General features: G+C 69.7%; 100 protein-coding genes and 3 pseudogenes (1 of these 103 cut by a window edge). 46 read left to right on the top strand and 57 right to left on the bottom strand.

From position 1 onward, the window contains the following. On the top strand, positions 1–379 hold the 3' portion of the coding sequence (locus AC1DWC_RS00515) for a helix-turn-helix domain-containing protein (RefSeq protein WP_477905191.1). 182 nt of this gene lie to the left of the window's left edge; the window shows 379 of its 561 coding nt (coding positions 183–561); the start codon falls outside the window, past its left edge; it ends in the stop codon at positions 377–379. A gap of 12 nt (positions 380–391) precedes the next feature. On the opposite strand, the gene AC1DWC_RS00510 is transcribed toward AC1DWC_RS00515, so the two are convergent. Further along, positions 392–937 carry a winged helix-turn-helix transcriptional regulator gene (locus AC1DWC_RS00510; protein ID WP_477905189.1) on the bottom strand — a complete coding sequence of 182 codons (546 nt, stop codon included), beginning with the start codon at positions 935–937 and terminating at the stop codon, positions 392–394. A gap of 57 nt (positions 938–994) precedes the next feature. Here AC1DWC_RS00510 and AC1DWC_RS00505 point away from each other — a divergent pair, with 57 nt between their 5' ends. Genes AC1DWC_RS00505 through AC1DWC_RS00495 form a run of 3 tightly spaced genes read left to right on the top strand, consistent with a single transcriptional unit; the run spans position 995 to position 3,603 of the window. Continuing rightward, positions 995–2,416: an MFS transporter gene (locus AC1DWC_RS00505; RefSeq protein ID WP_477905187.1), complete on the top strand. Its 1,422-nt coding sequence runs from the start codon at positions 995–997 to the stop codon at positions 2,414–2,416. After that, a complete protein-coding gene (locus AC1DWC_RS00500; RefSeq protein WP_477905184.1) occupies positions 2,413–3,153 on the top strand; it encodes an acyl-CoA thioesterase in 741 nt (246 codons plus the stop codon). The genes AC1DWC_RS00505 and AC1DWC_RS00500 overlap by 4 nt, the downstream gene beginning before the upstream one ends. Before the next feature lie 27 nt (positions 3,154–3,180). Then, positions 3,181–3,603, top strand: a complete 423-nt coding sequence (locus AC1DWC_RS00495) for a DnaJ family domain-containing protein (protein ID WP_477905182.1) — start codon at positions 3,181–3,183, stop codon at positions 3,601–3,603. A 63-nt stretch (positions 3,604–3,666) separates the two neighbouring features. Here the strand turns inward: AC1DWC_RS00495 and AC1DWC_RS00490 are convergent, their stop codons facing one another. From AC1DWC_RS00490 to AC1DWC_RS00480, 3 genes and pseudogenes are all read right to left on the bottom strand, one after another. Then, the gene (locus AC1DWC_RS00490; RefSeq protein ID WP_477905181.1) at positions 3,667–4,548 is read right to left on the bottom strand and encodes an LLM class F420-dependent oxidoreductase; all 882 of its coding nucleotides are present in this window, start codon (positions 4,546–4,548) and stop codon (positions 3,667–3,669) included. 20 nt (positions 4,549–4,568) lie between these two features. Further along, positions 4,569–6,263 carry a steroid-22-oyl-CoA synthetase gene (casI, locus tag AC1DWC_RS00485; protein ID WP_477905179.1) on the bottom strand — a complete coding sequence of 565 codons (1,695 nt, stop codon included), beginning with the start codon at positions 6,261–6,263 and terminating at the stop codon, positions 4,569–4,571. Positions 6,264–6,310: 47 nt separating this feature from the next. After that, a pseudogene (locus AC1DWC_RS00480) lies at positions 6,311–6,538 on the bottom strand (NADH:flavin oxidoreductase); the annotation flags it as partial. Positions 6,539–6,691: 153 nt separating this feature from the next. Here AC1DWC_RS00480 and casG point away from each other — a divergent pair. The 4 genes from casG to AC1DWC_RS00460 are packed head-to-tail and all read left to right on the top strand — an operon-like array spanning position 6,692 to position 10,396. Then, the gene (casG, locus tag AC1DWC_RS00475) at positions 6,692–8,353 is read left to right on the top strand and encodes a steroid-24-oyl-CoA synthetase (RefSeq protein WP_477905177.1); all 1,662 of its coding nucleotides are present in this window, start codon (positions 6,692–6,694) and stop codon (positions 8,351–8,353) included. A gap of 8 nt (positions 8,354–8,361) precedes the next feature. Further along, positions 8,362–8,856: a nuclear transport factor 2 family protein gene (locus AC1DWC_RS00470; RefSeq protein WP_477905175.1), complete on the top strand. Its 495-nt coding sequence runs from the start codon at positions 8,362–8,364 to the stop codon at positions 8,854–8,856. Positions 8,857–8,866: 10 nt separating this feature from the next. Continuing rightward, entirely contained in the window at positions 8,867–9,766 is a 900-nt protein-coding gene (locus AC1DWC_RS00465) for a TIGR03619 family F420-dependent LLM class oxidoreductase (RefSeq protein ID WP_477905173.1), read from the top strand. A 27-nt stretch (positions 9,767–9,793) separates the two neighbouring features. Then, positions 9,794–10,396 (top strand): nuclear transport factor 2 family protein, encoded by a 603-nt coding sequence (locus AC1DWC_RS00460; RefSeq protein WP_477905170.1) that lies wholly within the window; start codon positions 9,794–9,796, stop codon positions 10,394–10,396. Between the two features lie 58 nt (positions 10,397–10,454). On the opposite strand, the gene AC1DWC_RS00455 is transcribed toward AC1DWC_RS00460, so the two are convergent. Then, positions 10,455–10,892: a hypothetical protein gene (locus AC1DWC_RS00455; protein ID WP_477905168.1), complete on the bottom strand. Its 438-nt coding sequence runs from the start codon at positions 10,890–10,892 to the stop codon at positions 10,455–10,457. A 485-nt stretch (positions 10,893–11,377) separates the two neighbouring features. Here AC1DWC_RS00455 and AC1DWC_RS00450 point away from each other — a divergent pair, with 485 nt between their 5' ends. Next, complete coding sequence (locus tag AC1DWC_RS00450; RefSeq protein ID WP_477905166.1) at positions 11,378–14,206, top strand: FAD-binding and (Fe-S)-binding domain-containing protein; 2,829 nt, start codon at positions 11,378–11,380, stop codon at positions 14,204–14,206. A gap of 113 nt (positions 14,207–14,319) precedes the next feature. Beyond that, positions 14,320–14,697, top strand: a complete 378-nt coding sequence (locus AC1DWC_RS00445; protein ID WP_477905164.1) for an SHOCT domain-containing protein — start codon at positions 14,320–14,322, stop codon at positions 14,695–14,697. 176 nt (positions 14,698–14,873) lie between these two features. Here AC1DWC_RS00445 and AC1DWC_RS00440 read toward each other — a convergent pair whose 3' ends face one another. The 8 genes from AC1DWC_RS00440 to AC1DWC_RS00405 form a co-directional block, all read right to left on the bottom strand. Next, positions 14,874–15,275, bottom strand: a complete 402-nt coding sequence (locus AC1DWC_RS00440; RefSeq protein WP_477905162.1) for a DUF1801 domain-containing protein — start codon at positions 15,273–15,275, stop codon at positions 14,874–14,876. Positions 15,276–15,379: 104 nt separating this feature from the next. Then, positions 15,380–16,168, bottom strand: coding sequence for an SDR family NAD(P)-dependent oxidoreductase (locus tag AC1DWC_RS00435; RefSeq protein WP_477905160.1), 789 nt, complete (start codon positions 16,166–16,168; stop codon positions 15,380–15,382). Between the two features lie 107 nt (positions 16,169–16,275). Continuing rightward, positions 16,276–16,926: a PaaI family thioesterase gene (locus AC1DWC_RS00430; RefSeq protein ID WP_477905158.1), complete on the bottom strand. Its 651-nt coding sequence runs from the start codon at positions 16,924–16,926 to the stop codon at positions 16,276–16,278. Next, entirely contained in the window at positions 16,923–17,795 is an 873-nt protein-coding gene (locus AC1DWC_RS00425; protein WP_477905156.1) for a MaoC/PaaZ C-terminal domain-containing protein, read from the bottom strand. Before AC1DWC_RS00425 ends, AC1DWC_RS00430 begins: the two co-directional genes overlap by 4 nt. Positions 17,796–17,797: 2 nt before the next feature. Then, positions 17,798–19,012 carry a lipid-transfer protein gene (locus tag AC1DWC_RS00420; protein ID WP_477905154.1) on the bottom strand — a complete coding sequence of 405 codons (1,215 nt, stop codon included), beginning with the start codon at positions 19,010–19,012 and terminating at the stop codon, positions 17,798–17,800. A gap of 20 nt (positions 19,013–19,032) precedes the next feature. Next, on the bottom strand, positions 19,033–21,258 hold the full coding sequence (locus tag AC1DWC_RS00415; RefSeq protein WP_477905152.1) for an acyl-CoA dehydrogenase: 2,226 nt from the start codon (positions 21,256–21,258) through the stop codon (positions 19,033–19,035). An 81-nt stretch (positions 21,259–21,339) separates the two neighbouring features. Further along, the gene (locus AC1DWC_RS00410) at positions 21,340–22,503 is read right to left on the bottom strand and encodes a steroid 3-ketoacyl-CoA thiolase (RefSeq protein ID WP_477905149.1); all 1,164 of its coding nucleotides are present in this window, start codon (positions 22,501–22,503) and stop codon (positions 21,340–21,342) included. Between the two features lie 216 nt (positions 22,504–22,719). Beyond that, positions 22,720–23,343: a TetR/AcrR family transcriptional regulator gene (locus AC1DWC_RS00405; protein WP_072843542.1), complete on the bottom strand. Its 624-nt coding sequence runs from the start codon at positions 23,341–23,343 to the stop codon at positions 22,720–22,722. 182 nt (positions 23,344–23,525) lie between these two features. Between AC1DWC_RS00405 and AC1DWC_RS00400 the strand changes: the two genes are divergently transcribed. Next, positions 23,526–25,058, top strand: coding sequence for an FAD-dependent oxidoreductase (locus tag AC1DWC_RS00400; RefSeq protein WP_477905147.1), 1,533 nt, complete (start codon positions 23,526–23,528; stop codon positions 25,056–25,058). A gap of 68 nt (positions 25,059–25,126) precedes the next feature. Here AC1DWC_RS00400 and AC1DWC_RS00395 read toward each other — a convergent pair whose 3' ends face one another. From AC1DWC_RS00395 to AC1DWC_RS00370, 6 genes are all read right to left on the bottom strand, one after another. Beyond that, positions 25,127–25,768: a CoA transferase subunit B gene (locus AC1DWC_RS00395; RefSeq protein WP_477905145.1), complete on the bottom strand. Its 642-nt coding sequence runs from the start codon at positions 25,766–25,768 to the stop codon at positions 25,127–25,129. Next, positions 25,765–26,511 carry a CoA transferase subunit A gene (locus tag AC1DWC_RS00390; protein ID WP_477905143.1) on the bottom strand — a complete coding sequence of 249 codons (747 nt, stop codon included), beginning with the start codon at positions 26,509–26,511 and terminating at the stop codon, positions 25,765–25,767. The genes AC1DWC_RS00395 and AC1DWC_RS00390 overlap by 4 nt, the downstream gene beginning before the upstream one ends. After that, complete coding sequence (gene fahA / locus AC1DWC_RS00385) at positions 26,508–27,695, bottom strand: fumarylacetoacetase (RefSeq protein ID WP_477905141.1); 1,188 nt, start codon at positions 27,693–27,695, stop codon at positions 26,508–26,510. Before fahA ends, AC1DWC_RS00390 begins: the two co-directional genes overlap by 4 nt. Beyond that, positions 27,692–28,570, bottom strand: a complete 879-nt coding sequence (locus tag AC1DWC_RS00380) for a hypothetical protein (protein WP_477905139.1) — start codon at positions 28,568–28,570, stop codon at positions 27,692–27,694. The genes fahA and AC1DWC_RS00380 overlap by 4 nt, the downstream gene beginning before the upstream one ends. Beyond that, positions 28,567–29,766 (bottom strand): homogentisate 1,2-dioxygenase, encoded by a 1,200-nt coding sequence (locus AC1DWC_RS00375; RefSeq protein ID WP_477905137.1) that lies wholly within the window; start codon positions 29,764–29,766, stop codon positions 28,567–28,569. Before AC1DWC_RS00375 ends, AC1DWC_RS00380 begins: the two co-directional genes overlap by 4 nt. A gap of 224 nt (positions 29,767–29,990) precedes the next feature. Next, positions 29,991–30,563, bottom strand: coding sequence for a MarR family winged helix-turn-helix transcriptional regulator (locus AC1DWC_RS00370; RefSeq protein ID WP_477905135.1), 573 nt, complete (start codon positions 30,561–30,563; stop codon positions 29,991–29,993). 297 nt (positions 30,564–30,860) lie between these two features. Between AC1DWC_RS00370 and AC1DWC_RS00365 the strand changes: the two genes are divergently transcribed. From AC1DWC_RS00365 to AC1DWC_RS00350, 4 genes are all read left to right on the top strand, one after another. After that, positions 30,861–31,544, top strand: a complete 684-nt coding sequence (locus AC1DWC_RS00365) for an IclR family transcriptional regulator (protein WP_477905133.1) — start codon at positions 30,861–30,863, stop codon at positions 31,542–31,544. 246 nt (positions 31,545–31,790) lie between these two features. Beyond that, positions 31,791–34,097 (top strand): cytochrome P450, encoded by a 2,307-nt coding sequence (locus tag AC1DWC_RS00360; RefSeq protein WP_477905131.1) that lies wholly within the window; start codon positions 31,791–31,793, stop codon positions 34,095–34,097. A gap of 39 nt (positions 34,098–34,136) precedes the next feature. Next, complete coding sequence (locus AC1DWC_RS00355) at positions 34,137–35,486, top strand: MFS transporter (RefSeq protein ID WP_477905129.1); 1,350 nt, start codon at positions 34,137–34,139, stop codon at positions 35,484–35,486. Positions 35,487–35,614: 128 nt separating this feature from the next. Next, positions 35,615–36,373 (top strand): alpha/beta fold hydrolase, encoded by a 759-nt coding sequence (locus AC1DWC_RS00350; protein WP_477905127.1) that lies wholly within the window; start codon positions 35,615–35,617, stop codon positions 36,371–36,373. Between the two features lie 18 nt (positions 36,374–36,391). On the opposite strand, the gene AC1DWC_RS00345 is transcribed toward AC1DWC_RS00350, so the two are convergent. The 4 genes from AC1DWC_RS00345 to AC1DWC_RS00330 form a co-directional block, all read right to left on the bottom strand. Then, a complete protein-coding gene (locus AC1DWC_RS00345; RefSeq protein WP_477905125.1) occupies positions 36,392–37,615 on the bottom strand; it encodes an MFS transporter in 1,224 nt (407 codons plus the stop codon). Further along, entirely contained in the window at positions 37,608–39,524 is a 1,917-nt protein-coding gene (locus AC1DWC_RS00340; RefSeq protein WP_477905123.1) for an FAD-dependent monooxygenase, read from the bottom strand. Before AC1DWC_RS00340 ends, AC1DWC_RS00345 begins: the two co-directional genes overlap by 8 nt. Before the next feature lie 2 nt (positions 39,525–39,526). Continuing rightward, entirely contained in the window at positions 39,527–40,852 is a 1,326-nt protein-coding gene (locus tag AC1DWC_RS00335) for an MFS transporter (protein WP_477905121.1), read from the bottom strand. Between the two features lie 126 nt (positions 40,853–40,978). Continuing rightward, positions 40,979–41,914 (bottom strand): LysR substrate-binding domain-containing protein, encoded by a 936-nt coding sequence (locus AC1DWC_RS00330; RefSeq protein WP_477905119.1) that lies wholly within the window; start codon positions 41,912–41,914, stop codon positions 40,979–40,981. 132 nt (positions 41,915–42,046) lie between these two features. Between AC1DWC_RS00330 and AC1DWC_RS00325 the strand changes: the two genes are divergently transcribed. Then, positions 42,047–44,002, top strand: a complete 1,956-nt coding sequence (locus AC1DWC_RS00325; RefSeq protein WP_477905117.1) for an acyl-CoA dehydrogenase family protein — start codon at positions 42,047–42,049, stop codon at positions 44,000–44,002. A gap of 44 nt (positions 44,003–44,046) precedes the next feature. On the opposite strand, the gene hsaA is transcribed toward AC1DWC_RS00325, so the two are convergent. Beyond that, positions 44,047–45,213, bottom strand: a complete 1,167-nt coding sequence (gene hsaA, locus AC1DWC_RS00320; RefSeq protein WP_477905115.1) for a 3-hydroxy-9,10-secoandrosta-1,3,5(10)-triene-9,17-dione monooxygenase oxygenase subunit — start codon at positions 45,211–45,213, stop codon at positions 44,047–44,049. Between the two features lie 176 nt (positions 45,214–45,389). Here hsaA and AC1DWC_RS00315 point away from each other — a divergent pair, with 176 nt between their 5' ends. From AC1DWC_RS00315 to AC1DWC_RS00305, 3 genes are read left to right on the top strand one after another with little or no spacing between them, the layout of a single operon-like run. Continuing rightward, entirely contained in the window at positions 45,390–46,550 is a 1,161-nt protein-coding gene (locus tag AC1DWC_RS00315; RefSeq protein WP_477905113.1) for a 3-ketosteroid-9-alpha-monooxygenase, oxygenase component, read from the top strand. A gap of 16 nt (positions 46,551–46,566) precedes the next feature. Further along, positions 46,567–46,794: a hypothetical protein gene (locus tag AC1DWC_RS00310; RefSeq protein WP_477905111.1), complete on the top strand. Its 228-nt coding sequence runs from the start codon at positions 46,567–46,569 to the stop codon at positions 46,792–46,794. A gap of 14 nt (positions 46,795–46,808) precedes the next feature. Further along, positions 46,809–47,600, top strand: coding sequence for an SDR family NAD(P)-dependent oxidoreductase (locus AC1DWC_RS00305; protein ID WP_072843493.1), 792 nt, complete (start codon positions 46,809–46,811; stop codon positions 47,598–47,600). An 86-nt stretch (positions 47,601–47,686) separates the two neighbouring features. Here the strand turns inward: AC1DWC_RS00305 and AC1DWC_RS00300 are convergent, their stop codons facing one another. Further along, positions 47,687–48,055 carry a VOC family protein gene (locus AC1DWC_RS00300; protein ID WP_072843494.1) on the bottom strand — a complete coding sequence of 123 codons (369 nt, stop codon included), beginning with the start codon at positions 48,053–48,055 and terminating at the stop codon, positions 47,687–47,689. Positions 48,056–48,229: 174 nt separating this feature from the next. Here AC1DWC_RS00300 and AC1DWC_RS00295 point away from each other — a divergent pair, with 174 nt between their 5' ends. Further along, a complete protein-coding gene (locus tag AC1DWC_RS00295) occupies positions 48,230–49,378 on the top strand; it encodes an alpha/beta hydrolase (protein WP_477905108.1) in 1,149 nt (382 codons plus the stop codon). 59 nt (positions 49,379–49,437) lie between these two features. Here AC1DWC_RS00295 and AC1DWC_RS00290 read toward each other — a convergent pair whose 3' ends face one another. From AC1DWC_RS00290 to AC1DWC_RS00260, 7 genes are all read right to left on the bottom strand, one after another. After that, on the bottom strand, positions 49,438–50,169 hold the full coding sequence (locus tag AC1DWC_RS00290) for a flavodoxin family protein (RefSeq protein WP_477905106.1): 732 nt from the start codon (positions 50,167–50,169) through the stop codon (positions 49,438–49,440). 68 nt (positions 50,170–50,237) lie between these two features. Further along, a complete protein-coding gene (locus AC1DWC_RS00285; protein ID WP_477905104.1) occupies positions 50,238–50,855 on the bottom strand; it encodes an RBBP9/YdeN family alpha/beta hydrolase in 618 nt (205 codons plus the stop codon). A gap of 20 nt (positions 50,856–50,875) precedes the next feature. Further along, positions 50,876–52,189, bottom strand: coding sequence for an MFS transporter (locus tag AC1DWC_RS00280; RefSeq protein WP_477905416.1), 1,314 nt, complete (start codon positions 52,187–52,189; stop codon positions 50,876–50,878). A gap of 449 nt (positions 52,190–52,638) precedes the next feature. Then, a complete protein-coding gene (locus tag AC1DWC_RS00275) occupies positions 52,639–53,553 on the bottom strand; it encodes a VOC family protein (protein ID WP_477905102.1) in 915 nt (304 codons plus the stop codon). Positions 53,554–53,587: 34 nt separating this feature from the next. Further along, entirely contained in the window at positions 53,588–54,766 is a 1,179-nt protein-coding gene (locus AC1DWC_RS00270; protein WP_477905100.1) for an acyl-CoA dehydrogenase family protein, read from the bottom strand. Positions 54,767–54,831: 65 nt separating this feature from the next. Next, positions 54,832–56,529: an FAD-binding protein gene (locus AC1DWC_RS00265; protein ID WP_477905098.1), complete on the bottom strand. Its 1,698-nt coding sequence runs from the start codon at positions 56,527–56,529 to the stop codon at positions 54,832–54,834. Further along, positions 56,526–57,404, bottom strand: coding sequence for an alpha/beta fold hydrolase (locus tag AC1DWC_RS00260; protein ID WP_477837722.1), 879 nt, complete (start codon positions 57,402–57,404; stop codon positions 56,526–56,528). The genes AC1DWC_RS00265 and AC1DWC_RS00260 overlap by 4 nt, the downstream gene beginning before the upstream one ends. A 157-nt stretch (positions 57,405–57,561) precedes the next feature. On the opposite strand from AC1DWC_RS00260, the gene AC1DWC_RS00255 reads away from it, so the two are divergent. After that, positions 57,562–58,074, top strand: coding sequence for a flavin reductase family protein (locus AC1DWC_RS00255; RefSeq protein ID WP_477905096.1), 513 nt, complete (start codon positions 57,562–57,564; stop codon positions 58,072–58,074). Positions 58,075–58,134: 60 nt separating this feature from the next. On the opposite strand, the gene AC1DWC_RS00250 is transcribed toward AC1DWC_RS00255, so the two are convergent. Next, positions 58,135–59,019 carry an IclR family transcriptional regulator gene (locus tag AC1DWC_RS00250; RefSeq protein WP_477905094.1) on the bottom strand — a complete coding sequence of 295 codons (885 nt, stop codon included), beginning with the start codon at positions 59,017–59,019 and terminating at the stop codon, positions 58,135–58,137. 229 nt (positions 59,020–59,248) lie between these two features. On the opposite strand from AC1DWC_RS00250, the gene AC1DWC_RS00245 reads away from it, so the two are divergent. Beyond that, a complete protein-coding gene (locus tag AC1DWC_RS00245; protein ID WP_477905092.1) occupies positions 59,249–60,118 on the top strand; it encodes an LLM class F420-dependent oxidoreductase in 870 nt (289 codons plus the stop codon). Positions 60,119–60,149: 31 nt separating this feature from the next. Next, positions 60,150–60,635: pseudogene (locus AC1DWC_RS00240) on the top strand (nuclear transport factor 2 family protein); the annotation flags it as partial. Between the two features lie 54 nt (positions 60,636–60,689). Here the strand turns inward: AC1DWC_RS00240 and AC1DWC_RS00235 are convergent. Together AC1DWC_RS00235 and AC1DWC_RS00230 are read right to left on the bottom strand one after the other, a co-directional pair. Next, positions 60,690–62,324, bottom strand: coding sequence for an acyl-CoA synthetase (locus tag AC1DWC_RS00235; RefSeq protein ID WP_477905090.1), 1,635 nt, complete (start codon positions 62,322–62,324; stop codon positions 60,690–60,692). A 209-nt stretch (positions 62,325–62,533) separates the two neighbouring features. Continuing rightward, on the bottom strand, positions 62,534–64,027 hold the full coding sequence (locus tag AC1DWC_RS00230) for an MFS transporter (RefSeq protein ID WP_477905088.1): 1,494 nt from the start codon (positions 64,025–64,027) through the stop codon (positions 62,534–62,536). A 305-nt stretch (positions 64,028–64,332) separates the two neighbouring features. On the opposite strand from AC1DWC_RS00230, the gene AC1DWC_RS00225 reads away from it, so the two are divergent. Together AC1DWC_RS00225 and AC1DWC_RS00220 are read left to right on the top strand one after the other, a co-directional pair. Beyond that, positions 64,333–65,256, top strand: a complete 924-nt coding sequence (locus AC1DWC_RS00225) for a 3-oxoacyl-ACP reductase (RefSeq protein ID WP_477905086.1) — start codon at positions 64,333–64,335, stop codon at positions 65,254–65,256. A 31-nt stretch (positions 65,257–65,287) separates the two neighbouring features. After that, positions 65,288–66,031: an SDR family NAD(P)-dependent oxidoreductase gene (locus AC1DWC_RS00220; RefSeq protein ID WP_477905084.1), complete on the top strand. Its 744-nt coding sequence runs from the start codon at positions 65,288–65,290 to the stop codon at positions 66,029–66,031. Positions 66,032–66,102: 71 nt separating this feature from the next. On the opposite strand, the gene AC1DWC_RS00215 is transcribed toward AC1DWC_RS00220, so the two are convergent. After that, positions 66,103–67,290 (bottom strand): alpha/beta hydrolase family protein, encoded by a 1,188-nt coding sequence (locus AC1DWC_RS00215; protein ID WP_477905083.1) that lies wholly within the window; start codon positions 67,288–67,290, stop codon positions 66,103–66,105. A gap of 68 nt (positions 67,291–67,358) precedes the next feature. Here AC1DWC_RS00215 and AC1DWC_RS00210 point away from each other — a divergent pair, with 68 nt between their 5' ends. Beyond that, positions 67,359–67,988 carry a TetR family transcriptional regulator gene (locus tag AC1DWC_RS00210; protein ID WP_477905081.1) on the top strand — a complete coding sequence of 210 codons (630 nt, stop codon included), beginning with the start codon at positions 67,359–67,361 and terminating at the stop codon, positions 67,986–67,988. A gap of 40 nt (positions 67,989–68,028) precedes the next feature. Here AC1DWC_RS00210 and AC1DWC_RS00205 read toward each other — a convergent pair whose 3' ends face one another. From AC1DWC_RS00205 to AC1DWC_RS00190, 4 genes are read right to left on the bottom strand one after another with little or no spacing between them, the layout of a single operon-like run. Further along, positions 68,029–68,955, bottom strand: coding sequence for a DNA-3-methyladenine glycosylase family protein (locus AC1DWC_RS00205; protein WP_477905079.1), 927 nt, complete (start codon positions 68,953–68,955; stop codon positions 68,029–68,031). A 60-nt stretch (positions 68,956–69,015) separates the two neighbouring features. Beyond that, on the bottom strand, positions 69,016–69,792 hold the full coding sequence (locus AC1DWC_RS00200; RefSeq protein ID WP_477905077.1) for an SDR family NAD(P)-dependent oxidoreductase: 777 nt from the start codon (positions 69,790–69,792) through the stop codon (positions 69,016–69,018). After that, positions 69,785–70,831, bottom strand: coding sequence for an alcohol dehydrogenase catalytic domain-containing protein (locus AC1DWC_RS00195; protein ID WP_477905075.1), 1,047 nt, complete (start codon positions 70,829–70,831; stop codon positions 69,785–69,787). The genes AC1DWC_RS00200 and AC1DWC_RS00195 overlap by 8 nt, the downstream gene beginning before the upstream one ends. Next, the gene (locus AC1DWC_RS00190; protein ID WP_477905073.1) at positions 70,828–71,994 is read right to left on the bottom strand and encodes an LLM class flavin-dependent oxidoreductase; all 1,167 of its coding nucleotides are present in this window, start codon (positions 71,992–71,994) and stop codon (positions 70,828–70,830) included. The genes AC1DWC_RS00195 and AC1DWC_RS00190 overlap by 4 nt, the downstream gene beginning before the upstream one ends. A 126-nt stretch (positions 71,995–72,120) precedes the next feature. Between AC1DWC_RS00190 and AC1DWC_RS00185 the strand changes: the two genes are divergently transcribed. Then, positions 72,121–72,915: a helix-turn-helix transcriptional regulator gene (locus tag AC1DWC_RS00185; protein WP_477905071.1), complete on the top strand. Its 795-nt coding sequence runs from the start codon at positions 72,121–72,123 to the stop codon at positions 72,913–72,915. Here AC1DWC_RS00185 and AC1DWC_RS00180 read toward each other — a convergent pair. Then, positions 72,894–73,409: an Lrp/AsnC family transcriptional regulator gene (locus AC1DWC_RS00180; RefSeq protein ID WP_477905414.1), complete on the bottom strand. Its 516-nt coding sequence runs from the start codon at positions 73,407–73,409 to the stop codon at positions 72,894–72,896. The genes AC1DWC_RS00185 and AC1DWC_RS00180 overlap by 22 nt on opposite strands. 164 nt (positions 73,410–73,573) lie before the next feature. On the opposite strand from AC1DWC_RS00180, the gene AC1DWC_RS00175 reads away from it, so the two are divergent. Together AC1DWC_RS00175 and AC1DWC_RS00170 are read left to right on the top strand one after the other, a co-directional pair. After that, positions 73,574–77,035: an indolepyruvate ferredoxin oxidoreductase family protein gene (locus AC1DWC_RS00175; RefSeq protein ID WP_477905069.1), complete on the top strand. Its 3,462-nt coding sequence runs from the start codon at positions 73,574–73,576 to the stop codon at positions 77,033–77,035. Between the two features lie 328 nt (positions 77,036–77,363). Then, positions 77,364–78,260: an amidohydrolase family protein gene (locus AC1DWC_RS00170; protein WP_477905066.1), complete on the top strand. Its 897-nt coding sequence runs from the start codon at positions 77,364–77,366 to the stop codon at positions 78,258–78,260. Positions 78,261–78,271: 11 nt separating this feature from the next. Here AC1DWC_RS00170 and AC1DWC_RS00165 read toward each other — a convergent pair whose 3' ends face one another. The 3 genes from AC1DWC_RS00165 to AC1DWC_RS00155 all read right to left on the bottom strand — a co-directional run bounded on the left by AC1DWC_RS00165 (position 78,272) and on the right by AC1DWC_RS00155 (position 81,393). After that, positions 78,272–79,816 (bottom strand): AMP-binding protein, encoded by a 1,545-nt coding sequence (locus AC1DWC_RS00165; protein WP_477905065.1) that lies wholly within the window; start codon positions 79,814–79,816, stop codon positions 78,272–78,274. Positions 79,817–79,901: 85 nt separating this feature from the next. Then, positions 79,902–80,534 carry a ribonuclease H family protein gene (locus AC1DWC_RS00160; protein WP_477905062.1) on the bottom strand — a complete coding sequence of 211 codons (633 nt, stop codon included), beginning with the start codon at positions 80,532–80,534 and terminating at the stop codon, positions 79,902–79,904. A 58-nt stretch (positions 80,535–80,592) separates the two neighbouring features. Then, positions 80,593–81,393 (bottom strand): crotonase/enoyl-CoA hydratase family protein, encoded by an 801-nt coding sequence (locus tag AC1DWC_RS00155; protein ID WP_477905059.1) that lies wholly within the window; start codon positions 81,391–81,393, stop codon positions 80,593–80,595. 244 nt (positions 81,394–81,637) lie between these two features. On the opposite strand from AC1DWC_RS00155, the gene AC1DWC_RS00150 reads away from it, so the two are divergent. Then, positions 81,638–83,200, top strand: coding sequence for an NAD(P)-binding domain-containing protein (locus AC1DWC_RS00150; RefSeq protein ID WP_477905057.1), 1,563 nt, complete (start codon positions 81,638–81,640; stop codon positions 83,198–83,200). Between the two features lie 13 nt (positions 83,201–83,213). Here the strand turns inward: AC1DWC_RS00150 and ald are convergent, their stop codons facing one another. After that, positions 83,214–84,317, bottom strand: a complete 1,104-nt coding sequence (gene ald, locus AC1DWC_RS00145) for an alanine dehydrogenase (protein ID WP_477905054.1) — start codon at positions 84,315–84,317, stop codon at positions 83,214–83,216. Positions 84,318–84,441: 124 nt separating this feature from the next. Here ald and AC1DWC_RS00140 point away from each other — a divergent pair, with 124 nt between their 5' ends. Then, entirely contained in the window at positions 84,442–84,957 is a 516-nt protein-coding gene (locus AC1DWC_RS00140; RefSeq protein ID WP_477905052.1) for an Lrp/AsnC family transcriptional regulator, read from the top strand. A gap of 31 nt (positions 84,958–84,988) precedes the next feature. On the opposite strand, the gene AC1DWC_RS00135 is transcribed toward AC1DWC_RS00140, so the two are convergent. Continuing rightward, positions 84,989–86,761, bottom strand: a complete 1,773-nt coding sequence (locus AC1DWC_RS00135; protein WP_477905050.1) for a cholesterol oxidase substrate-binding domain-containing protein — start codon at positions 86,759–86,761, stop codon at positions 84,989–84,991. Between the two features lie 208 nt (positions 86,762–86,969). Here AC1DWC_RS00135 and AC1DWC_RS00130 point away from each other — a divergent pair, with 208 nt between their 5' ends. The 3 genes from AC1DWC_RS00130 (at position 86,970) to AC1DWC_RS00120 (ending at position 91,068) form a co-directional block, all read left to right on the top strand. After that, on the top strand, positions 86,970–89,207 hold the full coding sequence (locus tag AC1DWC_RS00130) for an MMPL family transporter (protein ID WP_477905049.1): 2,238 nt from the start codon (positions 86,970–86,972) through the stop codon (positions 89,205–89,207). 96 nt (positions 89,208–89,303) lie between these two features. Then, positions 89,304–89,960, top strand: coding sequence for a YdcF family protein (locus AC1DWC_RS00125; protein ID WP_477905047.1), 657 nt, complete (start codon positions 89,304–89,306; stop codon positions 89,958–89,960). Between the two features lie 100 nt (positions 89,961–90,060). Then, a complete protein-coding gene (locus AC1DWC_RS00120; RefSeq protein WP_477905045.1) occupies positions 90,061–91,068 on the top strand; it encodes an NAD(P)H-dependent glycerol-3-phosphate dehydrogenase in 1,008 nt (335 codons plus the stop codon). 37 nt (positions 91,069–91,105) lie between these two features. On the opposite strand, the gene AC1DWC_RS00115 is transcribed toward AC1DWC_RS00120, so the two are convergent. Next, positions 91,106–92,017: a LysR family transcriptional regulator gene (locus AC1DWC_RS00115; protein WP_072846775.1), complete on the bottom strand. Its 912-nt coding sequence runs from the start codon at positions 92,015–92,017 to the stop codon at positions 91,106–91,108. 101 nt (positions 92,018–92,118) lie between these two features. Between AC1DWC_RS00115 and AC1DWC_RS00110 the strand changes: the two are divergent. Continuing rightward, a pseudogene (locus AC1DWC_RS00110) lies at positions 92,119–93,102 on the top strand (YeiH family protein); the annotation flags it as partial. A 460-nt stretch (positions 93,103–93,562) separates the two neighbouring features. Here AC1DWC_RS00110 and AC1DWC_RS00105 read toward each other — a convergent pair. Beyond that, a complete protein-coding gene (locus tag AC1DWC_RS00105) occupies positions 93,563–94,273 on the bottom strand; it encodes a hypothetical protein (RefSeq protein ID WP_477905043.1) in 711 nt (236 codons plus the stop codon). Positions 94,274–94,345: 72 nt separating this feature from the next. Next, positions 94,346–95,116, bottom strand: coding sequence for a hypothetical protein (locus AC1DWC_RS00100; RefSeq protein ID WP_477905041.1), 771 nt, complete (start codon positions 95,114–95,116; stop codon positions 94,346–94,348). Positions 95,117–95,453: 337 nt separating this feature from the next. Here AC1DWC_RS00100 and AC1DWC_RS00095 point away from each other — a divergent pair, with 337 nt between their 5' ends. Next, positions 95,454–95,954, top strand: a complete 501-nt coding sequence (locus AC1DWC_RS00095) for an alpha-isopropylmalate synthase regulatory domain-containing protein (protein WP_477905039.1) — start codon at positions 95,454–95,456, stop codon at positions 95,952–95,954. A gap of 12 nt (positions 95,955–95,966) precedes the next feature. Here AC1DWC_RS00095 and AC1DWC_RS00090 read toward each other — a convergent pair whose 3' ends face one another. Together AC1DWC_RS00090 and AC1DWC_RS00085 are read right to left on the bottom strand one after the other, a co-directional pair. Then, on the bottom strand, positions 95,967–96,446 hold the full coding sequence (locus AC1DWC_RS00090; protein ID WP_477905037.1) for a hypothetical protein: 480 nt from the start codon (positions 96,444–96,446) through the stop codon (positions 95,967–95,969). Between the two features lie 45 nt (positions 96,447–96,491). Next, the gene (locus AC1DWC_RS00085; RefSeq protein WP_477905034.1) at positions 96,492–97,970 is read right to left on the bottom strand and encodes a DUF4185 domain-containing protein; all 1,479 of its coding nucleotides are present in this window, start codon (positions 97,968–97,970) and stop codon (positions 96,492–96,494) included. Positions 97,971–98,159: 189 nt separating this feature from the next. Here AC1DWC_RS00085 and AC1DWC_RS00080 point away from each other — a divergent pair, with 189 nt between their 5' ends. Then, a complete protein-coding gene (locus AC1DWC_RS00080) occupies positions 98,160–99,494 on the top strand; it encodes an ABC1 kinase family protein (protein ID WP_477905412.1) in 1,335 nt (444 codons plus the stop codon). Positions 99,495–99,525: 31 nt separating this feature from the next. Beyond that, positions 99,526–100,257: a rhomboid-like protein gene (locus AC1DWC_RS00075; RefSeq protein WP_477905032.1), complete on the top strand. Its 732-nt coding sequence runs from the start codon at positions 99,526–99,528 to the stop codon at positions 100,255–100,257. Positions 100,258–100,344: 87 nt separating this feature from the next. On the opposite strand, the gene AC1DWC_RS00070 is transcribed toward AC1DWC_RS00075, so the two are convergent. Continuing rightward, positions 100,345–100,899, bottom strand: a complete 555-nt coding sequence (locus AC1DWC_RS00070; RefSeq protein ID WP_477905031.1) for a TetR/AcrR family transcriptional regulator — start codon at positions 100,897–100,899, stop codon at positions 100,345–100,347. Between the two features lie 95 nt (positions 100,900–100,994). Here AC1DWC_RS00070 and AC1DWC_RS00065 point away from each other — a divergent pair, with 95 nt between their 5' ends. Then, positions 100,995–101,864 carry an alpha/beta fold hydrolase gene (locus tag AC1DWC_RS00065; protein WP_477905029.1) on the top strand — a complete coding sequence of 290 codons (870 nt, stop codon included), beginning with the start codon at positions 100,995–100,997 and terminating at the stop codon, positions 101,862–101,864. 28 nt (positions 101,865–101,892) lie between these two features. Continuing rightward, complete coding sequence (locus AC1DWC_RS00060; RefSeq protein ID WP_477905027.1) at positions 101,893–102,390, top strand: HPP family protein; 498 nt, start codon at positions 101,893–101,895, stop codon at positions 102,388–102,390. Between the two features lie 67 nt (positions 102,391–102,457). On the opposite strand, the gene AC1DWC_RS00055 is transcribed toward AC1DWC_RS00060, so the two are convergent. Continuing rightward, positions 102,458–104,680: a thiamine pyrophosphate-dependent enzyme gene (locus AC1DWC_RS00055; RefSeq protein WP_477905025.1), complete on the bottom strand. Its 2,223-nt coding sequence runs from the start codon at positions 104,678–104,680 to the stop codon at positions 102,458–102,460. Between the two features lie 117 nt (positions 104,681–104,797). After that, positions 104,798–105,199 (bottom strand): VOC family protein, encoded by a 402-nt coding sequence (locus tag AC1DWC_RS00050; RefSeq protein WP_477905023.1) that lies wholly within the window; start codon positions 105,197–105,199, stop codon positions 104,798–104,800. Positions 105,200–105,429: 230 nt separating this feature from the next. Between AC1DWC_RS00050 and AC1DWC_RS00045 the strand changes: the two genes are divergently transcribed. Then, on the top strand, positions 105,430–106,191 hold the full coding sequence (locus AC1DWC_RS00045) for an SDR family NAD(P)-dependent oxidoreductase (RefSeq protein WP_477905410.1): 762 nt from the start codon (positions 105,430–105,432) through the stop codon (positions 106,189–106,191). Positions 106,192–106,207: 16 nt separating this feature from the next. On the opposite strand, the gene AC1DWC_RS00040 is transcribed toward AC1DWC_RS00045, so the two are convergent. Then, positions 106,208–106,696 carry a heme-binding beta-barrel domain-containing protein gene (locus tag AC1DWC_RS00040; protein WP_477905021.1) on the bottom strand — a complete coding sequence of 163 codons (489 nt, stop codon included), beginning with the start codon at positions 106,694–106,696 and terminating at the stop codon, positions 106,208–106,210. 144 nt (positions 106,697–106,840) lie between these two features. On the opposite strand from AC1DWC_RS00040, the gene AC1DWC_RS00035 reads away from it, so the two are divergent. After that, positions 106,841–108,352 (top strand): acetyl-CoA hydrolase/transferase family protein, encoded by a 1,512-nt coding sequence (locus AC1DWC_RS00035; protein WP_477905019.1) that lies wholly within the window; start codon positions 106,841–106,843, stop codon positions 108,350–108,352. Positions 108,353–108,357: 5 nt separating this feature from the next. On the opposite strand, the gene AC1DWC_RS00030 is transcribed toward AC1DWC_RS00035, so the two are convergent. Next, positions 108,358–109,533, bottom strand: a complete 1,176-nt coding sequence (locus AC1DWC_RS00030) for a winged helix DNA-binding domain-containing protein (RefSeq protein ID WP_477905017.1) — start codon at positions 109,531–109,533, stop codon at positions 108,358–108,360. A gap of 166 nt (positions 109,534–109,699) precedes the next feature. On the opposite strand from AC1DWC_RS00030, the gene AC1DWC_RS00025 reads away from it, so the two are divergent. The 3 genes from AC1DWC_RS00025 to AC1DWC_RS00015 all read left to right on the top strand — a co-directional run bounded on the left by AC1DWC_RS00025 (position 109,700) and on the right by AC1DWC_RS00015 (position 110,736). Beyond that, a complete protein-coding gene (locus tag AC1DWC_RS00025) occupies positions 109,700–109,861 on the top strand; it encodes a hypothetical protein (RefSeq protein ID WP_477905015.1) in 162 nt (53 codons plus the stop codon). 26 nt (positions 109,862–109,887) lie between these two features. Further along, positions 109,888–110,517, top strand: a complete 630-nt coding sequence (locus tag AC1DWC_RS00020) for a TetR/AcrR family transcriptional regulator (RefSeq protein ID WP_477905013.1) — start codon at positions 109,888–109,890, stop codon at positions 110,515–110,517. 90 nt (positions 110,518–110,607) lie between these two features. Beyond that, the gene (locus AC1DWC_RS00015; protein WP_477905011.1) at positions 110,608–110,736 is read left to right on the top strand and encodes a hypothetical protein; all 129 of its coding nucleotides are present in this window, start codon (positions 110,608–110,610) and stop codon (positions 110,734–110,736) included. 92 nt (positions 110,737–110,828) lie between these two features. On the opposite strand, the gene AC1DWC_RS00010 is transcribed toward AC1DWC_RS00015, so the two are convergent. Continuing rightward, positions 110,829–111,515, bottom strand: a complete 687-nt coding sequence (locus AC1DWC_RS00010; protein WP_477905009.1) for a GNAT family N-acetyltransferase — start codon at positions 111,513–111,515, stop codon at positions 110,829–110,831. A 99-nt stretch (positions 111,516–111,614) separates the two neighbouring features. Here AC1DWC_RS00010 and AC1DWC_RS00005 point away from each other — a divergent pair, with 99 nt between their 5' ends. Continuing rightward, positions 111,615–113,042 (top strand): HNH endonuclease signature motif containing protein, encoded by a 1,428-nt coding sequence (locus tag AC1DWC_RS00005; RefSeq protein WP_477905008.1) that lies wholly within the window; start codon positions 111,615–111,617, stop codon positions 113,040–113,042. Positions 113,043–113,098 lie beyond the last annotated feature (56 nt).

Here is a 113,098-nt window from a genome sequence, read left to right as displayed (position 1 = left end):
GGCACTCGACATCCAGTTCTCCCGGCTCATCGACCCGCCGCGGCCGCGCGTCCAGGTGATCCGGGCCGACGAGGGTCCGTCGGTGCACTCCGAACGGTCCGACTATCAGGCCACCCTGGTGGCCTCGTGCCCGCCGAACGCGCGCCGCGACATCTACCGCCTCACGATCGAGCCAGGTCCGGCGCGCGAGTCCGATCCGCACCCGCCCGGGGTCGTCGAGCACGTCGTGCTCAGCGCCGGCCGCGCGCTGGTCGGCCTCGCCGGCGAACCGGTGGAACTCGGGCCGGGCGACTACATCTCGTACCCGGGCGATGTCGCTCACGTCTTCCAGGCGCTCGAGCCGGGCACCCGCGCGGTGCTCGTCTCCGAACACTCCTGACGGGCCCGTCAGCTACGCCCCTACTCCGGACCCGCCGCCGGCCCGGTGCGCGTCCATCGCCCGCGCGACCTGCCCCTCGGTGACGTTCGGGGCGACCCGCAGCTCAGACAGCGGAACCTCGCGGCCGGACTCGCTGCGCACCTGCACCCGAACCTGCTCGCCGGTGGTGTCGTCGAGCAGCCCCAGCGGGCCGCCGCGCCCGCCCTGCAGGTACTTGTCGCCCCACTGCATCAGCGCCAGGACGGCGGGCAGCAGGTCCCGCCCCTTCTCAGTCAGCACGTACTCGTAGCGCGTCCGCTGCCCCGGCTCCTTGTACGGCCTGCGCTCGAACAGGCCCTCCGCCGTCAGCTCCCGCAGCCGGGACGCCGCCACCGCCTCGGTGATCCCGACGCGGCGCGCGAAGTCGTCGAATCTAGTTGTCCCGTAGTAGGCCTCGCGCAGGATCAGTATCGCCGAACGGGTGCCGACGACCGCCATCGCCCGGCCGATCGAGCAGTACGAACCGGCCTGCCAAGCCCCTCGATCCGCGAGAAATCCGTCCAACCGTGCCGCGTCCATGCGATCCAGCGTACCCCTGGCTTGCCAAAGGCATAGTCAGTGTCTACCTTGCTGACTATGGCAATCAATAGTCAGGTCGGGGTGCGGACCCCCACACCTCCTCGGATCGGTCCCCTGCTAGCAGTCCTGTCGGGAGCGGCCTTCGTCGCCAGCCTCGACCTGTTCGTCGTGAACGTCGCGTTCGACGACATCGCCGAGAGCTACCCCGGACACTCACTCGGCCAACTGAGTTGGGTTCTCAACGGCTACACGATCGTGTTCGCCGCGCTGCTCGTCCCGATGGGGCGGTGGGCCGACCGGGTGGGCCGGCGACGCGGCTTCCTCCTCGGTCTCGCGCTGTTCACCGCCGCCAGCGCGGCCTGCGCGCTGAGCCCGACGCTCTGGCTTCTCGTCGTCGCCCGACTGCTCCAGGCGGTGGGTGCCGCGGCCCTGACGCCGTCGAGTCTGGGCCTGCTGGTCAGCACGGTTCCCGAGGCGAAACGCGCAGGTGCGGTTCGGATCTGGGCGGCATCCGGCGCCGCGGCGGCAGCCCTCGGTCCGGTGGTCGGCGGGCTCCTGGTCGAGGCGTCGTGGCGCTGGGTGTTCCTGATCAACGTCCCGATCGGCATCGCCTTCCTGGTGGCCGCGACCCGGGTCGTGCCGGCCACCCACCCGGACCCCGACGACCGCCCGCTCGACCTGTTCGGCGCGGCCCTGCTGACCGGCGGCATCGGCGCGCTGTCCCTCGGCCTGGTCCAGGGTCCCGACTGGGGGTGGACCGATCCGCGAATCCTCGGCGCCTTCGTGGGCTCCCTCGTGGCGGTCGCGGGGTTCTGGCTGCGCAACACCCGGCGCCCGGCGCCGCTGATCGAGCCGGCACTGCTCCGGGTACGCACCTTCGCGTGGTCGAACGCGACCGCGCTGGCCTTCAGTGCCGCCTTCGCGGCCGGACTGCTGGCGAACATCCTGTGGCTGCAACAGGTCTGGGACTACTCGGCCCTGCGTACCGGGCTGGCCATCGCGCCCGGCCCCCTGCTCGTCCCGGTGTTCGCGGTGGTGGGCCAGCGGCTCTCGAAGCGGTACGCACCCGGCACCATCGCCGCCGCCGGGTGCGCGCTGTGGGCCGCGGGCACCGCGCTGATCCTCGTCTCCGTCGGCCCCGACCCGAGCTACGCGACGCAGATCCTGCCGGGCTGGCTGATCGCCGGAGTTGGTGTGGGACTTGCCCTGCCGACCATCCTGTCCGCGGCCACCGCGACCCTGCCGCCGGACCGCGCCGCCACCGGAAGCGCCGTCGTGAACATGAGCAGGCAGATCGGCTCGGTTCTCGGGGTGAGCCTGCTCGTCGCCGTCCTCACCGTCGATCCTGCCGCGGGGTACGACGCCACCCACGGCGCGTTCCGGACGGCGTGGTGGCTGATCGTCGCGGTGGCCGTCGTCGCGGCGCTCGCCTCGGCCGGCATGAACTCCCCCACCCACGATCCGGAGGCAAGGCGATGACGTCGACCACCGCACCCACGTACAGCGTCGAGTTCGATTCCAGCTGGCGCAGTTTCGACGGCATCCACGGCGGGCTCGTCGTCGCGACGATGCTCCGGGCGGCCGCCGAGGCCACGGGGGCCGTGCCGGCCGCGGTCAGTGCGCATTTCACCCGGCCCGTCCCGCCCGGCCCGGCGGAACTGACGACCGGTCGCGAGCACGGCGGGCGCACCGTTAGCTCGCTGGTCTCCCTGTCCGACGCGGCGCTCGCGCTGGTGCGGCTGACCCGGGACCCGGGCGCGGTGACGCTGCCCGCCACGGTGGTCGAGCCGAGCCCCACCGCCCCCGAGGCCACCGAGCGCCTGCGGATCCCGGTCGACTTCGTCCCGTTCTCCCAGCATCTCGACATCCGGCCGATCAACGACGCGCGGCCGTTCGCCGGCGGCGACATCCCCGAGTTCGACGTCTGGATCCGCCTCGATCCATCGATCGGGTTCACCGGGGCCGAGCTCGCCGTGGTGCTGCTCGACGCCCTTCCGCCCGCGCTCTACGCCACCCGCACCACGCCGGTCCCCATCCCCACCGCCGAGTTCAGCGCGCACTTCGTGCCGACCGTCCGCTCCGGTTCGCCGTGGCACCGGCTCCGGCACCGCACCGTGTGGGCGACCGACACGCTGTGTGTCGACGAGACCGAGCTGTTCACCGACGACGGCCGGCTCGCCGCCCAGGCCCGGCAGCTGCGCCGGATACTCGGGTGACCTGCCGCGGAGGCGGACAATGGGGCCATGACCGAACGGAAGCCCCCGGACGTCCCCTTCGAGTCGTGGGTGGAGCGGCAGATCCGTGTCGCGCAGGAACGCGGCGAGTTCGACAACCTGCCGGGCGCCGGACAGCCGATCCCCCACCTCGGTGACGACGACGAACTGTGGTGGGTGAAGAACAAGCTGAAGCGCGAGGGTCTGTCGACGGAGGCGTTGCTGCCGCCGTCACTTCAGCTACGACGCGAGGCCGCGCGGCTGCCCGACACGGTCGCGGACCTGCCGACGGAGTCGGCGGTGCGCGAGGTGGTTGCCGACCTCAACCGCCGCATCGCCGCCCACCTGCTCGCGCCGAGCGGGCCCCTGGTGCCGGTCCACACCGTCGACGCCGACGAGGCGGTCGCGGCCTGGCGCGCGAGCCGGGGCGGCGGCGGTTCCCGGGACAAGTGACGGGGCAGGCGGTTTCGGCAGGATGAACCCCGCTTTCCGGGGCTGATCCCGCCGAAACGCGGGTCAGGACAGGCCGAGCCGGGCCGAGCACTCCGCCATCTCGTCGAGGACCGCCTCGAAGGTCGTCGCGCGGCGCGAGGCAGACAGCAGGATCCGGTCCGAGCCGAGCGAGTTCGCCCACTCGATCTTCGACTCGTCCATCCTCGGCAGCACGTGGCCGAGTACGAGCGCCACCTCGGCCGGGTCGCGGCCGGCGTCCGACGCGGCGGAACGCATCAACGCGACCGCCGCGTCCAGGTCGTCCCCGCCGAGCCCGAGCGGCTGGAAACCGTTGCCGAGGCGTCCCGCCCGACGCGCCGCCGCCTTGCTGTGCCCGCCGATGTAGAGCGGCACCCCGGACTCACGCACCGGCTTCGGGTACGAGTACGCCCGCGCGAACCGGTAGTACTCGCCGTCGAAGTCGACGCCGTCCGCCCCTCCGGACCACAGCGCCCGCATCACCGCGACCGCCTCGTCGGCCATCTTGCCGCGGCGCTCGAAGTCGCCGCCGCAGGCCTCGACCTCCTCGCGCATCCACCCCATGCCGAGGCAGATCCGCAGCCGGCCGCCGGAGAGCCGGTCCAGCGTCGCCAGCCGCTTGGCCAGCACCACCGGGTTGTGGTTCGGCAGCACCAGGACCCCGGTCGCGAGCCCCAGCGTGCTGGTCGCGCCCGCCACGAAGGACAGCAGCTCCAGCGGGTCCGGCAGCGGGCAGTCGTCGGGCAGGTGCGACTTGCCCGACGGCGAGTACGGGTACTCGCTGCCCGTGTCGCCGATGACCACGGCGTGCTCGACCGCGGAGATCTCGTCGAAGCCCAGTGACTCTGCCGCGCGGGCGAATTCGAGCATCCGTTCCGGGTCCCCGGCCACACCCAACTCCACCGGAACCACTACGCCGAGCTTCAACGGGACATCCTCTCGTCGGGCTAAAGGAAGCGCTGGCGGCCGAAGCTGACGAACTCGGCCTCCAGTGCGGTCTTGTCATCCTCGGTCATCGCCCGGTACTCGACGCCGCCGCGTCCCTCCCAGCGGTACACCGGTTCCCCGCTGCGCCACTTCTCGGCCTGCAACTCGCGCTTGAGCACCTTGTTCGAGCCGGTCACCGGCAGGTTTGTCGACACCCGCAGGAACCGCGGCGTCGCCTTGCTGCCCAGGTCCGCCTGCCCGTCCAGGTAGGACGCGAACTCGGCCGCGTCGAACTTCTCCAGGTCCGCCACCTCGATCGCGGCCATCACCTGGTCGCCGGAGCGCGGGTCCGGAATCGCGTACACGCCGGTCGCGATGACCGCCGGATGCCGGCGCAGCACCCGCTCGATCATCAACGCGGAGGTGTTCTCGCCGTCGACGCGGATCCAGTCGCCCTTGCGGCCGGCGAAGTACAGGAAGCCCGCCTCGTCGACGTAGCCGAGATCGCCGGTCCAGTACCAGCCGTGCCTGATCCGCTCGGCGTCCGCGACGTCGTTCTTGTAGTAGCCCTCGAACGCGCGGGCGCCCTCCTTGTTGATCATCTCGCCGATCGCCGCGTCCGGGTTCAGCACCCGGCCGTGCTCGTCGAGGATCGCGCGGGCGCACTCCTCCCGGGTCTCCGGATTCACCACCGCGATGCCCTCGTGCGCGGGCCGGCCGAGCGCGCCCTCCGGGGCCGCCGGGTCGAGCTTGACGGACCCGGCACCCTCGCTCGAGCCGTAGCCCTCGAACAGTTCGGCGCCGAAGCGGCGGACGAACTCGACCTTGTCCTCGGGCGAGGCCTCGGTGCCGAACGCCCGGACCAGGGTGTTGTCGATGTCGCTCGGCGTCTCCGGCGTCGCCATCAGGTAGCCGAGCGCCTTGCCGACGTAGGTGAAGAAGGTGGCGCCGTAGAACTTGACGTCCGGCAGGAACCCGGAGGCCGAGAACTTCCGGGTCAGGCACACGGTGGCGCCGTTCGCCAGCGCCGGCGCCCACAGCGCCATCAGCGCGTTGCCGTGGAAGAGCGGCATGCAGCAGTAGTCCACGTCCTCCCGGACGTGCCCGTACTTGACGGAGTTCGAGTAGGCGAGCCGGGCCAGCCGGCCCTGGCTGCACTTGACGCCCTTCGACATGCCGGTGGTGCCGGAGGTGAACAGCAGCAACATCAGCGAGGACTCGTCGACGTCCGGCTCGATCACCGGCCGGTCCACCGTGTGCGCGGCCAGCCGGTAGGAGTACGCCGGGTCGTCGACCAGCAGGAACCGGTCCGGCTCCAGCCCGAGGTCCAGCTCACGCAGCTTCGCCATGCCGGCCGCGTCGGTGACGATCAGCTGGCAGTCGACGTACCGGATCTCGGCCTCGAGTTCGGTCGCGCCGCGGGTCGGGTTGATGCCGACGATCGTGGCGCCGGACAGTGCCGCGCCGCCGAGCCAGAACAGGAAGTCCGGCACGTTCTCGAGCAGGACACCGATGTGGAAGGGTCCCTCGCGGCGCAGCGACTTGGCCAGGGCGCCGCGGGCGGCCGACTCGCGGACCACCTCGTCCCAGGTCCAGTCCTGCTCACGGGTGCGCACGCCCAGGCGCTGGTCGCCTAGGCGGTCCAGCAGCATTTCGGCGATGGTGGCGCGTTCCAACTTGACTCCTGTACTGGTGACCTCGGTTGCGCCCGTCATCACGCGGGCACCGGGTGGTTGGCGGGCTTCGGGTTGAGTTCGCAGTGGGTGCCACCGTAGATGGCGCACGTGCACCTGTCCTGCGTCGTCATGCCGACTCGGCCCGCCGCGGACCTACGATGGAAATCGATGAGCTCGTCGGTCATCAACCCCTTCGGGGTCAGGCCCGCGAACGTCGCGGCCTCGACGGCGCGGTTGCGCAGGGTCAGCGGACCCGACGTCGCGGGGGCCAACGGGTCCGGCGCCTTGAGCCTGGGCGGGTCGAGATCGGTCATGACAACTCCTCGTACTGCAATTTGTCCCGACGCTATCGACGCCGTGCGCGGGCGAGCGGGCCGAGTCCCGGTCAGTGGAAAAGCCTTCCGCACGGGTGGGTACCCGTGACATGTTCTGTGCAGTTCGCGCGCTCGAGAAAGGCACTTCCACCTATGACCACTGCCGCTGACCAGCAGGCCTTCGTGGCCTCCGTCATGACCCGACTGACCGGACCGGACGCCCCGTTCGAGCTCGTCGAGGAAGACGTGCTCGGCGCCCGGATGCCCGTCATGCGTCACCGCGGCCGGGCGGTCCACGAGCTGCTCAGCGCCTCCGCGGCGTACGGCGACCGCGACTACCTGGTCACCGCGGACCGCCGGATGTCCTTCGCCGAGCACGCCGACGCGGTCGCCGCGTTCGCCGCGGCGCTGCGCGAGGACTACGGCGTCGGCGCCGGTGACCGGGTCGCGATCCTCGCCGCCAACACCATCGAGTGGGTCGTCGCGTTCTGGGCCACCCAGGCGCTCGGCGCCGTCACGGTCGGGCTCAACGCCTGGTGGGTGCCGCGCGAGATCGAGTACGGCCTCCAGCTCAGCACCCCGAACGTGGTCGTCGCCGACGCCAAGCGTGCCGCCCTGCTGGCCGAGGCGAACACCGACGTCCCGGTTGTCACCATGGAAGAGGACATGCCGCGGCTGATCGCGTCCCGCGAGGGCAGCGAGCTGACGGTCACCGAGGTCGACGAGGACGACCCGTCGGTCATCCTGTTCACCAGCGGAACCAGCGGAAAGCCCAAGGGCGCCTTGCACTCCCAGCGCAACCTGCTGGCGGTGTCCGACTACCACCGTTACAGCGACGCACTCGCACTCGCCTTCGCCGGCCGGGACTACGACCCGGCCGTGCCGAGCGATCTGCGCTACCTGCTGACCTCCCCCCTCTTCCACATCGCCAGCCTCCACAACATCGTGGTGCCGCGGCTGGCGACGGGCAGCGCAGTGGTGCTCTACCAGGGCGCCTTCGACGTGGACCGGGTCCTCGGCCTCGTCGAGCGGGAGCGGGTCACCAACTGGGGCGCGGTGCCGACGATGGCGTCGCGGCTGATCGAGCACGGCAATGTCCGCAAGTACGACACGTCGTCGCTGACCGCGTTCTCCCTGGCCTCGGCCCCGTCCTCGGTGGCGTTCAAGGAGCGACTGCGCGAGGAGGTGCCGTTCGCGCACGACGCCCTGGTCGACAGCTACGGCCTGACCGAGTGCGGCACCGCCATCGCCGTCGCCCTCCCGGCCGACATCGACTCGTTCCCGGGCACCCTCGGCCGGCCCGTCTTCGGTGTCGCGCTGGAGATCCGGGACCCGCTGGGAGAGAAGGTCGCCGACGGCGTCGAGGGCGAGGTGTGCGTGCGGAGCCCGTACGTCATGCTCGGTTACTGGCAGAACCCGGAGGCGACGGCCTCGTCCATCGACAAGGGCCGCTGGCTGCACACCGGCGACTTCGGCAAGGTGGTGAACGGCCGGCTGAGCCTCACCGGACGGCGCTCCGACCTGATCCTGCGCGGCGGCGAGAACATCTACCCCACCGAGATCGAGCAGTGCCTCGACGAGCATCCCGACGTGGTCGAGTGCGCGGTTGTCGGCGAGGCGCACCCCGACCTCGGCCAGGAGGTCGCCGCGATCGTGGTGGTCGCCAACGGCGGCACCGTGAACGAGGACGAGCTGCGGCAGTTCGCGGCCGAGCGGCTGTCCTACTTCAAGGTGCCCTCCCGATGGCGCCTGACCACCGAGCCGTTGCCGCGCAACGCGACCGGCAAGATGGCCCGCGGCAAGATCGCGCTGTAGCGGCCACGGTGGACATCCGGCACACGATCGAGCGGCTGGCCGCGACCGAGGCGATCCGCGACCTGATCTTCCAGTACTCGCACCTGGTCGACCGCGGCGCGCTGGCCGAGGTGTCGGAGCTGTTCGCCGACGCCGTCTACGGCCAGTGCGACGGCGCGGGCGGCCCGGTCGGCACACCCATCGACCGGGACGCCCGCGCCGTGCGCGCGGCCAACGAGGCGTTCATCAAGATGCACGGCGACCCGGCCTCGCCGCGCACCAAGCACGTCACCACCAACGTGCGGATCACCGTGGCGGACAACAACACCGAGGCCTCCTCGCTGGCCTATGTCACGGTGCTGCAGGCGGCCGGGAACCTCTCGCTGCAGCCGATCCTCACCGGCCGCTACTTCGACAGGTTCGCGCTCGTCGACGGGCGGTGGCGATTCACCCAGCGGCTGTGCTGCATCGATCACACCGGTGACCTCACCGAGCACGCCAGACGACCGCTGCACCGGGACTGAGGGACCGGGCATGCAGGTAGGGCTCAACGTCCTGGAGGCCGAGAAAATCTTCGGCGGCTCGATCCGGCCGGTGATCGAGCTGGCCGCGCTGGCCGACCGTACCGGAGTCGACCTGATCTCCACCGGGGATCATCTCGGCTTCAACGCGACTGCGCACGCCGAACGCGTTTCCGCACACGGCTTTCCGTTCGCCCTCGACCAGCCCTGGTACGAGCCGGTCTCACTGCTCTCGGCCGTCGCCGCCGTCACCGAGCGCGCCCGGCTGGGGGTTTCCGTACTGATCGCCACGGTGCGACCTCCGGCGCTGCTGGCCAAGCAGCTCGCCACCCTGGACGCGCTGTCCGGCGGCCGGGTGTCGATCGGCCTGGGCGTCGGCTGGCAGGAGGCGGAGTACAACGCCGTGGGCATGCCCTTCGACGCGCGCTTCGGCCGGATGGAGGACACTGTGCGCGCCTGCCGCGAACTGTGGACAAGTGCACCCGCCACCTTCACCGGTCGCGAGTTCGCGTTCGAGGACTTCCACTCGCTGCCGTTCCCGGTCCAGGAACGGGTGCTGTTCGGGTTCGGCCCCAGCAAGCGGAACTTCGACCGGATCGCCCGGGTGGCCGACGGGTGGACCGTCAACCCCACCGACATGGCCTCGTTCCCGCAGGACGTTGCGCTGCTGCGCGAGTGCTTCGCCGAGCACGGACGCGACCCACTCTCGCCGCGGATCCAGGTCTCGGTGACCCCCGAACGCACGGTGGGCGGAGAGGTGGACCTGGACGCGACCGGAGAGAAGGCACTGCGCTGGCATGACGCCGGCGCCACCGTGGTCGTGTTCCGGCCCGCGGCGTTCCAGACCGCGGCAGAGGATCTTCCCGAACTCCTCGACTGGATGGTAGGCCTGAAGTCGCGGGCGTCCGCGTAGGCGTCGGCGGAACGAGAGGCAGAATCCATGACCCTGGCAGACAACGGTTTCGACGCGCGAGCGCTTGGCGAGCTGCTGGACAAGCAGGCCATCTACGAGGTGGTGATGCGGTACTGCCGCGGCATCGACCGCCTCGACTACGACCTGGTGCGCGGCGCGTACCACCCGGACGGCATCGACCACCACACCGGATTCGACGGCAGTGTCGAGGAGTTCATCGAGTGGGTGCACCCCAAGCTGTCCGTCATCGGTGGCACCATGCACCACATCGGCAACCACCTGGTGGAACTCCACGGCAACTGGGCGATCAGCGAGTCCTACTCCACCGCAACGCATTGGGGCGGCCCCGAGGGTGTCGGCATGGTCAACTTCACCAGTGGTTGCCGCTACGTGGACCTGATGGAACGCCGCGACGGCCGGTGGGCCATCGCCGAGCGCTGGGCAGTTCGCGAGTGGACCCGCTCCGATGCCGGTCGGCTCACCCAACCAGAGAGCGCCGGCCCCCGAGGGCGACGGGACGGCACCGATCCGCTCGACTCGCTGCGCGCCCGCGAGGCAGGTAGGACCGGCGCCGTCCCGCGGCAAACCCGTCAGTGTCGGCAGTCAGGGTCGACGGGCGTTGGTGAATGACCCACCTGTCGTGTCGACCTCGCCAAGCACCCACGGCGACTGCTGCATGTCCCGGCCGTCAGCTGCCGAGTGACTGCCCGACGCTGCCGTTACCGAAATCCAACGTCACGCTGCCGAAGCTGACAACTCCGGTCCGGCCCTCGTCCAGCGTCACCGACTGCCCGCCGACGGGGGTGAATGTCGTCGCTCCGCCGTCGTCGAGGCAGACGGCCCTGACCGTGTACTTCCCGTTCGGCAACTTCTCCGAGACGTAGGCCCCCTGACCTCCGGTCAGATACGCCACGTTGCCTGCGACCTGGTTGCCCCTGGCATCCACCACCTCGGCCCAGCAGCCGACCAGCGTCGGCGAGCCGACCCCGGTGAACGCGACGGTGATCGCGTTGTCGTGGGTCGTCACGGCGGCGGTACCCGTGACGGTGGCGGAGCCGAGGGCAGGGTTCACGACCAATGCGAGCGCGGCGAAGCCGCCAACGGCACCCAGGCGGGCAACGTTCATACGGGAGGTTCTCACAGCATGTCCATTTCTCGAGGATTGTCCGATTCGAGCCGACTGTCGGGCTCTTCAGTCGTGCACGTACGCACAGACCGCAGACATCATGCATCGTTCACGTCGCTCAAACCGGGCTTCTCGAAATCCTGCCGCCACCGCCCGCGACGCCACCGTCGCCGCGGACCTAGGAGGTCACCGCCTGTTCTGGATCAACTTCTCGGACAACAGCACCGAGGCAGGCTGTGCGATCCGCACGACGGTAGCGCTCCAAGGGGCGATCAGCTCAGGCGATGTGAAGGTAGCCAAACCGGACCTGACGATGTTCATCTAATCATTTTGTCTAACACTACAAGTCGATACACGTCAATCATCCGCGTGGCCCATGTCCGGTTTGCCTGCGCCATGGCGGCGCCCGCCGTCGGCACCCTCGTGCCTCAGGCCGTCCTCCCACCGACGCCCTCGGGCCGCGCTATGGCCGTAGTATCGGCACTGTGTCGCACTCCGGCGGTACCCCCGAACTGACCTCGGCGGTGGCAACTCTGCGCACGCGCATCGCGGGCGAGGTGGACGACGCCACCCGGCGCCGCGCGGAGTACTCCTCCGACGCCTCGAACTACCGGGTGGTCCCGGCCGCGGTGGTGTTCCCGCGCTCCGCGGAGGACGTCGCCGCCACCCTCGACCTCGGCCACGAGCACGGCCTCCCGATCACCGCGCGAGGAGCGGGAACCTCGGTGGCGGGCAACGCCATCGGCCCCGGACTGTTGCTCGACTTCAGCCGCCACCTGGGCCGTATCCTCGAACTCGACCCCGGATCCCGGACCGCGGTGGTTCAGCCCGGCGTGGTGCTCGGCGCACTGCAGCGGGCGGCCGCGCCGCACCGACTCCGGTTCGGTCCTGACCCGTCCACCCAGGACCGGTGCACCCTCGGCGGCATGATCGGCAACAACGCCTGCGGGCCCCGCGCGGTGGCGTGGGGTCGCACCTCCGACAACGTACGCAGCCTGCGGATCCTGGACGGCACCGGCAAGCCGCGCACCCTGGGCGACGACCTGGGCGCCGTGCCCGGGCTGGACAGGCTGGTCACCGCCAACCTGGCCGTGCTCCGGACCGAACTGGGCCGCTTCGACCGGCAGGTCTCCGGCTTCTCGCTCGAACACCTGCTGCCCGAACGCGGCCACCGACTGGCCCGGGCGTTCGTCGGCACCGAGGGCACCTGCGGGCTGATCCTCGACGCCACCGTGGACCTGGTCCCGGTACCGGCCGCGACGGCGCTGGCCGTCCTCGGCTACCCCGACATGCCCTCCGCCGCGGACGACGTGCCCGCCCTGCTCACCGCGCGGCCCCTGGCCGTCGAGGGCGTCGACGCCCGCCTGGTCGACGTGGTGCGCCGGCACCACGGCACCGTGCCCGACCTGCCGCGCGGCGCCGGCTGGCTGTTCGTCGAGATGGCCGGCGACACGGCCGCGGAGGCCCTGGACCGGGCGGCCGCCGTCTGCCGGGCGTCCGGCGCGGTGGACACCCGGGTGCTGGCGACGGGCGCGGAGTCGGCGGCACTGTGGCGGATCCGAGCGGACGGCGTCGGGCTGTCCGGACGCACCCGGGACGGGCACCCCGCGTGGCCCGGCTGGGAGGATGCCGCTGTCCCGCAGGACCGGCTCGGCCGTTACCTGCGCGAGTTCGAGGACCTGACCCGCGAGCACGGCGTGGACGGGTTGCTGTACGGCCACTTCGGCGACGGCTGCGTGCACGTACGGCTGGACCTGCCCATCGCGGACGCGCCGGCACGGTTTCGTGCTTTCCTCGTGGACGCCGCCACTCTCGTTGCATCGCACGGCGGTTCGATGTCCGGCGAGCACGGCGACGGCCGCGCACGCTCGGAACTGCTGCCGTTGATGTACTCCCCCGCCGCGTTGTCGGCGTTCGCCGGGTTCAAGGACCTGTTCGACCCCGAGGGCCTGCTCAACCCCGGCGTGGTGGTCCGACCCGACGCCGTGGATGCGCACCTGCGTCTGGCCGGCGTGCGGAGCGTGCCGACGGCCGGCGGCCTCGCCCTCCACGAGGACGGCGGCGACCTGACGACGGCCGTGCACCGTTGCGTGGGCATCGGGAAGTGCCGCGCCGACAACTCCGCCGCGGGCGGGTTCATGTGCCCGTCGTTCCTGGCCACCCGGGACGAGAAGGACAGCACCCGCGGCCGGGCCCGGGTGCTGCAGGAGGTGCTCAACGGGACCCTGGTGACCACCGGGTTCGACGCCCCGGAACTCGCGGAATCTCTGGACCTGTGCCTGTCCTGCAAGGCCTGCGCCTCGGACTGCCCCGCCGGGGTGGACATGGCGGCCTACAAGTCGGAGTCGCTGTACCGAAAGTACAAGGGCCACAGACGCCCAGCCGCGCACTACACCCTGGGCCGCCTCCCGCTGTGGACCCGCCTCGGCGCCCGGGTGCCCGCACTCGCCAACACGGCCACGGGATTCGCGCCGGTGCGCCGAGTCGCTCTCCGGTTGGCCGGCATCGACCCGCGCCGCGACGTTCCGGCGTTGGCGCCGCTGTCATTCCGGAAGTGGTGGGGGCGCAGGGGCGATTCGTCGGGCCGCGGCACGGAGGTGCTGCTGTGGATCGACACCTTCACCGACGCCTTCTCGCCGGCCGTCGCGAGGGCAGCGGTCACCCTGCTCGAGGATGCCGGGTACCGGGTGCTGGTCACCGAGCGTGCGGCATGCTGTGGGCTCACCTGGATCAGTACCGGCCAGTTGGACGGGGCGAGAAGACAACTCGCCGCCACCCTCGACCAGCTGCAGCCACACCTGCAGGCCGGTCGTCCGATCGTGGGGCTCGAGCCGTCGTGCACCGCGGTGCTGCGTTCCGACCTACCCGAACTGCTGCCCGACGACCCGCGCTCACGCCTGGTCGCCGCATCGACGCACACCCTGGCCGAGTTCCTCACCGCCACAGTCGGACCCGATGGCGATCCGTGGTCGCCGCCGCGACTGGACGGGGTGCGCGTAGTGGTGCAACCGCACTGTCACCAACACGCGGTGATGGGTTTCGAGGAGGACCGGCGACTGCTGGAACGGTCCGGTGCGAGCATCACCGAACTGGCCGGATGCTGTGGCCTGGCTGGGAACTTCGGCATGGAACGTGGGCACTACGACGTCTCGGTCGCGGTCGCGGAGAATGCTCTGCTCCCGGCGCTGCGCGAGTCGGGTCCCGACGTGGTGTTGCTGGCGGACGGATTCTCGTGTCGAACCCAGGCAGACCAGCTGGCGGGCCGCCCCGGCGTCCACCTCGCGGAGCTGCTGGCGAACAGGCGCAACGGCTGATCTCACCCCTGCAGGACGGCTGAGGTGGGCGCCCGCCGAAGAGTCTGCTACGAATTAGCTGCGATCACCGTCCCGAATCCGGGACACGCACCTGAAGGGGGAATTTCACTGTGATGGATTCGATCTGGGATCTGCTCTGGTACACGCTCTTGGTTTTCGCGTTTGTCGCTTACCTGCTGGTCCTGTTCCAGGTCCTCACCGATCTGTTCCGCGATCGAAAGATGTCGGGAGTTGCCCGCGTCCTGTGGATCATCTTCCTGATCCTCCTGCCGTACCTGACTGCCTTCGTCTACCTGCTCACCCGCGGCAGGGGCATCGCGGAGCGGAACCGCGAGGCAAACGTCGAGGCCAAGCAGGCCGCCGACAGCTACATCCGCGAGGTCGCCGGCCAGTCCGGGGCCGCCCAGATCGCCGAGGCAAAGACACTGCTCGACGCGGGCACCATCACGCAGGCCGAGTTCGAGCAGCTCAAGGCCAAGGCCCTGGTCTGACGCTCGGCTGCGGCTGCTCGTCACCCGTCCGATGTCGGTGGGCGCCATGTCACCTGCGCCCACCGACCGGCCGAAACGGCGCTCCCATCGGAGACCGCCACATCAGCGGCACTGGCGTCAGGTCACGAGCGAGTACCTGTCCGACGCCCAGTGACCGCCGAATGGCGCGAATCGCGTCACTTCCCGCGGCGCGTGCCTGCCGACGACGCGTTCAGTGCCACGGCGGCATGCACGAGTGCCTTCAATGCCTCTTCGTCGACAACATCGCCCTCATGGAAGTCGATGGCACGCCTGGTGTTGCCTTCGAGGCTGGAATTGAAGAGGGAGGCCGGGTCGGCCAACGACGCGCCCTTGGCAAAGGTCACCTTCACCGCGCTCTTGTACGTCTCACCGGTGCAGATCATGCCGGCGTGCGACCACACCGGGACCCCTCGCCACTTCCACTCCTCGACCACGTCGGGGTCGGCCTGGTGGATGAGACGCCGGATCCGGTCGAGTGTCTCGCCCCGCCAGTCGCCCAGCTCCTGGATTCTCGCGTCGATCAGCTGAGAGGGAGTACCTCCGCCTTCTCCGTCCACCGAGCAGCTCCTCACCGGTCGTCCTCGTCACGATTGTCGTACGTCGATTCGAGTATCCGCGCCGACCGCCGTGACCGCAGCGCGAATCGGGTCGGGATGACGGTTCAGTCCACCTGCGGCGCCCACTGCACACCGTTGATGTGTCCGCCGCCGTCGACGAACATCGTGTTCCCGGTGACGTACCGCGACTCGTCACTCGCCAGGAACGCCACCACCGGACCGATGTCGTCGAGCGGGTCGCCGATGCGTCCCATCGGGTTGGCCGAGGCCATCGACGCGGCCATCTGAGGATTGGCGTCGGCCACCCGCTGGTAGGCCGCACTCTGCGCGCCGGGGCAGATCACGTTGCAGCACACCTGCTTCGGCGCCCACTCCCGGGCAGCTGTGCGGGTGAGGGTGCGCAGAGCCTCCTTGGCCGCGTTGTAGGACACGGAGTACATGTGCGCATTGACGCCGTTGAGACTGCACATGTTGACCACCCGCCCGGTGCCGTGCTTCGCGAGTTCCGGAAATGCACGCTGCATCGACCAGAACGCGGCCATCACGGCCATGTCGAAACCGGCGCGCATACTCTCGGCGTCGGTCCTCTCCAGGCGGTCGTACCCGAGTGTGCGCCAAGCGTTGTTGACCAGGATGTCGAGCCGGCCGAACTCCTCGACCGCCGCGTCGACCATGGAGTGCACCTGGTCCTGCTCCGTGACGTCGGTGCTCACGAACCTGGCCCGCACGCCCCACTCGTCGCGCAGCCACTTCGCGGTTTCGGCGCCCGCACGGTCGTCGATCTCCGCGACCAGCACATCCGCACCCTCGCGGGCCAGCGCGCCCGCGACGCCGCGGCCGATGCCCATGCCCGCGCCGGTGACGACGGCGACCCGTCCGGCCAACTTGCCCATGCTCATTCTCCTCTGCGACAGAACCTTCGGCTTGCTCCGGTCGACCGAATGTCGCATTCGTTCATCTGAACTGAACGAATGCGACACTCGGTCGGGCACGGTGAGGGTCAGCGGGGGCGCGGCACCGCCGCGTCGATGAACAGACCCTCGACCGAGACGCACACTTCGCCGGCCTCCGTCCTGATGTCGCCGACGGTGTGGATCTTGCGACCCTCCACCGACACCTGCTTGCCGGTGACCGTCAGCGGCTCGAACAGCGGGGTCGGGCGGTGGTACCGCACGTTCAGCTGCGCGGTCATGCCCGCCTTGCCGCCCCACGCGTTCGCGACGCCGAGCACGTGGTCGAGGATCAGCGCCGAGACGCCGCCGTGCACGCACCCGGGAGGTCCCTGGTACGGCAGGGTCAGCGTGACGACGCCCTGCACCGAACCGTCATCGAGTCCCGCCAGCACCAGCGGCGGCGCGATCGCGTTCTCCGGTCCGGTCACCGGGTCGTGACGCGTGACGCCCTCGCCACCCCACATGTCGATGAGCCGTTCGGCCACCTCGGGAGCGTGCTCCTCGAGATGGTCGGCGATGCTGTTGAGCTCCTCCGCGACCCGGTCCAGGTTGGCATTGCCCCGGTCGGTGCGCAGCATCGCGTCGATCACGCGGCGGGCCGCGGCGGTCGCCCGGTCCACCGGCGCGTCCTGCGGCGCCGACGTCAGCACCGTCCCGTGTGCGTGGGTCTGGGCGGTGGGGTGCTCTCCGACGTTCAAGACCGAACCTCCATGGTTGCGTGGGTCAGCACGGTCGAGCCGTCCCGTTCCGGACAGGTCGCGAGCAGGGTCAGGCTGTCCCCCTCCCGCCAGACAGAGGTCTCGATCGTCTCGCCCGGGTACACCGACCCCGCGAAGCGCACCGACAGGCTGCGCACCCGCGACGGGTCGCCGTCGAGCAGCCCGTCCACGACCGCCTTGCAGACGATGCCGAACGACGCGAGCCCGTGCAGGATCGGCTGCTCGAAGCCGGCCATCTTCGCGAACGCGGGGTCCGCGTGCAGCGGGTTCATGTCGCCGCTGAGCCGGTACACCAGCGCCTGCTGCGGGCTGGTCGCCGACACCAGCACCGCGTCGGGCGCACGCTCGGGTACGGCCGCGGAGGCCTCGGGTCCGGCGTCGCCGCCGAAACCGCCCTCGCCGCGGGCCCAGATCTGCATCTCGGTGGTCCACAACGGGTTTCCGTCGAGGTCGGCGGCGGCCTGTTCGAGCACGATCATCGCGGCCTTGCCCTTGTCCCACACGTTCGCCACCCGGGACGAGACCCGGGCCGCGCCGTTCGCGGGGATCGGGGCGTGCACGGTCAGCGACTGCCCGGCGTGCAGGATCTTGCGCAGGTCGATGTCGATGCCCGGCATGTTCATCCCGGCAGGCTTCAGGTTGCCGGCCGAGACGCCCTGGCCGGCGACCATCGCGAACGTCGGCAGCACCCGCAGGCCCTTCTCGTAGACCCAGCCGAGCTCGGCCGGATCCAGCGAGTTCACACCGGCACCCAGGCCCAGGTGGTAGAGCAACACGTCGCGCTCGGTCCAGTTGGCCTCGCGGACAGTGGGTTCGGCGGCCAGTGCGGCCGCCACATCGATCGGCATGCTTACTGAGACTCCTTCGAGATGGTGCCGGCCCGGTACAGCGTGACCACGCACGCGCCACCGAGGCCGAGGTTGTGTTGCAGACCCACGCGGGCGCCGTCGACCTGGCGGGCGTCGGCCTGGCCGCGCAGCTGCCAGGTCAGCTCGGCACACTGCGCCAGGCCGGTGGCGCCGAGCGGATGCCCCTTCGAGATCAGCCCGCCGGACGGGTTGACGACCCACTGGCCGCCGTACGTGGTGGCGCCGGACTCGACGAGCTTGCCGCCCTCGCCCGCGCCGCACAGGCCGAGGCCCTCGTACGTGATGATTTCGTTGATCGCAAAGCAGTCGTGCAGTTCGATGACGTCGACGTCCTCGATGGTGAGGCCGGACTCGGCGAACACCTGCTCGGCCGCGGCCCGCGTCATCGGGGCCCCGACCACGTCGATCATCGACCGCTCCGCGAACGCCTCCGCGGTGTCGGTGGTGAGCGCCTGGGCGACGATCTCGATCGCCTGGTCCTCGAGGCCGTGCTCGCGCACGAAACGTTCGCTGACCACGATCGCGGCGCCCGCGCCGTCCGAGGTGGGCGAGCACTGCGAGCGGGTGAGCGGGGCGTGGATCATCTTGTCGTCCAACACCTGCGCCAGCGTGTACTCGTCACGGAACTGCGCATACGGGTTGTTCACCGAGTGCTTGTGGTTCTTCACCGCGACGGACGCGATCTGCTCGACGGTGGTGCCGTAGCGCTCCATGTGCTCGAGCGCCGCGTTGCCGAACAGCTGCGCCGTCATCGGGCCGCGACCCCACTCGTGCTTGGCGGTCATGACCTCGAGGTGGTCGTCGAGCGTGGAGACCTTGGGCACCTCACCGGTTCCGGTGAGAGCCGTCTTGGTCATCTGCTCGAAGCCCACCGCGAGCGCGACGTCGACGATGCCGCCCTGCACCCACTCGCGGGCCATCATCAGCGCCGACGAGCCGGTGGCGCAGTTGTTGTTGACGTTGACGATCGGGATGCCGGTCAGGCCCGTCTCGTACAGCGCGCGCTGGCCGGCGGCCGACGGCTGGAAGACGTAGCCGACCGCGGCGCGCTGCACCTGGTCGTACGAGACGCCGGCGTCGGCGAGCGCGGCACCCACGGCCTCGGACACCATGTCCGGGTACTGCCAGTCACGAGACTCGATCTTCTCGAACTTGGTCATGCCGACGCCGACGACGAAGGTTCGGTTGGCCCGCATTTGATCCGACACAGTAGAACTCACTTTCCGGGCTCGGGGTCACGCGGGAGCCCGAGGATCCGCTCGCCGATGATGTTCAGCTGAACATTGGTGGTACCACCTGCGATGGACATGCACTGGGAATTGAGGAACATCTGGGTCGCCGACATCCGGTGCTGGTCGCCGAGCAGCGAGGACGGCCCCGCCCACTCCATCGCGACGTCCCACACCTGCTGCAGGTGCTCGACGCCGATCAGCTTGGCCACCGAGGACTCCGCGCCCGGCTGGGCGCCGGTGAGCGAACGCAGGGTGGTGCGCAGGCCCAGCAGCCCGCCGGACTGCGCGTCGCACAGCACCTTTCCGAGGACGGTGAGCTGCTCGTCGTCGATGCCGCCGGGCAGCGTGTCTACGAGGTCGAGCAGCGCCTCACCGCCGGAGCCGAGGGACGAGTCGTTCGAGAGCGAGACCCGCTCGTTGGCCAGGGTGGTGCGGGCCAGCTTCCAGCCGTCGCCCGGCCCGCCGACCAGCAACTCGTCCGGGACGAAGACGTCGTCGAAGAACACCTCGTTGAACAGCGCCTCGCCGGTGATCTCGCGCAGCGGCCGGATGTCGAGGCCCTCGGTGTTCCGCATGTCGATCAGGAAGTACGACAGGCCCTTGTGCTTGGGCACGTCGGCGTCGGTGCGCGCGAGGCAGATGCCCCAGTGCGCGTCGCGGGCCATCGACGTCCAGACCTTCTGGCCCTGCAGCTTCCAGCCGCCGTCGACCTTGGTGGCCTTGGTGGACAGGCCGGCCAGGTCGGAGCCGGCGCCGGGCTCGGAGAACAGCTGGCACCAGACGATGTCGCCGCGCAGCGACGGCGGCACGAAGCGCGCCAACTGCTCGGCGTTGCCGTGCGCGATCAGGGTCGGGACGACCCAGTTGCCGATGATCATGTCGTGCGGTTCGAGCTCCGCCGCGCGCAGTTCCTCGGCGAGCACCAGCTGGCTGACCGCGTCGGCGCCCTTGCCCCAGGGCGCCGCGAAGTGCGGTGCGGTGTAGCCCTTCTCGGCCAGGTACGCGGTGCGCTCGGTACCGGAGAGCTCGACCGCGGCGGCCAGCTCGGCGCGCACGTCGGTGCGCACCTGCTCGGCCTCCGGCGGTAGTTCGACGCTGAGCACCCGACGGGTCCCGTCGACGGTCAGCTGGGCGACGCGGCGACGCCAGCTCGCGGTGGAGCCGAGCAGGATGCGCAGCGACTGGGCGCGGCGCAGGTACAGGTGCGCGTCGTGCTCCCAGGTGTAGCCGATGCCGCCGAGCACCTGGATGCAGTCCCGGGTGACCGAGAAGCCGGCCTCGACCGCGGTGGCGCCGGCCACGGCCGCCGCGAGGGAGGCCTCGTCCGCGGTGACACTGCCCGAGGCTCCGCCCGAGGTGGCAGCACCGTCGCCGGGGGTCATCGCCCGCGCCGCGTCCCACGCGCAGACCCGGGCCTGCTCGGCCAGGGTGAGCATCCGCGCGACCTTGTGCTTGACGCCCTGGAACTGCCCGATCGGCCGCCCGAACTGCTGACGCACCTTCGCGTACTCCGCGGCGGTGGTGACCGCCCAGTCCGCGAGGCCGGACGCCTCGGCGGCGAACAGCGTCGCGGCCAGGTCCAGCACCCGCTGCGGCTCCACCGCGAGCAGTTCGTCGGCAGCGAGCTCGAGGCCGTCGACGGTGAACTCCGAGTTGCGACGGACCACGTCGTAGCTGGGCAGGTCGGCGAGCTCGACCCGGTCCCGGCGCAGCAGCACCCAGGCGGTGGCGTCGCCGTCACGGGCCGCCACGAGCAGGAGGTCGCCGACGTGGCCGCCGAGCACCTGGCTGGAGGTGCCGGTCAGCCGGACACTGCCGCCGTCGCGAACCAGGCGCAGCGTCCCCGGCTGCAGCGCGACCGCGCCCAGCGTGGAGCCGTCCGCCAGGCCGGCGAGCTCGCCGGTGCGGCCGGCGTCGGCGAGCACCGCGCAGACCAGCACGGTGGGCAGGAACGGGCCGGGGACCATCGAGCGTCCGAGTTCCTCGACGACCACGGCGAGCTCGACCAGCCCGTAGCCGGCGCCGCCGACCTCCTCCGGCAGGTGCAGCCCGAGCAGCCCCTGCTCCGCGAGCGCCGCCCAGTACCCGGGACGCTCCTCGCGCTTGGCCTCGACGGCGTCCCGGACGACGGCGGGCGTGGCGTGGCGCGCGGCCCAGCCCCGCACCGAGTCGCGGAGGTCGCGGTCTTCGTCGCTCAGTCCAATGGTCATCGACAGTCCTCAAAAAGTAGAAGAAATTCTATAGATCTCGGCGAGCATGGCCCACCCCAAGGGGCCGGCCGGACTCTCCGGTCAGATGCGTTCGATGACGGTGGCGGTCGACAGGGCGCCGCCGGCACACATCGTGATCAGCGCGGTGGAGGTGTCCGACCGCTCGAGCTCGTGCAGCGCGGAGGTGATCAGCCGGGCGCCGGTGGAGCCGACGGGGTGGCCGAGCGCGATGGCGCCGCCGTTGACGTTGACCTTGCTCATGTCGGCCTCGAGCACCTGGGCCCAGGACAGCACGACCGCCGCGAAGGCCTCGTTGATCTCGACGCGGTCGATGTCGCCGAGGGTCATGCCGGCCTTGGCCAGCACGTGCCGGGTGGCGTCGATCGGGCCGTCGAGGTGGTAGTACGGGTCGGATCCGACCATGCCCGAGCTGACGATCCGGGCGCGGGGACGCAGGCCCAGCTCCGCGGCCTTCTCCTCGCTCATCAGCAGCACCGCCGCCGCGCCGTCGCTGATCTGCGAGGAGTTGCCCGCGGTGTGGACGCCGCCCTCGACGACCGGCTTGAGCGCGGACAGGGCCTCGGCGGTGGTCTCGCGCAGGCCGCCGTCGCGGGTGACGGTGACGATCTCGCCGGACGGGGTGCCCTCCTTGTCGACGACGGGCGCCTGCACCGGCACGATCTCGCGGTCGAAGCGCCCCTCGGCCCAGGCCTGGGCGGCCCGCCGCTGGGACTCGAGCCCGAGTGCGTCGACGTCGCCACGCTTGATGCCGCGGTTGATCGCGATCCGCTCGACGGACGTGAACTGGTCACCCAGGTCGATGTTCCAGTCGGCCGGGTAGGGCAGGCCGGTGCCCGGCGCCAGCGCCTGCCCGAGGAACACGCGGCTCATCGACTCCACGCCGCAGCCGATGCCGGCGTCGATCTGGCCCGAGGCGATGAGGCCGGCGACCAGGTGCACGGCCTGCTGCGAGGAGCCGCACGCGCAGTCGATCGTGGTCGCTGCGGTGGTGTACGGCAGTCCCGCGTGCAGCCAGGCGTTTCGCGCGACGTTGTTGGACTGCTCGCCGACCTGGGTGACGGCGCCGCCGATGATCTGGCCGATCTGCTCCGGGGCCACCCCGGCGCGCTCGAGGACGCCGCGCTGGGCGGCACCGAGCAGTTCGGTGGGGTGCAGGCCGGCCAGGGCGCCGCGGCGACGGCCGATCGGCGTCCGGGCGSCCTCGACGATGACGACATTGCTCATGACAGTTCCCCTTGCTCAGATGCCGACGCACGGCGCCGGGACCGGGGCTCGACCGCGGCGCAGTTCGAGCTCATTTTTGAAATGTATTCTATTTACCATTCGGTGGCAATGGCTGGTCCGCACGCCCGTCGCGGCGAAGCCTCGAGTACCCCGGACACGACGCGACCCCGGTGCCGCGMGCGGCGACCGGGGTCGTGGACGGGAAAGTGCGGGTGGTCAGCCGCGCCCGGGCGAGCTGGACAGGTCCACCAGCAGCAGGTCGCAGGCCGTGCGCAGGTCCGACTCGGTGTCCGGGATCGACGCCCGACCGTTCAGCCCCGACTGGATCAGGCCGAACCACAGGGCGACCATCAACCGGATGACGGTGGTGTCCCGGACGGTCGGCTCCACGATCCCCGCAGACCGGAGCAGCATCGCCTCGAAGTGCCGGTCGATCTTGGCTACGTCCGGAATGGTCGCCGCGTTCGAGCTCGCCGTCGACTGGATCATCGCGGTCGCCAGCTTGGGACGGCGCATCAGCGCACGGTTCGCCCGCAGCAGCAGGTCGTACACCCCGTCGGCCGGCGACGCGAAGGTCCGCGGTCGCCGCGCGAAGCCGTCTGCCATCTGGTCGATCTGGTCCACCATCACCGCGACGAACAGGTGCGTCTTCGACGGGAAGTACCGGTAGAGGGTGCCGATCGCGACCCCCGCCAGCTTCGCCACCTCGTGCATCTGGACCCGCTCGAGGTCCTTCTCCGCTGCAAGCTGCGCGGCCGCGTCCAGGATCCGGCCGTGCCGGGCCACCTGTTCCACCGAACTCGGTTCGGCCGCGTCCCGCGCTTCCGAAAGCCTCGGCATGATCCCCACCTTCTGTTCACACTTCACATACGCCGGTCAATCCTTACATCTGTAGAGCATGCACGACCCCGGGTTCCGCTCAGTGGGAATACGGGTCCCGCCGGGCACCCTCCTGCGATTGCCTTTTGCTGGTGAGTCGACACTGCCCAGTGCGTCGACCGGCACGATGGAGGGAAAATCCAATGCAGGCTTGGACCGACGAGTTCGACGTGGTGGTGGTGGGGTCCGGCGGCGGCGCCCTGACCGGTGCATACGCAGCGGCGTCACAGGGGCTGCGCACCGTGGTGCTGGAGAAGACCGACCTGTACGGCGGCACCTCCTCGTACTCCGGCGCCTCCATCTGGCTGCCGGGCACTCAGGTCCAGGAGCGCGCGTCCCTGCCCGACTCCACCGAGAACGCCCGCACCTACCTCCGTTCCCTGCTCGGCGACGCCGAGGCGGCGCGGCAGGACGCCTACGTCGACACCGCCCCCGCCGTCGTCGCGCTGCTCGAGCAGGACCCGAACATCGAGTTCGAGTTCCGGGCCTTTCCCGACTACTACAAGGCCGACGGCCGGATGGACACCGGCCGCTCGATCAACCCGCTCGACCTCGACCCGGCCACCATCGGCGACCTCGCCGACCAGGTGCGTCCCGAGCTGGACCAGGACCGCACCGGGCAGGGCCACGCACCCGGCCCGATGATCGGTGGACGGGCCCTGATCGGACGCCTGCTCGCCGCCGTGGTGGGCACCGGGAACGCCGTGCTGCGCACCGGTGTCCGGGTCACCGGCCTCGTCGTCGAGGACGGTCGCGTGGTCGGCGTCGAGGCGGAGAGCAACGGCGAGAAGCTGCGCATCGGCGGCAGCCACGGCGTGCTGATGGCCGCCGGCGGCATCGAGGGCAACGCCGAGGTGCGCGAGCAGTCCGGCACCCCCGGCAAGGCGGCCTGGAGCATGGGTCCGTTCGGCGCCAACACCGGCGAGGCGATCGCGGCCGGCGTCGCGGCCGGCGGCGCCACCGCGCTGCTGGACCAGGCCTGGTTCTGCCCCGGCGTCGAGCAGCCGGACGGCTCGGCCGCGTTCCTGGTCGGCATCCGCGGCGGCATCGTGGTCGACGCGACCGGCGAGCGCTACCTGAACGAGTCGCTGCCCTACGACCAGTTCGGCCGGGCCATGCACGCACGCAACACCACCGGCGATGCCGTCCCGTCGTGGATGATCTTCGACTCGCGCGAGGGTGGCGGGCTTCCCGGCATCAGCATCCCGAACACCGCGCCCGCGACGCACCTCGAGGCCGGCACCTGGGTGCAGGCGGACACCCTCGAGGAACTCGCCGCCAAGACGGGGCTGCCCGCGGACGCGCTGCGCGCCAGCGTCGAGCAGTTCAACGGCTTCGCCAAGACCGGCGTCGACGAGCAGTTCCACCGCGGCGAGGACCCCTACGACGCGTTCTTCTGCCCGCCCAACGGCGGCCCGAATGCGGCCCTGACGGCGATCGAGAACGGCCCGTTCTACGCGGCGCGGATCGTGCTCAGCGACCTCGGCACCAAGGGTGGCCTGGTCACCGACGTCGACGCCCGGGTGCTGCGCGCCGACGGCACCGTCGTCGAGGGCCTCTACGCGGCCGGCAACACCAGCGCCTCGCTCAGCGGCGCCTTCTACCCCGGCCCCGGCGTCCCGCTGGGCACCGCGATGGTGTTCTCCTACCGCGCGGCGCAGCACATGGCACGCTGACCACCTGAGCGGAACACGACGACGGCCCCGCCCGACCGAGAGGTCGGACGGGGCCGTGGCCGTCCGGTTCAGACTGTCCGTTCGACGACCAACTCGGCGCCGGTCGATTCCTGCACCTGCTCGACCGTCACGCCGGGCGCGAGCTCACGCAGCACCAGTTTCTCGCCCTCGACGTCGATCACGGCCAGATTCGTGATGATCCGCTGCACCACGCCCTTGCCGGTCAACGGCAACGTGCACTCGTCCACGATCTTGGCGCCGCCGTCCCGGTCGGTGTGTTCCATGACCACGATGACCCTCCGGGCACCGTGCACCAGGTCCATCGCGCCGCCCATGCCCTTGACCATCTTGCCCGGCACCATCCAGTTGGCGAGGTCGCCGTTCCGCGAGACCTGCATGCCCCCGAGAACCGCGGTGTCGATGTGCCCACCGCGAATCATCCCGAACGACAACGCCGAATCGAAGAACGCCGCACCGGGATTCACCGTGACGGTCTCCTTGCCCGCGTTGATCAGGTCCGGGTCGACCTTGTCCTCCGCCGGGTACGGACCGGTGCCGAGGATCCCGTTCTCCGAGTGCAGAACCACCTTCACACCGTCGGGGAGGTAGTTGGGGACCAGGGTCGGCAGCCCGATCCCCAGGTTCACGTACTCGCCGTCGATCATCTCGGCCGCGGCGCGCGCGGCCATCTGCTCCCGTGACCAGCTCATGCCGACACCGTCCGCTTCTCGATTCGCTTGTCCTGCAGACCCGTCTGCACCACGCGCTGGACGAACACACCCGGCAGGTGCACCTGCGCGGGATCGAGTTCACCCGGCTCGACCAGCCTCTCGACCTGGGCGATGGTGACCCGGCCGGCCATCGCGGCCAGCGGGTTGAAGTTCATCGCGGTCTTGTTGAACACCAGATTGCCCTCGGTGTCGCCGATCTCGGCGTGCACCAGCGCGTAGTCCGCGACGATCGACTCCTCGAGCACGAAGGTCTTGCCGCCGAACTCCCGCGTCTCCTTCGCCGGCGACGCGATCGCGACCGAACCGTCGGCGTGGTAACGCCACGGCAGCCCGCCCTCGGACACCGGGGTGCCGACGCCGGCCGGGGTGAAGAACGCGGGGATCCCCGCGCCGCCGGCCCGCAGCCGCTCGGCGAGCGTGCCCTGCGGCGTCAACTCCACCTCCAGCTCACCGGAGAGGTACTGACGGGCGAACTCCTTGTTCTCGCCGACGTACGACGCCGTCACCCGGCGGATCTGACGCGCGGACAAGAGAATTCCCAGACCGAAGTCGTCGACGCCACAGTTGTTGGAGAACACCTCGAGCCCGGACACACCACGCTCGGCGAGCCCGTCGATCAGCGCGTTCGGGATTCCGCACAGGCCGAACCCGCCGACGGCCAGCGAGGCACCGTCCTGAACGTCCGCGACGGCCTCGGCCGCGCTCGCGTAGACCTTGCTCATCGGGCACCGTCCGTCACGGCCGGGAGGATTCGGGCTCGGACCTCGCCGAAACCGATGCGGGAGCCGTCGGCGCCGGGGGCGGTCGCGGAGATCGAGACCTCGTCCCCGTCCTCGAGGAAGGTGCGCTGCTCGTCACCGACGGCGACGGGTTCGGCCCCGCCCCAGGTCAGTTCGATGAACGCGCCTCGCTGATCCTTCTCCGGACCCGAGATGGTGCCGGACCCGAACAGGTCGCCCGTGCTGGCGGCGGCACCGTTAACGGTGGTGTGCGCCAGCATCTGCGCGGGCGACCAGTACATCTGGGCGTAGGGCGGACGGGACACGACGTCGCCGTTCCACTCGACCTCGAGATCGATGTCCAGGCCCCACTTCTCATCGCCCTGCAGGTACGGCAGCGGCGTCGGATCCTGGACCGGGGTGTCGACGCGGGCGGCCTCGAGCGCCAGCAGCGGAACGACCCACGGGGAGATGGACGTCGCGAAGCTCTTGCCCAGGTTCGGGCCCAGCGGGACGTACTCCCACACCTGGATGTCGCGGGCCGTCCAGTCGTTGAGGATCACGGCGCCGAAGCAGTGCTCGGCGAACTGGTCCGGGGTGATCGAGGAACCCAGCGGCGAACCCACACCGACGATGAAGCCCATCTCGGCCTCGATGTCGAGGCGGATCGACGGACCGAACGACGGCGCGGCATCGGCGGGAGCCTTGCGCTGACCGCACGGCCGCACGATGTCGGTGCCGGAGACGATGACGGTGCTGGAGCGGCCGTGGTAGCCGACCGGCAGGTGCTTCCAGTTCGGCATCAGTGCAGCCGAATCCGGGCGGAACAGCTTGCCGAGATTGGTCGCGTGGTTCTCCGACGCGTAGAAGTCGACGTAGTCGGCGACCGCGATCGGCAGGTGCATCGTGACGTCGCCGATCCCGAAGACCGCATCGTCGGCGATCTCGCCGGCCACCAGTTCGGTGATCTGCGCGCGGACCGCGACCCAGCGCTCGCGGCCCTGGGCCATGAAGGCGTTGAGGGTCGGCTGCGCGAACACGTCGTCGCCGAGGGCCCTCGCGAGGTCGACGACGCTGTCGCCCACCCGGACACCCACCCGTGGGCCGGAATCCGCCGTCGAGAACACGCCGTACGGCAGGTTTGCGACGCCGAAGAGCGATTCGTCGGAGATCGAGATGACTGTCATGCGATGGATCCTTCGTCGAGGGTCGTGGAAACAGTGGCGGGCACCAGCCCGAGGTCGACCAGTTCGGTCAGCGGGTCGCCGATGCTGCAGGTGCCGATTGACAGGAAGCACGCGCGCAGCGTGTCCACCGCCTCGGCGGGCAGGGCCGCCAGTTCGGCGGCCAGGCGGGCCCCGTCCCTGTCGGCGAGCGTCGCGGCGATCTCCTCGACACCCACCCCGACGGCGGCCCGATGGGTGGCCAGCATGACGTTGAGGAAACCGTGCTGCTCGAATCCCGTGTCCGGGTCCGTGTTCCGGACCGCGTGGTGCAGTCCGGCGGTCGCCTTGAACCGCACGCCCGATCCGGCGACGGCCGAGATGGCGGCGGCCAGTTCAGCCTCGTCCGGGTAGGCGGCGGAGACGACGCCGCCGGTGCGGAACTTCGCCGCGTACGGCGTGCCGACCAGGCCGGCAAGAATTTCGGCCCGACGGTCGTCCCGCGGCACCTCGACAAAGAGGTCCACACCCGTTGCTGCCGTGGCGATCTCGTCGAGCGCAGCGAACAGGTCCGCCGTGGCCTGCCCCTCCGGCACGGCGATCTCCATGGCGACCAGCGTCGCGCCGTCGATGGCGCGCAGCTTCTCGAGCGCCGCCGGAACGGCGTCGGTGCCGCCGGGCACGGTCAGGCTCAGCTCGAGCTCGCCGGCCTGCGACGCGACGATCGCGGGCAGCTCATCCAGCCGCGGCGCCGGAAACACGAACGGCCCCACCAACGCAGCGTGGTCACTGCACAGGTGGGCGAGGTGCGCGGGCACCGCGGCGTCCATCGGCGCATTCCCGGGGGGAAACAGCGCCGCGTCGTCACACAGGCCCTTCAGCAGAGGAGAAATGGTCACTTGCCGGGCCCCCGTCCTGACCAGGACCACGCGTAGGCGTCGTCCTCGCAGGCCAGCGCGCCCTCCCCCAGTTCGAGCGGACGGAAGGTGTCGACCATGACCGCAAGCTCGTCGAAGAACTCGACGCCGATGCTGCGCTCGTACGCGCCCGGCTGCGGGCCGTGCGCGTGACCGCCCGGGTGGATCGAGATCGAGCCCTGGCCGATGCCCGAGCCCTTGCGGGCCTCGTAGTCGCCGCCGACGTAGAACATGATCTCGTCGGAGTCCACGTTGGAGTGGTAGTACGGCACCGGGATCGACAGCGGGTGGTAGTCGACCTTGCGCGGCACGAAGTTGCAGATGACGAAGTTGTCGCCCTCGAACGCCTGATGCGCCGGCGGCGGCTGGTGCACGCGACCGGTGATGGGCTCGTAGTCGGAGATGTTGAACGTGTACGGGTACAGGCAGCCGTCCCAGCCGACGACGTCGAACGGGTGCGTCGGGTAGACCATCCGGGTGCCGACGATGCCCCGGGAGGTGCGGTGCTTGACCAGGACCTCCACGTCGCTGCCCTCGGCCAGCAGGGGCGCCGCGGGGCCGTGCAGGTCACGCTCGCAGAACGGCGCGTTCTCGAGCAGCTGACCGAACCGGGAGAGGTACCGCTTGGGCGGCACGATGTGGCTGTTCGCCTCGATGGCGTAGGCACGCAGGGCCTTCTCGCCCTTGGGGATCCACCGGTGGGTGGTGGCCCGCGGGATCAGGACGTAGTCACCCTCGCGGGCCTCGAGCACGCCGAAGACGGTCTCGACGGTCGCCTCACCGGATTCGACGTAGACCATCTCGTCGCCGATCGAGTTGCGGTAGAGCGGCGACTCCTTCGCCGCGACCACGTACGACAGGCGCACGTCCGCGTTGCCGAGGATCAGCCGGCGACCGGTCACGACATCGGTCTCGGCCCAGGTCTCCTCGGGGAAGAGGTCGTGGAGCTTGAGGTGACGCGGCTTGAGCGGGTGGTTCGGGGTGGTGCTCTGGTCCCGCAGTTCCCACACCGTCGCGTCGACGATGGCCGACGGAATCTCGCGGTGGTAAAGCAGCGAGGAGTCCGAGGAGAAGCCCTCCTCCCCCATCAGCTCCTCGAAGTAGAGGGCTCCTGCGTCGTCCCGGTGCTGGGTGTGACGCTTCGGCGGAACATTGCCGAGCTGCCGATAGAACGCCATGGCCGGCCTCCTGTGTCGTCGTTCCCCGGTCGAACCGAGGTGGGTGGTCGTCACGTCGGCGGAGCCGCGACGCGAGCGGTGCCCGCCGGTCTCAGGGCGAGCGACGCTCGCAGATTCCCACCGAAGTTAGTAAACAGATTAACTAATTCGCCGGCATGGGCGCAACCATCGGACCGATCCAGTTTTCGGAAGACGACCGGACGCGGGCGCCGGGCCGGGAAGCGTCAGTTCCGTCCGCGGACGTCGAACTGGCTGCGGTTGGTGATCAACTTGTCCAGCAGCATCACGAGAATGTGCTGCTCAGCCTCGGTGAGCACGCTCGCCCACGCGTACTCGCGCTCGTTGTGCTCCCGGTAGGTCTCGGCCATCTCGCGCCGGCCCTTGTCGGTGAGGGACAGCTGCACCGATCGACCGTCCCGCTCGTCCGGCGCCCGGTCCAGCAGACCGCTCGCGACCAGCGACTTCGTCAGGTTCGAGACGGCAGCGCGACTCATCCCAGTGAGGCCGGCCGCGGTCTTGGACTCGATCGGACCCGCCAGCCAGGTCACGAACAACAGCCGGAACGCGGACCATGACAACCCCCTGGGCCGGTGCACCGAGGACTCCAGGTCGTAGGTGACCACGTTCGCGGCGCGATTGAGGGTGAGCAGGACCTGCGTCGCAAGCTGGTGACTGGACCCGTACTCGGTGCTCAGCCGCTGGTTGGCGAGGTCAATGAACGACCAGAAGTCGAGCGGGCCGGGCGCGGCCTCGGCCGGCTCCCGGGCCTCCGTCGCGCCGTCCTGGTCCCTCGTCATACTTCGCCCCTGGTCATCCGTCCACACTCTCGCGGCCACCCTATCGCGGCACGCCCCCCGGCCCGCACGGCTCGTGCGGCGTCCGGGAGGTCGTCCCGTCGCACAAATTTAGTATATCTCTGAACTAGTTTCGCCCGGGTGGCGCCGGCGTCCGCGAGTCACCTACCGGCCCGGCCCTGCGCGCGGCACAGACTGTGCCGCAAGGGGTTATTCACCCGGGCTACTGTCTGCACACAGGACTTGCCCTCGAATTCCGTCTCGACAACGAGCGCGGACGAAACCCCCGACAGGATGAACATGAGCACCCTGCAGACCCTCGATCGTGGGCTGCGCGCGCTCGACATCGTCGCCCAGGCGCCCGCCGGAATCTCGGTCGCGGACCTGGCGAAGGAGCTCGACGTGCATCGGGCGATCTGCTATCGGATCGTCGCCACCCTGGAGGCGCATGCACTCGTCACCCGCGCCGAAGACGGCCGCATTCGGCTCGGGGTGGGTGCCGCGGTGCTCGCCTCCCGCTTCGAGCCGCACTTCGCCCGCGACGCCGCACCGCTGCTCCGCGCACTCGCGAACGAGACGCGGGCGACCGCCTTCGTCTCCGTCGCAGAAGCCGCGGACTGCGTGGTCATCATGGTCGCCGAACCCGAGGGCACCCTGCTGAAGGTCGGCTACCGCGTCGGCAGCCGGCATCCCCTCGACCAGGGCGCCGCGGGAATCGCGATCCTTGCGATGCGGCCCGAACAGCCCCGCGACTCGGACGCCGTGCGGCAGGCCCGTGCCGACGGCTTCAGCCTCACCCGCGGCCAGATCGAACACGGCGCGGTGGGTATCGCGGCCGGAATCGCGCTGCCCGCCGACCTCGCCGCCACCGCGGGGTTCGAACGCAGCGTGGGCGTCGTCGCGATCGACGGCCTCGACACCGACCAGGCCGCCGCGGCCGTGCAGCGGACCGCGCGGCGACTCGCGGTACTGGTGGCCGTCTGATCCCGACCGCCTGAACCGACACGACCGCAGGCCGGCGCCCCACTGGGGACGTCGGCCTTCTTCGTCTTCCGCGCACGCCCTCGCCCTGCACACAGGGAGTCGCGGACCAGCCCGTTCAGGCCGCTGAGCGGGGCCGCCTTGACCCCGAATGTGACCGCGCTTACTCTGTGCGAAGTTCGCTCACCGATACACGATGTGCGCTATTAGTAACTTCGCAGTACAAGACAGTTCGGAGAAGTCAAAATCATGAGCGTGTGCCCGATCGACCACACCGCCCTGCAGAACATGGGGTGCCCGGTTTCCGCGAATGCCGCCGCCTTCGACCCGTTCGAGGGCCCGTACCAGGTGGACCCCGCCGCGTCGCTGCGCTGGTCGCGCGACGAGGAGCCGGTGTTCTTCAGCCCCGAAACCGGCTACTGGGTGGTCACCCGGTACGAGGACGTCAAGGCCGTGTTCCGCGACAACATCCTGTTCTCGCCGTCGATCGCGCTCGAGAAGATCACCCCGGTCTCCGCCGAGGCGACGGCGACGCTCGCGAAGTACGACTACGCGATGTCACGCACCCTCGTGAACGAGGACGAGCCCGCGCACATGCCGCGCCGGCGGGTGCTGATGGACCCGTTCACGCCCACGGAACTCGTCCACCACGAGCCGATGGTGCGACGCCTCACCCGCGAGTACGTGGACCGCTTCGTCGAGACCGGCCGCGCCGACCTGGTCGACGAGATGCTCTGGGAGGTCCCCCTCACCGTCGCCCTGCACTTCCTCGGGGTGCCCGAGGAGGACATGGACGAGCTGCGCAAGTACTCGATCGCGCACACCGTCAACACATGGGGCCGGCCCGCACCCGAGGAGCAGGTCGCGGTCGCCGAGGCGGTCGGCAAGTTTTGGCAGTACGCCGGCCAGGTGCTCGAGAAGATGCGCAAGGACCCGTCTGTCCACGGCTGGATGCCGTTCGGCATCCGTATGCAGCAGGAGCAGCCGGACGTCGTCACCGACTCCTACCTGCACTCGATGATGATGGCGGGAATCGTTGCGGCACATGAGACCACGGCGAATGCGTCGGCCAACGCCTTCCGCCTGCTGCTCGAGAACCGCGGCGTGTGGGAGGAGATCTGCGCCGATCCGAGCCTGATCCCCAACGCCGTCGAGGAGTGCCTGCGCCATTCTGGTTCGGTCGCGGCGTGGCGCCGTCTGGTCACCGCCGACACCACGATCGGCGGGATCGGCATCCCCGAGGGCTCGAAGCTGCTGATCGTCACGTCGTCCGCGAACCACGACGAACGGCACTTCGACAACGGCGACGACTTCGACATCCGCCGCGAGAACTCCAGCGACCACCTCACTTTCGGTTACGGAAGCCACCAGTGCCTGGGTAAGAACCTTGCCCGCATGGAGATGCAGATCTTCCTCGAGGAGTTCACCAAGCGTCTGCCGCACATGGAGATCGTGCCGAACCAGGAGTTCACCTACCTGCCCAACACCTCGTTCCGTGGACCGGACCACGTTCTGGTGCAATGGGATCCGGCGAAGAACCCGGAGCGCACCGATCCGTCGATCCTCGACAACCGCCAGCCGGTCAAGATCGGCGAACCGTCCAAGAACAACCTCTCCCGGACCGTCACCGTCGACGCGATCACCCCGGCCGCCGACGGCGTCGTGCGCGTGACCCTGTCGGATCCGTCGGGCAAGGCGCTGCCGAAGTGGACCCCTGGTTCGCACATCGACGTCGACCTCGGCGACCTGTCCCGGCAGTACTCGCTGTGCGGCGACCCGAACGACCTGTCCACGTACGAGATCGCGGTCCTCGAGGAGCCCGAGAGCCGCGGCGGTTCGCGCTACGTGCACCGCACCCTCGAGGCCGGCCACACCCTGAGGATGCGCGGTCCGCGCAACCACTTCAAGCTCGATCCCGACGCCGAGCGTTACCTGTTCATCGCCGGCGGCATCGGCGTCACACCGATCACCGCGATGGCCGACCACGCGAAGGCCGCCGGTCGGGACTACGAGATCCATTACTGCGGACGCGATGTCGCGACGATGGCACTGCTCGACCGGCTGACCGCCGACCACGGCGACCGTCTCACCGTGCACGCGAGCGCCTCCGGCAACCGCCTCGACATCCCGGCCCTGCTCGCGACGCCGGTGGACGGCACCCAGATCTACTCGTGCGGGCCCGAACGCCTGCTGTCCGCCCTCGAGGAGGCCTGCGCGCACTGGCCCGAGGACTCGCTGCATGTCGAGCACTTCACCTCAAATCTCGCGACCCTGGACCCGGCCAACGAGCACTCCTTCGAGGTGGAGCTCCGCGACTCGGGCCTGACCATCCAGGTCGCTGCCGACCAGACGGTGCTCGACGCCCTGCGGGCGTCGAACATCGACATCCAGAGCGACTGCGAGGAGGGACTGTGCGGATCGTGCGAAGCCCCCGTCCTCGACGGCGAGGTGGATCACCGCGACATGGTGCTCACCAAAACCGAACGGGCTCAGAACAAGTCGATGATGACCTGCTGCTCCCGCGCGTGTGGCACAAAGGTCACCCTCGCGCTCTGACCCACCTCCCCTCCTCTTCAGCACCCGAAAGGATCCGTCATGGGATCACCGACCGTCATCGAGCCCGCTGTGCCCCCGGGCTCGCCTGTGAGTGACCAGCCGTCCAAGTCCAGCTTCAAGCGCGTCCTCACCGGCAGCATGGCCGGCGCCGTGCTCGAGTGGTATGACTTCGCCATCTACGGCATTCTCGCCGCGACAGTCCTCGGCCCGCTGTTCTTCCCCGGCGAGGACGGCATCACGAAGCTGCTGCTGGCGCTGGCCACCCAGGGCCTGGGCTTCGTCGCACGCCCGCTGGGCGGCGTCGTCTTCGGCCATCTCGGCGACAAGTACGGCCGCAAGCCGATGCTCGTCACGACGTTCATCTTGCTGGGCACCGCGACCGCCGCCATCGGCCTGCTGCCGACCTACGACCAGATCGGCATCTGGGCCACGGTCCTTCTCGTCGTGCTGCGCATGATCCAGGGCTTCGCGCTCGGCGGCGAGTTCGGTGCCGCGGTGCTGCTGGTCAGCGAGTACGGCGAACCGAAGAGGCGCGGCTTCTGGGCGTCGTGGCCGCAGGCCGGCGCGCCGATGGGCACGGTCCTCGCGACCGTCGTCGTCTCGGTCCTCGCGTTCTTCCTCGCCGACGACGCGTTCGACCAGTGGGGCTGGCGCGTCGCCTTCCTGTTCGCGATCCCGCTGCTGATCGTCGGCTTCTGGGTGCGCCGCGGCGTGGAGGAGTCGCCGGTCTTCAAGGCCGCGCAGGAGCAGGCCGCCAGGGCCCCGCAGACCGAGGAACGTTCCAGCATCCTCGAGGCGCTGCGCCGCCCGCGGGCCGTCCTGATCGGCCTCGGCATGCGCCTGGGCGAGAACATCGCGTTCTACGTCTACACCGTGTTCGTGATCGCCTACGCCACCACGTATTTCGACTTCCATCGTGGCGACGTCATCATGGCCGTCACGTTCGCCTCCCTGTTCCAGTTCGTCGGCATGATCGGCGGCGGCGCGTGGTCCGACCGGGTGGGCCGCCGGACCGCGATGCTGGTCCCCGCGGTCATCCTCGTGGTGTGGGCACCGGTTTTCTTCTGGCTGGTCCAGCTCGAGAGCCTGCCAATGCTGTGGCTGGGTGTGTGCGTGGGTGCGTTCTTCCACGGCATGCTCGCCGGCCCCGAGGCCGCCTGGATCACGGAACTGTTCCCGACCCGCTACCGCTACGCCGGTTCGTCGCTGGTGTTCCAGGGCTCGTCGATCATCGCCGGTGCCCCCGCGCCGTTCATCGCGGTCTGGCTGATCGACAACTACGGCGTCGGTATGGTGGTCGGATACCTGGTGGTCACGATGTCGATCACGGTGATCGCGCTGCTCTTCAGCCGCGAGACCAAGGGCGTGGACCTCGACGAGGTCCAGTAACCGCGCCGGTTCGTTCGGCAGGACCTGAGCATCCGGGCCCCGGCCCCGCTCCTCACGAGGGACGGGTCGGGGCCCGTCCCGTTCACCACACCGTTACAGACAGATTCGCCGCAGACAGGAGTAGTTGAATGACCATCGCACACGAGCTCGTCGGCCACGGACCGGTCCGGGTGATCGCACTGCACGGCTGGTTCGGCACCGCCACCGGGTGGGGAATGCTGCCCGATCTGATCGACACCGGTGCTTACACCTACGCGCTGATCGACTACCGCGGCTACGGCGCCCGGGTGGACGAGGCCGGCGAGTTCACGCTCGAGGAGATCTCGGCGGACGCCCTGGCGCTGGCCGACGAACTGGGCTGGGACCGTTTCGCGCTCATCGGTCACTCGATGGGCGGCGCCGCCGCGCTGCGCGTACTCGCCGACGCCCCCGACCGGGTCACCGCGCTGATCGGAATCAGCCCCGTCCCCGCGTCGGGCGTGCCGTTCGACGACGACAGCGCGGCGCTGTTCGGCGGCGCCGAGAACGAGGACGGCAACCGGTACGCAATCCTCGACTTCACGACCGGCAACCGCCAGTCCGCGACGTGGCTGCGTCAGATGACGCAGTTCTCGGTGGATTTCACCTCCCGCCCCGCACTCGGCGCCTACCTGCGCGCGTGGGCGGGTGCCGATTTCGCGGACGAGCTGCCGCAGACGGTCATCCCGGTCAAGACAATTGTCGGGGAGCATGATCCCGCACTCGGTGCCGAGACGATGAAGGCCACGTGGATGGCGCAGCTGCCGCAGTGCGAGCTGGACGTGCTCGCCAACGCCGGGCACTACGCAATGTTCGAGGCCCCGGTCGCGCTCGTCACCAGCATCGAGAAGGTCCTCGCGGACCTGTAGTGACGCACGCGGTGCGGGTCAGCGAGATTCCCTGGCCCGCACCGCGAGACCTGCGATCAGGCAGATGCCCGCAACCGTGCTCAGTACGAGGGGGCTCGCCGACCAGCCCCCGACGTGGGTGGCGACCGCCGCGACCAACGGCGGACCCACGATCGAACCCATGTTGGAGGCCTGCACCACCAGTCCGTTGACAGGCCCGGTCTCCCCCGACGACGGCGCAGCGCCCGGCACCGCCGCGAACACGGCGGCCGGCAGGTGCCCACCCATCGCCGCGAACACCACCGCAGCTGCGTACGACAGCGCGAACGGCGACCAACTGGCGTAGATCATGATCGCGGCCGTGCCCATGGACGCCGCGGCGACGGCGATCAGCGTGCCCGGCCGTACGCCACGCTGCAGCAGCATTCCGGCACTGACATTTCCGATGATGTTGCCCAGCACCACAAGCGCGGTCGCCGCCGCGGCGGTCGACTCGGCCCGGCCGGCGGCGGCGTACATCGTCGGCAGGAACCCGATCACGGCAAGGTACTGCAGCGAGTAGGTGCCGAAGGCCAGCGCGATCAGCACGGCCGTCGAGTTACGCCACACGCGTGAGCTTTTCGGCCGCGGTCCGGCGGCAGCGGACGGATCGCACGGCGCCTCCCGAACCCCAACGGCGACCAGCAACGCGCACGCCAGCAACGCAGCCGCGTTGACCGCCCACAGGCCGCGCCACCCGATCGCATCGATCACCGACGGTCCCGCGGCGATCGCGACGAACTGGCCGAGCGGCATGTAGATCCCCCACATACCGAGGGCGAGTCGGCGGCGGTGCACGCCGGCGGCCGCGCCGATCAGTGTGGGCGACGACACCGCGACCCCCATGAATCCCAGGCCCTCGAGAATCCGGGAGAACAGCAGCACCGGGGTGGACGGGGCGACGGCACCGAGCATCGCGCCCGCGGCCAGTACCAGCAGGGCCAGCACCAGCATCCGGCATCGGCCCCACCGGTCGACGAATCCGCCTGCGGCACTGCCGAGCAGCGCGCCGACGAACGTGTACGACGACAGCAGGACCCCCGATGCCGTCAGGCTCATGCCCAGGTCGCCCCGGACCGCCGGCAGCGCGACGATGACCTTGCCGACCTGGCTCGCGGCCAGCACGCCCGCGAGGAGCGCGATCGACACGACACCCCACGCAGACGCGCCCGGGGCCGCCGGCGTGTGCCGTGCGACCCCGGGCGCGTAGAGCTTCTCAGGCACCGACGGAAGCACCCGTGTTCTCGTCGACCGGGACGGTGAGCAACGGGTCGGTGGCGGCCGCGATGGCCTCCTCGAACTCGCGCTGTCCCACCTGCGAACCGAGCACCAGCGCGAGGCGGGCCAGGAAGCCCTCGCGGTCGGTCTCGCCCACCTGGTCGAGCGCGTCGGACAGGCCCATCCACACGTTCTCGCGGCGCAACTCGGCCGGATCGATCGCGGGCCCGTTGTCGACCGTCGCCGACGCACCGGCCGGGGCGTTGCCCAGGCTCAGGTGACGGACGACGTCGTCCATGCGTCCGACACCGTCGACGCGGCACAGCAGCACGCCGTCGGGTCGAATTACGAACACCTCGCCGTCGCGGGCACCCAGAGAGGCGGCGACCTGACCCTCGGTGTCGGGGACGACCGCGACCGAGGCGTCGGAGTTGTCCGAGCCGATCAGGATGGCGCGCACCGACTCCGGTGCCAGCGCGCCGGCGAGGGTCGCGGTCGCGGCGGCCAGCGCGGCGGCGTCGACGCGCACGCCCAGTACCGCGAAGCCGTTGCCGCGCAGCACGTTCAGGGACGACTCGGTGCCGTCGGCCACATGGACCCGACGGTCCTCGACCGGGTCACCGGCGGCGACGCCGTCGGCGTCGGCCGGGGTGGGCCACGTGAGCGGGGAGATCCGCGCATTGGTGGCACTGGACTGGCGCGGGTTGATCAGGTGACTGAACTCGGGGCGGGTCACCGACAGCGCCAGGATCGCGTCGCGCGTCGTCTGGTAGCCGTGGCTGCCGGGCGACATGATCAGCGTGCTCTTGCCGGCGTTCGCGATGTTCTGCCGCCACGCGTCGTGGCGCTCCACCGAGTACGCCTGCAGCAGTTCCTCTCCGGCGTTGCCGTGGATCACCGATGCCAACTGCCATGCGAGGGTCTCGGCGTCCTCCATGCCCGAGTTGAGGCCCCGCACACCGAAGATCGGCACCAGGTGCGCCGCGTCGCCGGCGAACAGTATGCGGCCGTGCGTGAAGTCCTCCAGCGCCAGCGCGCGAGCACTGTAGAAGCCGTGCCACTCGAGTGTCCACGGCAGGTCGTTCTGAAGCCACTCCAGATGCCGCGTGATCCTGTCGCGGATGCGGTCTTCCCGGGTCTCCAGTTCGGCGTCCTCCGACGGGTCGAGCTGGTAGTCGATGCGCCAGATGTTCTTGGGCTGCTTGTGCATGATGATCGTCGAGCCCGGGTTGCTCGGCGGGTCGAACCAGACCATGCGCTCGGCCGGCAGTGCCGACTCCCAGTGGATGTCGGCGATGACGTAGCGTCCCGAATAGTTGTTGCCCTGCATGCGGATACCTGCGAGCTCGCGCAGGCGGCTGCGGCCACCGTCGGCGGCCACGACCCAGCGGGCGCGCAAGTGGCGCCGGCCGAACGCGGTGTCGACCTCGAGGGTCACCTCGTCGTCGGCGCGCAGCACGCCCGCGATGCTCGCGGACCAGTGCAGCGTGATGAGCGGGTTCGCCTCGAGGGTGTCGACCATGATCTGCTCGAACTCCGACTGCGAGACGTTGACCATCGGCGGCCGGACGTCGTGGTCGGCGTTGCGCATCTCGAAGTGCAGCACCTGCTGATCGCGGTAGAAGCTGCGTCCGCCGACCCACGGGAGCACGATCTTCTCGAGCTCGGCCCCGAAGCCGAGCCGCGCCGCGGCCTCGAGGCTGTGGCGGGAGATGCAGATGGCGCGGCTGCCGAACGAGACCTGATCGGCCGCCTCGAGAATCGTGACGGGGATGCCGCGCTGCGCGAGGCCGAGGGCGGCGGCCATGCCGACGGGTCCGGCGCCGACGATGACGACGGGCAGGGCCTCGTCGGTGGGCGTCATCGACACGAAGTCCGACGCCGAGTACTTCGGGGGCTGGTAGTAGGTCGACATGATCAGACCCCTTCCTGCTCGGACGGACGGGAGGACCGGGTACCGGGCACCTTCAGCACGAGAATGCTGGCGAGGCTGATCAGCGCGATCAGCACGAAGTAGCCGGTGATCGCGAGCGACGTCTCGAAGCTCGCGTACAGCGCGGTGGCGATGATCGGTGCGAGGCCGCCGCCGAGGATGGCACCGACCTGGTAGCCGAGGGAGGCACCCGAGTAGCGGATCGCCGGGGGGAACAGCTCCGCGAACAGCGCGGACTGCGGGCCGGCGCAGCAGCCGAGCGTGAAGCCCAGGCCGATCATCGCGACCGCCATGATCGGCAGCACGGCGGTGTCCATCAGCGGGAAGAACACCGCGGCGGCGATCACCAGCCCGATCGAGCTGCGGACGTAGACCTTCCGGCGTCCGAGGGTGTCGGACTTCCACGCGCTGAACGCCATGCCGGCCATCCAGAACGGGCACGATCCGATCAGCAGGAACAGCATCGTGGTCTTGCTGAAGCCGAGGGTCTTCTCGCCGTACTTGAGGACGTAGACCATGTAGGCGTACGCAATGCCGTTCGTGGCGATGAACGTTCCGCCCGCCAGCAGGACCGTCCGCCAGTGCTTGGTGAGGACCTCGACGATCGGCAGCTTGGTCTCCTGCGGCCGGTCCCTTGTCGCCTGGAACTCGTGGCTCTCCTCGAGTCCGAGTCGGATCCACATCGCGACCAGGACGAGAACGGCGCTGAGCAGGAACGGAATCCGCCAGCCCCACGCGGCGAACGTCTCGTCGCTCATGAACGCGGTCAGCGGCAGGTAGACGAGGTTGGCCAGGAGGACGCCGGCCGGGACACCGATCTGCGGCGCCGCTCCGTACAGGCCCTTGCGACCCTCGGGGGCGTTCTCCGTGGCGACCAGGACCGCGCCGCCCCACTCGCCGCCGACGCCGAGGCCCTGGACGAAGCGCAGCGTCACCAGCAGGATCGGGGCGAACACACCGATCGCGTCGTAGTTGGGGAGCACACCGATACCGACGGTCGCGAAACCCATGAGCAGCAACGAGATCACGAGCATCGACTTGCGGCCGACGCGGTCACCGAAGTGGCCCATCACGATGCCACCGATGGGGCGGGCGAGGAATCCCACGGCGAGGGTCGCGAACGCGGCGAGGGTGCCGGCCAGTTCCGAACTTCCGGGGAAGAACTGGCTGCCGAGTACGAGTGCGGCCGCCGTGCCGTAGATGAAGAAGTCGTACCACTCGATCGCGGTGCCGACGAAGCTGCCCAGTGCGGCCTTGCGAGCCCTCTGGTGCAGTGCCTGCGGCGCAGTCGCCGAGACGGTAGCCGTCATGAGTTGGTGCCTTTCACGTCTGGAAGCGCAGGGACGTAGCCACCCGCGCGTGCCGACAAAGCGGCTCGCAGAACATCTTGACCTGGATCACATCGCGTGAAAAGCGCAAGAACCCGAGGTGAATCCTCAGGAAACCTGAGGATTCGGTCCGGCCTCGGCCGCCGCGTAGGCGACGAAGGCCCTGCCCACCCGGCTCAGCAGCGCATCCTGCGGCCACACGAGAAGAATGTCCACGGCGGCCAGGGGCGGGTGCACGTCGGGCCGGACCACCACCCGCAGGCCCTCGTAGGTGACGTCGAGCTGGGGACGTTGGATCAGCAGCGTCCAGCCCAGCCCGCGACCCACGAGGGCGCGCGCAGTCTCGAAGTTCTTCGGCCTGAACCGCACCTGCGGCGTGAACCCGGCCTGGCTGCACATGTGCAGCGCATGAAACGAGCTCGGTGGCGCGTCGAGCAGCACCATCGGCTCGTCGGCCAGCGCCGCGAGTTCGAGCACCGGCTCGTCCGCGAGCCGGTGCTCGGGGGGCAACAAGATCGTGGGCTGACGCGTGTCGATGCGGGCGCGGCGCAGCGCGGGCGGCAGATCCAGGTCGTAGACGATCGCGAGGTCGAGCTCACCGGACAGCATCCGCTGCGCGAGCCGATCCTGGGTGTCCTCCACGAACTCGACCGTGACCTCGGGGTGCAGCTTGTTGAACTCGAAGAGCAGCCGCGGCAGCAGGGTCGGACCCAGCGAGGAGTAGCAGCCGATGGCGAGCGGCCCGGTCAGCACGCCCTCGGCCCCGGAAGCCTCGGCCGCGAGGTCCCCCGCCTGCTCGAGGAGCGCCTTCGCTCGCATCACAACGCGCTCACCGGTCGGGGTGAGCTGGACCCCGTGCGCGCGCCGCCGCACACAGAGCTGCGCGCGAAGCCCGCGTTCGAGTTCGGTGACCGCGAGGGAGACCGCCGACTGCGAGATGTGCAACCGGTCGGCCGCCGCCCGGATGGTGCCGGTCTCGGCGACGGCCACGAACACGTACAGCTGGCGCAGTGTGTACGCCGGCGGTCTAGCCGAACTGGCCATCGTTACCTCCCGGCCGATTCTCGCACCCCCGGGCCTGCCGGACCGACCGGGCGAGACGGGGGGTTGTCGGTGACGCGGCCCGAGGGAATACTCGCCAGTAGGTTCTCCGATCGCCCGTCGAGGAGGCAGATCATGGTTGCACCGGTCCAGGTCACGGAAGAACAGGCCCGCGCGGTCGCGGAGGAAGCCCGGGAGAGTGGCTGGGACAAACCGTCCTTCGCCAAGGAGCTGTTCCTCGGCAGGTTCCGACTGGACCTGGTGCACCCGTTCCCGCGGCCCGCCCCCGAGGAGGACGCGCGGACCGACCGCTTTCTCGCCGAGCTCACCGAATACTGTGCGGGCCTTGACGGTTCGGTGATCGAACGGGAGGCCCTCATCCCCGACGAGTACGTCCGCGGCCTCGTCGAGCTCGGCTGCTTCGGGCTGAAGGTGCCACCGGAGTACGGCGGTCTCGGCCTGTCCCAGGTGGCCTACAACCGGGTGCTGATGCTCGTGGCCTCCGTGCACCCGAGCCTCGGCGCGCTGATCTCCGCACACCAGTCGATCGGCGTGCCGGAGCCGCTGAAACTGGCCGGCACCGACGTCCAGAAGCGAGAGTTCCTGCCCCGGTGCGCCAGGGGTGCGATCTCGGCGTTCCTGCTGACCGAGCCGGACGTCGGTTCCGACCCGGCACGGATGGCCTCGACCGCCACCCCGACCGCCGACGGCGAGGCCTACCTGCTCGACGGCGTCAAGCTCTGGACCACCAACGGCGTGGTCGCCGAGCTCCTGGTGGTGATGGCGCGGGTGCCGCGCAGCGAGGGTCACCGCGGCGGCATCTCCGCGTTCGTGGTCGAGGCGAACGCGCCCGGTATCACCGTCGAGCGCCGCAACTCCTTCATGGGCCTGCGGGGCATCGAGAACGGCGTCACCCGCCTGCACCAGGTGCGGGTGCCGCGGGAGAACCTGATCGGCCGGGAGGGCGACGGCCTCAAGATCGCGTTGACCACCCTCAACGCCGGGCGCCTGGCGATCCCGGCGATGTGCGCGGCCGCCGGGAAGTGGTCGCTGAAGATCGCCCGGGAGTGGTCCGGGCAGCGGGTGCAGTGGGGTCGGCCGGTCGGCCTGCACGGCGCGGTGGCCGCCAAGATCTCCTTCGTCGCGGCCACCACATACGCGCTCGAGTCGGTGCTCGAGCTGTCCGGTCAGATGGCGGACGAGGGCCGCAACGACATCCGGATCGAGGCGGCGCTGGCCAAGCTGTGGGCCAGCGAGATGGGTTGCCTGATCGCGGACGAACTGGTCCAGATCCGCGGCGGGCGCGGCTACGAGACGGCGGACTCGCTGGCCGCGCGCGGCGAACGCGCGGTCCCCGTCGAACAACTGCTGCGGGACCTGCGGATCAACCGGATCTTCGAGGGCTCGAGTGAGATCATGCGGCTGCTGGTCGCCAGGGAGGCGGTCGACGCGCACCTGACCGCGGCGGGCGACCTCGCGGACCCGAAGTCGGACCTGCAGCACAAGGCGAAGGCCGCACTCGGCGCCAGCGGTTTCTACGCGAAGTGGCTGCCGCACCTGGTCTCCGGAAAGGGACAGCTACCCAACTCGTACGGCGAGTTCGACACGCTCGCAACACATCTGCGGTTCGTCGAGCGAAACGCACGCAAGCTGGCCCGCTCCACCTTCTACGGGATGGCCCGCTGGCAGGCGGGGATGGAACAGCACCAGCAGTTCCTCGGCCGGGTGGTGGACATCGGCGCCGAACTGTTCGCGATGTCCGCCACCTGCGTGCGGGCCGAGATGCAGCGGCGAGAGGAGGCCGCCGACGTCGGCGAGGCGGCCTACGAGCTCGCGCACGCGTTCTGTCAGCAGTCCCGACTGCGGGTGGACCGGTTGTCCGCGGCGCTGTGGGACAACACCGACGAGGTCGACCGGACCCTGGCCGCGTCGGTCCTCGGCGGCCGCTACACCTGGCTCGAGGCCGGGGTGCTGGACCAGAGCGAGGGCACCGGGCCGTGGATCGCCGAGTGGACCCCGGGCGCCTCGACCGAGGAGAACGTCGCGCGGCGGGTCGAGGCGCCGGCCACCGAGCCCGCCGCCGGGGAGTAACCCCCCGGCGGATCATGTTGCCCCGGAACGCGCGGCGCCCGGCCTCAGACCATGTTGTCCTCGACCGGCAGTCCGAACGCGCCTCGCCCGTAGAGCTCGAGCGCGCGCTCGGTGTCGTTGGCGACGTGCACGCCGCCGGCATGGGCGTCGCGCCACGCCCGCTCGATCGGGTTGCCCCGGTCCAGGGACTGACCGCCCGCGGTCTTGAACAGCTTCTCCATGGCGTCGAGGGCACGCTCGGTGCCGAGCACCTGGTCGCGCCGCGCCCGCAGCCGCAGCCGCATCGGGATCTCCTCGCCGGCGGCGGCCGCGTCGTACAGCGCCCGGATGTTGCGGTCCATCTGCAGGATCGAGGCGTCGATCTCGGAGGCCGCCCGGGCCACCGTCACCTGCGCGTACCTGGTCTCGGCGAACCGGCCGCCGCCCAGGCTCAGTCGCACCCGGTCCCGCATGGTCGCCAGGTACGTCTCGTAGCAGCCGGCCACCACCCCGACCACCGGCGAGGCGATCGCCGTGGTGAACACCGCCGCGAACGGGATCCGGTACAGCGGGCCGGTGTTGACCTCCTGGCCCGGCCCGCGCAACTGCGAGAACTCGAAGTTGCGCATCACCCGGTGTGCCGGCACGAACACCGAATCGACCGCGATCTCGTTGCTGCCGGTGCCCCGGAGTCCGACCGTGTCCCAGATGTCGCGGATCTCGTAGTCCGCGCGCGGCACCAACATGGTGGTGAAGTCGACAGTCTCGCCGTTCGCCCCGACCAGCACGCCTCCCAGCAACGCCCAGTCCGCATGGTCCACGCCGGAGGAGAACCGCCACACCCCGGAGACCTCGTACCCTCCGGCGACCGGCCTCATCGTGCCGAGCGGGGCGTACGACGAACAGATCAGGGTGTCCGGGTTCTCGCCCCACACCTCGGCCTGCGCGCGGTCCGGGTAGAGCGCGAGATGCCACGGGTGCACGCTGAGCACGGAGGCCACCCAGCCGGTGGACCCGCAGGCGCCGGACAACGCGCGGACCGTCTCGAAGAAGTGGACCGGATCGGACTCGGTGCCGCCGTACCGAACCGGCTGCAACATTCGGAACACGCCGGCGTCGGTCAGAGCACGAATGGTCTGTACTGGGATCCGCCGGGCTTCTTCCGTTGCCCTGGCGTCATCCGCGATGCCCGGAAGAAGGTCACGAACAGCCTCGAGAACCTCGTTGTCCATGTCAACAGATCTTATCGGCGACCCCGGGGCGCCCGAACGGCGCACTCGGCCAGGAGGTCCCGGCCAGTGAGATCGGGCGAAAACCCCGTGACCGCCCTCACTAGCGTCGCCGACAACGATCGCCAATGGTCTTTCGCCGCAGTCCAGGCGGCATCGCTCGAAGGGATGGAACAACCGTGACCACCACGCAGTCCGCAGACGATGAGATCCGCGTCATCGACGCCGGCGCCGCACCGAGCAGGTTTGCGCGAGGCTGGCACTGCCTCGGCCTCGCGAAGGACTTCCGCGACGGCAAGCCGCACGGCGTCGAGGCCTTCGGCGGCAAGCTGGTGGTCTTCGAGGACAGCGAGGGCAAGCTCAGCGCCCTCGACTCGTACTGCCGCCACATGGGTGGCGACCTCAGCCAGGGCAGCATCAAGGACGGTTCCGTCGCCTGCCCGTTCCACGACTGGCGCTGGGGCGGCAAGGGCAAGTGCACCGGCATCCCCTACGCCCGCCGCGTCCCGCCGCTGGCGCGCACCCGATCCTGGACCACCCTCGAGCAGGACGGCCTGCTGTTCGTCTGGCACGACGCTGAGGGCAAGGCCCCGGGCGAGCAGGACATGTACATCCCCCGGATCGAGGGCGCGCTGTCCGACGAGTGGTCCGACTGGGTCTGGTACACCACCGAGGTCGACACCAACTGCCGCGAGATCGTCGACAACATCGTCGACATGGCGCACTTCTTCTACGTGCACTACTCGTTCCCGACGTACTTCAAGAACGTCTTCGAGGGCCAGGTCGCGAGCCAGTTCATGCGCGGCACCGCCCGCGAGGACGCCCGCCCGCACGCCGCCGGCACCCCCAAGATGGTCGGCAGCCACTCGGACGCGTCGTACTTCGGTCCGTCGTTCATGATCGACGACCTGACCTACGAGTACGAGGACCACAACGTCGAGTCCGTTCTCCTCAACTGCCACTACCCGGTCAGCCCCGACAAGTTCGTGCTGATGTACGGCATCATCGTCAAGAAGTCCGAGAAGTTCCAGGGCGAGGCGGCCACGGAGATGGCCGCCAACTTCGGCACCTTCATCGCCAAGGGCTTCGAGCAGGACATCGAGATCTGGAAGAACAAGACCCGCATCGAGAACCCGCTCCTGTGCGAGGAGGACGGCCCGGTCTACCAGCTGCGCCGCTGGTACGAGCAGTTCTACGTGGACGCCGCCGACGTGCAGCCGGAGATGGTGGAAAGGTTCGAACACGAGATGGACACCTCCAAGGCCGTCGCGTCCTGGCGCAAGGAAGTGGACTCGAACCTCGAGCAGAAGGCACGGGAGAATGCAGCCGCTGGCGTGTGAACGGTGCGGGGCCTGTGTGCAGGTCCAGAAGCACAGCTGGGAGCACACCGCGGTGCAGTGGAACGAGGCCGCCCAGCAAGCGTGCCGGGAGATCCACACCTGGGAAGGCCGGGAAGGCCGTCCGGGCGCGCCGGTGATGCGGTGTGAGTCGCTGACCGCGTCGATCCACACCGCGGCGGTCGAGGGTCGACTCACCGTCACCGACGAGGACCCCGTGCCCGCCCCCCAGATCGCCGACCACTGACGAAAAGGACCGACATGATCGACAAGAACCAGTACGGCCCGTGGGCCGTCATCGCCGGCGGCTCCGAGGGCGTCGGTGCGGCCTTCGCCGACGAGCTGGCGCAGGCCGGCCTGAACCTCGTGCTGATCGCCCGCAAGCCGGGCCCGCTCGAGGAGACCGCGGAGAAGGTCCGCGCACACGGGGTGGAGGTCCGCACACTGTCGCTGGACCTGCTGGCCGCCGACGCGATGGATCAGGTCCGGGCCGCGACCGACGACGTCGAGGTCGGCCTGATGATCTTCAACGCCGGCGCGAACAGCTACGGTCACGAGTTCGTCACCGGCGACCTCGACGGTTTCCGTGGCGTCATCGACCTGAACATCACCCGCCAGCTCGAACTCTCGCACCACTTCGGCGCGAGGATGAAGGACCGCGGTCGCGGCGGCGTCATGCTGCTCGGCTCGCTGGCCGGTTACATGGGCTCCGAGCACCAGAGCATCTACGCGGCGTCTAAGGCGTTCAGCCGGGTGTTCGCGGAGAGCCTGTGGCTCGAGCTCGAGCCGCACGGCGTGCATGTCGTCGAGCTGATCCTCGGCGTCACCCGCACCCCGGCGATGGTGCGCGCGGGCCTGAACTTCGACATCCCGGGCATGCTCGTCGCCGAGCCCGAGGACGTCGCCCGGGAAGGCCTCGAGCACCTGGCCGACGGCCCGGTGTGGGTGGCCGGCGGCAACTACGAGGCCGCCGAGAAGCGCAGCGGCTTCCCCCGTGACCGGATGGTCAAGGGCGCGGCCGAGGCCATGCGCAAGCTGCTCAACCGCAAGTAGCACCCCCCGAACCGCCTGGATCAGATCGTGGSCGCCCCCCCCTACCGGGTGCGGCCACGATCGTCTGCGGCCACCACCGGGCCGCTCTACGGCCTGGTGAGGATCTCCATGAAGTGGCCCGACGGGTCCTCGAAGTAGACGCCGCGGCCCCCGTTGTGGGTGTTGACCTCCCCGCGCACCGACCGCCGCGGGTCGGCCCAGTGTTCGAGACCGCGCTCCACGATCCGGCCGTAGACGGCGTCGAACTGGTCCTCGCTGACGTGGAAGGCGTAGTGCTGGGACTGCACCTCGTCGAGCGGACCGTCGAAGTCCAGGGTGACGTCGTTGTCGAGGCGCACCGAGAGGAACACCCCGGTCGGCACCGCGTCCGGGAGCCCGAACAGGTCGGTGAAGAACGCCGCCGAACGGTCCCGGTCCTTCGCGTAGACGATCGTGTGGTTGAACGAGGTGGACATGGCGGCCCCCTGTCGGTGCGACGGTGCCTCCAGCCTGCCGCGCGCGCCGGGCGGCGGCAACCGCGACCGTGTCCGGTCACACAAACGCAGTTCGTCGGATTTGTCGTGGTATCCGGGGTGGCCACGGTACCTTCGGGCCAATCAACTTGGATCTTTCGTGGGGGAAGTTCTGTCATGTGGAGTTCGGTCTCGGGGCGCTCGGTGCGCCGCACCATTCAAACGGGGATCCTCGGCGTCTCGGTCGCGTCGCTCGTCGCGCTGCCGATGGGTCCCGCGGCGGCCGCGCCCGACACCGGGAGCGGCGGCAGTTCGAGCGGCAGCCTCGGCAGCGTGTTCGGCAGTTCCGACGGGGGCAGTGTCAGCGCCGGATCGACGATTCCCGGTCCGCTCCAGAACGAGCACCCACCGCTGCCGCCGCTCCGCGACGACATCACCACCGCGGCGATCGTCGGCGAGGAGAACAAGTCCGATCAGCTGGTCCGCTTCACGGTGGCCTCGCCGGCGATGCGACGCGACATCGGGGTGGAAGTCCTTCTGCCGAAGGACAACTCCGTTCCGCGGCCGTCGATCTACGCGCTCGAGGGCGTGGACGCCGGGGAGGACACCAGCGGATGGGTCACCATCGGCGGCGCTCCGCAGTTCTTCGCGGACAAGAACGTCAATGTCGTGATGATCAACGGCGGCGTGTCCGGCATGTACACCGACTGGGACAGAATCGATCCGGGCGTCGGCCTGCACAAGTGGGAAACCTTCATCACCAAGGAACTGCCGCCGTTGCTCGACGCACGCCTGAAGACCAACGGCGTCAAGTCACTGATGGGCGCCTCCATGGGGGCGCAGGGCGCGATGATGCTCGCCCATCGGTACCCCGAGATGTACCGCGGCATTGCGGTGTTCAGCGGCTGCTACTCGACGAAGGACGACGTGGGACGCCTCAGCGTGCAGGCGACGGTGTCCTCGCGCGGCGGCGACCCGGCGAACCTCTGGGGCGAGGTCGGCGGACCGCGGTGGGCCGAACACGACTCGGTACGCAACGCGGAAGCGCTGCGCGACAAGGACATCTACGTCTCGGTGGCGTCGGGCGCACCGGGCCGGTACGAGACCCCCGACATCGCCAACTACACCGAGCGGGTGGTGGTGGGCGGATCCATCGAGGCGATGGCGAACATCTGCACCCGCAACCTGCAGTCCGAACTGAAGGACCTGCGCATTCCTGCGACGTTCGACTTCGAGGCGACGGGCACCCACGCCTGGGCCTACTGGGTGGACCAGTTGCCCAAGGCCTGGCCGACGCTGGCCCGCTCGCTCGGCGTGCCCGCCTGACCGAGAACCTCACGGACACCCGGTGGCCGCACTCCTCACGGGGCGCGGCCACCGCCTTGTCAGCGGTAGTCGGGATTGGCGAAGCTCGGGTGACACCCGGCATCCCACAGTGAGCGCTGGTTCCCGTACGCGGGAATACCGCCCTCCCGGCGGAGCATCGCCGCCAGGTGCATCAGGTTGTACGTCATGAATGTCGTGTTGCGATTGGTGAAGTCGTTGTCGGGTCCGCCCGATCCCTCGTCCAGGTACGACGGACCCGGCCCGGCCTCCCCGATCCAGCCGGCGTCGGCCTGTGGCGGGATCACGTAGCCCAGGTGCTGCAGGCTGTAGAGCACGTTCATCGCGCAGTGCTTGACGCCGTCCTCGTTCCCGGTGATCAGGCAGCCGCCCACCCGCCCGTAGTAGGCGTACTGCCCCTTGTCGTTGAGGATCGACGAGCACCCGTACAGCCGCTCGATCACCCTCTTCATCACGGAGCTGTTGTCTCCCAGCCAGATCGGTCCGGCCAGCACCAGGATGTCCGCCGCCACGATCCGCTCGTAGAGCCGTGGCCACTCGTCACTCGGCCAGCCGTGTTCCGTCATGTCGGGGTAGACGCCGGTCGCGATGTCGTGGTCGACCGCCCTGATCTGGTCCACCGCCACCCCGGCGCCGCGTATCAACTCGACGCTGCGGTCGATCAGCCCCTGCGTGTGGCTGCGCTCCGGCGACCGCTTCAACGTGCAGTTCACGTAGACCGCCAGCACCCCCTCGAACCTGGGTGCCGGATCCGATACGGACGGACTGGCCATGTCGAGACTCCTCCCAGAGGTGGACCCGACTCCTCACGATATGCGCCGGCGCAGCCGGAGAGAAGGCCTCACCGTCCCGGCGCGCCAACCGATCCGGCCAGGATCTCGGCCGGCCGCGCGGCGTGGCGGACCAGATTCCCGAGCAGCTCGCGCCCCTGCGGCAGCGGGCCGTGCCCGGATGCGGGATTGAGATGACCCACCTCGCCCAGCACCACCAGCCGGCTACCCCAGTCACGGGCCATCCCGACGACGCGCCCGTACGCCGCGAGCGGATCGTTGGTACTGGCCGCAACCAGGGAGGGGAAGGGCAGCTGCTCACGCGGCGTGGGCAACCAGCCGTTGTCCGCCAACGCCTCCGGACTCGGGTGCCCCGCGGGCAGGGGTACGTCCGGGTCCGGAGGACAGACCAGCAGTGCGCCCTGAATCGGCCGACGGTGCTGCTGCGCCCAGTGCACGGCGATCAGCGCACCGGCGCTGTGCGCGACCAGGAACACCGGACCGGACAGCCCGGCCAGCACCTTGTCGAGGGCGGCAACCCGCGCGTCCCGGCTCAGACCCTCCCGCTCGATCGGCGGCACCGTGACCACGCCGTCCAACTCCGCGGCCAGCAGGGTCTGCCAGTGATCCTCCACGTGGCCCCGTAGTCCCGGGACCATCACGAAGGTCGGCGGCTTGGCGTCCGCCATCGTCAACGCCGCTTCCAACCTCAGTGCGCTGAACGTGCCGACAGCTCGGCCAGCTTGCGCAGGCCTGCGGGATAGGTCCTCTTGCCGACGACCATTGCGGCAAGCGCCAGCACGTAGACCAGCGCGGCGAGCTGCATGCCCGCGGCGAGCCCGAACCGATCGGCCAGGATCCCGACGACGAAGGGTCCGAGGGCCAACCCCAGCAGGCTGTTGGCCAGCGTCAGCGCACCGAGGCCGGTGGCCCGCACCGAGGCATGGGTCAGGCTGGCGACCATGGCCGTCGCCGGGCCGGAGCTACCCGCCGAGAAGAACGCGCCGACGGCCAACAGGGTGAGCTGGACCGGACCGTTGTCCATGCCGAAGGCGATACCGAGCGACGTCATCGCGATGAGGCAGTAGGCGATCGCGCTGGTCCACTTGTGGCCGCCGTCGTGCCTGCTGACCCGGTCGGTGATCATCCCGCACAGCACCATGCCGGCCCCCATGAACAGGACGAAGAACGAGGCGGTCCCGCCCGCCCGGCCGGGCTCCATGTCGTAGTAGCGGTTGAAGAAGCTGGGCAGCCAGGCCAACAGGGTGGACGACATGAACAGCTGCAGGCCACTGCCCGCGTAGGCGCACAGCACCGAAGTGCTGCTGAACAGGCTCCGGAACGGCGCCCGGAAGCCGGGCTGCGACGCCGCACCGTCCTCCGGCTCGTCGGTCGAGTACCGGTCCAGCCGATCCTCGGTGACGACGGCCCGGAAGGCGGCGGCCAGGACCAGGCCGAGCACCGCCATCAGGATGAACGACCAGCGCCAGCCGAACTGGGCGGCGACGAACCCGCCGAGACCGACACCCACCACCGAGCCGAACGAGCCGCCGGCCATGAACGCGCCGCCGAGGCTCGATCGCATGTGCGGCGCGAAGACACTCATCACCAGGGCGATGCCGACACTGCCGTAGGCGGCCTCGCCGATGCCGACCAGGAACCGGGCACCGAGCATCTGCCCGTAACTGGTGGCGATCGCGCACAGCAGCGTCGCCACGCTCCACAGCACCGCCATCAACACCAGGCTCTTCACCCGGCCCCAACGGTCGGCCAGGATCGAGATCGGCAGCGTCAGCAGGCCGACCATCAGCGCCACCACACTGGTGAGGGATGCCAGTTGCGAATCCGACAGCGCCCATTCGGTCTTCAGGTAGGGGAAGACCGAGCTGAGAACCTGGCGGGACATGTAGTCCGACAGCAGCAGGGAGAACGCCAGGACGAGCACGACCCACGGATAGACCCGCGACTTGGGCCGATCGGCCTTGCGATCGGTGCCGGGAACCTCCGGCGCGGTTGTACTCAGAGTCACGGCTTCTCCTCTGGTCGGACTGAAAGACGGTGATGCGATCAGCCTCGGATGCGGAAGCCTGATGCGGCGGTCGGCGGCTCGGCCGACCAGCGTGGGCGATCGAGGTCCCCCCATCGCCCACGGAGCGAGCGGCACCAAAAACCAGCGCCACTCTGTGATGCGGACAACATTAGGGGCAAAATGCGATCTGCACTTAGCGGATCGGGACGGCCTTCTTACCAGTTGGGGACAGAGTGACCGCTAACCCACCCATTCTGGGGGGAACAGAACGAGAATGCGCGGGCCGATGGGGCTGAAGTGAAACCTGGGGCGCGGCCGGACAACCCGGTCCTGCAAACGACAACTGGGCACCAGCCACGTACTCGGTACGTGACTGATGCCCAGTGGTGGCGATCAGGTTGCTACGGCCGCTGGGCTACCCGGAGGCAGCCCGACAGCGATGGCTACTGCTGGAACGCGGCCAGCGGCTCGGTGCCGGACCAGTCGTGGCCCCAGTAGCTGTCCGCSGTGATCTCYTCCGCGGTGTAGTRRSYCTCGTCGACGAGCATGCCCTCGGTGCCGAACTCGAGGTCCCAGCCACCCGGTGCCCGCACGTAGAACGAGACCATCTTGTCGTTCGTGTGCCGACCCAGCGTGGACGAGATCGAGAAGCCGAGCTTGCCGACCCGGTCCAGTGCCTGACCGACCGCGTCGAGCGTGTCGACCTCCATCATCAGGTGCACCATGCCGGGGGCCTCGGTCGGCGGCGCCGGGCAGATCGCCAGGCTGTGGTGCCGCTGGTTGACGCCGAGGAAGCGCACCCGCCGGGCCGGCAGGGGCGCGTCGGGACCGCCGAGGCGGACCGCGCCGCGCGGCAGGAACCCGAGCACCTCGGTGTAGAAGGCGTAGGTCTCGGTGGCCGCCGGCGTCGGCAGCACCACGTGCCCGAGCCCGCAGGCCCCGGTGACGAAGTTCCCGCCGTGCGGGGTCACCACCGGGCTGTGGTCGAGAACCGGACCGAAGAACACCTCGACCTGGGTGCCGGACGGGTCACGGAAGGTGATGACCCGCTCGGCGTCCCGGTAGAGCGACTCCTCCTCCGTCAGCTCGGTGACCTCGACGCCCGACTTCTCGACCTGCTCGCGCACGGCCTCGAGCGCGAACTGGTCGCGGACCTCCCAGCCGACGGCCAGCACACGGTCCACGTCGCCGGGCAGCACCTGCAGCCGCGAGCGACGCTCGTCGACCCGCAGGTACAGCCCGTCCGGCTCAGGACCCGACCCGACGGCCATGCCGAGGCCGTCGACGACCAGCTCGCGCCAGCGCGGGATGTCCGTCGTCTGGACGCGGAGGTATCCGAGCGACCGGATTTCAGTCATGTTCTCTACCAATCCTTCTACGTGTCGAGTGGGCCTAGATCATCGACCGGTGGATGCCCTGCGGCTCGCCACCGAGCTGGGTGAGCGCCGACGAGTGGAAGATCGAACCGGGCACATGGATCGCATGCGCGATACCGACGTGCGCGTCCCGGAAGAAACGCTGCATCGGGAACTTGTAGTGCGCAGCGTTGCCACCGGACCGGGCGAAGATCTCGTCCACGGCACGCACGGCACGCCACGCCGCGGCGGTCTGGGTACGACGACCGATGGCCCGGGCCTCGAAGTCGATCTCCTTGCCCTTCTCGGTCATGTCCCAGAACCGGTCGACGGTCTCGAGCAGCGCCGCCCGCGAGGCCGCGATCTCGGCGGCAGCCTCACCGATGGCGTAGAGGACGTACGGGTCGTCCTTGATCTTGGTGCCGGTGATCGCGACACGGGTCTTCTGCGCCTCGATGTGGCAGGACAGTGCGCCCTCGGCGATGCCGATCACCGCCGAGGTGATGCCGAGCGGGAACATGCAGGAGAACGGCATCTTGTAAAGCGTCTCGGTGCGGCCGGACTCGCGCTGGGCGGTGCCGTCCATCACGTCGTTGGCCAGGATCGTCCGGTGCGTCGGGATGAACGCGTCCTTGACGATGACGTCCTTGGAGCCGGTGCCGCGGAGACCGATGACGTCCCAGGAGTCCTCGACGATCTCGTAGTCCTCGCGGGGCAGGTACACGTGCATCGAGACCGGCGGCATCAGCGGCTTGCCGTTCTCGTCACCGCGCATCGCGCCCAGGACGACCCACTGGCAGTGGTCGGTGCCGGAGGAGAACTGCCAGCGGCCGTTGAGGACGAAGCCCCCGTCGACCGGCTTCGCGACGCCCAGCGGCGCGTACGGCGAGGCGACCCAGGTGTCGTTGTCCTGACCCCAGATGTCTTCCTGCAGCTGCTCGCTGGAGAAGGCCATCTCCCACGGGTGCACGCCGACGATGCCGTTGATCCACCCGGTGGCGCCGTCCATTGCGGCGACGCTCATCACGGTCTCCGCGAACTCGCGCGGGTGCACCTCGAGGCCGCCGTACTTCTTCGGCTGCAGCATCCTGATGGCGCCGGACTCACGCAGCCGCTTGGCGGACGTGTCCGACAGGCGCATGAGCTTGTCGCCCTCGGCGCCCTCCGCGCGGATCTCGTCTGCGTACTGCGCAATGCGTTCCTGAACCTGACCCATGACTTCCTCGGCTCTCTTGTGATTATCTGGCGGCGAGCCGCCTCCTGCTGATGAACGTCCCAGCCTCAGCTGGACGTCGCAGGTGCGCTCTCGCTCAGTGGGAGAGTATTCGCGGCGGCGTACCTCGCGGCGAGATATCCGAAGACCATCGACGGACCGATGGTGGCGCCCGCGCCTGCGTACTCGTTGCCCATCACCGAGGCGGTGGTGTTGCCGGTGGCGAACAGCCCGGCGATGGCGGTGCCGTCGGCACGCAGCACCCGGCTGTTCTCGTCGCAGACGAGCCCGCCCTTGGTGCCCAGGTCACCGGCCTCGCAGCGAATCGCGTAGAACGGGCCCTTGACGATCTCGTCCATGTTCGGGTTCTTCATGGTCGGGTCGCCGTAGTACCGGTCGTAGGCGCTCTCGCCCCGGCCGAAGTCCTCGTCCGTGCCGCTGCGGGCTAATCCGTTGAACCGCTCGATCGTGGCCGCCAACTTGTCCGCGGGGATCCCGACCTTCGCGGCCAGCTCGGCCAGCGTGTCGGCCTTGTGCACCACGCCGGAGTCGTAGAAGCCCTGCGGGAACGGCATGTTCGGCAGCACCTGCGCGAAGGGGTAACGGTTCTTCGCCTTGGTGTCCATGATGAACCAGGCCGGGACGTGACCGCCGTCGAGCTGGTCGTGCACGAAGTTCACGTACGGCGACGACTCGTTGGTGAAGCGCTCGCCCTGGCTGTTGACGATCACCGACGGCGGGATGCAGCGCTCGGAGACCAGCGGGATCACCGCGCCCATCGGATGGAACACGGACGGCATCCACCAGGCGTCGTCCATCAGGTCGACTGCGGCGCCGAGCCGCTGGCCGGCCACGATGCCGTCGCCGACGTTCTCCTTGGCGCCGGCGCTGATGTTCGCGCGGCCGAACTCGGGCAGGTACTGATCACGCATCTGCTGGTTGTGGTCGAAGCCGCCGGTGGCCAGCAGCACGCCGCGGCGCGCGCCGATCCGGACAGTCTTGCCGTCGCGCTCGGCGACCGCACCGATCACGACGCCGTTCGCGTCGGTCACCAGTTCCGTCATCGAGGTCTTCAGCCACAGCGGGATGCCGGCGTCCTTGAGCACCATCCGCATCCGGGCCACCAGCGCGCGACCGCCGGTGGACATGTGCCGACGCCGCACCACGTTGGACGCCACCCGCCAGGCCGCGACCAGCGAGGCCTTGCGGCCCTTCCAGGTGCGCTTGACCATCGCGAGGTCGTGGTAGTCCTTCGAGGTGACCCACAGGCCCAGCGGGCCCTTCATGCTGTTCGGACGCTGGAACTTCTCGTCCTCCTTCAGCGTGCGGGTGTCGAACGGCATGCACTCGATGGTGCGGCCGAGCGCGCTGCCGCCGTCGTCCTCCGGGTGGTAGTCGGAGTAGCCCTTCACCCAGTACAGCTTCATGTGCGGGCTGGTGTCGAGCAGCTCCATCAGCTTCGGGCCGCCGGCGATGTACGCGTCGATCCGCGCGTCGGTGACGCCGGCGCCCGCGGTGAGATTCTTGAGGTACCGGCGGATCGCAGCCGGATCGTCCTGCGCGCCCTTGCGGATCAGCGTCGGAGCGTTCGGGATCCAGATGCCGCCACCGGAGATCGCGGTCGAACCGCCGAAGGTCTTCCCCTTGTCGATCACCAGCGTGTCGAGTCCGCTGTCCGCCGCCGCGATGGCCGCGGACATGCCGCCACCGCCACTGCCGACGACGAGGAAGTCGACGACCTGGTCGAAGTTGTCCCAGTTGGTCATTCGGTCTGTCCGTCCTTGCGTGTGAGGAATGCCAGCACCGCCGAGACCCAGGCTTCACGTGCCTCGATCATCGTCCAGTGGCCGCAGTTGGGGAACACATGCAGTTCCGCGTTCGGGATGTCGCGCATCGGCAGCATCGCCATGTCGACGGGGCTCACCCGGTCGTCGCGACCCCAGGTCAGCATGGTGGGGGCCTTGATCTTGTGGAACTGGGCCCAGTACGGCGTCATCCCGGACGCCTTCGCGGCGGCCGTGTTGGCGGCGAACGCCTTGCTGCTGTACATCCGCGCGGCGATCTCCAGCGTCAGCGGCTCGGTGGCCAGCGCCCAACGCTCCTCGATCAGCTGCTCGGTGACCACGGCCGGGTCGTAGACCATCGACTGCAGCCAGCGGACCAGGCCCTCGCGGGTCGGGTTGTCGGTGAACTCCATCAGCAGCTTGATTCCCTCGCCGGGGCCCGGCGCGAAGACGTTCTTGCCGATGCCGCCGATGGTGACGAGCTTGTTGACCCGCTCGGGCTGGTGGATGGCGACGTTGGTCGCGACGATCCCGCCCATCGAGTTGCCGATCATGTCCACCGGTCCCTCGACGCCTATGGCGTCGAGGAAGGTGCCCACCGAGGCCAGTGCCATGACCATCGGGTTGCCGTCGCCGGGGTCGCTGACGCCGAAGCCGGGGAACTCGAGCACCAGGCAGCGGAAGTGCTCCGCGAAATCCCCGAGCACACCACGGTAGTTGCGCCACCCGGTGACACCCGGCCCGGAGCCGTGCAGCAGGAGCAGCGGCGGACCGTCGCCGGCCTCGTGGTATTTCAGCAGGCCACGGTCGGTCTGGACCTCCCGCAAGGTGCCCTCGTAGGTGAGTTCGCTCGTCATGAAACTCACGCTGCCAGCACCTGCCCACTCAGGGACCCGAGATCCCGATCAGCGAGATCGCGAAGGGTCTTCCGAGCCTCCTCGGCGGGGCTCGGGACGAGTTCCACTCATCGGGAACCCGGCCGACGGCCGGACCGGCCGTTCCTACGCTCGGGCCATGGTCGCAGACACCCAGGTAGACACCCCGAAGTCCCTCACCCCCGAGCCGGCCGACATGCGGCGGGTCCTCGGCCAGTTCGCGAGCGGGGTCACCGTGGTCACCGGCCTCGACGACGACGGTCCCGTCGGATTCGCCTGCCAGTCCTTCGCGTCGGTCTCGCTGGACCCGCCGATGGTCCTGTTCTGCGCCGATCACCGCGGCGTCGCCTGGCCCCGGATCCGCCGGTCCGGACGGTTCACGGTGAATGTCCTCGCGGAGACCCAGGAGGAGATGTGCGGGCGGTTCGGCTCGAGCCGCGGGCGCAAGTTCGACGACCTCGACTGGGACCTGTCCCGCTGGGAGACCCCGGCGCTGCCGCGGGTCCTGGCGAGGGTGCACGCCGAGGTCGACGCGGTGCACATGGCCGGCGACCACGACGTGGTGATCGGCCGGGTGCTGGAACTCGAGGAGGTCCACGGCGCCGCGCCGATGGTGTTCTTCCGCGGCCAGTTCGGACTCGGCGGCGCCTGACGGGCCGGGCTCGTCGGCCCGGTTGAGCGGGGCCTGGCCCGTCAGGCCCGAGTGACCGGACTAGATCCAGCCGCCGCTCTGCACCGACAGCAGCCGGCTCCTCGCCTCGGGCGACCAGGTGTCCGCGGGCACCACCGGGGCCGGCGGCACGGCCCGACGCGGGGTGCCCAGCTCCGGGTGGAGGGTCCGGGCGATCTCGCGGGTGGCGTCGACGACCAGGGGGGCGACCCGTTCGAGCTGCACCGTGCGGGAATCCCCGCACAGCGAGACCGCGGCGACGGGGCCCTCGGGCCCCCGCACCGCGCTGCCCACGCACGCCACTCCCCGGGCCGACTCCTCACGCTCGAACGCCAGGCCTCGACGCTGCCGAATCCGGTTGAGTTCGAGGTGCAGGATGCCGAGGTCGTCGATGGTCCGCTCGGTGGAGCGGCCCAGGTTGCCCTCGAACAGCGCGTCGACCCGCTCCGGGTCCAACCAGGCGAGCATCGCCTTGCCGCACGCGGAGGACTGCGCGGGGATGCGACCGCCCACCCGCGACGGGATGGAGCTGGCCAGTCGTCCGCCGACCTTGTCGAGGTAGATGATCTCGTGCCCGTCGAGGACGGACAGGTGCACCACCATGCCGGTCTGCAGGTGCAGTTCGTGCAGCAGCGGAGCCGCGGCCTCGCGGACCTCGGCGTGTCCGCCCTCGCCGCCGACGCCGAGGGCACGCCGGCCGAGCCGGTAGCCGAACGACGCGTGCTCGACCCAGTTCAGTTTGACCAGCGAGTCGAGAATGCGGTGCACGGTCGACCGCGGCAGACGCGAACGGCAGGCCACCTCTTCCAGCGTGAGCCGGGCGGCCCGGCCGTCGAACGCATCGAGGATGAGGGTCATCCGCTCAACCATGGAGGGGGGAACGTCGCGCTTGTCGCTTGCGGCGGGGGCGTCTGTGAGCACCGTCATGGCGTCTCCTCCGATACCGATCGAGATTCCCGATCTGCAAAACTGAAATGATTTCTAAAACAGTAGCAACTTCACCCGGCGAACGGGAGCCCCCATCGCGAAACGACACGTCCCGTTCAGCGGGAGGTAGTCGCTGAGGCCGTGGCCACTGCGATATGAAATCAGGCAACTACGGCGCCGGCTCACGCCCCCACCACCCCGGCGCCCACCCACACGGAGCGAGAGAAACATGCGAATCGGGATCGTCAGCCCCGTGCTCATCCAGCATCCGGCCACCCGTGCGGACTGGGAGGTCGGCGCGGGGATCGACGAGGTCGCCCGGATCGCCGAGGCCGCGGACCGGCTCGGTTTCCACCACGTGACCTGCAGCGAGCATGTCGCGGTCCCGGTGGAGATCGCCACCGAGCGCGGCGGGACCTACTGGGACCCGCTGTCGACGCTCGGTTTCCTCGCCGCCCGCACCAGTCGGATCCGACTGGTCACCCAGGTGCTGGTGCTCGGCTACCACCACCCGCTCGAGATCGCCAAGCGCTACGGCACCCTCGATCGACTCAGCGGCGGCCGGGTGACCCTGGGACTCGGCGTCGGCAGCCTGCGCGAGGAGTTCGACCTGATCGGCGCGCAGTTCGAGGGCCGGGGCGCGCTTGCCGACGATGCACTGCGCGCACTGCGGGCGGCGCTGGGCAAGCCCAACCCGGAGTACCACGGCGAGTTCTACGACTTCGAGAACTTCGTGGTCGAGCCGCACGCGGTGCAACAGCACGTGCCGCTGTGGATCGGCGGACGCACGCCCCGCTCGCTGCGCCGGGCCATCGAACTCGGCGACGGCTGGGTCCCCTTCGGCCTGCGGATCGACGACCTGGCCGGGATGCTCGCGAAGGCCCCGGTGCCCGAGGACATGGAGATCGTGCTGAATGCCGGCCGGACCTTGGACCCGACCGGGGCGGCGGMCGCCGCCGCCACCACGCTGTCCCGGCTCCGCGACGCCGGCGCCACGATCGCCAGCGTGAACATCGCCGCGACCAGCCCCGACCACTTCACCGACCAGCTCGCGGCGCTCGTGGCGCTGGCGGTTCCGCTCGGCATCGACTTCGACTGAACCCCGACCCGACATCAAGGAGTCCCGTCCCATGACCGACACCGCAGACCTGCTCGTCCGGCTCGAACAGCGCGTCCAGTTGCTCGAGGACAAGCTCGAGCTGATGAACATCATCAGCGCCTACGGCCCCGCAGTGGACAGCGGCGAGAGCGCCGCGGTCGCCGGGCTCTGGACCGAGGACGGCGTCTACGACGTCGACACCGGCTGCCTGTCCGGACGCGCCGAGATCGAGGCGATGGTGCACTCCGCCCCGCACCAGTCCTACATCGCCGGCGGCTGCGGCCACCTGGTCGGACCGCCGCACCTCGAGATCGACGGCGACACCGCGGTGGCCACCTGCCACTCGCAGCTGGTCAAGCACGATCCCGAGACCCGCAGCTACCACGTCGCCCGGATCACCGCGAACCGCTGGGAATTCGCCCGCATCGACGGCCGGTGGATGGTCACCCTGCGCACCAACCGGATCATCGACGGCCGCGACTCGGCCCGCGAGATCCTCTCGGCGGGCGTCACCGCCAAGGAGAAATCCGTCGGGGGCTCGCCTCGTTCAACTCTTGGGTGGGCGTCGTCGCTAGCCGCGGGCCGCCGACTCCTTCTCCAATGTGCTCTGGGCCCAGCGGTAGTCGGCCTTGCCGGAGGGCGACCGCAGAATCGCCGGCACCTCGACGATCTCGCGCGGCACCTTGTACCGGGCGATCCGCTCCCGGCAGTGCTCGGTGAGCTCCTCGGCCGTGGCCGCCGCGCCCTCGCGCAGCTGCACGACGGCCGCGACCCGCTGACCGAACCGCGGGTCCGGCAGGCCGGCCACCAGCGTGTCGAAGACCGCCGGGTGGCTCTTGAGGGCCTCCTCGACCTCCTCGACGTAGATCTTCTCGCCGCCGGAGTTGATGCAGGCCGACCCGCGACCGAGGATGACGATCGAGCCGTCCGCCTCGATCCGCGCCATGTCGCCCAGCACCGACATCCGCACCCCGTCGACGACGGGGAACGTGGAGGCGGTCTTGGCGGGGTCGTTGTAGTAGCCGAGCGGCACGTGCCCGGAGTGGGCGACCCAGCCGATGTCGTCCGAGCCGGGGGCGATCGGGCGCAGGTCGGTGTCGACGACACAGACGCCGGGCCGCGGCGCCATCCGCAGCGAGCCGTCCTCGAGCGCCTGCATGCTGCCGTCCATGCCGGACTCCGAGGAGCCGAATCCGTTGTTGAGGTAGATGTTCGGGAACAGTCCGGTGATCTGGTCGCGCACGGCCTGCGACCACAGCGCCCCGCCGGAGCCGACGACGAACAGCGAGGACAGGTCGAACTCGCCGCCGTGCTCGGCCACCGCGTCGGCAAACGGCCGGCCGATGGCGTCGCCGACGATCATGTAGATGTTGATCTTCTCCCGCTCGATCAGCGCCAGCGACTCCAGCGCGTCGAACTGCCGCATCAGCACCGTCTTGGTGCCCATGAACAGGCCGGTGAACAGCGTGTACACCGCCGCGCCGTGGATCAGCGGCGCGGTGAGCAGGAAGCTCGGCGGGGTGGGGTTCTGGGCGTGTGCGGCGGCCAGCGACGGACCGTCGTCGTAGCCGTCGCCGTACTGGTTGCCGCTCACCAGGGCGGACCGGAAGAAGTCCTCCTGCCGCCACAGCACGCCCTTGGGCATGCCGGTGGTGCCGCCGGTGTAGATGACGAACAGGTCGTCGTTGCTGCGACTCGGGAAATCCCTTGCTCCGGAAGCGGAGTCGACGTCGCTCCGGTAGTCGGAGACGGACGGGACCACGGCGGCCAGCCCGGCGGCGGATGCCGGGGAGGGCTCCCCGAGCACCAGCACGTGCCGCAGGGTCGGGCAGTCCGGGGCCACGGCCGCGGTCCGGTCCACGAAGTCGGCGTCGACGACGACGGCCGTCAGGTCCGCGTTGGCGTAGAGGTAGCGCAGCTCGGCGTCGATGTACCGGTAGTTGACGTTGACCGGGACGGCCCGAATCTTCAACAGCCCCAGCAGGGTTTCGACGAACTCGACGCTGTTGCGCATGTGCATGCCGACGTGGTCGCCGGGCCGCACCCCCGCGTCGATCAGGTGGTGTCCGACACGGTTGGCACGCTCGTCGAGCTCGGCGAGGGTGCGGCGCTGATCGTCACAGACCAGCACCTCCCGGTCCGGCATGGCGTCGACGACAGCCTCGAAGATGTCGGCGAGATTGAGGGCGGAGGACGTACTCGACATGGTCGACCTTTCATTGGGCGCGGCCGTCCGGGAGGCTCGGCCTCCCGTGAGGTGGCGGCGGACAGCTGCTGCGTCAGCCGTCACGTTAGCCAAGCCTCCGGGCCGAAATCGTGAGTTGTCCAAAATATCTCGTTACGCCGCCGCACGCGCTCCGACGGCGCTGGTCGAACACCGTGGGCCCGCGCAAGGCGTCCGCGGGCCCACCGTGGCTAGTGACCGATCGCGACCGGCTGCGCGGGCTCGTCGACGAGTGCCGGTGAACCGGGCGCGGACTGGGTCCGATTGGTGTGCAGTGACAGCCCGACCACCGCGGCGAGCGCCCCGGCCACGGCGAGGGCACCGAAGGCGTAGACGTAGCCGGTCTCCAGGTACATCGGCATCTTGCTGGCGGCCACCAGCACGCCGGGGACGGTGAGGATCGCGACGGCCAGCTGGCTGCCGATCGCGCTGCCCATCGACCCGAACAGGTTGAGCATGCCGCCGGCGATGCCCTGCGACGTCGCGGGCACCGTGCCCATGATCAGGTTCGGCAGCGCGGAGGACGCGGCGCCGAGGCCGAGGCCCATCACGATCTGGCCGGCGATCAGTTGGCCGGTGGTGTCGTGCATGAACGCGAGCATGGCCGAGCCGACGGCCAGGGCACCGGCGCCGGCGACCAGCACCAGCGCGGGACCGGTCCGCCGGGACAGGTAGCCGCCGACCGGCCCCGCGATCATCGAGGCGATGCCGGTGGGGATTGTGAACAGTGCGACACCGAGCGCGGTCCGGCCGAATCCGTAGCCGAGGTCGAGCGAACGGTCGGTCATGACGAACATCGGGATCAGCATCGAGTGGCTGATCAGGACGAACTGCACGAGCGCACTGGCGGTCAAGGTCTTGGCGACCGGGCGGTGCAGCAGCAGCTCGAGGTCGACCAGCGGCTCGGCCGGCCGGCGCTCGTAGAGCAGCCAGGCGGCGAGGATCGCGGCGCCGCCGAGCACCGTGCCCAGCGTCCGGACGTCGGCGAAGCCCCACGTCGAGGCCTTGCCGATGCCGAAGAGCAGCACGAACGCGCCGACGGCGAGGATCAGCGCGCCGACCACGTCGAGGCGGGACTTGGTGCGCAGCGTGGACTCGGGGACCAACAGCGCGACCAGGACACCGGCGACCGTCACGTGCGCCAGCTGCGCCCAGAAGACGCTGGCGTATCCGAAGTGGTCGATCAGGTAGCCGCCGATGACGGGTCCGAGGATCGTGCTCGCCCCCATGCCGGTGGCGATGAAGCCCACCGCGACGGGGACCAGCTCACGCGGGAGCACGTCGCGGATCAGCCCGTACGCCAGCACCAGGATGCCCATGCCCGCGCCCTGCAGGCCGCGTCCGACGAGGAAGAGCTCGAAGTTCGGCGCCACCGCCGCGATCAGGCAGCCCACCGCGAACACCGCGGAGGCCGACAGCATCACGAGCTTCTTGCCGTAGATGTCGCCGAGCTTGCCCATGATCGGCGTGGTCGCCGCGAGCACCAGGGTGACCAGCGTGATCACCCAGCCGACCGCGGTGGTCTGGAAGTGCCCGGCGATCTCGGGCAGCGCCGGGGTGACGAAGTTGTACGCCAGCGGGATGACCTCGACCAGCAGGATCACCGTTGCGAGGAGGAGGAACGACCGCCCCTTCGTCAGGGGCGCGCGCTCTGCCTCGCCGTTGGCGAGAGGCATCTTGTTCATTGGGACTCCGGACCGCTCGTACTACCACTGCCGGGCATTTCACCCAGCTCTTTCGGAGAAAAGATCCCACGGATCCGTCACGTGTCCTGGGTCACTCCCGGTGACCGGGACCACTGGACACCGTACCCATGACCCAATCTAGAACCTCGAAATCAAATTAGAACGAATTGTGCCTTTCATGGCGCACGCTCACGGATGCCTCCATCCGCCCACCGCAGGGCGGGATGATCCCTTGCGAACAAACTAGAATTAATACTAATTTTACGAGCAGAGACACGGACGCACCAACTACGAAGGAGGCCCCCATGGGCGAAACAGTGAGCCTGGAAGGCCGGACGGCCGTCATCACCGGGGCGGGCGCCGGACTCGGCAAGGCCGAGGCACTCGCCCTCGCCGCGGCGGGCGCGCGCGTCGTCGTCAACGACATGGGCCAGGCCGCGCACGAGGTGGTCGACGAGATCAAGGCCGCCGGCGGCGAGGCCGTCGCCGTGCTCGGCGACGTCTCCGACTGGTCCCTCGGCGAGCGCCTGGTGGCCGAGGCCGTGTCGAACTTCGGCACCTTCGACATCCTGGTCAACAACGCCGGCGTGATCCGCGACAAGATGATCTTCAACCTCAGCGAGTCCGACTGGGACGACGTCATCCGCGTGCACCTCAAGGGTCACGCCGCCACCAGTCGCGCGGCCGCCGTGTACTGGCGCGAGGCCAGCAAGGCTGCCGGCGGACCGATCTTCGGGCGCGTCGTCAACACCTCCTCCGAGGCGTTCCTGTTCGGCTCGGCCGGACAGCCGAACTACTCGGCCGCCAAGGCCGGCATCACCGCGCTGACCCTCTCCACCGCGCAGGGCCTGTCCCGCTACGGCGTCACCGCCAACGCCATCTGCCCGCGCGCCCGGACCGCGATGACCGCCGAGGCGTTCGGCGAGGCCGGCGACCTCGCCGGCGCGCTCGACCCGCTCGCCCCCGAGCGTGTCGGCACCCTGGTCAGCTACCTGGCCTCCCCCGCCTCGCACGAGATCAACGGCCAGGTCTTCGTCGTGTACGGCAAGATGGTCGCGTTGATGGCGGCACCGCAGGTCGAGAACCGTTTCGACGCAGCGGGTTCCGCGTTCACCGTCGAGGAGCTCGACCAGCAGCTCTCGTCCTACTTCGTCGGCCGCGGCCCGTACGAGACGTATGCGGCATACGGCGTGGCGGAGCTCGAGAAGCCGGCGCTCGCGATCAACTGACACCCCACCGACACCACAGGGAAGGCCACGCATGAGGCTGGACGGAAAAGTAGCGATCGTCACCGGCGGCGCGGGCGGTATCGGACGCGGCATCGTCCGCGCGTTCACCAAGGAGGGCGCCCAGGTCCTGGTCGTCGACATCAACGACGACGCGGGCAAGGCGCTGGAGGACGAACTCGGCAGTGCCGTGAAGTTCCTGAACGCGGACATCTCCAAGGAGGAGAGCGCGGCGGCCATCGTCGCCGCCGCGGTCGAGGCGTTCGGCAAGCTTGACGTGCTGGTCAACAACGCGCACGCGTCCCGGCAGGCGCCGCTGCTCGAGACCACGCAGGAGATGCTCGACCTGTCGTTCGGGACCGGGTTCTACCCGACGTTCTGGCTGATGAAGGCCTCACACGCGCAGCTCGCCGCGAACGAGGGGTCGGTGATCAACTTCGCCTCCGGCGCGGGCATCGACGGCAGCGTGACGCAGGGCTCGTACGGCGCCGCGAAGGAAGCGATCCGGGCGATCAGCCGGGTCGCGGCCAACGAGTGGGCGTCGGACAACGTCAACGTCAACATCATCTCGCCGCTGGCGCTGACCGAGGGCGTCCAGGCCTACATCGAGGCCAACCCGGGCATCGAGGACGTGCTGCTCGCCAAGACGCCGCTGCACCGGTTCGGCGATCCCGAGTCGGACATCGGACGGGTCGCGGTGTTCCTCGCCAGCGCCGACGCGAGCTACATGACCGGCCAGACACTGATGGTCGACGGCGGCAGCATCAAGCTCCGCTGACCGAGCCACACACAACGGCGCCCCTCGGCTACTGCGATCCAGTAGCCAAGGGGCGCTTGGTGTTCAGCGGGTCAGCAGGTGGTCGGCGTCTTCTCGCCGGCCAGCAGCGTCTTGGTGAACTCGGTCGCGTCCGCCAGCGAGGCGGCGACGCTGGCGCGGTGGTCTGCGCCCTCGTAGCTGCGGTAGTCGAGCTCGGTTCCCTTCTCGCACAACTGCTTCACCAGGACCTGCGAGGCGGCCGGCGTGACCAGGGCGTCCGCGGTGCCCTGCGCGAACAGCACCGGAACCTTGGGGTTGGCGTTCGACGGTTCCTGCTTGGCCAGGTAGTCCGTCCACGGACCGAGGTCTGCACCCGGGCGGATCACCGAGTTCACCTGAATGCCTCCGATGGCCGCGCGGATGTCGGCGATGCACCCGGTCCGCGCCGCCTTCATCAGCGGCTCCGCTGCCGGCGTGACGATCTCCTCCGGCACCACCGCCGGATCCGCGGCCGCCGCGCCGAGCAGGGTGATCGGCAGGAAGGACAGGACCGGCGCCACTGCCTGGCTGCCGCTCGCGATGTACTGCGGGGTCTGGCTCAGGCCGCTGCCGGGCGCGACCGCGATCGCACCGAGCAGGGTGAGCTCGGGTGCCCGGTCGACGGCCTGGTCGGACGCGCTGATCGCGGCCGCACCGCCCTGGCTGTGGCCGCCGACGAACCACTTGCTGCCCACCGCGGGATCGAGGTGCCGTGCGGCCCTGACGATGTCGGCGACCGCGTTCGACTCGGAGGTCGCGTTGAGGTAGGTGTGGTCGCCGGGCGTACCCATGCCCTCGTAGTCGGTCTGGACCACCACGTAGCCGTTCTTGACCCACTGGTCGAGGGTGGCACTGACGGTGCCGACGTAGTCGTGCACGGCGCCGTCGACGGTGTCCCCGGACGGCGCGCAGGTGTCCGCGATCCCGGTGGTCCCGTGCGCCCAGCTGATCACCGGCCAGCCGCCCTCCGGTGCGGTCCCGGACGGGATCGCCACGGTGCCGGAGACGACGATCGGCTTGCCCTCGCCGTTCTCCGACGCGTAGGTGATCAGCTCACTGCGGCCGGCGCTCGGCAGCACGGCCGCGTTGGTCAGCGACGCGGATGAGAGCACGTCGCCGCCGTTCGGGACCGGGGAGGCCGCCGTGGCGGAGTTGTCGTCGCTGCTCGAGCAGCCGGTCACAGCAATGGCAGTGACTGCCAACGCGCCTATGATTCGGACGGAAACGTGGGACGGACGCATGGCAGCCTCTCGGGTGGTGAGCCGGGGCGGCGGCCTCGGCAGAAAGTTAAGAAGGGCCTCTTACTACCGTGACGCAGAGCACACTGTCAACCGCTCGTCTCAGTCTCGTACAGGCCGCCGAACGCCTCGTCGCCGAACGCGGCGTGCACGGCGTGCCCGCCAGTGCGGTCGTGCGGGCCGCCGGCCACAAGAACAACTCCGCGATCAGCTACCACTTCGGGTCCTGGGACGGCCTGCTCGAGGCGGTGTGGCGGCTGCACACCGAGCGGGTGACCGTCGACCGTGCGGTGTTCCTCGCCGCCGCACACGACCGCGGTGAGTACGACCTGCCCGTCATGGTCGAGGCCTACATCGGCCCGCTGGTCACGGAGCTGCGTCGGCAGCAGCCGAGCTACTGGGCCCGCTTCAACGAGCAGTGGATGGCGACGATCCGGCTCGACATCTTCGCACTCGACGACGCCGCGTTGGCACGCCAACCCCAGGGGGGCGCGGTCGCGATGGTGCACAACCTGTTCACCGACATGGCCGATGCCCTGACCCACCTGCCCGAGGACGGCCGGACCAGACGGGTGGCGCTGATGGCCCGTTTCGTCATCGGATCGCTGGCCGCGTGGGAACGCGAGCCCGACGCCACGGCGCTCGACGAACTCGAACCCGAACTGGTGCGGCTGGCGTTGGCACTGCTCGAGGCGCCCTGACCCCGACCGGCGCCCGCGCCAAGACCGCCGCGCCGACCCGTCAGTGCCGGCGGTGGTCCGTGACGGCGGTGCGCGGCCCGAACTTCGGCTTGACCGCGTAGCCGCCGACCGACAGCAACCGCACGGCCCGATAGCGGTGCGGCCGGACAGATTCCAGGTACTCGACCATCCCGGGGTCGTCCAGTGGCCGGCCCAGCAGCGACCACCCGACCATCGCGGCGAGGTGGAAGTCGCCCACCGACAACGCGTCGGCGTCGCCCAGCGCGCGCTGCGCCACCTCGGCCGCGGTCCACTCCCCCACCCCGTTCACCGCGCGCAGCCGGCGCAACGCGGCCGCCGGCTCCATCCCCACGGCCTCCTCGAGCCGGTCGGCGACCGCGGCGGCGGTGACGACGGTGCGCGCCCGCCGCGGATCGACACCCGACCGGTGGAACTCCCAGGACGGGACGCCGCGCCACACCCGCGCGGACGGCGGGACCCGCATTCCCTCGGGGGCAGGACCCGGCGCGGGTTCGCCGTACGCGGTGACCAGCCGGCGCCACGACGCCCTCGCCGCGATGCCGTGCACCTTCTGTTCGAGGATCGCGGGCACCAGGGCCTCGAACACACGGCCGGTCCGCGGGATCCGGAGGCCCGGGAAGCGCCGGTGGGCGTCGGCCAGCTTGGGGTGCTCGGGCGCGAACCCGATGGCGTCGTCGCGTTCGCCGAGCAGGTCCGGCAGCGTGGTCACGAACTCCGCCGCACCCTCGCCCCACGCGCGGCACGCGGCGGTGTGCCGGTCGGTCTGCACCAGCCGGTAGGTGACGGGTCCGGTGGGCATGAGCGACGTGCGCCAGATCGCGCCGTCGGGAGTGGCACGGTGGCACGGGTCGCCGCGGCCACGGCCGAGCTGGTCGAGCGTCTCGGCCAGCAGCAGCGGGCGAGGGCTGCGGTGCGTGGTCTCCACGGGGGCAGCGGAGACGGTCATGGCCCCACCCTAGGCCGCGCGACGACATCGGCCGTCGCGCGGCTGGGCCCTCCTACGCCCTCAGCCGGCGAAGATGCTGAGATCCGGGTATCCCGACAGCTCCCAGCCGCCGTCCACCATCAGCGACGTACCCGTCACGTACTCGGCGTCGTCGCTGGCCAGGTACAGGCACGGCCCCGCGACCTGTTCCGGAGTCGCCGCCTTGCCCAGCGGGATCATCGCGAGGAACTGCTCACGCAGGGGCTCGTAGCCCATCACACCTGCCACCAGCGGGGTGTCCACCAGCCCCGGCAGCACCGTGTTGACCCGGATGCCGTGCCGCGCCAGCTCCAGCGCCGCGTTCTTGGAGAACGCCTCCACACCCGCCTTGCCCGTCACGTACGGGCTGCCACCGAACATCGGGACGTGCGCGTTCAGGGACGACACGTTGACGATGGCGCCGCCGCGCTCCCTCATGTGCCGGGCCTCGTGCTTGGTGCACAGGAACACGCCCTTCTGCACCAGGTCGACGGTGAAGTCCCAGTCCTCCTCGGCCAGGTCGACGATCGGGCCGCCGCGCGCGGCGCCGGCCACGTTGAACCCGAGGTCGAGACCACCGAAGCGCTCGACCGCCGTCCCGACCGCCTCGGCCACCGCCGCCTCGTCGGTCACGTCGGCGACCGCGGCGACGAACGCGGACCCGAGCGAGTTCGCGAGCTCCCCCAGCCTGTCCGCCGCGAGATCGATGCCGACGACGTTGGCACCCTCCGCCACGAGCCGGGCCGCGATGGCGGCGCCGATCCCGGATGCCGCCCCGGTGACCACCGCCGTCTTGCCGGCAAATCGATTCTCACTCATCTCCGCACACCTCCACGAGTACCTTCATCCGTCGCCCGGCCGCGGCATCCGCCACGCCCTCGAGCACCATCTCCAGCGGCACCCGCTCGACCCATCCGTCGAGCGGGTACGAGCCCGCCGCCATCCGTTCGATCACCGTCGCGACCTCGTCCCGGTTGTAGGCCAGCGACGACATCACCCGCGCCTCGGAGAACATCAGCGCGTATGTGTTGAGCGGGACCTGCTCCTTGTAGGTTGCCAGCAGCACCACCGTCCCCCGCGCCCGGACGGACGCCAGGGCGGTCTCGACGGCGACGGCGACGCCCGCACACTCGAACACCATGTCGGCACCGAGTCCGTCCGTACGCTCGTGCACCGCGGTCCGCACGTCCGCCGAAAGCGGGTCCACCACAGTCAGTCCCAGACCCTCGACGATCGCCCGGCGCGGCGCGGAGGCCTCCGAGACCAGGATGCGCTCCACCCCGCTCGCGCGCAGGTTGAGCGCCGTGCCGATCCCGATCGGTCCGCCGCCGATCACCAGCGCGAACTGACCCGGCCTCGCCTGCGCCAGAGTGACCGCGTGGTGGGTGACGGCCAACGGCTCCACCAGCGCCGCCTGTTCGAGGCTCACCCCGTCGGGCAGCACGTGCACGTTGGCGGCGGGCACCGCGGTGAACTCGGAGAGTCCGCCGCCGGGCGCACTCAGCCCGTGGAAGGCGACGACCTCGCACAGGTGCTCGAGCCCGTCCCGGCACCGCGCACAGCGACCGCAGTGGTAATTCGGCTGCACCACAACCCGATTGCCCACCACGATGCCGTCGACGTCGGCACCGACCTCGGCGACCACGCCGGAGAACTCGTGCCCGAGCACCTGCGGCCCGTGCGCCCCGGTGAGCGGGTGCGCCACCTCGGAGACACCGAAGGAGTGGATGACGCCGAGGTCTGATCCGCAGATCCCGTTGTACGCCACCCGGATCAGCACGTACCCGTCCGGCACGGCCGGCTCCGGGATGTCCTCGACTCGCAGGTCCCCGATCCCGTGCAGCACCGCGGCCCTCATGACGTGGCCGCCACTTCGGCCTCGTACTTCTTCGCCATGTGCTCGATGGCGTCGAGCTGCGCCTTGCTGTGCCGCTCGTGGCTCTGCCCGGCGCGCGCGGCGGCGTCGTACAGCGGCTGGGACTGCCCCTGGAAGTGCGGGGCGACCTCGTTCGCGATCAGTTCGAACGACCGTCGGGTGGCCGCGGGGTTCGCCCAGTCGGTCGCCATCATCAGCATCGAGCCGAAGCCGCCGGTCTGCTCCTGCAGTCGGCCGATCAGTTCCCGAGCCTGGTCCACGGTGCCGATGATGCCCATGCCGGAGTCGTTCATGTACTCGATCATCATGTCCATGCTCGCACCGCCGGACCCGAAATGTGGGAAAGCCGCTGTCTTGCCGAAGTATTCGACCCACGCGCCGAGCCCGTAGCGGACGTCCTCCCGTGCCTGCTCGAGGGTCTCCGCGATGTGCATCGGGCAGACCAGACGCCACTGGTCGCGATTGACCTCGGTGCCGAACGCCGCCGCCCGTTCCTCCATGATGCCGAAGTGCTTGCCGAGCGCGTCGTACCCGTCGGGGCTCATCGTGGCACCGATCGACAGCAGCCCGAGTCCGTGCTTGCCGGCCAGCCGCGGCCCGGTGGGCGAGGCCACCCCGGCCACCACGATGTCGAACATCGGGTGCGAGTACGGCCGCAGCTGGAGCTGGGCGTCGACGAGCGTGTGGGTCCTGGTCGTCGCGGTGACGCTCTCGCCGTTCAGCAGGCGGACCACGATGTCCAGGTGCTCCTCGAGCAGTTCCCGGCACTCGGTGGGGTCGAGGCCGATCATCGACGAGTCGGTCGGCAGGGAGCCGGGCCCGACGCCGAGCATCACCCGGCCGCGGGTCAGGTGGTCCAGCAGCACCATGCGGTCCGCCACCCACAACGGGTTGTGATAGCTCAGGGAGGTGACGCCGGTACCCAGCTTGATCCGCTTGGTCCGCTCGGCCGCCGCCGCGATGAAGATCTCCGGCGACGCGATGATCTCGCTGCCCGCCGAGTGGTGCTCGCCGATCCACACCTCGTCGAAGTCGAGGCGGTCGAGATGCTCCACCAGTTCCAGGTCCCGCTGCAGGGCGGCGGTCGGGTTCTGCCCGATCACGTGGTGCGGCGCGAGGAATGCCCCGAAACGAAGTCTGCTCATCGTGATTCCCTTGCTCGGTTCCGCCGAATGTCGACTCGCCTGACGCTAGATTTCGTTCTGATCGACGGACAAGTCCACTTTGGTGGACAGTTACGAGCACAAGGCCTGATCGGGGGGACGGACACGGTGGCTGACAACGCGGCCGGCGGCGCACTGACGACCGACGACTACGAACGCGTCTTCCGTGTTCTCGGGGCCTGCGAGTCGACCCGCACCGTGGACCAGTTCCGCGAACGCATCGTGGACGCGATGACGTCGACGTTCCCCGTGAAACATGCGACGTGTTTCGTGGGGCAGACCTTCGCCTCGCAGTTCACCGACTCCCGCGCCGCGGCCACCCAGGTGGACACCTGGGAGCACGTGCGGGCCGTCTACCACGAGCAGTGGGTCGGTCAGGACATCTTCTCGACCCCGCAGGCCCGCCGCGCGCTCGAGGACACCGGCGTCGCCTCGCTGCGGGAGCTGCACCAGCTGCCCGACGAGGCGGTGCGCTACGTCCGCGACTACCTGCACCCCCAGAACATGCGCTCGGCGAGCGCCCTGCACCTGGAGATGCCCGGCGGCGGGCATGCCCTCATCGGGCTGTTCGACACCGACGAACACGCCATCGGCCCAAGGGATCTGGCTGCCCTGCGGCTGCTCAGCCGGCAGCTCTCGGTGCTGACCCGGGGGCTGGCCACCACCGTCGCACCGGACCCGGTGCTCGCCGTCCTGCCCCGCCGCCAGCGCGAGGTGGCCCGCCTGGTCGCGGACGGGCTGGGCAATGCCGCCATCGGGTCGCTGCTCTCGCTCACCGAGGACACCGTAAAGAAGTACGTCAGCAGGATCCTCGCGGCCACCGGTCACGGCTCACGCACCGAGCTGGCCCTGGCCGTCCAACGCGAACTCGGGTACGCGGCTCAGCCGTCCTCGGCGCGGTAGGCCGCCGCCGACCGACCGTGCCCCGCCTCGCGGGTGAGATGGTCGACCAACGGCTGGGTGCGGTACTTGACCGGTGTCGTCAGGGCCAGTGTGGTGGTGGTGTGCGCGACCCCGCGGAGCCCGAGAATCCGCTCGAGCACGTGCAGCAGGTCCTCGTGCGAGGGCGCCGCGATCCGGATCAGCAGGTCCTCCCGTCCGGTGGTGGTATGCACCTCGAGCACCTCGGGCACGCCACGGAGCGCCTCGACGACGGCCTGGATCCGGCCCTGCTCAGTCTCGGCGCCCACGAATGCCTGCACCGAGAGCCCCAGCGCGGACAGGTCCACCTCGGGCCGGTACCCGGTGACCACGCCGCTCTCCTCCAGCCGGCGCATCCGCGACTGGACGGTGTTGCGCGCGACGCCCAGCCGGGACGCCAGGTCCATGATCTGGGCCCGCGGGTCCTCGGTGAGCAGTTCCAGCAGCGAGGCGTCGAGCCGGTCGATGCTGATCACCATGGTGACCTCCCTCGTGTGTCGTGCGTCACAACTGATCGTAGCGCCTAGCTCGTTGGCCAGTTGTTGACGGCTACGCCACCCGAGCGAACTATTGCTGCACCCCTTGCTCTAAAGATTGCGCACAGCTTCACAAAAGCGCCGCGCAGGAACGGTGGCAGACCATGACCGAACTGGTGGAACGCGAAGACCAGGCGCAGCCCTACGACCTCGGCGACCGCTACCGCTCGGGCGCCGGCCCGGTCCTGTTGACCGGCGTGCAGGCCATCGCCCGTCAGCTCGTCGAGCAGCACGTCCACGACATCCGCGCCGGCCGCCGCGTCGCCACCTTCGTCTCCGGTTACCAGGGCAGCCCCCTCGGCGGTGTCGACAAGATGCTGCACGGCATGCCGCAGGTGCTGGCCGAGCACGACATCACCTTCGTCCCCGGCTTCAACGAGGAGCTCGCCGCGACCGCGGTCTGGGGCAGCCAGGCGACGCTTCCGGCCGGCACCGCGACGCACGACGGCGTGATCGGCGTCTGGTACGGCAAGGGCCCCGGCGTCGACCGGGCCACCGACGCGCTGCGACACGCGAACATGTACGGGGTCAACCCCAACGGTGGTGTGCTGCTGCTGGTCGGCGACGACCCCGCCTCCAAGTCCTCGACCGTGCCCGCCGTCAGCGAACGGTCGCTGGCCGCCCTCGGCATCCCGGTCCTGTTCCCGCGCAACGCCGAAGAGATGATCACCATGGGCATGCACGGCGTGGCGCTCTCCCGCGCCTCCGGCTGTCTGGTCGCACTGAAGGTCGTCGCGGACGTCGCCGACGGAGCCTGGACGGTCGACGGAAACGTATCGCAGCTGGACATCACCGTCCCCCAGATCGAATGGGAGGGAAAGCCGTTCGTGTACCAGCAGCGACCGATGGCCGTCCCTACGGACAGCGTGATCGCTGAGGCCGACCTGTACGGCCCACGCCTGGCCGTCGTGCACGCCTACGGCGCCGCGAACGATCTCGACGTGATCGAGGTCGACCCGTCCGGCGCCCGGATCGGCCTCGCCGCCACCGGAACCACATACGACTCGCTGCGCCAGGCCCTGCTCGTCCTCGGCGTGGACGAGGCCGCCCTGCACCGCGCCGGCATCCGCCTGCTTCGCATCGGCATGCCGACCCCCCTCGGCGCCCGGAGGGTCACGGAGTTCGCGGCCGGCCTCGACCAGCTGATCGTGGTCGAGGACAAGACCGCCTTCATCGAGACCCAGATCCGCGAGATCCTCTACGGCACCGAGCACACCCCGCAGATCCTCGGCAAGCGCGACGCCGCGGGCCGGCCGCTGATGCCCGTCGACGGCGAGCTCACCGCCGGCCGGCTGCTCGGCCCGCTCCGCCGGGTGTTGCGCGACCGCGTGGAGCTGAAGAGGTCTCTGCCGCCGCAACTCTCGCTCGAGGTGCTCACCACCAAGCGAACCCCCTACTTCTGCAGCGGCTGCCCGCACAACCGGTCCACCGCCATCCCCGAGGGCTCGATCGGCGGCGGCGGCATCGGCTGCCACACGCTGGTCACCATGTCCGGCCGCGCGGACAGCGCGGTGACCGGCCTGACCCAGATGGGCGGCGAGGGCAGCCAGTGGATCGGCCAGGCACCGTTCACCGACGTGCCGCACATGTTCCAGAACGTCGGCGACGGCACCTTCTTCCACTCCGGCCAGCTCGCGGTGCAGGCCTGCGTCGCCGCCGGGGTGAACATCACCTACAAGCTCCTCTACAACGACGTCGTCGCGATGACCGGTGCGCAGGACGCCGAGGGCGCGCTCACGGTCGCCCAGCTCACGCACAAGCTCACCACCGAGGGCGTCAAGAAGATCATCATCTGCGCGGACGAACCCAAGCGGCACAACAAGCGCGCGCTCGCCAAGGGCACCACGCTCTGGCACCGCGACCGGCTCGACGAGGCGCAGAAACTGCTGCGTGAGGTCGAGGGCGTCACCGTGCTGATCTACGACCAGCACTGCGCGGCCGACGCCCGGCGCCAGCGCAAGCGCGGCACCCTGCCGACCCGCAACACGCGCGTGGTGATCAACGAGGCGGTCTGCGAGGGCTGCGGCGACTGCGGCGTCAAGTCGAACTGCCTGTCGGTGCAACCGGTGGACACCGAGTTCGGGCGCAAGACCCGTATCGAGCAGACCTCCTGCAACACCGACTACAGCTGCCTGGACGGGGACTGCCCCTCCTTCGTCACGGTCGAGCTGGTGCCCGGCAAGAAGAAGGCCGCCCGCGTCGCGACGCCGGTCCCGCCCTCCTGCCTCGACCCCGAGCACGGCCCGCTGACCCACACCCAGAACGTCTTCCTGGCGGGGATCGGCGGCACCGGCATCGTCACCGTCAACCAGGTGCTGGCGACGGCCGCGCTGTGCGCCGGCCTGCAGGTCGAGAGCCTCGACCAGATCGGCATGAGCCAGAAGGCCGGCCCGGTGGTCTCCCACCTGCGTTTCTGCGCCGGCGAGCTCGAGCCGGCCAACCGGCTCACCCCCGGCAGCGCCGACTGCATCGTCGCGTTCGACCTGCTCACCGCCACGGACAACAAGAACCTCGGCTACGGCGACCGCGCCGCCACCGTGTCGATCGCCTCGACCAGCCAGTCGCCGACCGGCGACATGGTCTACGACAAGTCGGTCCGCTACCCGGACGAGCCGCTGCTGCTCTCCCGGCTCGACTCGGTGTCGAAGACGCTGCGGTCCTTCGACGGCCTCGCCGCCGCCCAGGAACTGTTCGGCAACACCGCGGCGGCGAACTTCCTGCTGATCGGCGCCGCCTTCCAGGCGGGTGGGCTGCGGCTGCCCGCGGCCGCGATCGAGGAGGCCATCGGCATCAACGGCGTGGCGGTCGATGCCAACGTCGCGGCGTTCCGGTGGGGCCGGGTCGCCATCGCCGACCCCGACGCCTTCGCCGCGGCCGCCCGGCCGGCCCGCGGCACGCGCGCCGCGACTGCGGCCCCGGCGGAACTGTTCGCCGACACGACCTTCGACGGCGAGGTCCGCCGGCTCGTCGAGCTGCGGGCCGCTCAGCTGGTCGAGTTCCAGAACGTCGCGGTGGCCCGGCGTTACGTCGATACGGTGCAGTCGGTGTGGGCCGCCGAACGCGCGGTGACCGAGCAGACCGACTTCTCCGAGTCGGTGGCCCGGGGGCTGTTCAAGTTCACCGCGTACAAGGACGAGTACGAGGTGGCCCGGATGCTGGTGGACCCGGACTTCCTCGCCGATGTCGCCTCCCAGGTGCCGGGGGGCGAGAACCTGACTTACAAGCTGCACCCGCCGGTGCTGCGGGCGCTGGGCCGGAAGAAGAAGATCGGCCTAGGACCGAAGTCGCATGTCGCGCTGAAGCTCCTGGCCAAGGGCAAGGTACTGCGCGGGACCCGGCTGGACCCGTTCGGCTACGCCCATGTGCGACGGGTGGAGCGGGAACTGTTGGCGCACTACAGCGCGACCGTGCTGGGCCTGGCGGCCGGGTTGGACAGGGACGGCTATGCCCGCGCCGCCACGATCGCGGCCCTGCCCGACGTGGTCCGCGGCTACGAGGACGTCAAGCTCGGCAATGTCGAGGTGTACCGGGAGAAGTTGGTCGAGTTCGGCATCGACCTGCCCTGATTGCCGGGCGGCCCCCGTCGGACGACGAACGGGCGGTTACCGAGGAGGCCTCTCGGCCGTTGTCCCGGTAACCGCCCGTTCGGCGTCTGTGCGTGAGCCCTCGTGCGGTCAGCTGCCGAAGGGCAGGGTTCCCGGCTGGACGGTGTAGCCGCTGCTCCCTGCGGAGCTGCCGCCGACGGTGCCGAGGACGAGGTTGACGAGATTGGTGATCATCGGGGCCTTTCGTAAAGGGGCGTGCAGTGTGTGCAACCTCAGCCACGGTAATCACGACCACCTTGTCTGTCGACCGCGCTGCCGACGGCCAGGGGGGACATGAAATGGTGGGTGGATGAGTGGAGATGTGGACGGCCGCCAGGCCGATGTGGACGCGGTGACCTCGTTCCTGCGGGACCACGGACTGCCCGGGATCATCGACGTGCACACGCATTTCATGCCGAAGTCCGTGATGGACAAGGTGTGGGCGTACTTCGACTCGGCCGGCCCGCTCACCGGTATGGAGTGGCCCATCCAGTACCGGCTCGAGGAGGACGCCCGGCTGGACCGGCTGCGCTCGTACGGGGTCCGGGCCTTCACCTCGATGATCTACCCGCACAAGCCGGACATGGCGGCCTGGCTGAACCAGTGGGCGGTGGAGTTCGCGGCCCGCAACCCGGACTGCCTGCACACCTCCACCTTCTACCCGGAGCCCGGCGCGGCGGAGTACGTCGCCGCCGCGCTCGACGCCGGAACCAGGGTCTTCAAGTCGCACATCCAGGTGGGCGACTACCAGCCGAACGACCCGCTGCTGGACGGGGTGTGGGGGCTGCTCGAGGACGCCGGCACCCCGATCGTCATCCACTGTGGCTCCGGCCCCGCGCCCGGACGCTTCACCGGGCCGGAGCCGATCGACGCCCTGCTCACCCGGTTCCCGCGGCTGCGCCTGGTCATCGCGCACATGGGCATGCCCGAGTACTCGGCGTTCCTCGACCTCGCCGAACGCTACGAGCGGGTGCAGCTGGACACCACGATGGCGTTCACCGACTTCATCAACGACGCCGCTCCGCTGTCCGCTCCGGACCTGGCCAGGCTGCGCGAGCACGGCGACCGGATCCTGTTCGGCAGCGACTTCCCGAACATCCCGTACCCGTACGTGCACGCGCTCGAGGCGGTGGACCGACTCGGGCTGGGTGACGACTGGGTGCGCGCGGTCTGCCACGACAACGCCGCCGCGCTGTTCGGGCTCTGACCCCGCGTCCGCTACCCGGCCGCGGGTAGGTACCGCGCCCGCAACCGGTGCTTGACCAGCTTGCCGGTCGGGGTGCGTGGGAGGTCGTCACTGAAATCGATTCGTCGCGGGGCCTTGAAGTGGGAGATGCGGGCGCGGACGTAGTCCAGCAGTTCGCGTTCGAGTTCCGCGCTGGGTTCGATGCCCGGCTCGAGCGAGACCACCGCCAGGACCTCCTCCCCCATCTCGTCGTTCGGCACCCCGATCACCGCGACGTCGTACACCTTGGGGTGCAGGGTCAGGACGTTCTCCGACTCCTGCGGGTAGATGTTGACGCCACCGGAGATGATCGTGAAGGCGGCGCGGTCGGTGAGGTAGAGGAACCGGTCGCTGTCGAGGTAGCCGATGTCGCCGCTCGTGGTCCACGTCGGATGGTCGGGGTGGGTCGCGTCGTCGGTCTTCGCCGGGTCGTTGTGGTACTCGAAGGGCCGCTCGTCTCGCTCCCACCACACCGTGCCGATCTCGCCCGCGGGGAGCTCGGCACCGTCGCCGTCGCAGATGTGGACGATGCCCACGACGCCGTCACGCCCAACCGATCCCGGGTGCGCCAGCGCGTCCTCGCTGCCGATGAAGGTGACGCCGGAGCCCTCGGTGGAGGCGTAGTACTCGTTGACTACCGGTCCCCACCACTCGATCATGGCGCGCTTGACCTCGGGCTGACACGGCGCCGCGGCATGGACCGCGACCCGCAGGCTCGACACGTCGTAGGACAGGCGGATCTCCTTGGGCAGCTTGAGCATCCGGACAAACATCGTCGGCACCCACTGGCTGTGGGTGACGCGGTACCGCTGGATCAGCTCGAGCGCCTGCTCGGCGTCAAACCGGTCCATCAGCACGACGGTGCCACCGACAGAGTTGATTGTCCCGCAGAAGCGCAGTGGCGCAGCGTGATAGAGAGGTGCGGGGCACAGGTAGACGGTGTCAGTGTCAAATCCGTACATCGGCGCGAAGACTGCGGTGTACGGGTCCATGGTCTCACCCACCTGCCCCTCGGGGAGCCTCGGCTTGATCCCCTTGGGCCGGCCGGTGGTGCCCGACGAGTACAGCATGTCCTGGCCGCGGGGCTGGTCGTCGAGCGGTCCGGCGTCGACGCCTGCCAAGGCCCGCTCGTAGTCCTCGAAACCGGCCACCGGGCCGCCGTAGGCGAGGCGGTGGCCGACAAGCGGAAATGCCTCGGGGACAGCGGCCGTGGCCGCCGCGGCGTCCGCCGACACGATCAGCGCCCGGGCTCCGCAGTCGTTCACCACGTAGGCGGCCTCCGCCGCGGTCAGGTGCCAGTTGACCACCGTGATGTACAGCCCGGAACGCAACGCCGCCCAGTACACCTCCAGCGCCCGCACGTCGTTGCTCGACACGAGGGCGAGGTGGTCGCCGGGCCGCAGCCCCGCCGAGCGCAGGTACCGGGCCAGCCTCGTCGAGCGTTCGTCGAGCTCGCGGTAGGTGAGCTGCTCGCCGGTGGCGGGGCGGATGATCGCGGGCTTGTCGGGTGTGGCGGCTACGAAGTTCCCAGGAAACACGTGCGACTCCTCCTCGGGTGACCGGCGTTTCGCCATGTCTACCCCAGGAGCCGCCCGCAGTCCGCCGATCGACGGGCGAGTCGGCTCAGAACAGGGTGAGCGCGTCGCCCGCCGCCGGGATGTCGAACAGCATCGGCTCCGCGGGAACCGGCGCGGAGCCCGCCTTCGCACGCGCCGGCACTGCCCGGGTGCGCGTGACGGTCTTGGCCGGCGTCGACGCCCCGGTTGCGGTGACGGAGTCGGGCGCGGCCGGCACCGGGTCCGACGCCGGGACCTTCGCGGGCGGCGCGGCCTTGACCGCGCGGGCGGCCTCACCGGCCAGCCGGTCGGCCTCCTCGTTGTAGTGGTTGCCGACGTGCCCGCGGACCCAGCGGAACCGGACGGGGCCGGTCCGGTCGGTGATCGCGTCGTCGATGTCGCGAACCAGGTCGATGTTCTTGACCGGCTCGCCGGACGAGGTCCGCCAGCCCTTCCGCTTCCAACCGGTCACCCACTCCGAGGCGCACTTGATGGCGTACTGGGAGTCGGACTCGATCAGCATCGGCTCGTCGCCGGGATGCGCCCGGATGGCCTCGAGCACGGCCCGCAGCTCGGCGATCTGGTTGGTCCCCGAGGGCTCTCCACCTGCGCGGCTGGGGCCCATGTGATTGACCCACGCCCAGCCGATTGCACCACCGGGATTGCGCAGGCAGGAGCCGTCCGTACTGACGATGATCACGGTGAGACACCATACGACGATCCACCGACAAACACCTCACCTGAGGTGGCGATCACTCTCACTCCCCGGTGAACTCCGGCGTCCGACGCTCGAGCATCGCCGCGACCGCCTCCTGGTGGTCCCGGGTGTGGTGCGCGAGGGCCTGCATCGACGCCGACAACTCCAGCAGGCTCTCCAGACTCTGGTGCTGTCCCTCGCGGAGCAGCTTCTTGGTCATCCGCAGCGCCTGCGGCGGGTTCGCCGCCACCCGCCGGGCCAGTTCGTGAGCGGCCGGCAGCAGCTGCTCCGGCTCCACGACCCGGGACACCAGCCCCCACTCGAGTGCCGTCGCGGCGTCTACGGCGTCGCCGGTGAAGGCCATCTCCGCGGCCCGCGCCGCCCCCACCGCCCGCGGCAGGAACCAGGCGCCGCCGTCGCCGGGCACGATGCCGAGCTTGACGAAGCTCTCGGCGAACGACGCGGCCGTCGACGCGATGCGCATGTCGCACATCAGCGCCAGGTCGCAGCCGGCGCCGACCGCGGGACCGTTGACCGCGGCGATCACCGGAACCTCGCAGTGGAACAACGCCTTCGGGATCCGCTGGATCCCGTACCGGTAGCCGGTGCGCAGCTCGGCGGGGCTGCCCGCGAACATGCCCTCGCGATCGCGCATGTGCTTGACGTTGCCGCCGGACGAGAAGGCCGGTCCGGCCGCGGTGAGTACCACCACCCGGGCGGTGCGGTCGGCGTTCACCCCGTCGACGGCGGCCTCGATCGCCACCACCATGTCGGGTTCGGAGATCACGTTGCGGGTCTCCGGACGATTCAACGTCCATGTGAGGACGTCGCCGTCCCGCTGCACTGTCAGGGCCTCGGTCATCGCCCCTCCTTCCGGTCGCAGGCCAGGGTATGCCGGTACCGGTCGACGCGCGCCCCAGCACGGTGACAATCGGGACATTTCGCCCATCCGTCCGGGTGGTCGCGTTTGTACGCTGTCCGCCCTGGTGGGGCGCATTTCGGCAACTCCCCCACCGCCGAACAATGACGAGGACACACAATCACCGAATTGGCCCAATCGCCGCGGTTCATGCTAGGCAGGAAGAACGGATCAACGAAACAGGGAGATGGAATTGACGCCAAGGATCGCAATTTTGGGAGCCGGTCCGAGTGGCCTCGCACAGCTGAGGGCATTCGAGTCTGCACGAAATTCTGATCCGGGGCGCATACCCGACATCGTGTGTTACGAGAAGCAGCGCGACTGGGGCGGCATGTGGAACTACACATGGCGCACCGGACTCGACGAAAACGGCGAGCCCGTGCACGCGAGCATGTACCGCTACCTCTGGTCGAACGGCCCGAAGGAATGCCTCGAGTTTGCCGACTACTCCTTCGAGGAGCATTTCGGGCGCCCGATCCCGTCGTACCCGCCGCGCGCGGTCCTGCAGGACTACATCATGGGCCGGGTCGAGCAGAGCGACGTCCGCAAGTACATCCGGTTCAACACGGCCGTGCGCTGGGTGAGCTACTCCGAGCAGACCCGGAAGTTCACCGTCACCGTCATGGACCACGACCGCGACGTCCTCGAATCGAGCGAGTTCGACCACGTCATCGTCGCGACGGGCCACTTCTCGACGCCGAACGTCCCGCAGTTCGACGGGCTCGAGCAGTTCCCCGGCCGGGTCCTGCACGCCCACGACTTCCGGGACGCGCGCGAGTTCGCCGGCAAGCGACTCCTCCTCGTCGGCAGCAGCTATTCGGCCGAGGACATCGGAACGCAGTGCTACAAGTACGGCGCCGCCGAGGTCACCTTCAGCTACCGCTCGAACCCCCTCGGTCACGCCTGGCCGGCGGGCATGTCGGAGGTCCCGCTGCTCACCGGCGTGGACGGCAACGTCGCCCACTTCCAGGACGGCAGCACCCGCGAGGTGGACGCCATCGTGCTGTGCACCGGGTACCAGCACCACTTTCCGTTCCTTCCAGACGAACTGACGCTGCGGACCAACAACCGCCTGTACCCGCGGGACATCTACAAGGGCATCTTCTTCCAGGAGAACCCCCGGCTCATGTACCTGGGCATGCAGGACCAGTACTTCACCTTCAACATGTTCGACGCCCAGGCCTGGTACGCGCGAGACGTCGTCCTCGGCCGAATCCAGCTACCCGACAGCGAAACTCGGCAGCAGGACATCGAGCACTGGCGCGGCCGGGAGGAATCGCTGGGCACCGCGACGGAGGAAATCGATTTCCAGGCCGCGTACATTCGCGACCTGGTGACGCCGACGGATTACCCGGAATTCCAGGTGGAAAAACAGGGCGAGCTTTTCAAGCAGTGGAAGCTCGACAAGAAAAAAGACATCATGGGATACCGGAACAGGAGCTACACCTCGACGCTCACCGGAACAATTTCTCCGCCGCTGCACGACGACTGGATGAATATCCTCGACGATTCCTCCGAGTCGTTCCTGCAGAACGAATTCTCGTCGCCCGCAGCGGCGCCGCACCCGGCCCGCACCGCGACCACGCGTCCGCAGACGACCGCGTCGAGGGCGGCCGAGCAGATCACGTTGTCGCGGCCCGCCGCCCGGGCGGTCACGGGCAAGCCGGTTCGGCAGCTGCCGACTCCGCGGCCGGCCGCCGCCATCCGCACGGCCCGCACCGGGCACCGCCCCTCCCCCGCGAGCGCGTGACCCGGTAGGCGCGTCAGGCGGCCGGCTGCGCCAGGTACCCGTGCGCCTGCGCCACCGCGTCCGAGACCAGGATGCCGTCGTGGGTGCTCAGCCCCGCCGCCAGCGACGGGTCGGCGGCGGTGGCGCGGCGCCACCCCTGGTCGGCCAGCGCGACGACGTACGGCATCGTCGCGTTGGTCAACGCCTGGGTGGAGGTACGCGGCACCGCCCCCGGCATGTTCGCCACGCAGTAGAACACCGACTCGTGGACCCGGTAGGTCGGCGCGTCGTGGGTGGTGGGCCGGGTGTCCTCGAAGCAGCCGCCCTGGTCGACCGCGACGTCGACCAGGACCGAGCCGGGCCGCATCCGGGAGACCATCTCGTTGCTCACCAGACGCGGCGCCCGCGCGCCCGGCACCAGGACGGCGCCGATCACCAGGTCCGAGTCGAGCACGGCACGCTCGACCTCGAACTGGTTCGAGACGATCGTCCGCACCTGACCGCGGTAGCGATCGTCGATCTCGTGCAGCCGGGCGGGGTTGAGGTCGAGCACGGTGACCGAGGCGTGCATCCCGACCGCGATGGCCGCCGCGTTCTGACCGGCGACGCCGCCCCCGAGGACGGTCACCTGCGCCGGGCTCACCCCGGGGACCCCGCCCATCAGTACCCCGCGACCGCCTGCGCTGCTCATCAGGTGGTAGGCCCCCACCTGCGCGGAGAGCCGACCGGCGACCTCGCTCATCGGGGCGAGCAGCGGCAACGCGCCGTCCGGGGTCTGGACGGTCTCGTAGGCGATCGCCGTGGTGCCCGCCGCGAGCAGTGCGTCGGTGCACTCCCTCGACGCCGCCAGGTGCAGGTAGGTGAACAGCACCTGGTCCGCACGCAGCCGCGAATACTCCTGCGCCACCGGCTCCTTCACCTTCAGCAGCAGGTCACCCACCGCCCACACCTCGTCGACGTCGTCGAGCACCTGCGCGCCGGCGTCGGAATAGTCCTTGTCGGCGAAGGTCGAGCCGGCACCGGCTCCGGCCTCGACGAACACCTGGTGCCCGCGGGTGACGAGTTCGTGAACTCCCCCGGGTGTGAGGGCCACCCGGTACTCGTGGCTCTTGACCTCGCGGGGGACTGCGATCCTCATGACGGCTCCTTCAGGGGTGGGAGGGGCTGGTTGATCTCGACGAGCGCGATCGGCGCTGATCAAAGTATGAATTTCCATTGGTTCCATGCCTAGAAGTCCGCTGGAAATTCTCTAGAATCGGTGTATGAACCGGAAATCTTCGGCCAAGGGTGCCTCTGGTGGCCCGCGGCCGAATGATGTTCGGCAGGTCCGACTCGACGAGGTGGACCACGTGCTGCTCGCGCAGCTCACCCGCGACGCCCGCACCCCCAACAACGCGCTCGCCGAGTTGGCCGGGATCGCGCCGTCCACCTGCCTGGCCCGAGTCCGCTCACTCGTCGAGCGGGGTGTGATCCGGGGGTTCCACGCGGACGTCGACCCCGCGGCACTCGGCCGCGACCTCGAGGCGATGATCGCGGTCCGGCTGCGCGCCGACGCCCGCCCGCACATGGCCCGGTTCGCCGAGCGGATGTCCGCCACGCCGGAGGTGCTCGACGTCTACTTCATCGCCGGCGCCGACGACTACCTGCTGCACGTGGCGATGCGGGACACCGCCGCGTTGCGCGACTTCGTGCTCGACCACCTCTCGGCCCGGCCGGACGTCGCCGCGACCGAGACCACGCTGGTCTTCGAACACATCCGGCCCCGCGCGCGCAAGTAGTGGCCCGGCGCGGATGCCGGGCCACTGAGTCTCACGGAAGAAGCTTGTCCAGCAACGGGTTCGAGAAGACCCGGTGCGGATCGTGGGCGTTGTACGCCGCGCGCGCGGAGTCCCAGTTGTCGCCGGCCGGGACGCCGGCCCGGAAGGTCGCCGGGATCACCGACTCGATCGTCGGCTGGTCCACGAACCCCGCCTCGTCGGTGAACGCCCACCCCTTGGCCCACTCCGGCCGGAAGGTGGCGTAGTCGCCGCGGTAGTTCGCCCGCATGAACTGCTCCATCTCGCGGAAGTACGCGGCCTGACCGGGCGTGCCCGGGACCCCGACCACGTTCATCCAGATCGCGGTGTCCCACTCCGGATGGTCCGGCCTCGGACGGAGGGCCGAGATGGTCGGCGGGCCAGCACTTTCCACCATGACATCGGCCTGGTCGTCGAGACCGCACAGGCGCACCTCGAACGGACCGTTGACCGGGTACCTGCCCTCGGACTGGAGCTGGCGCTGCCGCTCGTGGTGCCAGCTGGTGAACTCGTTGATCACCCGGGCGATGTTCGCCCGGCGGGTGATCACCACGCCGCCGCCGGCGTTCATCCGCACGGTGGTGGCACGCAGGTAGAACATCACGTCCTTGGACCAACCCCACAGGTCCGCGCCGTTGGTGGCGGCCAGTCCTGCCTGGAAGACGCCCAGTTGGGCCTGACCGAACAGCGGGGTGGCCGCACCGGTACCGCCGAGGATCTGAGCGAGCAGGTCGGTGACCGGCTTCGGGATCGAGTCTGCGTACGGGTAGTTGTAGGGACCGGTGACCTCGCGTGACTGCGGCGGCTTGGTCGGGGTGGGCGTCCACACCTTGAGGTACGGAGTCTCGGTGAAGGGGAACCAGATCGCCTCGACCCGACCTGACTTCGCGATGTAGCTCTCGAAGGTGCGGCCGTGTGCGCCGGCGGGGGCGAACAACTCCCGCCACGGAATGTCCGTGATCGACTCGCAGCGCAGCCGGTAGTTCGGCCCGGCCTGCAGCGTCACCGAGGTGAGGAACGACCTGCCGATGTGGGTGAGCAGTGGTCGGATCCCGGCGTCCGCGCGGGTGAAGTCCCGGAGCCGGTACTGCCCCGAACCTTCGTCCCACACCACCGCGGTGAGTGCGGTGATCAGGTTGCTCAGTGAACCGAAGGACGCTCCGGGAAGTACGGTTTCGCCGTCTGCCGGCAGAGTGGCGCCGTGTGCGTTGATCGCGAGAACGCCCGCGATCGAGAGCTCGCCGATGGCCGGGGAATTGGCCCAGCCGAGGCCGTGGTCCTGCAACCGGCCGAGGATGTCCCCGAGGCTGGCGCCCGCGCCCGCCGTGACCGTCGCCGGACTGCCCCCGGGATTCACCTCGATCGAGTTCAACCGGCTCATGGTGTCCACCAGCACGACGCGTTCGACGTTCTGCCCGGCCACCAGGGTCAGCGGACTCCAACCGTGCATGGTGCCGCGGGGCCGCAGTCGATATCCGTTTGCGTGCGCCCAGTTCGCGAGCCGGACCACGTCCTGTGCGTCGCGCGGCGTGGCGGTCCACACCTCGTCGAAGACGATCTCGCGAGCCCAGTTCTCGTAGCCCTGCTGGACGAGCGGGATGCCGTCGGGAAACGCCGGCGGCACCGGCAGTGTGGACTCGGGGTCGTCCGAGGACAGTGCGCGGGCGGGCGTCCAGGCCAGCGCGGTGATGGCAGTGGCGCCGGCCGCCGCCGCCAAGAAGCCGCGCCGGGACAGGCCTCCCGCGCGGCCGCCGGCCCGCCCGGCGTCGGTGCCGTGAGTTCCCATCGAAAACCTGCCCTTCTGAGGAGTGGACGGCATCCGCCGTGCCCGACGGCAACAAGGTAGAACATGTTCCCGTCACGATGTCGGTAAACAGCCCACTCCCGCCGAATTCCCTTCTCGCGCCCCACCGGATTCCGGTTTCGCGGCACCTCCACCCGTGTTCTACTGGAGCGCGTTGACCTCCGCCGTATGAGCGCATGCGAGGACACACATGACCGAACTGGACCTCGACACCGAGAACGCCCCCGCCGAACCGCCGCGTCCTCGGCGAGGTTGGCCGGTGGTCGCGGTCATCGTCCTCGCCGCGCTCGCCTTCCTGCTCGGCGGTGCGGGCGGAGCATTCCAGGGCAAACTCAGCGAGGTCCAGAAGAACGACAACGCGTCGTACCTGCCCGCGTCGGCCGAGTCCACGAAGGTCGCCAACGAGGCCGCGAAGTTCGTCACCGTCACGACCGTCCCGGGGTTCGTCGTCTTCCAACGCGCCGACGGTCCACTGACCGCGGCCGACAAGGAGGCCATCGCACGGGCCACCACCGAGGTCGCCGGCGTGGAGGGCGTCGACAGGTCGAGCATGACGCCCGTCCAGTACTCGGCCGATGGCACCACCGCCGCGCTGTTCGTCCCACTGGCCGCCACCGACGCCGACGGCACCGCCGTCAACGGTGAGGCTCTCGCCCAGACCGAGCAGACCGTCATGGACACCGCGACCGCCGCGACCAGCGACACCGGACTGGTGGTGCTGCCCGCGGGTTCCGGCGGGCTGCTCGTCGCGCTGATCGACGCGTTCGCCGGCATCGACGGCGCCCTGCTCGGCGCCGCGCTGCTGGTGGTGGTGCTGATCCTGCTGGTCGTCTACCGCTCGCCGGTGCTGTGGTTCTTCCCGATCCTGTCGGCGGTGCTCGCGCTCGGACTGTCCTCGATGGCCGTCTACTTCCTCGCCGAGCACGAGGTGATCACGCTGACCGGCCAGAGCCAGGGCATCCTCTCGGTGCTGGTGCTCGGCGCGGGCACCGACTATGCCCTGCTGCTCATTTCCCGCTACCGGGAAGAACTGCACCGGTACCCCGACCGGTTCGACGCGATGATCCGGGCCTGGCGCGAGTCTGCCCCCGCCATCAGCGCGTCCGCCCTGACCGTGATCCTCGGCCTGCTCTGCCTGACCTTCTCCGAACTGAACTCCAACAAGGGCCTCGGCCCCGTCGCGGCGATCGGAATCGGCTGCACCTACCTGGTGATGATGACGTTCCTTCCGGTGTTCCTGGCCGTCGCGGGACGGTGGGTGTTCTGGCCCCGCATTCCCAGGGTCGACCACGCGGCGGACCTCGCCACGCACGGCATGTGGGGGCGGATCGCCGAGGTGGTCGGTCGCCGCGACCGGCCCGCGTGGATCGGTGCGACCGCGCTGCTCGTCGTGCTGTTCGCGGTCGGGATCGGCAGCCTGAGCACCGACGGGCTCACCACCACCGAGAACTTCACCAACACGCCCGATGCCGTGGCGGGACAACGGATCTACGACGCCAAGTTCGATCCCGGCACCGGGGCGCCCGCGGTGATCACCACCAACGTGGCCCAGTTGGACCAGGTGATGGACGCGGCCGGCCGGGTCGAGGGCGTCTCGACCGCGCCCGGGTCGGTGTGCGTGCAGGTGGACTACTCGAAGCTCGCCGCCCTGACGCAGCTCTCCGGCGGCCAGCTGCCGCAGCAGGCCCAACCGGGCTGCCCCCCTTCGACACTCACGGTCGCGCCGATCGACGGCCGCACCGTCGTCAACGTCACCCTCGCGGACGCCTACGACTCGCCGCAGGCGCTGGAGACCGTCACCCGACTGCGGGCGGCGGTGCACGCCGTGCCCGGGGCCGACGCCCAGGTGGGCGGCACGTCCGCCGCCACCCTGGACGTGCAGGCCGCCTCGGTCCACGACCGCAACCTGATCATCCCCATCGTGCTCGCCGTGATCTTCGTGGTGCTGGCCGTCCTGCTGCGGGCGCTGCTGGCGCCGCTGATCCTCATCGCCACCGTGGTGCTGTCCTTCGCGGCCACCCTCGGCGTGTGCGGCTTCATGTTCACCCACGTGTTCCACTTCGCGGGCGCCGACCAGTCGTTCCCGTTGTTCGCCTTCGTGTTTCTCGTCGCGCTCGGCATCGACTACAACATCTTCCTGATGACGAGGGTGCGCGAGGAGTCGATCGGCCACGGCACCCGGTCGGGCGTGCTGCGGGGCCTCGCCGTGACCGGTGGGGTGATCACGTCGGCCGGCATCGTCCTGGCCGCGACCTTCGCGGTGCTCGGCGTGCTGCCCCTGGTGTTCCTGGCAGAGGTCGGGTTCGCCGTCGCGTTCGGCGTCCTGCTCGACACCATCGTGGTGCGAAGCATCCTGGTACCAGCGCTCTCGCACGACATCGGCAGGGCCGTCTGGTGGCCGTCGGCCCTGTCACGGTCCGGCGACTGATCCTTCGGAAGTTTCGCGAAACGTTCGCCGCTACGGCACACTCGTGGTCGATTACCGCCTCCTGCAGGAAAAGCCGCCAGCACGAAGAGGAGTCTCATGTCGCCACAATCACGCTCGCGCCAGTTTCGTCAGGTTCTCGTCGGCACGCTGCTCGCCGCGGCCGCCGCGACAGCGGTCCCCGGGGCCGCCCAGGCGGCATCGTCGGTCGACCCGCTGCTGTCGCCGACCACACTGGTCAACGGCGCGCTCTCCACGGTCGGCGGCTGCCAGACCCCCATCCGCGAGGTGATTCTCGCCTGCACCCGGCTGGAAACCCTGACCACGCAGTCTCCGGTGGCCCTGGTGCTCAACCCGATCGGCACGAACATCGTGGTGCTCGGGGCCGGACTGTTCCCCAACGGCGCGATTCGGCCGGTGCTCGAATCCCGACTCCAGGCCACCCTCGTACTGGCGCAGCAGTTCCCGTTCACGCCGATCATCGTCAGCGGCGGAGTACCGCAGTCCGGCATCACCGAGGCCCGGGCGATGCGCGAGTGGCTGATCGCCCGCGGCATCCCGGCGGTCCGGATCACCGAGGAGAACACCTCACGATCCACCGTCGAGAACGCGCAGAACACCAACGCGATCCTGGCCCAGCGCGGCGCCACCGGGGCGGTCGTGGTGACCAGCCCGGATCACCTGCAGCGCGCCATGGTCGACTTCCGGGTCGCGGTCGGCGGACGGATCCCCATCGCCGGTGTCGTCGCGCCCTGACGCCGGCTCCAAGTTCGCAGAAACCCACACCGCGGTCCCCTCCGCGGTGGGACCCTGAGTCGATGACGACGAGTGTCGACGGCACGCACGGTGAGTCCTGATGTCGCGGCCGGTGCAGGTGGTCGTGCTGGGGTCCGGGTCGTGGGGCACCACGGTGGCCGGCCTGGCCGCCCACAACACCCCGACCCTGCTGTGGTCCAGGAGTTCGGCGGCGGCGGAGGAGATCAACACCGAGCGCCGCAACTCGCGCTATCTCGGTGACCGTGAGCTGCCCGCGGGCCTGCGGGCCACCGACGACATCATCGAGGCCGCCAGGGAGGCCGACGTCCTCGTCGTCGGGGTGCCCTCGCACGCCATCCGCAGCACCCTGAGCCAGATCAGCAACGAGGTCCGGGCGTGGGTGCCGGTGCTGTCGCTGGCGAAGGGGCTCGAACCAGGCACCCGCCGGCGCCCCACCGAGGTGATCGCCGAGTGCCTGCCCGGCCATCCCGTCGGCCTGCTGGCCGGACCGAACATCGCGCGGGAGATCGCGGACGGCATGGCCGCGGCGGCCGTGGTCGCGACCCAGGACGAACGGGTCGCCAGCGCCCTGCAGCCGCTGTTCGCCTCGTCCGTCTTCCGCGTCTACCGCAACACCGACGTCCTCGGCTGCGAGCTCGGCGGGGTGCTCAAGAACATCGTCGCGATCGCGTCGGGCATGGCGGACGGCCTGGGCGTCGGCGACAACACCCGGGCCATGGTGCTCGCGCGCGGGCTCGCCGAGATGACCCGGCTGGGCGAGGCCATGGGCGCGGACCCCCGCACGTTCGCCGGCCTCACCGGCGTCGGCGATCTCATCGCCACCTGCATGAGCCCCGCCTCCCGCAACCGTCGGGTCGGCGAGGCGCTCGCCAGGGGGTTGACCGTGGAACAGGCGGTCGCCGAGCTGGGTCAGGTCGCGGAGGGGGTCAAGACCGCGCCGACGGTGATGGAACTGGCCCGCGACTTCGACGTCGAGATGCCCATCGCGGCGGAGGTCGAGGCCGTCGTCGCGGGTCGCCGCACCCCCGAGGACGCCTACCGTGGACTGCGGCGGGTCGCCCCCGGGGACGAGCACGACATGGCCTGACGGCACCGGGCACCGTCCGCGCCCACGGCGTCGGTCGTCATTCGCTCCGCTCGTTCGCCGTGCGACGTACCAGCCGCACCAGGTCACCGGCCGGCCCCTCGAGCTGACGCGGCGGCTTCCACACCGCCCGCAGGACCCGGTCGAGGTCCAGGCCGGCCACCTCGATGACCCGCAGTTCGCCCGACCTCACCTGCTCACTGACCGCGAGCGTGCTGAGGACCGCGGGACCGACACCGGCGAGCACGCTGGTCCGGATGGCCGCCGCGCTGCCCAGTTCGAGCAGCGGCGCGGCCCGGGTGTAGTCCTGCAGGGCCAGGTCGAGGGTTGTTCTCGTACCGGACCCGGGCTCACGAACCACCAGGGGCGTCGTCGCCAACTCGGCGATCGTGAGGGGCTTGCGTCGGCGCGCCCACAGGTGGTTGGGGTGCACGACCACCACCAGCCGGTCCCGCGCCACGGTGAGGCTGTGCAACGTGCGGGGGACGGTAGGCGACTCGACGAACCCGACGTCGCACGTCCCGTCGAGGACACCCTCGATCACCTGGGTCGAGTTGCGGACCTGCAGGTGGATGGTGACATCGGGGTTCAGGCTCCGGAACTGTCCCAGCCAGCCCGGTATCAGGTGTTCGGCCACCGTGTTGCTCGCGCTGACCGTCAACTCCGCGGCGCGTTCGGTGCGCAACCCCTCGGCCACGTCGAGCAGCTGCAGCGCGTCCGCGAGCACCTTTCGCGCCCAGTGCGCGATGACCGTCCCTTGCGGCGTCAGAGTGGAACCGGTCGGCTTGCGCTGCACCAGCGACATCTCGAACTGTCGCTCGAGCTGCTTGATCGCCCGGCTGGCGTTCGGCTGCGCCATGCCGGCGACCCTGCTTGCGGCACTGAGACTTCCGTGGTCGTCGATGCCGACGAGCAGCTCGAGGACGGTGATCTCGGGCCATCTTCGGGTCATGCATTCAGGCTATACCCGGCGGCCAATGCATATCAATACGATATTGAGCGTTAGTAAACTTCCATCTACCGCAACGTGCCGACGTAGCGGACCCTTGAACTATGCCCAGCAATTTGAGCGACTCCGAGACCGAGCAACGGCCAGCTGTCCCCGCCACCTCGGCCCCGCCGGCCCCGGCAGGAAAGGCCGACCTGCTCCCGGGACTGGCGCTCTGCGTCGTCGGCGCTCTGCTGGCAATGGGAATCGGACGGCTCCTGCCCACCGTGAGCCCCCTGCTCATCGCCATCGTCGGCGGTGCGGTGATGGCCAACCTCGTCAAGCTGCCCGCGCGACTTCGCCCGGGACTGACCTTCTCCTCCAAGCGACTGCTGCGCGTCGGCATCGCCCTGCTCGGGCTGCAGCTGATGTTCAGTGACATCCTCGGGCTCGGCTGGGGCGTGATCGCGGTGGTCGTGGCGATCGTCGTTCTCGGCATCGCCGGCACCATGTACGCCGGCAAGCTCCTCGGGCTGTCCTGGACGCAGCGGGTGCTCATCGCCTGTGGGTTCTCGATCTGCGGTGCGGCCGCCGTCGCCGCCGCCGACGGCGTGGTGAACGCGAAGGAAGAGGAGCTGCTCACCGCGGTCGCGCTCGTCGTCATCTTCGGCACCCTGATGATTCCGACCGTTCCGCTCCTGGCGAGCCTGTTCGGGTTGAGCAACCTCGACGCCGGCATGTGGGCCGGCGGCTCGATCCACGAGGTCGCCCAGGTGGTTGCCGCCGGCACCGCAATCGGCGGCGGCGCGCTGGCCGTGGCCACGGTCGTCAAGCTCGCCCGCGTGCTGATGCTGGCCCCCGTCATGGCGTACCTGAGCCTGCACACCCGGCGCACCTCCGGAGCCTCGTCCACGGACGTGAAGCGCCCGCCGCTGGTTCCGCTGTTCACGGTGGCCTTCCTCGGCTGCGTGGCACTGCGCTCGACCGGCCTGCTCCCCGACGCCTTCCTCGACGTGGCCAAGCTCGTGCAGACGGCGCTCCTGACGGCCGCGATGTTCGCGCTGGGCTCGAGCGTGCACGTGAGCGTCATCCGTGGCGTCGGTCCACGTTCCCGGGCGGCCCTCGCTGTCGGACGAGCTACGAGCCGTCCTGGCCGAACGCAGCGCCAACTCAGCTGGCGCTGGATGCCCCGGCAAGCAGACCGAGGACCGAAGGTCCGAGAGAGCCGATCTCGAGCGGCATCCCCCAACGCCTCGTTCCCCTGCGCCCCGACAAAGCCCGAGGCCTCGAAAGTGAGGCCGCTGTCCAGCCTGGCGCCCACGGGAGCCAGCAACGGCACTCGGTACGTCACGGACAGCGCCACCGTCGAACCCGCAGATCCTCCGGCCGAACCGCGAACTCGTTCGCGTCATGAGGACGTTCTCGACAGAGATGCTTCCGGCGATGCAACACATTCCGACGAAATGCGGGACGATACTCGAAACCCACTGCGACAGAGCCGAACTGCGTTAGACGCAACGAGGGCCGCACGGGAAGACTCCCGGGCGGCCCTCGGTGCCGGACGTGCTGCTAGCTGGCGCTCTTGAGAGCGCTCCCGATGATGCTGCCGATGAAGCCGGCCGGATCGGTGATGACGGACGAGCCCGCGGAGCCGGATCCGCCCTCGGTGTCGGCGGAGCCGAAGCCGAGATCGGCGGAGCCCGAGGTGGCGCCCTCGACGATGTTCTTGCCGCGGATCTTGACGGTGGCCATGTCGTCACACACCTGAGTGGTCTCGAAGAGCGAGACATCGAACTTCGACCCGAAGGCGTGCTCGGCTCCCACCTTGGCATCCTTGGGGGCCAGGTACGTGGCCTCGAAGGTCACGGTCTTGTTGCCGGTCGGGGAGAGCAGGTAGCCGGCGTCGGACACGGTGATGGTGTTCGCGGAGGCCTGCACGGACGGCTCCACGTCCTTGGTCTTCTGCCCCGACAACAGGGTCCAGGCATCGACCGTCGCGGTGCCCCGGACGTAGGAGAACCCCGCGGGATGAACATCCACGAGCTTGTTCAGGAAACGCTCCGGATGCCCGGTCACCGAGAACACCGTGCGCACCCGCACCTCCCCACCCGGTGCCACCTCGCCGTCGTTGAGCACCTTCTTCGACACCGTCAGGTTGTTCGTGTCGCACGAGCCCTCCCGAGCGGCGGCCGCGGTACCGGCGCCCAGGGACATACCGCTTGCAACCAGGGCGGTTGCGGCGACGACGGACGCGGTACGACGCATCGAGAAACGAGACATGCAGATCTCCATTCGGGTGACACAGGGGAAGCCCGGGAGTTCCCGGGCGGCCCTCGCCGAAACGCTGACGAACTAGCTGGCGCTCTTGAGCGCACTGCCGATCACGTCGCCGAGGAACCCGGCCGGGTCCTCGATGATCGCGGAGCCCGCCGAGCCGCTGGCGCCGTCGGACGAGCCCAGGCCGAGCGCGGCGGATCCGCTGCCCACACCCTCAACCAGGTTGGCATTGCGCACGGTCGCGAAGACGCCCATCGGGTCGAAGCTCTGGCTCGACGCGAAGAACTGGACGTCGAAGGCCAGTCCGCTGTCGAACGCCTCGCCGACCTTGGCGTCGGACGGCGCCAGGTACGTCGCCTCGAAGGTGAGGGTCTTGGCGTCGATGGACGAGACGAGCCAGCCGGTCGGGCTGGAAACGCGGATGTAGTTCTCCTCGACGTTCACCTCCGGCGTGACGGGAACCGTCTTCTGACCGCCGATCAGGTGCCACGCGTTGATCGAGGCACTGCCCTCCACGTACTCGAATCCCGCGGGGTGGATGTCCTTGATCTTGGTGATCGCGCGATCCAGGCCACTCGGGACCGTGAAGGTGGTCCGGTAGGTCACCTTCTGGCCCGGGGCGACCTTGCCGTCGCCGACGACCTGCTTCGTCACCGAGATGTTGGCAGCGGTCTTGGTGGCCGAGTGCGGCTTCTGCGTGGCAGGGGATTCGGGGGCATCGGACGAGCCGGCGCTGCCGAAGTCGGACGAGCCCGCGGCCGAGGCAGTGCCCACGGCGAGTCCGCCCGCGAGCAGGGCGGTGGCGGCGACAACGGATGCGACGCGGCGCATCGAGTTACGGGACATGCAGATCCTCCAGAGTGTGGAACCGGTGCACGACGGTGTCTTTTGGGCAAATCCGCAGGCCTGACCCCGATTTCAACCCTCGTCGCGCCTCGTGTCCTTTATAGGACAAGCGTCCAGTTGAATGTCCGGTTCCAGAGAACGGCAATTGTGTCGCTCGTCACCACCCACTGGAGGTAACCGAAAGGTTGCAACAACTTCCGAACGCGCTTAACATGGCGCCCATGAAGCGCATTCTCGTAGTTCACCGCCGTAGCGGGGTCTGATTCGGACCGACCCCTCGCTGCGGGTCGTTGAGCTACGCGTTGGTCCTCCCTTCTCCACCAGGAAGACCACGAAAATGAACACTCACCGCGCTTTCACCACTCACACCGGCAACACTCATTCCGGCAACGCCGCACCGGCCGACCCGTTCGCCCAGCAATTCGGCTCCCCGATGCCCCGCGAAATGCGCACCGAGGCCGAGGGCATGAGCTGGCAGACCTTCCTGAAGACCTTCTCGCCGTCCAGCGGTCCCGTCCGCTTCGGCCGCTGGTCGACCCTGAGCCTCGGCGCCGGTCGCAGCGAGTTCAAGGCCACCCTCGGTCTGGGCGACGCCATCCACCAGGCCACCGCAATCGCCTGCGGTCCCGTCTCCGCGCTCACCTCGATGCTGCACGAGGCGGGATTCCAGCTCGAGATCCTGGACTTCCACCAGCAGGGCCTGGCGGACGGCCGCACCGCGACCTTCCTGCTGTGCGAGCACGCCGGGCGCCGGCACTGGGCATTCGGGATCGGCGACAACGCCACCGATTCCTCGGTCCAGGCGATGATCGCGGGCGCCAACCTGCTGCACGGCTGAAACCGGGTGGGCTCAGGGCATCTCGACGGTCTGCGCCCGCTCGATCTCCGCGACCGCGCGGCGCAGGTAGCCGGACGCCGGAGCCTGCGCCACGCCGAGCAGGTCCGCCAGCACCAGCAGCGCGTGCCGGACCAACCCGAACCGGTCCGAGGCGCCGAACTCCTCGTCCGGGTCCGACAGCCCGAGCGAACCGGTCAGGACGGCCACCAGCAGTGGGACCTGCAGATCGGGCACCCAGACGGCCGCCGCGCGCGCGCAGCGTTCGAGGACGGCCTGGACGGCCTCCCCGGTGAGGCCGTCCGGGTGCAGGTCCTCGAGAAGTTCACGGACCATCGCGGAGTGCACCGCCCGCACCTGCTCTAGGTCGACGGCGCGCAGGCGCTCGCTCGCCTCGACGAATACCCCGAGGTCGGCGGCACGCGCCGCGGTCACCGCGTCGTCGGTGGCGGACGCGATGTCGCGGACCGCGCGCGGCCAGTCGGCGGGCCACATCGGTCGATCTCCTCCTTGCCTGGGCGCGCCGAAACTCGTTTCAGTTCACGATAATTCGGCCCGCATCAGAAATACGTTGTAGTCGGACCAGGTCGACAACATGAAGTACAGTTCGCCGTCCGTGGACCAGGGGTGGATGAATCCACCGTACAACTCCGGGTACCTGTCCACTCCGACCAGCGGCGTCGACTCCGACCACGACCCCTGCGGCGCCGCGGACTCCCGCAACGTGATCGAGGTCTTCGCGGTGTCGAGGTACGTCATCTGCCAACGGTCCCGGCCCGCGTCGTACCGGACCGACAGTTCGCCCGCCGGGCCGCTCAGGATCGGGGTGGCCGAGGCCGCACCACCGACCGCGGTCCAGGTCCCGGAACTCCAGTACTGGTACGCCGACTTGTTCAGCACCTGGTCCTCCGGCACCCGCGCGAGTCCGATCTCGCCGAGCCTGGTGTTGGGGGTGCCGAACATGTACACGTAGCCACCCTGCGGCACCATCGCGGTCACCTGGAACCGGGCCAGCCCGAAAATGTTGTCCCACTGGGCATACGGATCCTTGGTCCAGGTCTGACCGCCGTCGTCGGAATAGGCGATGCCGCCGTGGTTGGTGAACATCGTGCCCGGGATGCTGTTCCAGGTGCGGATCGACATGTAGCTCAGGTACTGCCGGGAGCCGAGCGCGAATCCCGATGTGGGGATCGTGGTGATCTCCACGTTGTCGAGCTTGCGACTGCCCAGGATCTCCGCAGCGTGGCACCGGCTGTCCTGCACCATCTCGTCGAAACTCATTCCGTTCGAGAGGTTTCGGTCGGTGCTGAAGGCAAGGACATTGCTGCGCCAGTCCTGGCCCTGCCCGCCCGGCGGGTGGAAGTCGCGGCCGACGGTGTCCCCGAAGGCCACCGCGATCTTGCCCGGCTCGCTCTCCCACATGATGCCGAGGTCGGTGCCGTCGACCTGCCAGCGCTTGTCGGTGCGGTTGACCGAACTCGCGCCGGTCTCCTTGGCGACCATCGTGACCGCACCCACCCGGGGTGCGGCGAGCGGTGGTGCGAGCGGCGCGTTCTCGATGACCGGGTGGGCAGGCACCGGCGGGTCCGGCAATGGGCCGTTGCCCGAACCCTGAACGGGAATGCCGAAGTTGAACGGGGTGAAGTTGGCACTGATCTGCGGCAGGCCGAGCGTGCTGGACAACCCGGTCGCGGGCGGCAGTGGCACGTTCGTCAGGTCGGGGCAGGGGTCGGCACACGGGTCCGCCGGCAGCGGCGGGGCGTCGATCCGTACGGTCGGCGTCTCCGGCGCCGGGAACGGCACCTCGATGATCCGTGGATAGGGGATCGGCACCGCGAGCCGCTCCGGTATCAACGACGCGTGGGTGGCGGGCGGATCGGTCGAGCACGGACCGCTGCCCGGCAGCCCGTCGATGGTGCGATCCGGACCCCCTGGTTCTGCCGAGGCGGCCTGGCCCCCGACGACACCGACGCCCGAGGCCAGGACCAGAACTGCGGCCACTGCGAAAATCCTGCGCATAGAACCTCCTTGGGTGTCAGGATGCACCATCGGGGGCCCGCAACCGCGGAAGACGATCGACGTTTCTCGGTCGCGCCCCTAAGCTGGCTGGCCGAACGCGAAACGAGGTGTGAGGCAGTGCCCGGACAGTTCCTGCGTCCCGTCGGCCCCTTCGAGTCGGGTCCGCCCAGCCACGCACTGACAGTGGACATGCCCGAACTGGAGCGATTCGGCCTCGCCCAGCTGTGGCGGGCGCTCGTGGTCGCCGCCGTCATCGCAGCCTGCGTGCTGTTCGCACTCGGGACGAAGCCCTTCACCCGCCGCGGGATGAGCTGGGCCGACGCCGCAGCCGAGGGCGTCGTCGACGCCTTCGAGGCGCTGGGCCCCACATTCGTCAAGCTCGGCCAGCTGATGGCGTCGTCGCCGGGCGTTTTTCCGGCACCGCTCGCGAACGCCTGCCTGCGCTGCCTCGACGACGTGCCGCCGGTCTCCGCCCGGGCCGCGAGGTCTGTGATCGAGTCGGACCTCGGCCGTCCCGTCGAGGCCCTGTTCACCGAGTTCGACGACACCCCGCTCGCGGCGGCGTCGGTGGCCCAGGTGCACGCCTGCGTGCTGCCCGACGGCCGGCAGGCGGTGATCAAGGTGCAACGACCGGGCATCTACCACCGGATGCTGGTGGACCTGCGGACCGCGTACTGGGGCGCCCGGCTGCTGGAGCGGCTCAGCGAGTTCTTCCGCATCGCAAACGCCACCGCCATCGTCCGGGACCTGCACCGCGCCACCATGACCGAGCTGAACAGCGCGGTCGAGGCGGACCGGCAGACCCGCTTCCGGACGGCCCTGTGGTCGTTCGGTGACAACCATGGGGTGACCGCGCCGGAGGTGTACTGGGAGTACTGCGGCCCGCACGTGATCTGCATGGAACGCATGCACGGCACGCCGCTCGACCGGATCGACCCCGGCGAACGCCCCGACAGCCAGATGCTGATCCGGCGGGGCGTCAAGGCCTGGATCGAGGCGATCACCGTGCACGGCCCGTTCCACGGCGACGTGCATGCGGGCAACCTGTGGGTCCTCGACGACGGTCGCATCGCGATGCTGGACTTCGGCATCGTGGGCGAGCTGCCCGAGTCGTGGCGGGGCGTCCTGAAGGACATGTTCTACGCGACGCTGCTCGACGGCGACTTCTCCCGGGTCGCCCGCGGACTGCGCGGCCTCGGCTTCACCACCGACCTCGAGGCCAGCGACGAGGAGATCGGCCGGCAGGTGGGGGCGGTGCTGGCGCCGGTGTTCGCGAACGACCTCGGCGAACTCAAGCTCAGCTCACTGATCATGGCGCTGGTGCAGATCGGCAAGCTGTGGGGCGTCGCGAGCCCGGAGGAGCTGGTGCTGTTCGGCAAGCAGCTCGGCTACTTCGAGCGGTACGCGACCCGGCTGGCGCCGGGCTGGGTGATGGGACGCGACCTGTACCTGTTCCGGAACGTCTTCCCGGAGGCCGTGCAGGCCCGGACCGCCGCTCTCGGGATCACGCTGCCGGAGGACTGAGAAGTCGCCCGACGGGGCGCACACTGGTCTGGTGACGGTCTCCCTCCGGCGACGCCTGGCGCCGCTCCCCCGCGCGGCGTGGCGGTACGTTCGGCGCGCGCCCGGCACCTTCGTCTGGCTGGGCATCCTGCTGGCCACCTCGATCGTCGTCCACCGACTCTCGCCCGGCGCCGAACGCCACGTCCTCGGCAGCCGCTCGACCAACCTGCACCACCTGCAGGAGGATCCGCTGCGGGTGCTGGTCACCAGCGCATTCTGGCTCGCAGGTGGGGGCTGGCCGCTCTACTTCGTCGTCTACAACCTCTTCCACGTGCCCGCCGAGCGCTGGCTGGGCACGCTGCGCTGGCTTGCCGTGGTGGTGATCGCGCACGTCGGCGCCACCTACCTCAGCGAAGGCGTCCTCTACTGGGCGATCCAGCACGGTCACGCCCCGGAATCCGCCGCCTTCACCCTCGACGTCGGCGTCAGCTACGGGCTGGCCGGCGTCGTCGCCGTGTTGACCTACCGGATCGCGAAGCCGTGGCGGTACCTTTACCTGGCGGGTGTGCTGGTCTTCTTCGGTGTGCCGCTGCTGAGTTCGCCCAACTTCACCGACGTCGGGCACTTCACCGCGGTCCTGATCGGTCTCGCCTGCCAGCCGCTCGTGCGGGGACGGCCTGGGGTGTGGGACCCGGTCGCAGCCGCCAGGTCCCTGCGACGCCGAGCGAACCGGCCGACCTCGGCTGCCGTGCGTCAGTCGACGGACAGTTCGGCCACCGAATAGGGCGGCAGCTCGAGCAGGCCCGATCGCTCACCTCCGCACCAACCGATCTCGTCCTCCGGAGCCGGACCAGTCGCGCCCGCGTCGGTGTCAGCGCGCCGCGTCGAGCAGTACGCGGGCAGCATCGCGGGCCTGCCGGGCGGGCAGGGGCGAGCCGGCGATCGCCGCGGTCGCCATCGCGCCGTTCGCGAGGATCGCAAGCTGATCGGCCAGCGGCGCCGGCAGGCCCGCGTCGGCGACCAGTTCGCGCAGGCACCCGAGCAACGAGGCCTTGTTCGCCTTGGCGATGTCGGCGACGGCCTGATTTCCGCCGCCCAGTTCACCGAATGTGTTGATGAACGTGCAGCCGCGGAAGTCCTCCTGCCGAAACCACCCGTCGAGATAGTCGAACACGCCCAAGACTCGTTCACGGGGGTCGTCAAACGGCTCGAGGAAGCGGGCGATCTCCTCCCGCACGACGAGGTCGCGCCTGCGCAGCACCGCCTCGACCAGCCGGTCCTTGGCCGGATACAGCCGGTAGAGGCGCTTGAGGGAGACCCCGGACCTCGTGCGGATCTCGTCCATCCCGACGGCTTGCACGCCGCGCTCGTTGAACAGTGCCTCGGCTGCGTCGAGCAGCCGGGTGTCAGCGGTATCCGGATCCATCTCTCACCTCGGCACTTGCGCGGAGAACCATCGTTCTCTACTCTACACGTCATGGTGGAGAACGCTCGTTCTCCCAGAGAGAGTCAGGAGCCACCATGTCCAGCTTCGACACCCGCCACCGCACCACGACCATCGACGGACTCGAGGTCTTCTACCGGAAGTCCGGCCACCCGGACAACCCGACCCTCGTTCTCCTGCACGGGTTTCCGAGCAGCTCACACATGTTCCGGAACCTGATCGCCGAACTCGCGGACGAGTTCCACGTGATCGCGCCCGACCACATCGGCTTCGGGCGCTCCGCGATGCCCGCGGTCGACGAGTTCGACTACAGCTTCGACCGCCTCGCCGAGATCACCGAGCAGCTGCTCGACCGGCTCGGCGTCGACCGCTTCGCGCTCTACATCCAGGACTACGGTGCGCCGATCGGGCTGCGGATCGCCGCCAAGCACCCGGAACGCGTCACCGCGCTGATCACTCAGAGCGGCAATGCCTACCGGGAGGGATTCACCCCGTTCTGGGACGTACTGTTCGCGCACGCGCAGAACCGCACGGAGCACGAGCCCGCGGTCCGCGAACTCCTCGAGCTCGACGCGACGCGATGGCAGTACACCCACGGCGTCCCCGCCGACCGGCTGGACCGGATCGCGCCCGAGACCTGGCTGACGGACCAGGCAGGCCTGGACCGGCCGGGCAACAAGGAGATTCAGCTCCAGTTGTTCTGGGACTACCAGTTCAACCTCGACGGGTACCCCGCCTTCCAGGAGTACTTCCGGACCCACCGGCCGCCAACACTGGTCGCCTGGGGCCGCGGCGACGAGATCTTCGGCCCCGCGGGCGCCGAGGCGTTCGCGACCGATCTCCCCGACGCAGAGATCCACCTGCTGGACGCCGGCCACTTCGCGCTGGAGACCCACGGACAGGAGATCGCCGACCTGATCAGGGACTTCCTCCGTCGAAACCCCTGATCCCACAAGGCCTGCCAGAAGGAGCCTCATGTCCGTCCTCACCAGTGCCTCCGCCGCGATCGCCCGCCGGGGCACCACCGCCTCTGCCCTCAGCGCGGCCGCGGCGGCGCTGATCATCATCGCGTCCCTGGCCACGGCCGAACACCTGCTCGGCCTCGCGGTCTTCGCGCTGCCGTTCGTGGCGTCGGCCGCCCTGATCGCGCTCGCCCCCGCAGGACCGCCCGCGAGACCGGGGGCGATCCTGCGGGCCTACCCTGCCGCCGCGGCGACTGCGCTCCCGATCACCGCGATCCTCGGACCGTCGGAGACCGCAGTGGCCGCCTCGGTTGTCGCGACGGTCGCGGTCTTGGCCGTCCTGCGTGCACCACACATCCCCGCGGCGTTGGGCGCCGGCGGCATCGGGCTCACCGACCCGGGGCTCGGCTACCTTCCGCACACCTTGCTACCCGCGATGGCAATCGTGCTGGTGGCCGCCGCGGCAGCGGGGCGGATCGTGCCCGGCTTCGCGTACCCGCTGCGCGGATGACACTGGCCGGTTGGAAGTGCAGCCATGGCGGGCGGTCGCGACGCAGCTCGACCGCCCGCGACCGGCGTCAACGGCCCACCGCGAGCGCCGCCGCCTCAATCTGCTCCTCGGAGACCAGCACCAGGCGTGCGGCGTCGCCCAGGGGGACGAAGCTGTCCTCGCTCGTGACCCGCGCGATCCGGCCGTCGAAGCCGCGGTCGACGAGTGCTGCGACGACCCCCTCCGAGACTCCGCCCGACCGCCGCGTCTCGTCGACCACCAGGACCCGCCCGGTCGCGCGCGCCTCCCGGAGCAGGTCCGCCACCGGCAACGGAGCGAGCCAGCGCAAATCGAACACTCGCGCGTCGAGGCCCCGCTTACGCAGCCGCTCGGCGACCCGCAGGCTCATCCACAGCCCGTTCCCGAAGGTCACGATGGTCAGATCCGGTCCGTCCCCGTAGGTGCGGCCGCTCGCAACCGGGACGTGTGTGGCTGCCCAGCGGTCCGGCCCCGCGTACGGAGCCAGCCAGCCGTCGTCCCCGGGCTCGTGCAGGTCCCGCTCGTGGTACAGCGCGATCGGTTCCAGGAAAACACACACCGCGCCTTCGGTTTTCGTGGCGGCGACACAGGTGCGGAGCATCGCGGCGGCGTCCTCGGGTCGGGCGGGAGAGGCCAGCACCAGGCCCGGGATGTCACGCAGCACCGCGACCGCGTCGTCGTTGTGGAAGTGCCCCCCGAAGCCCTTCTGGTAGCCGTAGCCGGCGACCCGCACCACCATCGGGTTGCGGTAGCTGCCGGACGAGAAGAATCCCAATGTCGCGGCCTCGCCACGGATCTGGTCCTCCGCATTGTGCAGATAGGCGAGGTACTGGATCTCTGGGATGGGCAGCAGCCCGGAGACGCCCGCACCGAGCGCGAGTCCGAGCACTGTCTGCTCGTCGAGCGGGGTGTCGAAGACCCGAGCCGCTCCCACCCGGGTCGCGAGCCCGCGGGTGACGCCGTAGACCCCACCCTTGCGGGCAACGTCCTCACCGAAAACCATCGCCTCGGGGTGGGCGGCGAGAACGTCGAGCAGGGCACGGTTGATCGACTGCGCCAGGGTGAGACGACCGGCCCTCTCCGGCAGCGCACCGTCGAAAACCTCTGTTCGAGAACGTGTCCCGGCCGACATGTCGACCGCGTCGGCCACCGACCCGGGGTCCGGCCCGCCCAGCGGCGACATCACACCGGCCGTCGTCGTCAGCCGGGGGAGAAGGGCGACCTCGCGGGCGAGCGCGAGCACGTCGTCACGCTTGCGCCGGTACCGGGCGAGCACCTCGTCCGGCGTCAGGGCGCCCGACTCGACGAGCAGCCGGGCGGTGCCGAGCAGCGGGTCCAGGCGCTGTTCGGCGACGATCACCGCGGGAGATCGGTAGGCCGATTCCACGTCCGAGCCCGCGTGCCCCATCAGCCGGACTGTGCGCAGGTGCAGGAACGCCGGGCGCCGGTGCTCGCGCACCCAGCGCGCGGCGCGCGTTGCCGCGTCGACGGCGGCGGCGAGGTCGCAGCCGTCCGCGGCGAAGTACTCGAGCCCCACCCGCGCCGAGTACGCGGACTCGATCCAGCCCCGGGGGGTGGGCACGCTGACGCCGATGCCGTTGTCCTCGCAGACCAACAGCAATGGCAGCGGCAGCCCCTCGTACGCACCCAACGCCGCCGCGTTGATCGCACCGACCGCCGTCGAGTGATTGGCGGAGGCATCCCCGAAGCTGCACACGGCCACCGCGTCCGCGGGCCAGAGCGAATCGACACCCAGCCTGCGGGCCCGCCCGATCGCGAATGCGACGCCCACCGCGCGCGGCAGGTGTGACGCGATCGTGGAGGTCTGCGGGATCACCGCGAGGTCGTGGCGCCCGAACACCTTGTGCCGCCCACCGGAAATCGGATCGGCGGCTGCCGCGACCACCCCCAGCAGCACGTCCCGCAGCGGATCGCCACCGCCGACCTGGCGCGCGCGTTCGAGGAAGAACCCGCCGGACCGGTAGTGCAACAACGCCGGGTCCGTCGGACGAAGCGCGCCCGCCACGGCCGCGTTGCCCTCGTGACCCGACGAACCGATCGTGTAGAAGCCCGCGCCACCGGCCCGCAGCACGCGAGCAGCCAGATCGAGGTGTCTGCTGCCGAGCTGGGCGTCGAAGAGCTCCAGGCAGCGGGCCACGGTGAGCGCCGAACCCTCGCGCACGGGTGCCGTCGGGGCGGGCGAGCGACCAGGGGTCGGGCTCACCATCGCCCCGACGGTCTCGACGAACCGCTCGTCGATCGATTCGGCCATGCGAACCGTCCTGCCCTCGTGGGGTTTACGCGCAGTTCGAGCCTAGGCGGCCGACGGCCGGTGCGTGCGCCGTAGCCCTGTCGGGGTCAGCCGCACGCACCGACGGCGCCGCAGCGGTCAGCCGACGGCGGCGGGGTCCATCCACATGACCTCCCAGACGTGCCCGTCCAGGTCCCGGAACGCGCGGCCGTACATGAAGCCCTGGTCCTGCGCCTCCATCCAGGCCGAGCCACCGGCACCGATGGCGGTGTCGACGAGCGAGTCGACCTCCTCGCGGCTGTCCGCGGAGATGCACAGCAGGGCCTCACGGGCCTTCGAGGTGTCGCAGATGTCGTCGGCGATGAAGTCGCGGAACCGCGACTCCTGCAGCAGCATGACGGTGGTCAGGTCGTTGATCACCATCGAGGCGCAGTTCTCGTCGCTGAAGGTCTCGTTGAACCCGAAACCGATTCCGTCGAAGAACTTCCGGGTCGCGTCGATGTTCTTCACCGGCATGTTCACGAAAAGCATTCGGGACATTGTGGGGCTCCTTCGTATGGGGTCCGACGGTTCACATCCTCATCCGTGAGGACGTTCGCAGGTACAGACCCCCGCCGCAACGCGAACTCATCGGTCCGCTGGTCAGTGGACTCCCGGCCAACGAGAGCACCGCCCCGGACCCGGTGGCCGACTGGTTCACTTCCTCCTCGACAGAGCCGACGCCGCACCGGGGTCGGCTCGCGGCGGACGAACAGGTGGAGAGACTTCAGATGGGCAAGCTGGACGGAAAGATCGCGCTGATCACCGGGGCAGGGCAGGGCGTCGGCCAGGGCATCGCGTTCGCGCTGGCCAAGGAGGGTGCGGCAATCGCAGTGGTCGGGCGCACCGAGCCGAAGCTGATCGAGACGTGCGAGAGCATCCGCGGGTTCGGCGCGCGAGCCGAGCCGATCGTCGCCGACATCGCCGATGCCGGCCAGATCACCGCGGCCGTCGACGCGGCCGTCGCGCTGTTCGGCGGCATCGACATCCTGGTCAACAACGCCAGCCTCAACCCGCTCGGCCCCGTCCTCGACCTCGACCCCGACGCGCTCGCGGCCGGGCTGAACTCGGGACCGGTCGCGACGCTGCGGACCATGCAGGCCTGCTACCCGCACATGAAGGCTCGCGGGGGCGGCGCGGTGGTCAACATGGTCAGCGCGGTCGCGGTGCGCTGGGACGCGAGCACCTACGGCGGCTACGCAGCGGTCAAGGAGGGGGTGCGCGCCCTGACCCGCGCCGCGGCCTGCGAGTGGGGGGTGGACGGCATCCGGGTCAACGCGGTCGCCCCTCACGCGCAGACGCCCGCACTGCAACGGTGGGCCGACGCCCGCCCCGACGAGGCGGCGGCGTTCGTCGCCAGCATCCCCATGCGCCGGATCGGCGACGCCGAGACCGACATCGGCCAGGCCGTCGCGTTCCTGGTCGGCCCGGACGCCGGCTACCTCACCGGCGCGACCATCCCGCTGGACGGCGGGCAGTCCCGCTGGGGCTGACGTCCCTCCGTCCGGCTCAGCCTCGCTGGAGCCGGGCCTGCAGGTGGTGGGTCATCGGTGTCTCGGCATGCGACATCCACATGTCATAGGTGAGGACGTCGCCGACCACCTCCAGGCGGCGCCGGATCCCGTGCACGGGCTTGGCGTCCGGCGACGCGCTCAGGGTCAGCTGCGTCAGCTCCAGCACCCCGTCGCGCACCTCGCCGCGGTGCAGCTCGACGAACCCGGTGGGCTGGCTGACCAGCAACTCGACGGCCTCGCCCGCCGCGCGGCGCAGGTAGCCGTTCTCGGTGTGCATCGGACGCTCGCGGCCCGGCGACCAGGTCCGCGAGCGGTACCCGAGGAACGGTTTGCCGGGTGTCGCGGTGAACTCGATCTCCTCCACGTAGGAGAAGTCGTCGATGGTCGGGTAGTGCCCGTCCCCGCCACCGACCCAGTGCCCGGCAAACGGTGCCAGCGAACCGAGCGGGTCCGGGGGCGTTGGGCGGTCCTCGGCGTCGGTCATTTCAAGTCCCTCCGGTGCCCGGGTTTCGCGATTGTGCGGTCCGCGACCACGGTAGTGGACTGCGTCGCGTGCAGTCGCCGGGATCTCGCCCGCTAGCCTGTCCCGGTGACTCCTCTACACGACGAAACCGAATCCGGGGCGAAAATGGCAAGAATTCGTAGCTCGGCGTTTCTCGAGAAGACCACGACCGCTGCCGAGGCCGTCCGGCACATTCACGCCGGCGACACCGTCGCCATCAGCGGTTTCGCCAGCGCAGGCACTCCCAAGGTGATCATCCCGGCGCTCGCCGAGCGGATTCACCACGCCCGCGGGGCCGGCGAGAACTTCACCATCAACCTGCTCACCGGGGCGTCGGTCTCCACGGAGACCGAACGCACGCTCGCGGAGATCGACGGCATCGCGCTCCGCATGCCCTACCAGTCCGAGGCCACCGCCCGCCGCAAGATCAACGAGGGCCGGATGGACTACGTCGACATCCATCTCTCGCACGTGGCCCAGCAGGTGTGGGAGGGCTACTACGGCACCGTGGACGTCGCAGTCGTCGAGGTGGCCGGCGTGACCGAGGCCGGCGAGCTGATCCCGTCCGCCTCCGTCGGCAACAACAAGACCTGGCTCGACGTCGCCAAGAAGGTGATCCTCGAGGTCAACTCCTGGGTGCCAGACGCCATGACCGGCATCCACGACATCTACTACGGCACCGCGCTGCCGCCGAACCGGACCCCGCTGGAGATCACCAGCGCCGCGGACCGGATCGGCCAGACCACATTCCGGGTGGACCCGGACAAGGTGGTCGCGGTGGTGGAGACCAACTGCCCCGACAGCGCCAGCCCGCTCACCGAACCGGACGCGGTGAGCATCGCGATCGCCGGGCACGTACTCGAATTCTTCGACCACGAGGTGAAGGCCGGGCGTCTGCCCGCCGACTCGCTGCTGCCGCTGCAGGCGGGAATCGGCAACGTCGCCAACGCGGTGCTCGGTGGACTCGACCGGGGTGGCTACCGCGATCTGACCTGCTACTCCGAGGTCATCCAGGACTCCATGCTGCGGCTGATCAAGGACGGCGCCGTCGCGCACGCGTCGGCCACGTCGCTGGCCCTGTCGGAGAAGGGCCTCGAGGAGTTCACCTCGAATGTCGACTTCTACCGCAACCACATCACGCTGCGGCCGCAGGAGATCAGCAACCACCCCGAGGTGGTCCGGCGACTCGGCATCATCGCGATGAACGGGATGCTCGAGGCCGACATCTACGGCAACGTGAACTCGACGCACGTGATGGGCACCAAGATCATGAACGGCATCGGCGGGTCCGGGGACTTCACCCGCAACGGCTACGTGTCGATGTTCCTGAGCCCGTCGACCGCACGCGGCGGCGTGATCTCCTCGATCGTCCCGATGGTCCCGCACGTCGACCACACCGAGCACGACACCCAGGTCATCGTCACCGAGCAGGGTCTGGCGGACCTGCGCGGCCTGTCCCCGCGGCGCCGGGCGCGCGCCGTCATCGACAACTGCGCGCACCCGGAGTTCCGGCCGCTTCTGCACGACTACCTGGCCCGCGCCGACGCGCAGCCCGGCGCGGGACACACCCCGCACCTGCTCGGCGAGGCGTTCTCGTTCCACCAGCGGTACCTGGCGACGGGGTCCATGCAGCGCTGACGCGGTCAGGCGTGCAGCTTCGCCAACGGTGACGGGAAGCGCGGCAGCACCCGGACGCCCGCGAGCCAGGCGGACAGCCGCTCGGCCTCCTCGTCCAGGGCCCGGCGCGCCTCGGAGCCGACGTCGTCGAGGAGGTGGACCACCACCTGTCCGTCCTCGTCCTGCCACCAGCCGCCGACGATCCGGCCGTCCCACCACGCGGTCGGGCCGGCGTTGCCGGCGGTGTCGAACAGCAGATCCCGGTGCGGTCCCAGGTACCACTGCCGGTCCCGCCAGCCCATCGTGGTGGGGTCCAGCGCGGGCAGCAGGGCCGCCCACGGCGCGACCGGCGCCACCGGCTCCTGGTCGTCGGCGAGCAGGTAGCCGGTCTGACCGTCCAGGTCGACGGTGACGACGTCCAGCACGGAGAGCGCCTTCCGGACGATGGTCGCCGTCGACCCGAGCCACCACTTGATGTCGGCCTCGGTGCCGGGACCGAAGGCACGCAGCCAGGCCGCGACCAGCCAGGTAGCACCGTCGGCGGCCGACCGACGTTCAATCGGTGCGCCGAGCCAGGATTCGGCTGTCGCCCACCGGTTCCGCGACAACCGCCAGTGCCCGTCGTTGGTGGCACGCACGATCCGACCCTCCGCCGACAGGACGGTCAGCACCCGCGGGCCTACCGACACCTGCCCGCCCCAGCTGCGGCCCTCGCCGTAGGTCATCGACCCGCGCAGCAGCGGAATCTCCTCGCGCAGTTCGGCGTACGCCGTCGGGTCGACGTCGACGAGGGCGCCGAGCACCGCGTCGCCGGCCGCGTCCAGCCAGGCCGCGCCGTCCGTGAACAGGCCCGCCTTCTCCACCTCGCGGACCAGTCGGCGCCGTTCCGCGTCGGCGACCCGGTCGCTGGCGCCGGCCTGAACGTACGGGATCGACTCGCGCGGGAACACGAACAGCGTGCGGCGCATCGCGAGGTGCTTGACCAGTGTGCGGTCCGCATACAGCGCACGGTCGAGGTCCTCGACCGCCATGCCGCCGACCCGCGCCCGGGCCGACAGGTAGATGGTCGCCGGGTCCGTACCGTGGAGGCAGACAAGGCTTCTCGCCGCCTCCGTGACGTTCTCGGCGCGGGCCTCCGGGGCCAGGCGGTGGCGTTGGGCCAGGCGGGCGCGGCGCTCGGCGTCGGCGATTCGGATCGGCACCCGCCCATTCTGCACCGCGCCGTTCGGCCACGGGGTGCCTGGACCAGACCGGGGGCCCAGCCCAGGCGCCGCCGTGCGGTGAATTGCACCACCCTGCTGCCCCACGACACCCCAGGCTGGATACCCCCATGGGTATCATTGGGTGCACACGACCGAAAGGACCCTCATGTGCCAACCCGCCCCCTGCCCGAACTGCGGAAAGACCACCTGGAAGGGCTGCGGCAACCACGTCGACGACGTCATGCGGCACGTCCCCGCAGCCCGACGCTGCACCTGTGAGCGCCCCACCTCGTCCGGCGGGTTCCTGCGCAGCCTGTTCCGCCGCTGAGCCGCCCCTGCGGATAATCTCCAGTCATGCCCGAGACACACTCCTCACCGACGACGGCTCGGCGGCTCGACCCCGAGGCCCGCCGGGCGCAGATCATCGAGTGCGCGGCAAAGCTTTTCGAGGAGAGGCCGTACTCGGACGTGTCGACCACCGAGATCGCGGCGGCGGCCGGGGTGGGACGCCCACTGGTCAACCACTACTTCGGGAACAAGCGCGAGCTGTACCTCGAGATGGTCCGCCGTTTCGTGTTCGTCCCGGCGATCGCGGTCGAACGAATCCCGAAGTCCGCCACCGTTTTCCAACGGATCGAGGCGGTGATCGACCGATGGCTGGACGTCGCCGAGCGGCACCGGGGCATGCGGATGTCGACGGTGATGTCGGAGGACATGACTCGCGACCCGGAACTCGAGCAGATCCTCCGGGAGGCCGATGACGTGGCCGCGACGCGGATGATGGACGCCATCGGCCTCGAACCCGAGGCACGGCACCGCGAGGCCGTCCGCGCCGTCGTGGTGTCCTACGGCGGCCTGGCCAAGTCGGCCAGCCGGCAGTGGCTCGACGCCGGCACGCTGACCCGCCGCCAGGTCCGTGACCTGTTGGTCCACACCATGTCGACGATCGTCCGAGACGTCCTGCCGCCGATCGACCAGTCCTGATCCCCGCACCGACGTGATCCCGCGCAGTCCCGGTCCGGCGTGGACGTTGCTCGGCATCGAGGGGTGATCCCCAGCAGCGGGGTGAGCTGAGTGGCAATCGGTTTGAGGTTCAAGGATTCCGCGGCCTTCTGCCCGCCGCCCGATCCGGACGCGGTGCACCGGGTGGACTCGGCGATCATCGCCGGCAGCCTCCGAGTCCGGATGCGATCGGGGGTGTGACCTCGTTCTTCGAGCGGCGCGATCCCCAGTTTCCCGGCAAGGTGTCGACCGACGTGCCGGACGCGACTGGGGATAGCGCTCGGCCTCGCAGTTCAGTCGTTGCCGAGCCGCCGGGCGAGACGCTCACGCACCATGGGCCAGTCCTCCGCGGTCACCGAGAACATCACGGTGTCGCGGACGGTGCCGTCCGGACGGCGGAAGTGCCGACGCAAGGTTCCCTCGTACTGGGCGCCGAGCCGGTAAATCGCCTGCTGTGAACGGTGATTACGGGCGTCGGTCTTCAGCTGCACCCGTCCCACGCCGAGGGTCTCGAAGGCGTACCCAAGCAGAAGGAGCTTTGTCTCGGGGTTGACGGCGGTTGCCCACACGGCAGGGGCATAGAGGGTGTAGCCGATCTCCAGGCGCGCGTCATATGTCGCCACGTCGAGGAACGAGGTCATTCCGACGACGGCACCCGCCGGTACGTCGCCCACGGCGTGTCGAGTCCGCACCGTCCACGGCTGCCATTCGGGCTGGGCGCACCGGGCACCCAGGATCTCCTCGAGATCCGCCGGGTCTGCGGGCCGGCCGGGCACGTGCGCCCACACGTCGGCGCGGTCGAGGGCGTGGAAGAGGTCGTGCGCGTCGGCGGCCGGGTCGACCGGAGTCAGGCGCACGGCCTCGCCGACCAGTTCCGTCCCCGCGGGCACCGGCCAGACCATCTGCGGCCACGCGCGGTCGGACGGACGGACGTCCTCGACCGGCTCGAAACGGGCAACCTCCGCGATTTGTTGCGTCATGGCGGACATCTTCTCATTCAGCGCTTCTCTGCGCTCGCACATTCTTCACCAGGCAAAATATCATTGTGATCGAATGTGCGTGCGAGTAGAATTCGATGTATGAAACTCGACGCCATGCTCACCGACCCCGCCCGGGTCGAGGCATGGCGACTCGACGAAACCGAGTTGGCCGCGGCGGTCCCTGAACTGTCGGAGAAGATCCTCGAACTCGAAGCCCTGCGTGTGCGGCTGGTGCACGAGGCCGACCAGCAGTGCCTCTCGAACCACCTCGGTGCCGCCGACACCGCGTCCTGGCTCGCGGATGCCACCCACATGACCGCCGGCCAGGCGGGCAGGATCGTCCGCCTCGGCCGAGAACTACCACTGCGCCCGCGGATGGCCGCCGCACTCGATGCCGGGCGGATCGAACTCGGCCACGTCCAGGTGATCGTCAACTTCCTCGCCAGACTCGAAAGACTCACCGCCGACCGGACTGCCGAGTCGGTGGAGACCGACTGGGACCACCCCGACCCCGAGAGCGGACGCCCCGACGACTGCCAGGCCTACCTGCTCATGTCCGCCCGTCTCGAGAACGTCACCGTCCTGCGCCGACGCGCACGCGCGTTGGAACTGCTCCTGCAACTCGACGGGACCGTCCCACCCGACGGCGAGAACCCCGAACTCAACGAGTTCTTCGCCAGCACAACGCTCGGCGGGCGGGTGCACGTGAAAGGCACCTTCGACGCCGAGTCCGGCGAGGCCCTCCAGACCGCCCTCTCCGGACTGTCGAAGCCGCATCCCAGCACCGACGACGACGGCCACCCGATCCGGGACGACCGTACCGCCGCCAAGCGCCGCGCCGACGCCCTCGAACAGATCATCCGCGGGCACCTCGACAACGCACGCGGCCCGATGGAAGGCGGCGAACGACCCCACGTCACGGTGACGATCGACGTCGATGCCTTGAGACACGCGGTCTCCGCGACGGCGCCGACACCCGCGACCGGAGCGTGGCGAGACAACGACTGGGACTACCACTCCGACAACGCAACCGGAACTGTCAGTGGCCAACACTGCGCCGACGTCAGACCCCCTCGACACTACCGCCGACGCCGGCACGCCACCATGCCCTGGGTCGGCCCGATCTCCGCCGCCATCGCCGCCCGCATCTCCTGCGACGCGACCGTCACGCCGATCTTCGTCGACCGGGGCGGCAACCCACTCGACATCGGCCGAACCACCCGCGTCATCTCCCCGAAACTACGGAAAGCGCTGGTGGCGAGGGACTGCGGCTGCGCGTTCCCCGGCTGCGGCCGACCGGCGGCGTGGACCGACGCCCACCACATCCGGCACTGGAGTGAGGGCGGACCCACCGCCCTGTCCAACCTCGTGCTGCTCTGCAAGAAGCACCACACGATCATCCACAGGAACCACTGGGCAGTGCAGATCGAATCGGACGGGTTCCCGTCGTTCACCCCACCCGCGTGGGTGGACCCGCTGCGAAGACCCCGGCCGGCCCACAACCGGCGCGCGATCCACGAAGTCTGACCAGGCAAGGCCTCAACACTCACCCACAACCAGACCGGTTGCGGCCGAGACACACT

The sequence above is a fragment of the Rhodococcus sp. P4_C10 genome (assembly GCF_056402135.1).
This window is presented reverse-complemented; position numbering and strand designations above follow the sequence as displayed.

Coding starts and splice junctions, on each gene's coding strand:
- AC1DWC_RS00055 (WP_477905025.1), bottom strand. CDS start 104,680: ATGGCCGAATCGATCGACGAGCGGTTCGTCGAGACCGTCGGGGCGATG.
- AC1DWC_RS00070 (WP_477905031.1), bottom strand. CDS start 100,899: ATGGATCCGGATACCGCTGACACCCGGCTGCTCGACGCAGCCGAGGCA.
- AC1DWC_RS00305 (WP_072843493.1), top strand. CDS start 46,809: ATGATCGACAAGAACCAGTACGGCCCGTGGGCCGTCATCGCCGGCGGC.
- AC1DWC_RS00020 (WP_477905013.1), top strand. CDS start 109,888: ATGCCCGAGACACACTCCTCACCGACGACGGCTCGGCGGCTCGACCCC.
- AC1DWC_RS00200 (WP_477905077.1), bottom strand. CDS start 69,792: ATGAGTGAGAATCGATTTGCCGGCAAGACGGCGGTGGTCACCGGGGCG.
- AC1DWC_RS00460 (WP_477905170.1), top strand. CDS start 9,794: ATGACCCTGGCAGACAACGGTTTCGACGCGCGAGCGCTTGGCGAGCTG.
- AC1DWC_RS00235 (WP_477905090.1), bottom strand. CDS start 62,324: ATGTCGAGTACGTCCTCCGCCCTCAATCTCGCCGACATCTTCGAGGCT.
- AC1DWC_RS00270 (WP_477905100.1), bottom strand. CDS start 54,766: ATGGGTCAGGTTCAGGAACGCATTGCGCAGTACGCAGACGAGATCCGC.
- fahA (WP_477905141.1), bottom strand. CDS start 27,695: ATGACAGTCATCTCGATCTCCGACGAATCGCTCTTCGGCGTCGCAAAC.
- AC1DWC_RS00220 (WP_477905084.1), top strand. CDS start 65,288: ATGAGGCTGGACGGAAAAGTAGCGATCGTCACCGGCGGCGCGGGCGGT.
- AC1DWC_RS00300 (WP_072843494.1), bottom strand. CDS start 48,055: ATGTCCACCTCGTTCAACCACACGATCGTCTACGCGAAGGACCGGGAC.
- AC1DWC_RS00085 (WP_477905034.1), bottom strand. CDS start 97,970: ATGCGCAGGATTTTCGCAGTGGCCGCAGTTCTGGTCCTGGCCTCGGGC.
- AC1DWC_RS00375 (WP_477905137.1), bottom strand. CDS start 29,766: ATGGCGTTCTATCGGCAGCTCGGCAATGTTCCGCCGAAGCGTCACACC.
- AC1DWC_RS00040 (WP_477905021.1), bottom strand. CDS start 106,696: ATGACCGACGCCGAGGACCGCCCAACGCCCCCGGACCCGCTCGGTTCG.
- AC1DWC_RS00095 (WP_477905039.1), top strand. CDS start 95,454: ATGAACACTCACCGCGCTTTCACCACTCACACCGGCAACACTCATTCC.
- ald (WP_477905054.1), bottom strand. CDS start 84,317: ATGAGGATCGCAGTCCCCCGCGAGGTCAAGAGCCACGAGTACCGGGTG.
- AC1DWC_RS00120 (WP_477905045.1), top strand. CDS start 90,061: ATGTCGCGGCCGGTGCAGGTGGTCGTGCTGGGGTCCGGGTCGTGGGGC.
- AC1DWC_RS00390 (WP_477905143.1), bottom strand. CDS start 26,511: ATGAGCAAGGTCTACGCGAGCGCGGCCGAGGCCGTCGCGGACGTTCAG.
- AC1DWC_RS00175 (WP_477905069.1), top strand. CDS start 73,574: ATGACCGAACTGGTGGAACGCGAAGACCAGGCGCAGCCCTACGACCTC.
- casG (WP_477905177.1), top strand. CDS start 6,692: ATGACCACTGCCGCTGACCAGCAGGCCTTCGTGGCCTCCGTCATGACC.
- AC1DWC_RS00225 (WP_477905086.1), top strand. CDS start 64,333: ATGGGCGAAACAGTGAGCCTGGAAGGCCGGACGGCCGTCATCACCGGG.
- AC1DWC_RS00355 (WP_477905129.1), top strand. CDS start 34,137: ATGGGATCACCGACCGTCATCGAGCCCGCTGTGCCCCCGGGCTCGCCT.
- casI (WP_477905179.1), bottom strand. CDS start 6,263: ATGACGGGCGCAACCGAGGTCACCAGTACAGGAGTCAAGTTGGAACGC.
- AC1DWC_RS00050 (WP_477905023.1), bottom strand. CDS start 105,199: ATGTCCCGAATGCTTTTCGTGAACATGCCGGTGAAGAACATCGACGCG.
- AC1DWC_RS00420 (WP_477905154.1), bottom strand. CDS start 19,012: ATGCGGGCCAACCGAACCTTCGTCGTCGGCGTCGGCATGACCAAGTTC.
- AC1DWC_RS00155 (WP_477905059.1), bottom strand. CDS start 81,393: ATGACCGAGGCCCTGACAGTGCAGCGGGACGGCGACGTCCTCACATGG.
- AC1DWC_RS00205 (WP_477905079.1), bottom strand. CDS start 68,955: ATGACCGTCTCCGCTGCCCCCGTGGAGACCACGCACCGCAGCCCTCGC.
- AC1DWC_RS00255 (WP_477905096.1), top strand. CDS start 57,562: ATGGTCGCAGACACCCAGGTAGACACCCCGAAGTCCCTCACCCCCGAG.
- AC1DWC_RS00125 (WP_477905047.1), top strand. CDS start 89,304: ATGTCGCCACAATCACGCTCGCGCCAGTTTCGTCAGGTTCTCGTCGGC.
- AC1DWC_RS00290 (WP_477905106.1), bottom strand. CDS start 50,169: ATGGCCAGTCCGTCCGTATCGGATCCGGCACCCAGGTTCGAGGGGGTG.
- AC1DWC_RS00405 (WP_072843542.1), bottom strand. CDS start 23,343: ATGCCGAGGCTTTCGGAAGCGCGGGACGCGGCCGAACCGAGTTCGGTG.
- AC1DWC_RS00415 (WP_477905152.1), bottom strand. CDS start 21,258: ATGACCATTGGACTGAGCGACGAAGACCGCGACCTCCGCGACTCGGTG.
- AC1DWC_RS00370 (WP_477905135.1), bottom strand. CDS start 30,563: ATGACGAGGGACCAGGACGGCGCGACGGAGGCCCGGGAGCCGGCCGAG.
- AC1DWC_RS00265 (WP_477905098.1), bottom strand. CDS start 56,529: ATGACCAACTGGGACAACTTCGACCAGGTCGTCGACTTCCTCGTCGTC.
- AC1DWC_RS00435 (WP_477905160.1), bottom strand. CDS start 16,168: ATGGGCAAGTTGGCCGGACGGGTCGCCGTCGTCACCGGCGCGGGCATG.
- AC1DWC_RS00445 (WP_477905164.1), top strand. CDS start 14,320: ATGGATTCGATCTGGGATCTGCTCTGGTACACGCTCTTGGTTTTCGCG.
- AC1DWC_RS00395 (WP_477905145.1), bottom strand. CDS start 25,768: ATGAGCTGGTCACGGGAGCAGATGGCCGCGCGCGCCGCGGCCGAGATG.
- AC1DWC_RS00005 (WP_477905008.1), top strand. CDS start 111,615: ATGAAACTCGACGCCATGCTCACCGACCCCGCCCGGGTCGAGGCATGG.
- AC1DWC_RS00045 (WP_477905410.1), top strand. CDS start 105,430: ATGGGCAAGCTGGACGGAAAGATCGCGCTGATCACCGGGGCAGGGCAG.
- hsaA (WP_477905115.1), bottom strand. CDS start 45,213: ATGGACAACGAGGTTCTCGAGGCTGTTCGTGACCTTCTTCCGGGCATC.
- AC1DWC_RS00335 (WP_477905121.1), bottom strand. CDS start 40,852: ATGACGGCTACCGTCTCGGCGACTGCGCCGCAGGCACTGCACCAGAGG.
- AC1DWC_RS00090 (WP_477905037.1), bottom strand. CDS start 96,446: ATGTGGCCCGCCGACTGGCCGCGCGCGGTCCGCGACATCGCGTCCGCC.
- AC1DWC_RS00500 (WP_477905184.1), top strand. CDS start 2,413: ATGACGTCGACCACCGCACCCACGTACAGCGTCGAGTTCGATTCCAGC.
- AC1DWC_RS00330 (WP_477905119.1), bottom strand. CDS start 41,914: ATGGCCAGTTCGGCTAGACCGCCGGCGTACACACTGCGCCAGCTGTAC.
- AC1DWC_RS00215 (WP_477905083.1), bottom strand. CDS start 67,290: ATGCGTCCGTCCCACGTTTCCGTCCGAATCATAGGCGCGTTGGCAGTC.
- AC1DWC_RS00130 (WP_477905049.1), top strand. CDS start 86,970: ATGACCGAACTGGACCTCGACACCGAGAACGCCCCCGCCGAACCGCCG.
- AC1DWC_RS00140 (WP_477905052.1), top strand. CDS start 84,442: ATGAACCGGAAATCTTCGGCCAAGGGTGCCTCTGGTGGCCCGCGGCCG.
- AC1DWC_RS00035 (WP_477905019.1), top strand. CDS start 106,841: ATGGCAAGAATTCGTAGCTCGGCGTTTCTCGAGAAGACCACGACCGCT.
- AC1DWC_RS00100 (WP_477905041.1), bottom strand. CDS start 95,116: ATGTCCCGTAACTCGATGCGCCGCGTCGCATCCGTTGTCGCCGCCACC.
- AC1DWC_RS00400 (WP_477905147.1), top strand. CDS start 23,526: ATGCAGGCTTGGACCGACGAGTTCGACGTGGTGGTGGTGGGGTCCGGC.
- AC1DWC_RS00080 (WP_477905412.1), top strand. CDS start 98,160: ATGCCCGAACTGGAGCGATTCGGCCTCGCCCAGCTGTGGCGGGCGCTC.
- AC1DWC_RS00060 (WP_477905027.1), top strand. CDS start 101,893: ATGTCCGTCCTCACCAGTGCCTCCGCCGCGATCGCCCGCCGGGGCACC.
- AC1DWC_RS00195 (WP_477905075.1), bottom strand. CDS start 70,831: ATGAGGGCCGCGGTGCTGCACGGGATCGGGGACCTGCGAGTCGAGGAC.
- AC1DWC_RS00065 (WP_477905029.1), top strand. CDS start 100,995: ATGTCCAGCTTCGACACCCGCCACCGCACCACGACCATCGACGGACTC.
- AC1DWC_RS00135 (WP_477905050.1), bottom strand. CDS start 86,761: ATGGGAACTCACGGCACCGACGCCGGGCGGGCCGGCGGCCGCGCGGGA.
- AC1DWC_RS00360 (WP_477905131.1), top strand. CDS start 31,791: ATGAGCGTGTGCCCGATCGACCACACCGCCCTGCAGAACATGGGGTGC.
- AC1DWC_RS00285 (WP_477905104.1), bottom strand. CDS start 50,855: ATGGCGGACGCCAAGCCGCCGACCTTCGTGATGGTCCCGGGACTACGG.
- AC1DWC_RS00230 (WP_477905088.1), bottom strand. CDS start 64,027: ATGAACAAGATGCCTCTCGCCAACGGCGAGGCAGAGCGCGCGCCCCTG.
- AC1DWC_RS00150 (WP_477905057.1), top strand. CDS start 81,638: ATGGAATTGACGCCAAGGATCGCAATTTTGGGAGCCGGTCCGAGTGGC.
- AC1DWC_RS00455 (WP_477905168.1), bottom strand. CDS start 10,892: ATGAACGTTGCCCGCCTGGGTGCCGTTGGCGGCTTCGCCGCGCTCGCA.
- AC1DWC_RS00295 (WP_477905108.1), top strand. CDS start 48,230: ATGTGGAGTTCGGTCTCGGGGCGCTCGGTGCGCCGCACCATTCAAACG.
- AC1DWC_RS00495 (WP_477905182.1), top strand. CDS start 3,181: ATGACCGAACGGAAGCCCCCGGACGTCCCCTTCGAGTCGTGGGTGGAG.
- AC1DWC_RS00025 (WP_477905015.1), top strand. CDS start 109,700: ATGTGCCAACCCGCCCCCTGCCCGAACTGCGGAAAGACCACCTGGAAG.
- AC1DWC_RS00260 (WP_477837722.1), bottom strand. CDS start 57,404: ATGACGAGCGAACTCACCTACGAGGGCACCTTGCGGGAGGTCCAGACC.
- AC1DWC_RS00115 (WP_072846775.1), bottom strand. CDS start 92,017: ATGACCCGAAGATGGCCCGAGATCACCGTCCTCGAGCTGCTCGTCGGC.
- AC1DWC_RS00250 (WP_477905094.1), bottom strand. CDS start 59,019: ATGACGGTGCTCACAGACGCCCCCGCCGCAAGCGACAAGCGCGACGTT.
- AC1DWC_RS00365 (WP_477905133.1), top strand. CDS start 30,861: ATGAGCACCCTGCAGACCCTCGATCGTGGGCTGCGCGCGCTCGACATC.
- AC1DWC_RS00170 (WP_477905066.1), top strand. CDS start 77,364: ATGAGTGGAGATGTGGACGGCCGCCAGGCCGATGTGGACGCGGTGACC.
- AC1DWC_RS00465 (WP_477905173.1), top strand. CDS start 8,867: ATGCAGGTAGGGCTCAACGTCCTGGAGGCCGAGAAAATCTTCGGCGGC.
- AC1DWC_RS00340 (WP_477905123.1), bottom strand. CDS start 39,524: ATGTCGACCTACTACCAGCCCCCGAAGTACTCGGCGTCGGACTTCGTG.
- AC1DWC_RS00105 (WP_477905043.1), bottom strand. CDS start 94,273: ATGTCTCGTTTCTCGATGCGTCGTACCGCGTCCGTCGTCGCCGCAACC.
- AC1DWC_RS00510 (WP_477905189.1), bottom strand. CDS start 937: ATGGACGCGGCACGGTTGGACGGATTTCTCGCGGATCGAGGGGCTTGG.
- AC1DWC_RS00010 (WP_477905009.1), bottom strand. CDS start 111,515: ATGACGCAACAAATCGCGGAGGTTGCCCGTTTCGAGCCGGTCGAGGAC.
- AC1DWC_RS00425 (WP_477905156.1), bottom strand. CDS start 17,795: ATGCCGATCGATGTGGCGGCCGCACTGGCCGCCGAACCCACTGTCCGC.
- AC1DWC_RS00190 (WP_477905073.1), bottom strand. CDS start 71,994: ATGAGCAGACTTCGTTTCGGGGCATTCCTCGCGCCGCACCACGTGATC.
- AC1DWC_RS00350 (WP_477905127.1), top strand. CDS start 35,615: ATGACCATCGCACACGAGCTCGTCGGCCACGGACCGGTCCGGGTGATC.
- AC1DWC_RS00505 (WP_477905187.1), top strand. CDS start 995: ATGGCAATCAATAGTCAGGTCGGGGTGCGGACCCCCACACCTCCTCGG.
- AC1DWC_RS00325 (WP_477905117.1), top strand. CDS start 42,047: ATGGTTGCACCGGTCCAGGTCACGGAAGAACAGGCCCGCGCGGTCGCG.